General features: G+C 61.6%; 105 protein-coding genes. 61 read left to right on the top strand and 44 right to left on the bottom strand.

Annotated elements, in window-relative coordinates; translation table 11 throughout:
- Positions 1-24: 24 nt before the first annotated feature.
- From ACSQ3I_RS20735 to ACSQ3I_RS20715, 5 genes are all read right to left on the bottom strand, one after another.
- Positions 25-549: a dual specificity protein phosphatase family protein gene (locus ACSQ3I_RS20735; RefSeq protein WP_436002118.1), complete on the bottom strand. Its 525-nt coding sequence runs from the start codon at positions 547-549 to the stop codon at positions 25-27.
- 299 nt (positions 550-848) lie between these two features.
- Positions 849-1,376 carry a tRNA (N6-threonylcarbamoyladenosine(37)-N6)-methyltransferase TrmO gene (gene tsaA, locus ACSQ3I_RS20730; protein WP_436001958.1) on the bottom strand — a complete coding sequence of 176 codons (528 nt, stop codon included), beginning with the start codon at positions 1,374-1,376 and terminating at the stop codon, positions 849-851.
- A gap of 176 nt (positions 1,377-1,552) precedes the next feature.
- Positions 1,553-2,848: a hypothetical protein gene (locus ACSQ3I_RS20725; RefSeq protein WP_436001956.1), complete on the bottom strand. Its 1,296-nt coding sequence runs from the start codon at positions 2,846-2,848 to the stop codon at positions 1,553-1,555.
- Positions 2,849-2,853: 5 nt separating this feature from the next.
- Positions 2,854-3,414: a hypothetical protein gene (locus ACSQ3I_RS20720; RefSeq protein WP_436001954.1), complete on the bottom strand. Its 561-nt coding sequence runs from the start codon at positions 3,412-3,414 to the stop codon at positions 2,854-2,856.
- A gap of 213 nt (positions 3,415-3,627) precedes the next feature.
- Positions 3,628-4,662: a DUF1176 domain-containing protein gene (locus ACSQ3I_RS20715; RefSeq protein ID WP_436001952.1), complete on the bottom strand. Its 1,035-nt coding sequence runs from the start codon at positions 4,660-4,662 to the stop codon at positions 3,628-3,630.
- Between the two features lie 296 nt (positions 4,663-4,958).
- On the opposite strand from ACSQ3I_RS20715, the gene ACSQ3I_RS20710 reads away from it, so the two are divergent.
- The 8 genes from ACSQ3I_RS20710 to ACSQ3I_RS20675 all read left to right on the top strand — a co-directional run bounded on the left by ACSQ3I_RS20710 (position 4,959) and on the right by ACSQ3I_RS20675 (position 14,804).
- Positions 4,959-5,990 (top strand): trans-3-hydroxy-L-proline dehydratase, encoded by a 1,032-nt coding sequence (locus tag ACSQ3I_RS20710; protein WP_436001950.1) that lies wholly within the window; start codon positions 4,959-4,961, stop codon positions 5,988-5,990.
- Between the two features lie 184 nt (positions 5,991-6,174).
- Complete coding sequence (locus ACSQ3I_RS20705) at positions 6,175-8,331, top strand: 4Fe-4S binding protein (RefSeq protein WP_436001948.1); 2,157 nt, start codon at positions 6,175-6,177, stop codon at positions 8,329-8,331.
- Between the two features lie 18 nt (positions 8,332-8,349).
- Positions 8,350-10,278, top strand: a complete 1,929-nt coding sequence (gene nosZ, locus ACSQ3I_RS20700; RefSeq protein ID WP_436001946.1) for a TAT-dependent nitrous-oxide reductase — start codon at positions 8,350-8,352, stop codon at positions 10,276-10,278.
- Between the two features lie 3 nt (positions 10,279-10,281).
- Entirely contained in the window at positions 10,282-11,610 is a 1,329-nt protein-coding gene (locus ACSQ3I_RS20695) for a nitrous oxide reductase family maturation protein NosD (RefSeq protein WP_436001944.1), read from the top strand.
- Complete coding sequence (locus tag ACSQ3I_RS20690) at positions 11,573-12,475, top strand: ABC transporter ATP-binding protein (protein WP_436001943.1); 903 nt, start codon at positions 11,573-11,575, stop codon at positions 12,473-12,475. Before ACSQ3I_RS20695 ends, ACSQ3I_RS20690 begins: the two co-directional genes overlap by 38 nt.
- Complete coding sequence (locus ACSQ3I_RS20685) at positions 12,472-13,293, top strand: ABC transporter permease (RefSeq protein WP_436001941.1); 822 nt, start codon at positions 12,472-12,474, stop codon at positions 13,291-13,293. Before ACSQ3I_RS20690 ends, ACSQ3I_RS20685 begins: the two co-directional genes overlap by 4 nt.
- Complete coding sequence (locus tag ACSQ3I_RS20680; RefSeq protein ID WP_436001939.1) at positions 13,290-13,871, top strand: nitrous oxide reductase accessory protein NosL; 582 nt, start codon at positions 13,290-13,292, stop codon at positions 13,869-13,871. The genes ACSQ3I_RS20685 and ACSQ3I_RS20680 overlap by 4 nt, the downstream gene beginning before the upstream one ends.
- Positions 13,872-13,874: 3 nt before the next feature.
- Complete coding sequence (locus ACSQ3I_RS20675; protein ID WP_436001937.1) at positions 13,875-14,804, top strand: FAD:protein FMN transferase; 930 nt, start codon at positions 13,875-13,877, stop codon at positions 14,802-14,804.
- Positions 14,805-14,891: 87 nt separating this feature from the next.
- Here ACSQ3I_RS20675 and hisD read toward each other — a convergent pair whose 3' ends face one another.
- Complete coding sequence (gene hisD, locus ACSQ3I_RS20670) at positions 14,892-16,190, bottom strand: histidinol dehydrogenase (RefSeq protein WP_436001935.1); 1,299 nt, start codon at positions 16,188-16,190, stop codon at positions 14,892-14,894.
- Positions 16,191-16,370: 180 nt separating this feature from the next.
- Between hisD and ACSQ3I_RS20665 the strand changes: the two genes are divergently transcribed.
- The 5 genes from ACSQ3I_RS20665 to ACSQ3I_RS20645 all read left to right on the top strand — a co-directional run bounded on the left by ACSQ3I_RS20665 (position 16,371) and on the right by ACSQ3I_RS20645 (position 21,205).
- Positions 16,371-16,919: a cupin domain-containing protein gene (locus tag ACSQ3I_RS20665; RefSeq protein ID WP_436001933.1), complete on the top strand. Its 549-nt coding sequence runs from the start codon at positions 16,371-16,373 to the stop codon at positions 16,917-16,919.
- Between the two features lie 117 nt (positions 16,920-17,036).
- A complete protein-coding gene (locus tag ACSQ3I_RS20660) occupies positions 17,037-18,077 on the top strand; it encodes an ABC transporter substrate-binding protein (protein WP_436001931.1) in 1,041 nt (346 codons plus the stop codon).
- 103 nt (positions 18,078-18,180) lie between these two features.
- Positions 18,181-19,245 (top strand): ABC transporter ATP-binding protein, encoded by a 1,065-nt coding sequence (locus ACSQ3I_RS20655; protein ID WP_436001929.1) that lies wholly within the window; start codon positions 18,181-18,183, stop codon positions 19,243-19,245.
- Positions 19,242-20,423, top strand: coding sequence for an ABC transporter permease (locus ACSQ3I_RS20650; protein WP_436001927.1), 1,182 nt, complete (start codon positions 19,242-19,244; stop codon positions 20,421-20,423). Before ACSQ3I_RS20655 ends, ACSQ3I_RS20650 begins: the two co-directional genes overlap by 4 nt.
- Positions 20,420-21,205 (top strand): ABC transporter permease, encoded by a 786-nt coding sequence (locus ACSQ3I_RS20645; RefSeq protein WP_436001925.1) that lies wholly within the window; start codon positions 20,420-20,422, stop codon positions 21,203-21,205. The genes ACSQ3I_RS20650 and ACSQ3I_RS20645 overlap by 4 nt, the downstream gene beginning before the upstream one ends.
- 39 nt (positions 21,206-21,244) lie before the next feature.
- Here the strand turns inward: ACSQ3I_RS20645 and ACSQ3I_RS20640 are convergent, their stop codons facing one another.
- The 8 genes from ACSQ3I_RS20640 to ACSQ3I_RS20605 all read right to left on the bottom strand — a co-directional run bounded on the left by ACSQ3I_RS20640 (position 21,245) and on the right by ACSQ3I_RS20605 (position 28,911).
- Positions 21,245-21,910, bottom strand: coding sequence for a GntR family transcriptional regulator (locus tag ACSQ3I_RS20640; protein WP_436001923.1), 666 nt, complete (start codon positions 21,908-21,910; stop codon positions 21,245-21,247).
- A gap of 102 nt (positions 21,911-22,012) precedes the next feature.
- Positions 22,013-22,684, bottom strand: a complete 672-nt coding sequence (locus tag ACSQ3I_RS20635; RefSeq protein ID WP_436001921.1) for an RraA family protein — start codon at positions 22,682-22,684, stop codon at positions 22,013-22,015.
- Between the two features lie 11 nt (positions 22,685-22,695).
- Complete coding sequence (locus ACSQ3I_RS20630; protein ID WP_436001919.1) at positions 22,696-23,706, bottom strand: C-terminal binding protein; 1,011 nt, start codon at positions 23,704-23,706, stop codon at positions 22,696-22,698.
- Between the two features lie 11 nt (positions 23,707-23,717).
- Positions 23,718-24,224 carry a lactoylglutathione lyase family protein gene (locus tag ACSQ3I_RS20625; RefSeq protein ID WP_436001917.1) on the bottom strand — a complete coding sequence of 169 codons (507 nt, stop codon included), beginning with the start codon at positions 24,222-24,224 and terminating at the stop codon, positions 23,718-23,720.
- 143 nt (positions 24,225-24,367) lie between these two features.
- Positions 24,368-25,339: an ABC transporter permease gene (locus tag ACSQ3I_RS20620; protein WP_436001915.1), complete on the bottom strand. Its 972-nt coding sequence runs from the start codon at positions 25,337-25,339 to the stop codon at positions 24,368-24,370.
- Positions 25,323-26,870 (bottom strand): sugar ABC transporter ATP-binding protein, encoded by a 1,548-nt coding sequence (locus tag ACSQ3I_RS20615; RefSeq protein ID WP_436001913.1) that lies wholly within the window; start codon positions 26,868-26,870, stop codon positions 25,323-25,325. The genes ACSQ3I_RS20620 and ACSQ3I_RS20615 overlap by 17 nt, the downstream gene beginning before the upstream one ends.
- Before the next feature lie 84 nt (positions 26,871-26,954).
- A complete protein-coding gene (locus ACSQ3I_RS20610; RefSeq protein ID WP_436001911.1) occupies positions 26,955-27,995 on the bottom strand; it encodes a sugar ABC transporter substrate-binding protein in 1,041 nt (346 codons plus the stop codon).
- A 34-nt stretch (positions 27,996-28,029) separates the two neighbouring features.
- Entirely contained in the window at positions 28,030-28,911 is an 882-nt protein-coding gene (locus ACSQ3I_RS20605; protein ID WP_436001909.1) for an SMP-30/gluconolactonase/LRE family protein, read from the bottom strand.
- 134 nt (positions 28,912-29,045) lie between these two features.
- Here ACSQ3I_RS20605 and ACSQ3I_RS20600 point away from each other — a divergent pair, with 134 nt between their 5' ends.
- Entirely contained in the window at positions 29,046-29,723 is a 678-nt protein-coding gene (locus tag ACSQ3I_RS20600) for a GntR family transcriptional regulator (RefSeq protein ID WP_436001907.1), read from the top strand.
- A 60-nt stretch (positions 29,724-29,783) separates the two neighbouring features.
- Here ACSQ3I_RS20600 and ACSQ3I_RS20595 read toward each other — a convergent pair whose 3' ends face one another.
- From ACSQ3I_RS20595 to ACSQ3I_RS20580, 4 genes are all read right to left on the bottom strand, one after another.
- Positions 29,784-30,797 (bottom strand): substrate-binding domain-containing protein, encoded by a 1,014-nt coding sequence (locus tag ACSQ3I_RS20595; protein ID WP_436001905.1) that lies wholly within the window; start codon positions 30,795-30,797, stop codon positions 29,784-29,786.
- Between the two features lie 50 nt (positions 30,798-30,847).
- Positions 30,848-31,810 (bottom strand): ABC transporter permease, encoded by a 963-nt coding sequence (locus ACSQ3I_RS20590; protein ID WP_436001903.1) that lies wholly within the window; start codon positions 31,808-31,810, stop codon positions 30,848-30,850.
- Positions 31,800-33,335, bottom strand: a complete 1,536-nt coding sequence (locus ACSQ3I_RS20585) for a sugar ABC transporter ATP-binding protein (RefSeq protein ID WP_436001901.1) — start codon at positions 33,333-33,335, stop codon at positions 31,800-31,802. The genes ACSQ3I_RS20590 and ACSQ3I_RS20585 overlap by 11 nt, the downstream gene beginning before the upstream one ends.
- A 144-nt stretch (positions 33,336-33,479) precedes the next feature.
- Positions 33,480-34,250 carry a GntR family transcriptional regulator gene (locus ACSQ3I_RS20580; protein WP_436001899.1) on the bottom strand — a complete coding sequence of 257 codons (771 nt, stop codon included), beginning with the start codon at positions 34,248-34,250 and terminating at the stop codon, positions 33,480-33,482.
- Positions 34,251-34,383: 133 nt separating this feature from the next.
- Here ACSQ3I_RS20580 and ACSQ3I_RS20575 point away from each other — a divergent pair, with 133 nt between their 5' ends.
- From ACSQ3I_RS20575 to ACSQ3I_RS20515, 13 genes are all read left to right on the top strand, one after another.
- Positions 34,384-35,574: an L-dopachrome tautomerase-related protein gene (locus ACSQ3I_RS20575; RefSeq protein WP_436001897.1), complete on the top strand. Its 1,191-nt coding sequence runs from the start codon at positions 34,384-34,386 to the stop codon at positions 35,572-35,574.
- A 52-nt stretch (positions 35,575-35,626) separates the two neighbouring features.
- On the top strand, positions 35,627-36,139 hold the full coding sequence (locus ACSQ3I_RS20570) for a TRAP transporter small permease (protein ID WP_436001895.1): 513 nt from the start codon (positions 35,627-35,629) through the stop codon (positions 36,137-36,139).
- Entirely contained in the window at positions 36,136-37,425 is a 1,290-nt protein-coding gene (locus ACSQ3I_RS20565) for a TRAP transporter large permease (protein WP_436001893.1), read from the top strand. Before ACSQ3I_RS20570 ends, ACSQ3I_RS20565 begins: the two co-directional genes overlap by 4 nt.
- 33 nt (positions 37,426-37,458) lie before the next feature.
- Entirely contained in the window at positions 37,459-38,475 is a 1,017-nt protein-coding gene (locus ACSQ3I_RS20560) for a DctP family TRAP transporter solute-binding subunit (RefSeq protein ID WP_436001891.1), read from the top strand.
- A 14-nt stretch (positions 38,476-38,489) separates the two neighbouring features.
- Complete coding sequence (locus tag ACSQ3I_RS20555) at positions 38,490-39,491, top strand: C-terminal binding protein (protein ID WP_436001890.1); 1,002 nt, start codon at positions 38,490-38,492, stop codon at positions 39,489-39,491.
- A gap of 19 nt (positions 39,492-39,510) precedes the next feature.
- Complete coding sequence (locus tag ACSQ3I_RS20550) at positions 39,511-40,161, top strand: RraA family protein (protein ID WP_436001888.1); 651 nt, start codon at positions 39,511-39,513, stop codon at positions 40,159-40,161.
- Positions 40,162-40,170: 9 nt separating this feature from the next.
- Complete coding sequence (locus tag ACSQ3I_RS20545; RefSeq protein ID WP_436001886.1) at positions 40,171-41,106, top strand: sugar kinase; 936 nt, start codon at positions 40,171-40,173, stop codon at positions 41,104-41,106.
- A 219-nt stretch (positions 41,107-41,325) separates the two neighbouring features.
- Complete coding sequence (locus tag ACSQ3I_RS20540) at positions 41,326-42,369, top strand: substrate-binding domain-containing protein (protein ID WP_436001884.1); 1,044 nt, start codon at positions 41,326-41,328, stop codon at positions 42,367-42,369.
- A 64-nt stretch (positions 42,370-42,433) separates the two neighbouring features.
- Positions 42,434-44,950 (top strand): ATP-binding cassette domain-containing protein, encoded by a 2,517-nt coding sequence (locus ACSQ3I_RS20535; RefSeq protein ID WP_436001882.1) that lies wholly within the window; start codon positions 42,434-42,436, stop codon positions 44,948-44,950.
- A gap of 10 nt (positions 44,951-44,960) precedes the next feature.
- Positions 44,961-45,950: an ABC transporter permease gene (locus ACSQ3I_RS20530; RefSeq protein WP_436001880.1), complete on the top strand. Its 990-nt coding sequence runs from the start codon at positions 44,961-44,963 to the stop codon at positions 45,948-45,950.
- A 10-nt stretch (positions 45,951-45,960) separates the two neighbouring features.
- Positions 45,961-46,680, top strand: coding sequence for an amidohydrolase family protein (locus ACSQ3I_RS20525; RefSeq protein WP_436001878.1), 720 nt, complete (start codon positions 45,961-45,963; stop codon positions 46,678-46,680).
- Between the two features lie 97 nt (positions 46,681-46,777).
- Positions 46,778-47,749, top strand: coding sequence for a sugar-binding transcriptional regulator (locus ACSQ3I_RS20520; RefSeq protein WP_436001876.1), 972 nt, complete (start codon positions 46,778-46,780; stop codon positions 47,747-47,749).
- A gap of 25 nt (positions 47,750-47,774) precedes the next feature.
- Complete coding sequence (locus ACSQ3I_RS20515) at positions 47,775-48,590, top strand: GntR family transcriptional regulator (protein WP_436001874.1); 816 nt, start codon at positions 47,775-47,777, stop codon at positions 48,588-48,590.
- Between the two features lie 222 nt (positions 48,591-48,812).
- On the opposite strand, the gene ACSQ3I_RS20510 is transcribed toward ACSQ3I_RS20515, so the two are convergent.
- From ACSQ3I_RS20510 to ACSQ3I_RS20480, 7 genes are all read right to left on the bottom strand, one after another.
- Positions 48,813-49,538, bottom strand: a complete 726-nt coding sequence (locus ACSQ3I_RS20510) for an SDR family NAD(P)-dependent oxidoreductase (protein WP_436001872.1) — start codon at positions 49,536-49,538, stop codon at positions 48,813-48,815.
- 7 nt (positions 49,539-49,545) lie between these two features.
- Positions 49,546-50,085: a 2,4'-dihydroxyacetophenone dioxygenase family protein gene (locus ACSQ3I_RS20505; protein ID WP_436001870.1), complete on the bottom strand. Its 540-nt coding sequence runs from the start codon at positions 50,083-50,085 to the stop codon at positions 49,546-49,548.
- 212 nt (positions 50,086-50,297) lie between these two features.
- Positions 50,298-50,954: an SGNH/GDSL hydrolase family protein gene (locus tag ACSQ3I_RS20500; protein WP_436001868.1), complete on the bottom strand. Its 657-nt coding sequence runs from the start codon at positions 50,952-50,954 to the stop codon at positions 50,298-50,300.
- Between the two features lie 28 nt (positions 50,955-50,982).
- The gene (locus ACSQ3I_RS20495; RefSeq protein ID WP_436001866.1) at positions 50,983-51,933 is read right to left on the bottom strand and encodes an ABC transporter permease; all 951 of its coding nucleotides are present in this window, start codon (positions 51,931-51,933) and stop codon (positions 50,983-50,985) included.
- A gap of 2 nt (positions 51,934-51,935) precedes the next feature.
- On the bottom strand, positions 51,936-52,907 hold the full coding sequence (locus tag ACSQ3I_RS20490; RefSeq protein WP_436001864.1) for an ABC transporter permease: 972 nt from the start codon (positions 52,905-52,907) through the stop codon (positions 51,936-51,938).
- Positions 52,908-52,923: 16 nt separating this feature from the next.
- Positions 52,924-54,417, bottom strand: coding sequence for a sugar ABC transporter ATP-binding protein (locus tag ACSQ3I_RS20485; RefSeq protein WP_436001862.1), 1,494 nt, complete (start codon positions 54,415-54,417; stop codon positions 52,924-52,926).
- 59 nt (positions 54,418-54,476) lie between these two features.
- Entirely contained in the window at positions 54,477-55,553 is a 1,077-nt protein-coding gene (locus ACSQ3I_RS20480; protein ID WP_436001860.1) for an ABC transporter substrate-binding protein, read from the bottom strand.
- Positions 55,554-55,818: 265 nt separating this feature from the next.
- Here ACSQ3I_RS20480 and ACSQ3I_RS20475 point away from each other — a divergent pair, with 265 nt between their 5' ends.
- The 9 genes from ACSQ3I_RS20475 (at position 55,819) to ACSQ3I_RS20435 (ending at position 65,063) form a co-directional block, all read left to right on the top strand.
- On the top strand, positions 55,819-56,469 hold the full coding sequence (locus ACSQ3I_RS20475; RefSeq protein WP_436001858.1) for an SGNH/GDSL hydrolase family protein: 651 nt from the start codon (positions 55,819-55,821) through the stop codon (positions 56,467-56,469).
- Positions 56,470-56,522: 53 nt separating this feature from the next.
- On the top strand, positions 56,523-57,596 hold the full coding sequence (locus ACSQ3I_RS20470) for an ROK family transcriptional regulator (RefSeq protein ID WP_436002116.1): 1,074 nt from the start codon (positions 56,523-56,525) through the stop codon (positions 57,594-57,596).
- Positions 57,597-57,707: 111 nt separating this feature from the next.
- A complete protein-coding gene (locus ACSQ3I_RS20465) occupies positions 57,708-58,841 on the top strand; it encodes a transporter substrate-binding domain-containing protein (protein WP_436001856.1) in 1,134 nt (377 codons plus the stop codon).
- A 1-nt stretch (position 58,842) separates the two neighbouring features.
- A complete protein-coding gene (locus ACSQ3I_RS20460; RefSeq protein ID WP_436001854.1) occupies positions 58,843-59,481 on the top strand; it encodes an ANTAR domain-containing response regulator in 639 nt (212 codons plus the stop codon).
- Positions 59,482-59,698: 217 nt separating this feature from the next.
- Positions 59,699-60,544, top strand: a complete 846-nt coding sequence (locus ACSQ3I_RS20455) for a nitrilase family protein (RefSeq protein WP_436001853.1) — start codon at positions 59,699-59,701, stop codon at positions 60,542-60,544.
- Positions 60,545-60,581: 37 nt separating this feature from the next.
- Positions 60,582-61,730, top strand: a complete 1,149-nt coding sequence (locus ACSQ3I_RS20450) for a substrate-binding protein (RefSeq protein WP_436001851.1) — start codon at positions 60,582-60,584, stop codon at positions 61,728-61,730.
- A 52-nt stretch (positions 61,731-61,782) separates the two neighbouring features.
- Positions 61,783-62,616 carry a branched-chain amino acid ABC transporter permease gene (locus ACSQ3I_RS20445; protein ID WP_436001849.1) on the top strand — a complete coding sequence of 278 codons (834 nt, stop codon included), beginning with the start codon at positions 61,783-61,785 and terminating at the stop codon, positions 62,614-62,616.
- Positions 62,609-64,363 carry a branched-chain amino acid ABC transporter ATP-binding protein/permease gene (locus ACSQ3I_RS20440; RefSeq protein WP_436001847.1) on the top strand — a complete coding sequence of 585 codons (1,755 nt, stop codon included), beginning with the start codon at positions 62,609-62,611 and terminating at the stop codon, positions 64,361-64,363. Before ACSQ3I_RS20445 ends, ACSQ3I_RS20440 begins: the two co-directional genes overlap by 8 nt.
- Positions 64,356-65,063: an ABC transporter ATP-binding protein gene (locus tag ACSQ3I_RS20435; protein WP_436001845.1), complete on the top strand. Its 708-nt coding sequence runs from the start codon at positions 64,356-64,358 to the stop codon at positions 65,061-65,063. The genes ACSQ3I_RS20440 and ACSQ3I_RS20435 overlap by 8 nt, the downstream gene beginning before the upstream one ends.
- 40 nt (positions 65,064-65,103) lie before the next feature.
- Here the strand turns inward: ACSQ3I_RS20435 and ACSQ3I_RS20430 are convergent, their stop codons facing one another.
- A complete protein-coding gene (locus ACSQ3I_RS20430) occupies positions 65,104-66,588 on the bottom strand; it encodes a PLP-dependent aminotransferase family protein (protein ID WP_436001843.1) in 1,485 nt (494 codons plus the stop codon).
- A gap of 208 nt (positions 66,589-66,796) precedes the next feature.
- On the opposite strand from ACSQ3I_RS20430, the gene ACSQ3I_RS20425 reads away from it, so the two are divergent.
- The 5 genes from ACSQ3I_RS20425 to ACSQ3I_RS20405 all read left to right on the top strand — a co-directional run bounded on the left by ACSQ3I_RS20425 (position 66,797) and on the right by ACSQ3I_RS20405 (position 70,528).
- On the top strand, positions 66,797-67,915 hold the full coding sequence (locus tag ACSQ3I_RS20425) for an ABC transporter substrate-binding protein (protein ID WP_436001841.1): 1,119 nt from the start codon (positions 66,797-66,799) through the stop codon (positions 67,913-67,915).
- Positions 67,916-67,983: 68 nt separating this feature from the next.
- The gene (locus tag ACSQ3I_RS20420; RefSeq protein WP_436001840.1) at positions 67,984-68,139 is read left to right on the top strand and encodes a hypothetical protein; all 156 of its coding nucleotides are present in this window, start codon (positions 67,984-67,986) and stop codon (positions 68,137-68,139) included.
- The gene (locus ACSQ3I_RS20415) at positions 68,136-69,167 is read left to right on the top strand and encodes a sugar phosphate isomerase/epimerase family protein (RefSeq protein ID WP_436001838.1); all 1,032 of its coding nucleotides are present in this window, start codon (positions 68,136-68,138) and stop codon (positions 69,165-69,167) included. Before ACSQ3I_RS20420 ends, ACSQ3I_RS20415 begins: the two co-directional genes overlap by 4 nt.
- Positions 69,164-69,958 carry an inositol monophosphatase family protein gene (locus tag ACSQ3I_RS20410; RefSeq protein WP_436001836.1) on the top strand — a complete coding sequence of 265 codons (795 nt, stop codon included), beginning with the start codon at positions 69,164-69,166 and terminating at the stop codon, positions 69,956-69,958. Before ACSQ3I_RS20415 ends, ACSQ3I_RS20410 begins: the two co-directional genes overlap by 4 nt.
- A 234-nt stretch (positions 69,959-70,192) precedes the next feature.
- Positions 70,193-70,528 (top strand): hypothetical protein, encoded by a 336-nt coding sequence (locus ACSQ3I_RS20405; RefSeq protein ID WP_436001834.1) that lies wholly within the window; start codon positions 70,193-70,195, stop codon positions 70,526-70,528.
- A gap of 130 nt (positions 70,529-70,658) precedes the next feature.
- Here the strand turns inward: ACSQ3I_RS20405 and ACSQ3I_RS20400 are convergent, their stop codons facing one another.
- A complete protein-coding gene (locus ACSQ3I_RS20400; RefSeq protein ID WP_436001832.1) occupies positions 70,659-71,402 on the bottom strand; it encodes a 3-keto-5-aminohexanoate cleavage protein in 744 nt (247 codons plus the stop codon).
- 120 nt (positions 71,403-71,522) lie between these two features.
- Here ACSQ3I_RS20400 and ACSQ3I_RS20395 point away from each other — a divergent pair, with 120 nt between their 5' ends.
- Positions 71,523-71,861, top strand: a complete 339-nt coding sequence (locus ACSQ3I_RS20395; RefSeq protein WP_436001830.1) for a sigma factor — start codon at positions 71,523-71,525, stop codon at positions 71,859-71,861.
- Here the strand turns inward: ACSQ3I_RS20395 and ACSQ3I_RS20390 are convergent.
- On the bottom strand, positions 71,789-72,577 hold the full coding sequence (locus ACSQ3I_RS20390) for an SDR family oxidoreductase (protein ID WP_436001828.1): 789 nt from the start codon (positions 72,575-72,577) through the stop codon (positions 71,789-71,791). The genes ACSQ3I_RS20395 and ACSQ3I_RS20390 overlap by 73 nt on opposite strands.
- Before the next feature lie 148 nt (positions 72,578-72,725).
- Positions 72,726-73,475: a cyclase family protein gene (locus tag ACSQ3I_RS20385; RefSeq protein WP_436001826.1), complete on the bottom strand. Its 750-nt coding sequence runs from the start codon at positions 73,473-73,475 to the stop codon at positions 72,726-72,728.
- 268 nt (positions 73,476-73,743) lie between these two features.
- On the opposite strand from ACSQ3I_RS20385, the gene ACSQ3I_RS20380 reads away from it, so the two are divergent.
- Positions 73,744-74,646, top strand: coding sequence for an SMP-30/gluconolactonase/LRE family protein (locus ACSQ3I_RS20380; RefSeq protein ID WP_436001824.1), 903 nt, complete (start codon positions 73,744-73,746; stop codon positions 74,644-74,646).
- 21 nt (positions 74,647-74,667) lie between these two features.
- Here ACSQ3I_RS20380 and ACSQ3I_RS20375 read toward each other — a convergent pair whose 3' ends face one another.
- Positions 74,668-75,381, bottom strand: a complete 714-nt coding sequence (locus ACSQ3I_RS20375) for a GntR family transcriptional regulator (RefSeq protein ID WP_436001822.1) — start codon at positions 75,379-75,381, stop codon at positions 74,668-74,670.
- Between the two features lie 456 nt (positions 75,382-75,837).
- Between ACSQ3I_RS20375 and ACSQ3I_RS20370 the strand changes: the two genes are divergently transcribed.
- From ACSQ3I_RS20370 to ACSQ3I_RS20350, 5 genes are all read left to right on the top strand, one after another.
- The gene (locus ACSQ3I_RS20370) at positions 75,838-76,965 is read left to right on the top strand and encodes a sugar ABC transporter substrate-binding protein (protein WP_436001820.1); all 1,128 of its coding nucleotides are present in this window, start codon (positions 75,838-75,840) and stop codon (positions 76,963-76,965) included.
- Between the two features lie 75 nt (positions 76,966-77,040).
- Positions 77,041-78,573, top strand: coding sequence for a sugar ABC transporter ATP-binding protein (locus ACSQ3I_RS20365; protein WP_436001819.1), 1,533 nt, complete (start codon positions 77,041-77,043; stop codon positions 78,571-78,573).
- Entirely contained in the window at positions 78,570-80,654 is a 2,085-nt protein-coding gene (locus ACSQ3I_RS20360) for an ABC transporter permease (RefSeq protein WP_436001818.1), read from the top strand. Before ACSQ3I_RS20365 ends, ACSQ3I_RS20360 begins: the two co-directional genes overlap by 4 nt.
- A gap of 47 nt (positions 80,655-80,701) precedes the next feature.
- Positions 80,702-81,649: a 3-hydroxyacyl-CoA dehydrogenase gene (locus ACSQ3I_RS20355; RefSeq protein WP_436001817.1), complete on the top strand. Its 948-nt coding sequence runs from the start codon at positions 80,702-80,704 to the stop codon at positions 81,647-81,649.
- A 134-nt stretch (positions 81,650-81,783) separates the two neighbouring features.
- On the top strand, positions 81,784-82,719 hold the full coding sequence (locus ACSQ3I_RS20350; RefSeq protein ID WP_436001816.1) for a 3-keto-5-aminohexanoate cleavage protein: 936 nt from the start codon (positions 81,784-81,786) through the stop codon (positions 82,717-82,719).
- Positions 82,720-83,046: 327 nt separating this feature from the next.
- On the opposite strand, the gene ACSQ3I_RS20345 is transcribed toward ACSQ3I_RS20350, so the two are convergent.
- Genes ACSQ3I_RS20345 through ACSQ3I_RS20320 form a run of 6 tightly spaced genes read right to left on the bottom strand, consistent with a single transcriptional unit; the run spans position 83,047 to position 89,276 of the window.
- Entirely contained in the window at positions 83,047-84,663 is a 1,617-nt protein-coding gene (locus tag ACSQ3I_RS20345) for a GMC family oxidoreductase (RefSeq protein WP_436001815.1), read from the bottom strand.
- Positions 84,664-84,674: 11 nt separating this feature from the next.
- On the bottom strand, positions 84,675-85,634 hold the full coding sequence (locus ACSQ3I_RS20340) for a branched-chain amino acid ABC transporter permease (RefSeq protein ID WP_436001814.1): 960 nt from the start codon (positions 85,632-85,634) through the stop codon (positions 84,675-84,677).
- A complete protein-coding gene (locus ACSQ3I_RS20335; RefSeq protein ID WP_436001813.1) occupies positions 85,631-86,485 on the bottom strand; it encodes a branched-chain amino acid ABC transporter permease in 855 nt (284 codons plus the stop codon). Before ACSQ3I_RS20335 ends, ACSQ3I_RS20340 begins: the two co-directional genes overlap by 4 nt.
- A gap of 11 nt (positions 86,486-86,496) precedes the next feature.
- Complete coding sequence (locus ACSQ3I_RS20330; RefSeq protein ID WP_436001812.1) at positions 86,497-87,201, bottom strand: ABC transporter ATP-binding protein; 705 nt, start codon at positions 87,199-87,201, stop codon at positions 86,497-86,499.
- Positions 87,185-87,979 carry an ABC transporter ATP-binding protein gene (locus tag ACSQ3I_RS20325; protein WP_436001811.1) on the bottom strand — a complete coding sequence of 265 codons (795 nt, stop codon included), beginning with the start codon at positions 87,977-87,979 and terminating at the stop codon, positions 87,185-87,187. The genes ACSQ3I_RS20330 and ACSQ3I_RS20325 overlap by 17 nt, the downstream gene beginning before the upstream one ends.
- On the bottom strand, positions 87,966-89,276 hold the full coding sequence (locus ACSQ3I_RS20320; protein ID WP_436001810.1) for an ABC transporter substrate-binding protein: 1,311 nt from the start codon (positions 89,274-89,276) through the stop codon (positions 87,966-87,968). The genes ACSQ3I_RS20325 and ACSQ3I_RS20320 overlap by 14 nt, the downstream gene beginning before the upstream one ends.
- Before the next feature lie 553 nt (positions 89,277-89,829).
- On the opposite strand from ACSQ3I_RS20320, the gene ACSQ3I_RS20315 reads away from it, so the two are divergent.
- The 6 genes from ACSQ3I_RS20315 to ACSQ3I_RS20290 all read left to right on the top strand — a co-directional run bounded on the left by ACSQ3I_RS20315 (position 89,830) and on the right by ACSQ3I_RS20290 (position 99,308).
- The gene (locus ACSQ3I_RS20315) at positions 89,830-90,843 is read left to right on the top strand and encodes an AraC family transcriptional regulator (protein WP_436001809.1); all 1,014 of its coding nucleotides are present in this window, start codon (positions 89,830-89,832) and stop codon (positions 90,841-90,843) included.
- A 468-nt stretch (positions 90,844-91,311) separates the two neighbouring features.
- On the top strand, positions 91,312-92,187 hold the full coding sequence (locus ACSQ3I_RS20310; RefSeq protein ID WP_436001808.1) for a phosphoenolpyruvate hydrolase family protein: 876 nt from the start codon (positions 91,312-91,314) through the stop codon (positions 92,185-92,187).
- A gap of 127 nt (positions 92,188-92,314) precedes the next feature.
- Complete coding sequence (locus tag ACSQ3I_RS20305; protein WP_436001807.1) at positions 92,315-93,922, top strand: GMC family oxidoreductase; 1,608 nt, start codon at positions 92,315-92,317, stop codon at positions 93,920-93,922.
- A complete protein-coding gene (locus ACSQ3I_RS20300; RefSeq protein WP_436001806.1) occupies positions 93,919-95,145 on the top strand; it encodes a Tm-1-like ATP-binding domain-containing protein in 1,227 nt (408 codons plus the stop codon). Before ACSQ3I_RS20305 ends, ACSQ3I_RS20300 begins: the two co-directional genes overlap by 4 nt.
- Positions 95,036-96,652, top strand: coding sequence for an FAD-dependent oxidoreductase (locus tag ACSQ3I_RS20295; RefSeq protein WP_436001805.1), 1,617 nt, complete (start codon positions 95,036-95,038; stop codon positions 96,650-96,652). The genes ACSQ3I_RS20300 and ACSQ3I_RS20295 overlap by 110 nt, the downstream gene beginning before the upstream one ends.
- 295 nt (positions 96,653-96,947) lie before the next feature.
- Positions 96,948-99,308, top strand: a complete 2,361-nt coding sequence (locus tag ACSQ3I_RS20290; RefSeq protein WP_436001804.1) for an arylsulfatase — start codon at positions 96,948-96,950, stop codon at positions 99,306-99,308.
- Positions 99,309-99,562: 254 nt separating this feature from the next.
- Here ACSQ3I_RS20290 and ACSQ3I_RS20285 read toward each other — a convergent pair whose 3' ends face one another.
- Positions 99,563-99,802: a tautomerase family protein gene (locus ACSQ3I_RS20285; protein WP_436001803.1), complete on the bottom strand. Its 240-nt coding sequence runs from the start codon at positions 99,800-99,802 to the stop codon at positions 99,563-99,565.
- 238 nt (positions 99,803-100,040) lie between these two features.
- Between ACSQ3I_RS20285 and ACSQ3I_RS20280 the strand changes: the two genes are divergently transcribed.
- Entirely contained in the window at positions 100,041-100,328 is a 288-nt protein-coding gene (locus ACSQ3I_RS20280; RefSeq protein WP_436001802.1) for a hypothetical protein, read from the top strand.
- Positions 100,329-100,331: 3 nt separating this feature from the next.
- Positions 100,332-102,953: a DNA ligase D gene (gene ligD / locus ACSQ3I_RS20275; protein WP_436001801.1), complete on the top strand. Its 2,622-nt coding sequence runs from the start codon at positions 100,332-100,334 to the stop codon at positions 102,951-102,953.
- Positions 102,954-102,970: 17 nt separating this feature from the next.
- Here the strand turns inward: ligD and ACSQ3I_RS20270 are convergent, their stop codons facing one another.
- From ACSQ3I_RS20270 to ACSQ3I_RS20260, 3 genes are all read right to left on the bottom strand, one after another.
- Complete coding sequence (locus ACSQ3I_RS20270) at positions 102,971-103,786, bottom strand: Ku protein (RefSeq protein WP_436001800.1); 816 nt, start codon at positions 103,784-103,786, stop codon at positions 102,971-102,973.
- A 15-nt stretch (positions 103,787-103,801) separates the two neighbouring features.
- Positions 103,802-104,689 carry a Ku protein gene (locus ACSQ3I_RS20265; protein ID WP_436001799.1) on the bottom strand — a complete coding sequence of 296 codons (888 nt, stop codon included), beginning with the start codon at positions 104,687-104,689 and terminating at the stop codon, positions 103,802-103,804.
- 315 nt (positions 104,690-105,004) lie between these two features.
- The gene (locus ACSQ3I_RS20260) at positions 105,005-106,042 is read right to left on the bottom strand and encodes a LacI family DNA-binding transcriptional regulator (RefSeq protein ID WP_436001798.1); all 1,038 of its coding nucleotides are present in this window, start codon (positions 106,040-106,042) and stop codon (positions 105,005-105,007) included.
- A 112-nt stretch (positions 106,043-106,154) separates the two neighbouring features.
- Here ACSQ3I_RS20260 and ACSQ3I_RS20255 point away from each other — a divergent pair, with 112 nt between their 5' ends.
- Positions 106,155-106,997 (top strand): phytanoyl-CoA dioxygenase family protein, encoded by an 843-nt coding sequence (locus tag ACSQ3I_RS20255; protein WP_436001797.1) that lies wholly within the window; start codon positions 106,155-106,157, stop codon positions 106,995-106,997.
- Between the two features lie 92 nt (positions 106,998-107,089).
- On the opposite strand, the gene ACSQ3I_RS20250 is transcribed toward ACSQ3I_RS20255, so the two are convergent.
- The 4 genes from ACSQ3I_RS20250 to ACSQ3I_RS20235 form a co-directional block, all read right to left on the bottom strand.
- A complete protein-coding gene (locus tag ACSQ3I_RS20250) occupies positions 107,090-107,449 on the bottom strand; it encodes a hypothetical protein (protein ID WP_436001796.1) in 360 nt (119 codons plus the stop codon).
- A gap of 39 nt (positions 107,450-107,488) precedes the next feature.
- Positions 107,489-107,785 carry a PRC-barrel domain-containing protein gene (locus ACSQ3I_RS20245; RefSeq protein ID WP_436001795.1) on the bottom strand — a complete coding sequence of 99 codons (297 nt, stop codon included), beginning with the start codon at positions 107,783-107,785 and terminating at the stop codon, positions 107,489-107,491.
- A gap of 104 nt (positions 107,786-107,889) precedes the next feature.
- Entirely contained in the window at positions 107,890-109,956 is a 2,067-nt protein-coding gene (locus ACSQ3I_RS20240; protein ID WP_436001794.1) for an ATP-dependent helicase, read from the bottom strand.
- Positions 109,957-110,067: 111 nt separating this feature from the next.
- Positions 110,068-110,613, bottom strand: coding sequence for a cytochrome b (locus ACSQ3I_RS20235; RefSeq protein WP_436001793.1), 546 nt, complete (start codon positions 110,611-110,613; stop codon positions 110,068-110,070).
- 148 nt (positions 110,614-110,761) lie between these two features.
- Between ACSQ3I_RS20235 and coxB the strand changes: the two genes are divergently transcribed.
- From coxB to ACSQ3I_RS20215, 4 genes are read left to right on the top strand one after another with little or no spacing between them, the layout of a single operon-like run.
- Positions 110,762-111,820, top strand: a complete 1,059-nt coding sequence (coxB, locus tag ACSQ3I_RS20230; RefSeq protein WP_436001792.1) for a cytochrome c oxidase subunit II — start codon at positions 110,762-110,764, stop codon at positions 111,818-111,820.
- A complete protein-coding gene (ctaD, locus tag ACSQ3I_RS20225) occupies positions 111,817-114,324 on the top strand; it encodes a cytochrome c oxidase subunit I (RefSeq protein ID WP_436001791.1) in 2,508 nt (835 codons plus the stop codon). Before coxB ends, ctaD begins: the two co-directional genes overlap by 4 nt.
- Positions 114,324-114,707: a hypothetical protein gene (locus ACSQ3I_RS20220; protein ID WP_436001790.1), complete on the top strand. Its 384-nt coding sequence runs from the start codon at positions 114,324-114,326 to the stop codon at positions 114,705-114,707. The genes ctaD and ACSQ3I_RS20220 overlap by 1 nt, the downstream gene beginning before the upstream one ends.
- Complete coding sequence (locus ACSQ3I_RS20215) at positions 114,704-115,330, top strand: cytochrome c oxidase assembly protein (RefSeq protein WP_436001789.1); 627 nt, start codon at positions 114,704-114,706, stop codon at positions 115,328-115,330. The genes ACSQ3I_RS20220 and ACSQ3I_RS20215 overlap by 4 nt, the downstream gene beginning before the upstream one ends.
- Positions 115,331-115,343 lie beyond the last annotated feature (13 nt).

Here is a 115,343-nt window from a genome sequence, read left to right as displayed (position 1 = left end):
ACGCAATTCCGGGCGCAAACCGCTCTAGCCTTCGATCCCGAAATGGCGTTCCAACGTCTCCCAGCTTTCATCCATCGCAAAGGTCGATGACAGGAATGGCAGGCCGATATGGCCGAAGCGGATCGACAACTGGTTTTCCGCAATCTCTTCGCTCATCCCGGCGATCCGCTCGCTATAGATAACCGATACAAGGCCTGTCCGGTCCGCCCCTGCCTTGCAGTGGATGAGGATCGGTTTCGGTGCGGCCTTGAGGATTGCCACCAGTTCATCGGCTTCACCGGTGGTCAGCCTGCGACTGGCATTCATCCTGAAATCGATGTGATTGAGATTGAGGCGTTTTGCGGTGGCAATCTCATCGGCATACCAGTGCGCTGTCACGCTCTCGCCCCGAAGGTTGATCACCGTCCTGATGCCATGGTCGCGAACATAGGTTTCCAATTGTCCGGCCGACGGCTGGGCGGATCGATAGAGTTCGCCGTCGATGACGGTATGAAAATTGCCGCTCAACTGCAGGAAGGCGAGATAACCGCCAAGGGCGGCCACCGTCATGACAAGGGCGGCGGCAGACCTGCGCCGTTCGGAGAGAAAGCCGGCAAGACACCGGACCACGCCCACACGTTTCGCTTTCCCGGAAATGATGTCGTCGTTCATCAGAAGCACCGTCTCGCCCAATCCAGTCCGATCAGGACCGGCTCCTGGCATGGGAAACTGACAGCCAACTGAAAGCAAAATCACGGCCGCATGCGTGAGCATGCATCGGGAGTGTTCCGCTTTTCCCCGAAGCGCGAAACCGGTTTCCTTTTGTTTTTACGCAATTCCGGATGCGGATGCCGGCGGCAAGACGCCGATCACGCCTTCTGGCAATAATGTGCGGTCGGCGCGTTTTCGCCTGTCTGGTAATCGCCGGGCTGCGGCGGCGCGATAGGCTTGAACAGGGTCCGATCCGGCTTGAGATCGATCAGCGGCGTGCCATCGAGGCAATCGAGGCCGCGCACCAGGAGGATGCCGTCCTCGATACCTTCCAGCGTGACGATCGACGTGCCGATGGGATTGGGCCGCACCGGCGAGCGAAGCGAAAACGTACCGTGCACCTTGCCGTTGCCGGCCGGGCTCTGCAGCACAAGATCGCGGCGCGACCGGTGCAGCCAGTAAAGGATTTCCAGCCGCTCGAAGGCCTCCACGCCCTTCAACGCCGCGATCCAGGGCTCGAAGATCTCGATCCTGCAGACCGGGCCGTCATGCCGGCCTTGGCGCGGCGTTTCCATACGTGATGTCCAGGGCGTGGATATGCGGCCGATGAAGACAAGTCCGGCATCCGTCGCGGCCGGCGGATCGACCGAAACCTCGTTTTCGCGGATCTCGTTCTCACGGACCATATGTCTTTCCTCTCATTGCCGCCCCGGCGCAGGGCCAGGCGGCGCTTCCTTCGGTCGATCCTGCAACCGCATCGGTGCCTGACCCGACGGCCCTTTTCAGGAGCATGTCCTGGAACACCATTGCATAGCGTTATATTCGATGGAATATCTGGCGCCGACTTCGGGCAAAATCCAACCTATTTGGCTTCGGCGTCGATTCTCACTCTTTGCAGGAGCGCCGGATAGGTAGTCCTGACATCCGACAGCTCGGTCAGATCGATGCCTGGATCGGTCTTCGCCTGGATCGTGATGTCGAGGTTTCGCGCCTCGCCGGCAATGAACCTTTTGACCGCGTCGTCCACCGCACCGGGCTCCTGCGACGAATTCAGGACCTCATTGAGCCGGTTTTCGGCCAACTCGGCCAGCGCTACGCGCTTCTGCCGGATGTCCCCCTCGGTCGATTTCACTATTTCGCCGGCAAGCAGGTCACCCAGGCCCGAATCGATGACCGACAGCGTGACGAACTTGCCCGCAAGGGCAGAAAACGCCGCGCGTGCTTCGGAATGATCGTCGGAAAACAGCGCCTTGCCTGCATTGGTGATTTCCCCGATCAGGAACACGCCCCCGAGATCCTTGCCCGTCAGCGACATTTCGCGAATGCTGACAGTGTCCTGGCCCTCGTTCCATTCGGCGGCAACACGAAACGTCCCCTCGAGATGGGTGCGGCCAACGGCTCGCAAGATCGCCAGGGCAGGATGTTCCAGGTCATCGGGCAGATCGAACTTGAAACCGATGCCCTCGACATCGAAAGAGGTCGGGATGCCATTGTGATGTTTCGCCAGCGCCACGGCGAGAGAAAGGATCTCCAGCCTGACATCACGATCCGGGTTCCCGGGGTGGGGCGCGTTGAAGGCGATGTCTTCAAAGGTGATGCCCGCCGGAGCATCGGCACTCGCCGCGTCGGTTTTCTTGCCAAAAAATGCAATCAGTGCCGAAGCATCGACGTTGCGGGCGGTAAAATTGTCCAACTTCGATGCGCCCCAGGGCGTCTCCCAGCTGATCGAGCCGACGGTCATGGTGGCCGCACGCCCGTCCTGAACATCGTCGAATACGATATCGCTCAGGCTCAACGCGGTGGACTTGAAATGCGCCGCGATCTCTTGCGGCGCCGTGACCGTGACGGAAAGACTGGGGATCGAAATCCTGCGGGCGCGCACCGACGCCAGTTCGCCAAGCGACCCGGAATCAACGAGGCTGCGGAACCGAGCAGTCGTCAGGCTAGAATCCGACTGGTCGATGGCCGAAATCGCCACAGAATAGCCGATCGCTCCCGCCGAAGTGCTCACTTGCACCTCAGGCAGCCGGTCCTGCGCCTCTGCAATCGTTGGGGCCAGCGGAAACAGCACACCGACCAACGCCAAGAATGCGCCGACAGCCCGCCGCACATTGCCGGTTTTCACAAGCATCCCTTGCCCCTGCCACACGGTTTCCATCGCTGTCACTCGACGAAGCAGGAGACCTTGCCCTTCGCTGCCTTGTCTCCACCGTTGTCGCTTATGCTCGCGTCATAGATCTGCAGTTCATACGTGCCTTCATAGGTCCCGTCGCCCTCCTCGCCGACGGGCTTGGTGCGAATCTCCAGTGCGACAGAACCGAACGGCTTGTCACCCAAGCGCTCCTTGTAGAAAAGCAGACGCAAATCCTTGTCATCCAGCCAGTATTGCGGCCGATCGCCGCCGTCGAAAGCGATCGTGCGAAAATCCTCGGCAACAACCCCCTCGAGGATTTCCAGCTTGCCTTTGAGATTGAAGGTCGGGCTGCCCATGCCACGCGTGACGCCGGAGTTCAGCGTAAAGCGAACGGATTTATCCTCGATCGAGCAATCCAGCCCGCCCGATGCAGCCGCAGGCGCTGCCATTGCCATAAGAAAGAGCCCACCCACGAGACCATGCAGGCGCATCAGGCCACTCCACGCACGAGATTGACAATCGGATCCCGAACGGCGCTGTTGCGGCAGGCGGGAGACAGAAACGTCCTTGACGGACAGGCAGTTGTTCATGAAGTCCTCCAAAACGAGCCTACCGGATGTCCACACCCGAAGCTCAACACACATTGCCGGAAAACGGAAATCCCCCCGATTTTATTCAACCCTTTGTCGCAACCACTGTACGCGGCAGGAAGGGCAAGCAACGCCGGCCGGGCACTTTCATTGCTCAATTCGAAAAGTCGGACCGACAAGGGAAATTCGTCAGCCCATCACCCCGGACAAGCCCTACTTCACGTCGCTCGTGAAAAGAGGAATCCAGTCGTTCGGCGCAATACCGCGGCATTCCCCCATCATGCTCAATCCGGTCAGAACGAATTCGGTGCCAGTCCAGGCAAAGCCGCCAAAGACGCCGCAATCGCCGATGCCGCGTCCCCTGGAGAAGAACTCCAGCCGTCCCGTGGCCGAATCGAAGCCCGCATTGACCAGCATGTTTTCCGTGTCGTCGCCGGTTCCCTCCGGGAAGACGACGGGTTTCGCCGTCGACGCATTGTTACCCTCCACCGTCCAGAAGCCGGTCGTGACATTGTAGGCGCCGCGCGAGCAGGCGAGGCCGACAAGCCGGCGATCGCCATCGAGCAGCCAGGCATCGTCCATGGCTGCAAGCTCCTCATCGTCGTCGCAGATGTCGGAACCGGGTTTCAAAATCTCCTGGCGCAAAGCGGCCGTGAACGATTTCTTCTCTTCATCGGACAATCCACCACTCACCGTCTTCGCCGTGATGACCGGCACGGCGACGGCGGCGGGGACATTCGTGCCCTTGCCCTTGCGGATCAGGGCCGACGTCGTGTCCAACCGTCCCTGCTGCTCGTCGATCCACAACATGGCGGCGACGGAGCCGGAAAGCGAGATATCTGCCGTCATCTCGGGAGCGGTGACCGTCAGCTTGGTCGCCTTGCGGGAGGCATCCAGGAACGCGCTGATTTCGGCGGGCTGGAGGGTCAGGGAAACTGTGCCGCTATCGGTATCCGACTGCTCGGCCTGTGCTGCGACGGGAAAATCCGTCTCGTCAAGCTTGAGCTTGAGCGGCGTCGAGAGCGTCTTCCAGTCGCCGAGCACACGCAGAAGAAGTTTGACGGGCGCATCCGGCCCGGCAGCCCGCTCCAGCCGCAGATAGGCAATCGAACTGTCGTCTTCACGCGGCAGGGATAGCGCGGCGCAGTTCTTGATGTTGTCGCATCCGGCCTGCCAGTCCCCGAACCCCTTCAACTCCCCGTCCATCGCTGCCGCCGCCGTCGACAGCAAGACGAGACCCGCCGCCACAACCTTTGCCTTGAGAACGTTCGTGACCCCACCCCTGGTTTTGCACCGCATCGTTGTCCTCTTCCCTTGTCCGAGAAAACGTGAAAATCCCCTGCTGTCGCGCACTATCCATGACGGCATGCGGTCTGGCAACATGAACCGCGGTTCTCAAAAGATGCAATCAGCAGACGCGAAAGACCTATTCCCGAAAACGATCGGCCGGAGCATAGTCTCGCACACCTGAGAATCTGGACGTGCTGCTTTTCTCAAGCGGCGAACGCCCGAGCCAGCCCAACGAAACCGAGAAAGAACAGAAGATGCGTAGTTCGAAAATCGTCCATGTCGTCACCTGCCATGCGGAAGGTGAAGTCGGGGATGTCATCGTCGGTGGCGTCGCCCCGCCGCCCGGCGACACTGTCTGGGAACAGTCGCGCTGGATCGCCAAGGACCAGACCTTGCGAAACTTCGTCCTCAACGAACCGCGCGGCGGCGTCTTCCGTCACGTCAACCTGCTCGTTCCGCCCAAAAACCCGAAGGCCCAGATGGGCTGGATCATCATGGAGCCGGAGGACACGCCGCCGATGTCGGGTTCGAACTCGATCTGCGTCTCGACCGTGCTTCTTGACAGCGGCATCATTCCGATGACCGAACCTGTGACGCGGATGGTTCTCGAAGCACCGGCCGGGCTGGTCGAGGTCGAGGCGGAATGCCGCAACGGCAAGGCGGAGCGGATCACCGTCACCAATGTCAAAAGTTTTGCCCAGAAGCTCGGCGCGACCCTCGATGTGCCCGGCATCGGCAAACTCACCGTCGACACCGCCTATGGCGGAGATAGTTTCGTTGTCGTCGATGCGGAAGAAATCGGCATCGACCTTTCGCCCGAGAATGCCCGGACGATCGCGGAAACCGGCATCAAGATCACCAATGCGGCCAACCAGCAGCTTGGCTTCTCCCATCCCGAGGATACGGGTTGGAACCATATCTCCTTCTGCCTCTTCGCCGGCCGGCCGTATCGCGAAAACGGTCAACTGATGGCCAAGTCGGTCGTCGCGATCCAGCCGGGCAAGATCGACCGGTCCCCGACGGGCACGGCCGTCTCGGCGCGCATGGCGTTGCTGAATGCCCGCGGCGAACTCGGGGAAGGCGAAACCCTGACGGGCGTTTCGATCATAGGCACGAAATTCATCGGCAAGATTGTTCGGGAAACCACGATTGCGGACCAGAAGGCGATCGTGCCGTCGATCACCGGCAGCGCATGGATCAGCGGCACCGCACAACTGATGCTCGACCCTTCGGATCCTTTCCCCGGCGGCTACCGCCTCTCGGATACCTGGCCCAGGATCAAGTGAAAGGCTGACATGCCGGAACGTGTCGCGGCAACAACCCCGCGGCACCCGATGATTTTCCCGGCTGACCGAATCGTCTCGACTGTTCGGCAGCCAGATTAATCATCCCTTGTTTGCGCCATATCAACGACCGCCCCCGGCGAACGTTCCAAATGCTGCTGCAATGATTTGCGGGAGCCACCTTGGAATGAAACTTCTCCGTCTTGTCCTTTTGCTCTGCGCCGGCGTGTTCCTGGCGGGCCACGCCAGCGCACGCACGGTGTTGCAGGAGTACCTGCCGGCCGTCACGGCCGCGGACCTCGTGCCGGGGGCGGACAGTTTTGGGCCGGTACGTGACGACCTCGCGGTCGCCCCGGTCATGAAAGGTGGAGAGACCGTCGCCTGGGTCTTCATCACCTCCGATTTCGTCGGCACCACCGGCTATTCCGGCAAGCCGATCCATACGCTCGTGGCCGTCGGGCCGGATGCAAAAATCATCAGCGTGCGGCTGGTGAAACATTCGGAACCCATCGTTCTCATCGGCATTCCCGAAGCCAAGGTGAAGGCGCTGGTTGCCGGTTATGCCGGCCTCGACCTTGCCGCCGAAGCCAAGTCCGGCGGCACGGCACATGAGGTCGACATCATCTCCGGCGCAACGGTGACGGTGATGGTGATCGACGATTCGATCGTCCGTTCCGGCCTGAAAGTGGCGCGCGCGCTCGGCCTCGGCGGCCTGGCCCGCGAAGCGGAAGATGCCGGCCCCCGTTTCGAGATCGATCCGGCCGCCGCCGCGCCGGCCGACTGGATCGAGGCGGAAGGCGATGGAACGCTGCGCCGCCTGTCGCTCGACGTGGCGCAGGTCAATGCCGCCTTTGCCGAACATCCCGACATACGCGCCCGCGAACGCGCGATCGCCGAACCGCCCCAGACCACCTTCATCGACATGCAGGCAGCGCTGGTTTCGGTTCCCGCCATCGGCAAGGCGCTGCTCGGCCCGGCCGAAGAGGCCAATCTCAAGACCTGGCTGCGCGACGGCGAGAATGCCATCGCCGTGATGGGACGCGGTCTTTATTCCTTCAAGGGCTCGGGTTATGTGCGCGGCGGCATTTTCGACCGTATCGTGCTGATCCAGGACGATATTTCCGTGCGCTTTCGCGACCGTGATCACCGGCGGCTCGGCGGGATAGCCCTTGCCGGCGCTCCGGAATTTACCGAGACGGACCTCTTCCGCATTCCCGCCGGCCTCGGCTTCGATCCGGCAAAACCCTTCCGTATCCAGCTTCTGGCGCACCGCGAGGTCGGGCCGATCGAAAAGGTCTTCCACACCTTCGACCTCGGTTACCAGCTGCCGCAGAAATACCTGCTCGCCGTCGCGCCGCCGGCCAAGGAGATCACCGTCGTTGCCGATCGCGACGAAGGCACGGCCCAGGCCGACCTCTGGAAACGCATCTGGCAGGATTCGAAACTGAAGATCGGTGTTCTCGCCACCATGCTGGTGGTGCTCACAGGGGTTTTCTTCTTCCAGACCTATGCGGTCAGGAATGCAAAGGCCTTCTACATCTTCCGGATCGTCTTCCTGACGGTCACCCTGGTCTTCCTCGGCTGGTACGCCAATGCGCAGCTCTCGGTCGTCAATCTGATGGCGTTGTTCGGCAGCCTGGTGACCGGTTTCAGCTGGCAGGCGTTCCTGCTGGATCCTCTGACCTTCATCCTGTGGTTCTCGCTGGCGGCGGCCCTGCTGTTCTGGGGGCGCGGCGCCTATTGCGGCTGGCTCTGCCCCTTCGGCGCGCTGCAGGAACTGACCAACCAGATCGCCCGCAAGCTGCGCATTCCGCAATGGACGCTGCCCTGGGGCCTGCATGAGCGGCTATGGCCGATCAAATACATGATTTTCCTCGGTCTCTTCGGCGTCTCGCTGATGAGCGTCGAACAGGCCGAGCATCTGGCGGAGATCGAGCCGTTCAAGACGGCGATCATCCTCAAGTTCATCCGCGCCTGGCCCTTCGTTGCCTATGCGGTGGCGCTGCTGGTGGCCGGGCTCTTCGTCGAGCGGTTCTATTGCCGCTACCTCTGCCCGCTGGGGGCGGCACTGGCGATCCCGGCGCGCATGCGCATGTTCGACTGGCTCAAGCGCTACCACGAATGCGGAAATCCCTGCCAGACCTGCGCCAACCAGTGTCCGGTGCAGGCCATCCACCGCACCGGCGAGATCAACCCGAACGAATGCATCAACTGCCTGCACTGCCAGGTTCTCTACCAGTCCGAATCCGTCTGCCCCGTGGTGATCAAGAAAATGAAGTCGCGGGCCAAGCTTGCGGCGAGTTCCGGGGCACCGCCGATCCAACAACCCGTAGCAAAAGTCTAACAGAAAGAGGAACCGATCATGGAATCGAAGGAAAACAAAGGACTGAGCCGTCGTGCGCTGTTCAGCGCCACGGCCGGCAGCGCCGTGCTCGCCGGCGCGATGACACCGGCTGCACTCGGCCTTGGCGCGGCAAGCCTTGCGACCCCGGCCCGCGCCGCCGCGGGAGCCGACGGCTCCGTCGCTCCCGGCAAGCTGGACGACTACTACGGCTTCTGGTCCTCGGGCCAGAGCGGCGAGATGCGCATTCTCGGCATTCCCTCGATGCGCGAGCTGATGCGGGTGCCGGTGTTCAACCGCTGCTCGGCGACCGGCTGGGGCCAGACCAACGAATCGATCCGCATCCACCAGCGCACGATGACGGAGAAGACGAAGAAGCAGCTTGCCGCCAACGGCAAGAAGATCCACGACAACGGCGACCTGCACCACGTCCACATGTCCTTCACGGACGGCAAGTATGACGGTCGCTATCTCTTCATGAACGACAAGGCCAACACCCGCGTCGCACGCGTGCGCTGCGACGTGATGAAGACGGATTCCATCCTGGAAATCCCGAATGCCAAGGGCATCCACGGCCTGCGCCCGCAGAAATGGCCGCGCTCGAACTACGTCTTCTGCAATGGCGAGGACGAAGCGCCGCTCGTCAACGACGGCAAGACGATGACGGACGTGGCGACCTACGTGAACATCTTCACGGCCGTCGATGCCGACAAGTGGGAGGTGGCCTGGCAGGTCAAGGTCTCCGGCAATCTCGACAACTGCGATGCCGACTACGAGGGAAAGTGGGCGTTCTCGACCAGCTACAACTCGGAAATGGGCATGACGCTGGAAGAAATGACCAAGTCCGAGATGGACCACGTCGTCGTCTTCAACCTCGCCGAGATCGAGAAAGCCATCGCCGCCGGGCAATACGAGGAGATCAACGGCGTCAAGGTGGTGGACGGGCGCAAGGAGGCCAAGTCGCTCTTCACCCGCTACATCCCGATCGCCAACAATCCGCACGGCTGCAACATGGCGCCTGACAGGAAGCACCTGTGCGTCGCCGGCAAGCTGTCGCCAACGGTCACCGTGCTTGACGTCACGAAGTTCGATGCCCTGTTCTATGACAATGCCGAGCCGCGCAGCGCCGTGGTGGCGGAGCCGGAACTGGGTCTCGGGCCGCTTCACACCGCCTTCGACGGACGCGGCAATGCCTATACCTCGCTGTTCCTCGACAGCCAGGTGGTGAAGTGGAACATCGACGAGGCGATCCGCGCCTATGCCGGCGAAAAGATCAACCCGATCAAGGACAAGCTCGACGTCCAGTACCAGCCTGGCCACCTGAAGACCGTGATGGGCGAAACGCTGGATGCTGCGAACGACTGGCTGGTGTGCCTGTGCAAGTTCTCGAAGGATCGCTTCCTGAACGTCGGTCCTCTGAAGCCGGAAAACGACCAGCTCATCGACATCTCCGGTGACAAGATGGTGCTGGTGCATGACGGCCCGAACTTCGCCGAGCCGCATGACGCGATCGCCGTCGCCCCTTCGATCCTGCCGAACATCCGCTCGGTCTGGGATCGTCAGGACCATCTCTGGTCCGAGACGCGCAAGCAGGCGGAGGCCGATGAGGTCAACATCGACGAATGGACCGACACGGTTGTGCGCGACGGCAACAAGGTGCGCGTCTACATGACCTCGGTGGCGCCGAGCTTCAGCCAGGAAAGCTTCACGGTGAAGGAGGGCGACGAAGTGACGATCATCGTCACCAATCTCGACGAGATCGACGACCTGACCCACGGCTTCACTATGGGCAATCACGGCGTGGCGATGGAAGTCGGGCCGCAGCAGACGAGTTCCATTACCTTCGTCGCGGCCAATCCGGGCGTCTACTGGTATTATTGCCAGTGGTTCTGCCATGCCCTGCACATGGAAATGCGCGGCCGGATGTTCGTGGAACCGAAGGACGCCTGACCGATGCGCCTGTCCGCTCTGCTGATCGGTCTTCTTCTCGCTTCGCCGCTTGCGGCGGCGGAGCATGCGGTCGTGCCGGGTCCGGGCAGTCTTGCCGTTGCCATTGCCGGGGCTTCGCCCGGCGATGTGCTGAAACTGACCGACGGGGCCTATGCCGGCCCCGTCACCATCGACCGGCCGCTGACAATCACCGGCCCGCGCAGTGCGGTGGTCGATGGGCTGGGACAGGGTAGCGTGCTGACGATCGCTTCACCGGACGTGACGCTTTCGGGCTTTACCGTCACCGGTTCGGGACGCGTGAACCAGGACCTCGATTCAGGGGTGAAGATCGTCAAGGGCGCCGACCGTGCCCGCATCGAAGGACTGCTGGTCACCGGCAACATGCACGGCATCGACGTCCATGGCGGCCGCGATACCACCGTCTCCGGCAACGAGATCGTCGGCACCGACAGCCCGCGCATGAACGAGCGCGGCAACGGCATCTATGTCTGGAACAGCCCCGGCACCCTTCTGGAAAACAACACCATCCGCTACGGCCGCGACGGCATCTTTTCCAATGCCAGCGCCAACAGCATCTACCGCGGCAACGTCATGCGCGACCTGCGGTTTGCCGTGCATTTCATGTATACGCGCAACACCGAGGTTTCCGGCAATATCTCGATCGGAAATCACCTGGGGTTCGCCATCATGTTTTCCGATCGCGCCAGGATCCGCAACAATCTCAGCCTTGGCGACCGTGAACACGGGCTGATGCTGAACTATGCCAACAATGCCGATGTTACCGGCAACCTGGTACGCGGCGGCACGAAGAAATGCGTGTTCATCTACAACGCCCACAAGAACCTCATATGGGACAATCGTTTCGAAGGCTGCGGCATCGGCATTCATTTCACCGCCGGCTCGGAGAAGAATGTCCTGACCGGCAACGCCTTCATCGCCAACCGCGAGCAGGTGAAATATGTCGGCACCCGCAACATGGAATGGAGCCATGAGGGTCGCGGCAATTTCTGGTCGGACCATCCGGCCTTCGACCTCAACGGCGACGGCGTCGCCGACAGCTTTTATCGGCCCAACGACCTGATGGACCAGATCCTCTGGTCGCAGCCGGCGGCAAGCCTGCTTATCGGCTCGCCCGCCGTACAAATCGTGCGCTGGAGCCAGCGGGATTTTCCCGCGACCCTGCCCGGAGGCGTGCGCGACAGCGCGCCGCTGATGCGGCCACTGAGCATATCCGTCCCGTCCGAAATCCTTGCCTACGAGGCCGAGGCTGCCGGGCGCTGGACCGAAGGAAATCATGATGACACCGACACTGACACTCTCTCGGCTCACTAAGCGCTTCGGCGACGTGGAAGCGCTGAAGGCGGTCTCCCTGACGCTGGAGCCGGGAAAGCGCGCCGCCCTGCTCGGCCACAACGGCGCGGGCAAATCGACGCTGATGAAGATCGTGCTCGGGCTGATCCCGTACGATGGCGGCGAGGTTTCGGTCTGCGGCGCAGCGCCGGGTTCGCCGTCGGCGCGGGCGCAGGTGGCCTATCTGCCGGAAAACGTCGCCTTCCACCCGGCATTGACGGGAGAGGAGCAGCTTCGCCACTATCTGGCGCTCCGCGGCGAAAGCCCGCGCCAGGCCATGGAACTCCTTGCACGCGTGGGGCTGGGGCATGCGGCGCAGCGGCGGATCGGCACCTATTCCAAAGGCATGCGCCAGCGTGTCGGCCTCGCCCAGACATTGATCGGCCGCCCCCGCCTGCTGGTGCTGGACGAGCCGACGTCCGGCCTCGATCCGGTATCGCGGCGCGACTTCTACGATCTGCTCGACGGCCTTTCCGCCGAAGGAACGGCGATCCTGCTCTCGTCGCATGTGTTGACCGAGGTCGAAGCCCGTACCGACAGCATCCTCATCCTTTCCGGCGGGGAACTGGTGGCGGAAGGCACGCTTGCCGCCCTGCGCGCCCGCGCCGCCCTGCCTGTCGCCTTCTCTGTGCTTCCCGCAGCCGGTCACGAGACATCGCTGGCGGCCGCCTTTCCGGAGGCGACTGCCGGCCCGGACGGCCATCTGCGCCTGTCCTGCACGCAGGCGGAAAAGCTGCCGCTCCTTGCCCGGATTGCAGCGTTTGGGGAGGCCGTTGCCGATCTCGATGTCCTCCCACCCAGCCTCGAGGATATCTACAGCCATTTCAGCCGGAGGGACGGGCAATGAACCGCATCCTCGCCACCGCGATCAGCGAATTCCGCATCGCCTTCCGCAACCGCTGGGTCTCCATCGCCACCGGCATGATGGTGCTGTTTGCACTGGTGCTTGCCGCCGCCGGCTCGGCCCCGACCGGCGATGTCGGTGTCGACCGGCTGTCCGTGACGGTTGCTTCGCTGACCTCGCTGGCTGTCTATCTGGTGCCGTTGCTGGCGCTTCTCATGAGTTTCGATGCGGTCGCAGGCGAGGTGGAGCGCGGCACGCTGCCGCTTCTCCTCACCTACCCCGTCTCGCGCCTGCAGATCCTGCTCGGCAAGCTTCTGGCGCATCTGACGATCCTCGCCCTTGCGGTCACGCTGGGTTATGGCGCTGCTGCGCTGGTCGCGGTCTGGTCCGATCCGGGTGCGATCCAGGGCCTCGGCGCGCTGTGGCGGCTGATCTGGTCTTCGGTGCTGCTCGGCGCGACCTTCCTTGGCGCGGGTTACACGCTTTCGGCGCTGGCGCGGCGGCCCTCGGGTGCCGCAGGGCTGGCGATAGCCCTCTGGCTGGTTGCCGTCGTGCTCTACGACCTCGCGCTCCTGGCACTGATCGTCACGGACGGCGGCGGAGCCTTTACCACGCAGGCCTTGCCCGTGGCCCTGCTCGCCAATCCGGCCGACGCCTTCCGTGTCTTCAATCTGTCGGCGGCGGAGGCAGTTGCAGCCGCCGGCGGCATCGGTGGGGCGGCCGGCGCCATCCCGCTCTGGCAATCGGCCGCATCGCTTCTCCTCTGGCCGCTGGCCGTCATCGGCTTCGCCGTCGCAGCCTTCAGGAAGGTAACGCCATGAGAGTTTTTCTTCGCCCCCTGATGCTCGTCGCAGCCCTCCTGCTTCTGTCGGCCTGCAGGCAGGAGGCGGCACAGAATACCACGCCGCAGGACATGACGCCCGAGACGCTTGGCCATTATTGCCAGATGAACCTGCTGGAACATCCCGGCCCCAAGGCCCAGGTTTTTCTCGAGGGCAATGCTGCGCCACTGTTTTTCAGCCAGGTGCGCGATGCCCTCGCCTATATGCGCGGGCCTGAACAGGTCGCTCCGATCCTCGTCTTGTATGTCAACGATATGGGGGCGGCCGGGGCGACATGGGACCGGCCGGGCGACGGCAACTGGATTGCCGCCACCGGGGCCTTCTATGTCGTCGGTTCCGCCCGCATGGGCGGCATGGGCGCGCCGGAGACCGTACCCTTTTCCAGCCGGGAGCGCGCCGAGGCCTTTGCCCTTGCCGAGGGCGGCCATGTGCTGACATTGAACGACATCACCGATGACATGGTCCTGGCACCGGTCGAAACCGGAGCGGACCATACGGCCGACGACGCGGATTTCGGCGACCGCTTGCGTGCCCTGCCCAACAAAGCCGGAGGTTGACCCATGCCTGTAACCCGCCGTCGCCTGATCGCGATTTCCGCCGCCCTGGCCCTTCTTCCTGTCGCCGCCCGTGCAACGACAACGGCAAGCCCTCGCCTCTGGACGGGACAGGCACTCGGCGCACGTGCCTCCATCCGTCTCGATCATCCCGACGCGGAGGCCATCGCCGCCCGTGTCATGAAAGAAATCGACCGGCTGGAAAACATTCTCAGCCTCTATCGTTTCGAGAGTGCCCTTTGCCGGTTGAACCGGGAAGGCCATCTCGAAGCCCCGCCCTTCGAACTTCTGGAATGCCTGTCCCTGGCCGGCGCGGTGCATCGGGCGAGCGGCGGACGCTTCGATCCGACCGTGCAGCCGCTCTGGGCGCTCTGGGCCGAAGCCGCCGCCGGTGGCCGACAACCGGAAGCGCAGGCCATCGAGGCGGCACGCGAAAAGACCGGCTGGAGCAAGGTGGTGCTCGACCCCGGCGAAATCACCCTGCAGCCGGGCATGGCGCTGACGCTGAACGGCATCGGCCAGGGGTATGTCGCAGACCGGATCGCCGCCCTGCTGGAATCCGAGGGACTGACGGACATCCTGATCGATACGGGTGAGTTCCGCGCCCTCGGCGGCAAACCGAACAGCGGTGGCGCCCTCGAACAAGGCTGGCCGGTGCGGCTGGAGACGGGTGAACGCCTGTCGTTGCGCCAGCGCGCGCTCGCCACCTCCGCCCCACTGGGCACGACCTTCGACCAGGCCGGAAGAGACGGCCATATCCTCGATCCGGCGACCGGGATGCCGGCGCAAGCGCGCTGGCGTTCGATTTCGATCTCGGCCCCTTCGGCAGCGATTGCCGACGCGTTGACGACGGCGGGATGCCTGATGGCGGATTCCGCCGCACTCCTCACCATGCTCGATGGCTTCGAACACGCCCGCCTGGAAGCAGCGGCATAACCGCATATCAGCGGCAACAAAAAGAAAAACCGCCGGATCAATTCGGCGGTTTTTCATGTTGCGGCTGATTTGCTTGGGAGGATCAGATCATTCTGCGGCGAGTTGCTTCGGGCTCAGGCGCAGCGCGGCAGCGCGGCGATGGCCTTCGAGCTGTTCGGTGGCGCTCTGGCGAACGGCGGCCGGAGCAACCGCGGCCACGCCGCGCTCGTCAAGCCACTGATGGGTGGCGATCTTCACGTAGGAGCCGACCCACAGGCCGCCAGTGTAACGGCCCGCCGCCATGGTCGGCAGCGTGTGGTTGGTACCGGAGCACTTGTCGGAATAGACGACGCTGGCCAGTTCGCCGATGAAGATGGAGCCGTAGTTGCGCAGCTTCTTCGCCGTTGCATGCGGGTCGCGTGTGTGGACCTGCAGATGCTCGGTCGCGATGTAATCGGCATAGGCGATCATCGTCTCTTCGTCGTCGACCACGGTAACTTCGCCGTAGTCTCTCCACGCAACGCCGGCGACGGCGGCCGTCGACAGGGTTTCGAGCTGCTTCTCGACTTCCTTGATCGTCTCTTCAGCCAGCTTGCGGTCTGTCGTTACGAGGCCGACGCGGGTGCGGACGTCATGTTCGGCCTGGGCCAGCATGTCGGTCGCAAGCATGACCGGATTGGCGGTCTCGTCGGCGACGATGAAGATTTCGCTCGGACCGGCCAGCTGGTCGATACCGACCTGGCCGAAGACCTGGCGCTTGGCTTCGTTGACGAAGGCATTGCCCGGGCCGACGATCTTGTCGACGGCCGGAATCGTCTCGGTGCCGTAGGCCATGGCGGCAATCGCCTGGGCGCCGCCGACACGGAAGATGCGGTCTGCACCGGCGAGGTGGCAGCCGGCAATCATTGCCGGGTGGGCGTTCGGCGGCAGGCAGGCGATGACCTGGTCACAGCCGGCAACCTTGGCCGGGACAATCGTCATGACCGGCGCGGATAGCAGCGGATAACGACCGCCCGGAACGTAGCAGCCGACGATCTCGATCGGGATGACGCGATGGCCGAGGTGAAGGCCCGGCAGGCTTTCGATTTCGAGCGGCAGGATGGTGCCGAGCTGCGCTTCGGCAAAACGGCGGACGTTTGCGATTGCAAACTCGGTGTCTTCGCGCGTCTGCGGATCGAGGTCGGCGACAGCCTTGAGCTTCTCTTCCTCGGTGACTTCGAAGTTGGCGACATCGGCCTTGTCGAAGGCGATGGAATATTCACGAACGGCGGCATCGCCCCGTTGGCGGACATTGGCGATGATGTCCTTCACAGTTTTTTCGACCGGTGCCGTATCGGAGACGGCGTCCCGGGTCGGTTCCTTGATCTGGGTAAATTTGCCTTTCAGCGCATCGAGACGCGACGTCATCAAAACCTCCTATGCGGGATGATCGGCGCCAGCATCTTCCAAGCGCGACTGTCCGGCAATTGCCCACAAACCACATGTTCATTATATTCACCACCGTGACCGATGTTCAACCGCTTCCGGTATCCCGATGGTGTTTGGGGTGTCATTGTCGGCCAACGAGACGAAACAGGATACGCATTCATGCCTAAAATTGGTAGCAAGCTTCGCGAACTTCGTCGCCGTCGAGACCTGGGTGTCCGGGAGCTTGCTGCGCGTTCGGGCATCTCCCATTCCACCATCTCGCTGATTGAGCGGGACCGGATGAGCCCATCGATAGACACGCTCGGCGCGGTACTCGACGCGCTGGGCACGACGCTCCCCGGTTTTTTTTCCGACCTGCAATCCAGTCTTCCCTACTCGCCCTTCTATGCTTCGGAAGACCTGGTGGAGATTGGAAAGGTTGACACAATTTCCTACCGTGTTGTCGGCCTCGATCACCCCAACCGGCAAATGCTGATGTTGCACGAGCGTTATGCGCCCGGAGCCGACACCGGCGAGGAATTCACCCACGCGGCGCAGGAGGCCGGCATGGTGCTGTCCGGCCTCGTCGAGGTCACCGTGGGCAACCAGAAGAAGGTGCTGAAACCGGGGGACGGCTACTATTTCGACAGCCGCATGCCGCATCGTTTCCGCAATGTCCATGACGGCCAGAGCGAGATTTTGAGCGCGATTACCCCGCCGACTTACTGATCGTTAACACTCTGGAAGGGGTGGTGAGTATAGTGACCGCAACGGTTAACCCCGCTTCCCAAAGTTTCTAAACGTGCTTTCCTAGTGGCCGGTTGACAACACGAAGGGGAGCGTCCTGTGAACATCTTCAAAGCGACTATCATTGCATCCACCATCCTGATGGCAGGCGGTCTCAGTGCGCAGGCACGGGATCTGACCGTCGTGTCCTGGGGCGGAAATTTCCAGGATGCGCAGCGTAAAATTTTCTTCGAACCCTTTGCGGCCGAGACCGGCAAGCCGGTTCTCGACGAAAGCTGGGATGGCGGTTACGGCGTCCTGCAGGCCAAGGTGAAGGCCGGCGTTCCGAACTGGGATGTCGTTGAAGTCGAAGCCGAAGAACTGGCGCTGGGTTGCGCCGACGGCATCTACGAAAAGATCGATTGGGAAAAGCTCGGCGGCAAGGATGCCTATCTTCCTGCGGCAGTGAGCGAGTGCGGCGTCGGCAACATCGTTTGGTCGACCGGCCTTTCCTACGACGGCTCGAAGCTCGCCGAAGCGCCGAAGACCTGGGCCGACTTCTGGGACACGAAGAAGTTTCCCGGCAAGCGCGGCTTCCGCAAGGGTCCGAAATACGCCCTCGAATTCGCGCTGATGGCTGACGGCGTTCCTGCCGATCAGGTCTATGAAGTTCTGGGCGGCGAAGGCGGTGTCGACCGGGCGTTCAAGAAGCTCGATGAGCTGAAGGCCGATATCATCTGGTGGGATGCCGGCGCGCAGCCGCTGCAGCTGCTCTCCTCCGGCCAGGTCGTCATGACCTCCGCCTACAATGGTCGTATCAGCGGCATCAACCGGGCTGAAGGCACCAAGTTCGGCTTCGTTTTTCCGGGCAGCGTCTACGCCATCGACAGCTGGGTCATCCTGAAGGACAGCCCGAACAAGGACGCAGGCATGGATTTCATCGCCTACGCCAGCAAGGCTGAAAACCAGGCCAAGCTTCCGGAGTTCATCGCCTACGGCCTGCCGAACCTCGGCGCGACCAAGCTGGTGCCTGAACAGTTCCAGAAGGAGCTTCCGACCACCGACGAAAACATCAGCGGCGCCATCGCTCTCGATGTCGACTTCTGGACCGACAACTCGGAAGAGCTGACCCAGCGTTTCAACGCCTGGCTCGCCCAGTAAGCGCAAGCCTTCTCACGCCGATATCCGTTGCCCGAACCGGGCAACGGAACACCCCTCCGATGTCGGAGGGCAGGTCGTCTTATCCAAACGAACGTAGGTCACGATGAGCGACGCGCTTATACATTTCGACAAAGTCAGCAAAGTGTTCGGTATCATGACCGTTGTTGACAATCTCGACCTTTCGATTGGCAAGGGAGAGTTCGTCAGCATGCTCGGGCCTTCCGGTTCCGGCAAGACGACACTCCTGATGATGCTGGCGGGCTTCGAGACCCCGACCAGCGGCAGCATTTCCGTCGCCGGCAAGCGCGTCGATGCCTTGCCGCCCCACAAGCGCAACATGGGCGTCGTTTTCCAGAATTATGCGCTGTTTCCCCATATGTCCGTCGCCGAGAACGTCGCATTTCCGCTGAAGATGCGGGGCGCCTCCCGGAGCGAAATCGTCGAGCGCGTTACAAAAGCCCTCGACATGGTGCAGCTGGGCGCCTTCCACGACCGTCGGCCGATCCAATTGTCCGGCGGCCAGCAGCAGCGCGTCGCATTGGCCCGCGCCCTGGTCTTCGAACCTGAAGTGGTGTTGATGGACGAGCCGCTCGGCGCTCTCGACAAGAAGCTGCGTGAACAGATGCAGATGGATATCCGCGATATCCATCATCGCCTTGGGCTGACGATCGTGTTCGTCACCCACGACCAGACCGAAGCCCTGACGATGTCGGACCGGATCGCGATCTTCAACCACGGCAAGATCGAGCAGATCGGCGGCCCCTCCGAAATCTACGACCGCCCGAAAACCCAATTCGTCGCCGAGTTTATCGGTGAGACCAACCTGCTCAGCGGCAAGGTGTCGTCGGTCTCGAACGGTCTCCTGAACGTCACGCTGGAAGGCGGCCAGGCGATCCGGGTGGCATCCACCGCCGGCCTGGAGCCCGGAAAACACGTCAAGGTTTCGGTCCGCCCGGAGCGGATAGACCTCGGCCCCTCCGGTGAAGGCCAGAACGAACTGAAGGTCCGGGTGACCGACGTCGTCTATCACGGCGATCATCTTCAGGTTCAGGTCGATGCCGGCAGCCGCTCGCTTGTGGTCAAGACGCCCCGCAATGCGATGACATCCCAGATTGGGCAGGAGGTGACCGCGTCGTTCAGCCCCGAACAATGCTGGATCGTCGCATGACCGGACAGTCGTGGTTTTCCAAACGCGCCAAGTCGTTCGCGCTGATAGCGCCGCTTGCGCTTTTCCTGATTTTCTTCTTCGCCGCGCCCCTCGTCACGATGATGAAGACGGCGGTTTCCGATCCGGTCGCTTCGAGAGCTTTGCCGACAGTATCCGGCGCGCTGCAGGGTTGGGACCGCGCAAGTACGCCATCGGCTGAGGCGCAAGAGGCACTCGCGGATGATCTCCGCAACATCACCGATGACGAGCTTTTCGGTGATCTGGTCCGTCGCCTGAACAGTGCGAAGTCCGGATTTCGCACCCTGATGGTGAAGACGCGCAAAGCCGTGGCCGAAGATCAGGCGGTGGTCGATCTAGTGGCGGTCGACAAGCGGTGGAGCGAGCCGGCCTTCTGGATCGCGGTGCAAGACGCCGCAGGCGCTTCGCTGACGGACAGAAACCTTCTGGCTGCCGTCGATCTGCAGCGCGATAGCGGTGGCGACATCGTCAGCGCGCCGGAAGGTACGTCGGCCAATCGGACGACACTCTTCCGGACCATGATCATGGCCGGCATCGTCACCCTCTGCTGCATTGCCGTCGGGCTGCCTTTTGCCATGGTCGCCGCCTCGACGACCGGCTGGAAACGCCAACTGCTCCTCGGCGCCGTGCTGCTGCCCCTCTGGACATCGCTGCTGGTGCGGACCGCCGCCTGGTACATCATCCTGCAGGACAACGGCCTGATCAACCTGACGCTTCAGACACTGGGGTTGACGAGCGGACCCGTGCCGCTGATCTTCAACCGGCTCGGCGTCGTGATTGCCATGACGCATGTGCTGCTGCCTTTCATGGTGCTGCCGATCTTCAGCGTGCTCATCGGCATTCCGAAGAACCTGATGCCGGCCGCAGCTTCGCTCGGCGCGCCGCCGATCCGGGCATTCCTGCTGGTATTGCTGCCGCTGAGCCTGCGCGGCGTCGTCTCGGGAGCCCTGCTCGTGTTCATGAGTGCGCTGGGCTACTACATCACGCCTGCCCTGATCGGCGGCGCCAAAGACCAGATGATCAGCTCGGTGATCGCCTATTACGCCACCGGCGCAGCAAACTGGGGCATGGCCGGCGCGCTCGGCATCGTCCTCCTGGCCGCAACCATGATCCTCTATGTCGTCTATCTTCGCCTGTCGTCCGAGGAGGCGCGCGCATGAGAACGCTTCCCATCGGCAAGGCCGTCTTCGGAACGGCGGTCGTCATCTTCCTGATGGCTCCGTTGTTCGCGATCCTCCCGCTCGCCTTCACCGACAGCATCTTTCTGAACTATCCGATCCCCGATTTTTCGTTCAGGTGGTTCCATGAGCTGTTCACCGCCAATGCCTGGCGGCGGTCGATCATCAACAGCCTGTTGATCGGCACCGGCACGACGATCCTTGCAACTGTTCTCGGCACCATTGCGTCGCTCGGATTGCGCGGCAATTCGGCGTCGCTGCTGTTCAGCGTCTTCCGCACCGTTTTCCTGCTGCCCATGGTCGTTCCGGCGGTCGTGCTTGGCGTCGGCATGCAGCTGATGTTTGCCCAGTATGGTCTCGCCAACACCTATGTCGGCGTCATCATCGCCCACACGGTCATCGCCATCCCCTTTGTTGTCGTCAATGTCAGCGCGGCACTTCAGGGCATCGATCGCCGTCTTGAGAACGCTGCGGCGAGCCTGGGCGCATCGCCCGCCGTCGTGCTGCGCCAGGTGACCTTGCCGCTGGCGATGCCGGGCATCGTCTCCGGCGCGGTGTTCGCTTTCGCGACGTCACTTGATGAAGTCGTTCTGACGCTGTTTGTCGCCGGCCCCAACCAGCGGACGGTTGCCCGCCAGATGTTTTCGACCATCCGGGAAAACATCAGCCCCGCAATCGCTGCCGCTGCGTTCCTCTTCATCGTCGGAACGGTTGTCATCGCCGGTCTGGTTCTGCTGGCTCAGAAGAAGAGCCAGCGGGCATAAACGGGAACGAAAAGCGCAGGAAGCCGGCGCGAACGCAGGCTATTCGGTGGAAATGTCCGCCGTCGCCAGGGAATATGTCGTCCGCGACCTGTCGATATGGACGGTGAGACAGGCAAGTGCGGCGTCCAGATCGTTGCCCCGCAGCTTTTCGACAATCTCGCCATGCTCTTCAAACGAGCGATCGGTATGATGCGGCTTGACGGACAGATGCGTGCGAAGCGCTGCAATCTTGGCCTGCATCAGGTCGTAGGTATCGAGAAACAGCCTGTTGCCGCAGCACTGGAAGATGACGTTATGGAAAGCGGTATCTTCGGCGAGATAGGCTTTTACATCATCTCGGCCACGCGCCTCTTTCATCCGCTCGACCACTTTGGCCAGATCGGCGACCAGCCGGTCGCATGCCCGCTCGAACGCCATGCGCAGGGCAGCGGTTTCCAGTGTCTGCCGCCATTCGCAGATATCGGCCACTTCCTGGCCGGATAGCGTGAACACCGTCGCACCGCGCTGTGCAGCGATCCTGACCAGTCCCTCGGTCTTCAGTTGCGCAAGCGCCTCGCGCACCGGTGTCTTCGAGACGCCGAAGGCGGCAGCGAGATTGCGCTCGGACAGTTGCTGGCCAAGCGCCAGTTCGCCGGAGACGATCAGTTCCCTGAGCTGGGCCGCCACCGTATCGACAAGCGATGGCGGCCTTTCGATTGGACGCATGCAGTTTCCCCCAAAGGGCAATGGCGGTCGTCACGAACGCGACCGATTCCGCCGTTGATAGCACGAAACAACGCGTCTAAGGCAATGGGGGAAGCGGCGGGATCAGATCCGGCCGAACTCGGCGAGCAAGTCTTCCACAGTCTTGCCCTTCTTCACCCATTGCCGCGTCGCTTCCTCGCGGTCGGCCTGTTCCTTCGCCAGCGTCAACACCTCGTCCGCCTTGGCCAGCGGCACGACGACGACACCGATCGTATCCGCCACGATGAAATCGCCCGGATTGACCACGACACCGCCGCAGGAGATCGGAACATTGATCGACAGTTCCTCCTTGCGGCCCGAAAACATCGTATGCGTGCCGCGCACGGTGATCGCCCGCGTCCAGATCGGCCAGCCGAGATCCTCGAGCTCGTCGATATCGCGGCCGGCGCCATCGACGATCATGCCGCGAATGCCACGGTTCTGGGCAAGGCCGCCCATCAGGCCGCCGCAGACCGAGGTTTCCGTATCGCCCCCGGCATCGACCACGATCATGTCACCCGGCTGGCCCATTTCCAGCGCCTTGAGCGGATCGACCAGATCGCCCTTGGAAAGCTGCACGGTGATCGCCTGCCCCACCGCCTTCGCCTTGAACGGCGCCTTGATGGCAGAGGACATGACGCCTGTCCGGTACATGACGTCGGCGAAGACACAGGAAATGGAGTAGACGGGTAGAAGTTCGTCGAACCGGGCAAGCAGGTCCGGCCTGCGGTCGAAATCCTCGAAAACTTTCAACATGGCAGTATCCTTCAGGCAATTTTCTTGAGCTGGCCGAGCAGATCGACCGAATTGACGGGATTGAGCGGGTGAATGCCGGTCAGCACGCGCGCCACTTCGCTTGCGGCGATCTCGCGGGCCGAGCGGATGGATTCCTCCGAGTAGTAGGCGGAATGCGGCGTCACCAGCACGTTGGGCAGCGAAAACAGCGGATTGTCCGCCGGGTTCCAGGCGGCGCGCTTGGCAGGCTCCTCCTCCGGGTCGTCCAGCCCTGCGGCGAGAACCTTGCCGGAGAGCAGCGCCTGATAGAGCGCCTTGTTGTCGATGGTCGGGCCACGTCCGGTGTTGATGACGATCGTGCCGGACTTCATGGCGGCGAATTCCGCTTCGCCGAGGAAATGATGCGTCTCCGGCGTCATCGGCACCTGCATCATGAGGATATCGGCCCGCGCGAGCAGTTCATCCTTGCCGACCCGGGCAACACCATGGGCCGCCAGCACGTCGTCCCCGACGTAAGGGTCATGAACCACGATCTCTACGCCGAAGGCGCGGGCGCGTTCGGCAATCGCCTGTCCGATCTTGCCGAACGAAACGATGCCAAGGGTGCGGCCACGCAGGCGATAGACGGGCTGGCCGGACTGCCAGCGCCAGATGCCCTGATGTGTCGCCCGGTCGTACTCGACCAGCCGCCGGGCGCAGGCGAGCCAGAGCGCGACGGCATGATCGGCCACCTCCTCGGTGCAGTAATCGCGCACGTTGGTGACCAGAACCCCTGCCCCGGTTGCCGCCTCGACATCGACGATATCGACGCCCACGCCATAACGCGCGATCACCTTGCAGCGGCTCATCGCCGCTATGGTGCGCGCGCCGACGCGGGCATACTGGTTCATGATCGCATCGCATGTGCGGGCCGCGTCGATCAGCTCATCTTCGGACTTGGCTTGCAGTCCAATGACGTCGATACCCTGCGGCTCGAGGATCGAGCGCTCGATATCGAGGTTTCCATAATCGTAGTCCGTGATGACGGCTGTCAGACGCGGCACGTGTCTTCTCCTCAAACGTAAGCGCCGGCCGAATAGGTCAGCTCATAGGAGTGGCTGTAGAGTTCAACGATGTTGCCGAAGGGATCCTCGCAATAGACCATGCGGTAGGGTTTCTGGCCGGGGAAATAATGGCGAACCTGCTTCATGCGCTGCTTGCCGCCATACTGCTCGATGAGCTTGATGCGGTTTTCGAGATCGGGATCCTGGACGCAGAAGTGGAAGAGCCTCGCACGCCAGTATTCGAACGGGCCGTCTTCCTGCTTGGTCTGCGGAAACTCGAAGAGTTCGACGCCGATCCCGTCATTGGTCGCGAGATGGGCGATGCGGAAGCTGCCCCAGCCCTCGCCGAACACGTCGTCGCACATGACGCCGATGGCGCTGTCGTCATGGTTGATCGTCGTCGGCGCCATGATGAGGTAGAGGCCGAGCGCCTTGGTGTAGAACTCCACGGCGCGGTCAAGATCGGGGACCGTGATGCCGATATGGCTGAAGGATACGGGAGGTGTCGTTTGGGTCATGGTTTTCTCCTTGTTTGAATGGATCGGGTGATGCCGCCTTCAAGACGCTTTAGGCGCCAATGAAACGGCGGACGAGCAAAGTCGGCTCTCCCTTGCGAAATTGGTCGGTGACAGTCGGACGGAGGTCGGATCGAGATCCACGGTCATTTCTCCTTCCGGCCCATCAGGCGCGAAAGCCGGCGGGACAGTTCCGGCCGCCACATGTCGACACCGACGGCCAGCAGGATGATCGCGCCGAGAATGATGTTCTGGATCGAGGATGGCACGGCATTGAGATTGAGGCCGTTCTGCACCACGACGATCAGGAAGGAACCGGCGAGCGTCGCCAGCACATTGCCACGCCCGCCCGACAGACTGGCGCCGCCCACCACCGCTGCCGCAATCGCCTGCAGTTCCAACGTCTGGCCATAGTTCGGCGAGCCGGAATTGAGGCGTGCGGCCATCAGGATCGCGCCAACCGCCGTCATGAAGCCGGCAATGACGAAGGCGATCGTCTGGATGCGCTGCACCTTGATGCCGGAAAGCCTGGCGGCCGAGGCATTGCCGCCCACCGCATAGATTTCGCGGCCGGTGCGTGTCCGCCCCATGAAGACGGCGGCTACTGCGTAGAAAACAATGATATAGATGAAAGGCAGCGGGATACCGGCGAGCGTTCCGTAAAAAATCGGCTCCAGCCGCGGGTCGAGCGAGAAGATCGGCGAACCATTGTTGAACAGCAGCGCAATGCCGCGGAAAGCAATGAGGCCGGCAAGCGTCGTGATGAAGGACGGAATGCGCAGATAGGCCGAGACCACGCCGTTGAACCCGCCGATCACCACGCCGACGAAAAGCACGGCGACAATCGCCAGTTCCAGCGGCAAGCCGAGGTCGCGGATCGCGACGGCCAGAATCATCGTCAGCAGCGCCACCATCGAGCCGGAGCTGAGATCGATGCCGCCGGTAAAGATGACGATGGTCGCGCCGACGGCGATCAGCGCGACGATAGAGGCCTGCAGGCTGAGATTGGCAAGGTTGCCCGGGTCCAGAAACCGGCTCGAGGTCAGCGCAACGATGGCAGTGACCAGGACGAGGGCGACCAGCGGTCCGATAAGCTGGGGATCAAGCCGGAATTTCATGCAATGCTCCGTGTTCTGAAACCTCGTCGGCGGACGCCTTGACGAGATCGGTATGGTTGAGCGCAGCAGCCGGCGCGACCCGCACCACGGATCCATGGCGGACGATGGCGATGGTGTCGCTCATGGCCAGCAGTTCTTCATGGTCCGAGGAGATCAGGATGACCGCCTTGCCTTCGGAGGTCAGCCGGTTGATCAGGTCGTAGATCGCCAGCTTGGCGCCGATATCGATGCCCTGCGTCGGTTCATCGAGGATCAGCACGCGGGCACCCGTCATCAGCCAGCGCGCCAGGATCACCTTCTGCTGGTTGCCGCCGGAGAGATGGCCGACCAGCTTGTCCGGCGCGGCTTTGGTGATTTCGAGTTGCTGGCCCATCCGCCGCGCATTCAGGTACTCATGTTCGAGGCTGAGAAGTCCCCGCAGCTTGATGCGATCGAGGCTGGCGACCGAGATGTTCGCCTTGCCGGTGAAATTGAAGAAAAGGCCATCGAACTTGCGGTTCTCGGAAATCAGCGCCATGCCGGCAGCGATCGCATCCGATGGCGCCCTGATCTTAACCGGATGGCCGTCGATCAAAATTTCTCCCTCGGTGAGACCGTCGACGCCGAACAAGGCACGGGCAATTTCGGTTCGGCCCGCGCCCAGAACGCCGCCGAGACCGAGGACCTCGCCGGCGTGCAAGGTCAGGTCGACCTTGCTGACGCCCTGGCGCGTGGAAATGCCCTTCGCTTCGAGCACGACCGTGTCTGTGGCATTGTTGACCTTGGGATAATGCTCCTTCACATCGGAGCCGATCATCGCCGAAACGATCCGGTCGATCTTCACCTCCGTCGCGCCCGCTGCGCTGACGACCTTTCCGCCGCGCAGAATGGTGACGTCGTCGACGAGGCTGACGACTTCATCCAGCCGGTGCGAGACATAAAGAAGCGACGCTCCCTGATCGCGCATGCGGCGAAGCAGGGCGTGCAATTGCGCGATCTCGTCCAGCCCCAGCGCCGCCGTCGGCTCATCGAGAATCATCAGGCTTGCGCCTGTCGCCACGGCCTTGGCGATCTCGACCATCTGCTGCTGGGCGACAGACAGGCTGCCGACGATTTCTTCCGGATCGATCTCGACCCCCAGCCGACCGAGAATGTCGACGGTCTCGCTGACGACCTTCTGCCAATCGACCAGGCCGAAACGGCCTGTCGGCATGCGGCCGAGAAAGATGTTCTCCGCCACCGAGAGGGTGGGGACGATGGAAAACTCCTGAAAGACGGTGGCGATGCCCGCGCTCCGCGCCGCGATCGGATCGGAGAACGATACCTCGCGCCCGTGAATGCGGATCTCGCCGCTATCCGGCCTCTGGACGCCGGAGAGTGTCTTGATGATGGTCGACTTGCCGCTGCCGTTTTCGCCGAGAAGACCGTGGATGCGGCCCGGATACATGGCGAAGCTGACCGCGTCATTGGCGAGCACGCCGGGATAACGCTTTGTCACATCGATGACCTCGAGCACCGGACGGGGCGAGGCTAAGGCTGATTGGACAGTCATCGCGACTTCGATCCCAAACCTGAAAACTGGCTATTTCGAAAGAAAGGTTCCGGGCCGGCCGAACCGGCCCGGAGTGATGGCTAGTTAGTAGGCCTTCGACGGCTTGGGATAGAGCATATCAGGCTGCTTGAGCACGGCGAGTGCGCCGGCCTTGTCGACAACGGTGGTCGGCACTTCGATGAAGCCGCCGGCAAACTTGCCTTCCAGCGCGTCCAGCGTCGCCTTGGCGGCCCACTGGCCCATCAGATAGGGGCTGGTGTTGACGGTTGCGGTGATGGAACCGTCATTGACCTGCTCCAGGCCACCGGTGTCGCCATCATTGCCGAGGATCATCAGGTCGGTTCGACCGGCGGCCTTGGCGGCAAGGGCGGCGCCGATCGCCATGTAGTCATTGGCAGCGAAGATGACGTTCACTTCAGGGTGCGACTGCAGGATATCCATGCCGGCGGTGTTGCCGCCTTCGACATTCCACTTGCCATCGATCGAGGTCACGACCTTGATGTTGGCAGCGGTCTTGATGCCATCGAGAAAGCCCCCGACACGCTCCGTCGAGTGATAGCCGGGTTGGCCTTCGATCACACCGACATTGACGTCCTTGCCGCCGGCCTGCTTCACCGCCCATTCGGCAAGGGCAAGGGTGCCGCTGCGCTGCTTGTAGCCGACGACGCCGTGGATCGGCGTCGGGAAGTTCGGAATATCCGAGTTGATCATCACCACGGCAATGCCCTTGTCGACCGCCTGTTTGATCAGCGGGGCGGCAGCAGCTTCGTCATGCGTGCCGAAGATGATGGCATCGACATCCTGGGTCAGGACGTCCTGGATCATGCCCATCTGGCCGTTGATGTCGGCGCCGCTCTGCGGGGCCAGCATGAAGGTCTCGATGCCGCGTTCTGCGGCCACCGACTTGATGCCCTCGCCGATGGCCATGTAATAGTTGAATTCGGTCGCGGGTGGCATGTAGGCGATGCGAAACGGCGTCGTCGCCTTGATGCTGGAGATTGGCGCCTGCGCGCCGTCCTTGAGCGGGGTGGGCGCAGCGTAATCGGCAGCAAGCGCACCGCCTGCAACGCTGGCGGAAAGGGCGATGGCCGCAGCCATCACGAGCGATTTCAATCCTGTCTTCATCTTCTCCTCCTGATCAAAGACAATGGTTTATGCTTCAGCCGAACGGCCTTCCGGGCACACCCCGGACATCGGCACGATAGGCAAACAATCCGCCCGACAACGGCTCGCGCGCCAAAAACGCTTCCTCCGAGCCCAGCCGTGACGTCGTGATGTAAAGGGTCTGCAGATCCGGCCCGCCGAAATCGCAGCATGTCGGCTTCGCGACAGGCACGTCGACGATCCGGTCGAGACGGCCGTCCGGCGCGTAGCGCTCGACGCGATACCCCTCCCAGACAGCGTTCCAGACATACCCCTCGGCATCGACACAGGATCCGTCCGGTACGCCCTTCGTCTGCGCCAACATGCGCCGATTGGAGACGGCGCCGGCTGTGGCGTCGTAGTCGAAAACCTCGATGTTTCCCGTCGGGCTGTCGGCAAAATACATCTGCCGCCCATCCGGCGAAAAACACGTCGAATTGGCGCAGGCCACGCCATCGAAAAGCGGGGTCACCGACAGGTCGCGATCCACCATCACCACCGATGAGATCGGTCGCATGGGATCGCCCTCATCCATGCCGCCGGCGATGAAACGGCCGGCGGGATCAGTGCGACCGTCATTGAGGCGGGTTGTCGGTTTGTCCGCTTCGAAGGCAGCGATTTCCTGGCGGTCGCCGGTCAGCACGTCGAACAGCGCAAAACCGCTGGCAAAGGCTGCCAGGATGCGATGCCACGGTTCTCCCCGGCGGGGCGCGAAGCAGCACAGGCGCTCGGGGAGTGCATGGCTGGCGGCGGCGCCGGAGACCGGCTCAAGCGTCCAGAGCGCCTTGCCATGGATATCGACCCACATCAGGAGGCCATGCTCGGCCGACCACAACACACCTTCGCCATGAAGGTTGCGGCAATCGCAGACCAGATCGGCAACGGCAGTCGCTTGCATGTCTCCTCCTCTTCCCCTGCTGAACCGGCGTTTTCGGGTGAAAGAACCCGCTTGAGATCGCCGCAATCAACTGGTATACCAAATATCAAATACCAATGCGCATGATGCCTGTCAACAGGCTTGGGGGGAACAAAATGAAGCCTATCGAACGGCCGCAATCCATGTCCGGCGAAGTTGCCGGACGTATCCGCGAGGCGATCATCGCCGGTGATCTGGGCCTCGGGGAGGAGGTTTCCGAACGGCAGCTGGCGGAACGCCTGGGTGTGTCCAAGACACCCGTACGCGAGGCTTTGGCGCAGTTGCGGCTGGAAGGCCTAGTGCGGTTTTCGCCGCCGCGCGGGCTGACTGTCTTCACGCTTTCTGCAGAAGAAATCCGGGAAATGTGCGAGTTGCGGCAAGCGCTGGAGGCCGGCGCGCTCAAGTTCGCCATGCGGCGCAACCCCGAAGCCTTGCTGCTGTCTCTTGCTGACGTGCTCGACCAAATGACGGCGTCACTCGACGCCGGCGATATCCGCGCCTATCTCACCGCCGACACATTGTTTCACTTGAGGTTTCTCGAGCATTGCGGCAATTCCCACCTCCTGGAAACCTACAGGATGCATGTCGGCAAGATCGCGGCACTTCGCACCCACCTGGCCCAGAAACCGCAGCACACGGAAAAATCCTTCCACGAGCATAAGGTCATTGTCGATCTGCTCGGCAAGGGGGATGTCGCCGCCAGCCTCGATATTCTCGACCAGCATATCGATCGCACCAAACGCACCTATTCCTCGACCATAGAGGATATCGCCGCCGCTGATAAAGCCGGCTGACACCGGACCTATCGAGAAGAGGCCCGCTTCCCTTCGGAAACAGGCCTCCCGGTCCACCGCCTAAAGAAACTGCGCAACATTCTCCTTGGTCACCGGCACGACGCCGGTCAGGATCGATTCCGGCAGCGGATTGATGCCCGAGGCCTTGGCATCCTTGACCATATGCACCGCATTGGTGTTGAGCCAATGCAGCAGGTGAACGGCGAGATAGGATTCCGTGTAGGACTTCTGCGCCACCGAGCCATGGATCGTGCCATCTTCGATGTAGGGCAGCATGTCCGAATTGCGGTCCATGGCGACGATCTTGATCGCGCCCTTCTTGCCGGCCTCGTTGACGGCGATTGCCGCCCCCTTGCCGGAATCGCCATCCGTGCCACCAATGCCAACGACGTCAGGATGCGCCTGGATGGCCTGCGCATAGGCCGTTGGCGCGAAGGACGGGTCGGCCTTGTCGTTGACGACGTCGACCACTTCGATCTCGGAATACTTGTCCTTGAACACGGTCTTGTAGCCTTCGACACGTTCGAGCGTCGCAGGCGACGGGAAGGTGCCGAGCAGAACCTTGCCCTTGCCGCCGATGGCCTGTGCCAGCAGTTCCCCGCCGACCTTGCCCGCCTCGAAATTGGAGATGCCCAGATGCAGCGTGCGGCGCGAATCGGGAATATCGCCGATGATCATCGCGACGGGAATGCCGGCATCGACGGCGCGATTGACGCCTTCCGCAAGAGCTGCCGCATCGCCCGGGAAAATCAGGATGCCGCCCGGTTGGCGGGCGATGATTTCGTCCAGCTGGCGCGCCTGCCCGGCGGTATCGAAATCAAGCGGGCCGGTAAACGTGGTTTTCACGTTGAGCGCCTTGGCTGCATCGTCCAGCCCGGCCTTGTGGTCGGCCCAGAACGGCACCTGGGTCACGACCGACAGGAAGACATATTCAAGCCCGCTGCCCTGGGCGAGCGCCTCCTTGCTGAAGGCGGGCAGCATCATGCCGCCAATGCCGGCCGCCGTCGCCGCGCCTAAAAAATTGCGCCGGTTGAGGGAGATCTTTTCTCCATCCGCACCGCAGTTCGATGTCATTTCCATTCCTCCCATTTGATGCCGCCGGCTCATTCCGGCGGCGAGATTCCTCAGGTCGGGCGGTTGCGCCGGCCCAGCATGTCGATGCCGACGGCCGCGACCAGGATTCCGCCGGTCACGATCATCTGCCAGTAGATGGAGACGGCGAGCATGGTCATGGCGTTGTTGACCAGCGCCACGAACACCGCCCCGAGAAACGCGCCGAGCACGGTGCCTTCGCCGCCCTTGAGCGAAGCACCACCGATCACGGCTGCGGCCAGAACCTGAAGCTCCAGCCCGCTGCCGGCTGTCGGGGTGCCGCTCATCAGCCGCGAGGCGAGCAGGACGCCGGCCACGGCGGCGAGCAAGCCGCTCAGCGCGTAGGCAACCAGGCGCACACCCGCCACATTGATCCCCGAAAGGCGGGCCGCCTGCTCGTTGTTGCCGATGAAATAGATCTGGCGGAAATAGGCGGTGCGCCGCAGCCCGATATCGCCGAGAAGGACGATGGCCAACATCAGCCACACCATCATCGGCATGCCGAGAAGGGTGTAGTTTCCGGCCAGCCCGAATGATTTCGGCAGGCTGGATAAGGAAAAACCCTCGGTCATGATCAACGCGATACCGCGCGCCACCGACATCGAGCCGAGCGTGGCGATCAGCGGATTGATCCGGAACAGGGTGACCAGAACGCCATTGATGGCGCCGATCCCCACACCAAGCAGCATGGCGGCAACGACCGCGCCGGGAATGCCCCAGCCCAGCGTCAACAAATAGGCGCACACGGTGCTGGCAAGCGCCATGACCGACCCCACGGAAAGATCGAACCCACCGCTGACCAGCAGATAGGTCATGCCAACGACGATGATGCCGGTCGGCACGAGGCCGGCTGCCATGGCGCGAAAATTGGCCAGCGACAGGAAAAACGGCGAGGCAATCGACATGCCGACGACGACTGCCAGAATGAGGATGAAAAGAACGAGTTCGCGCATCTGCGCACCACTCATCAGGGCCGACACTCGGCTAGATGCCATGAGACGTCTCCGCAAGGCCCGATGCCAGGGCCACGATTTGATGTTCTGTGGTCTGACGGCAATCGAGATCGCCGACGATCCGCCCCCGGTGCATGACCAGCACGCGATGGGCGATGGAAAGGATTTCCGGCAGGTCCGAAGAAACCATCAGAATGCCGGCGCCGCCTGCGGCGAGGGAAACGAGTTCCGCGTGGATATCGAGCTTGGCGGCGATATCCACGCCCTTGGTCGGCTCCTCGATCACGAGGAGGGCCGGCTCGGTTTCGAGCCATTTGGCAAACAGCACCTTCTGCTGGTTGCCGCCCGAAAGGGCGCGGCAGGTGACACCGACATCGCCGGCCTTGATCGACAGCCGCCCGACATAATCCTGCGCGCGGCGCCGCATCGATGCTTCATCCACGAAGCCGGCGCGCGTTGATCTGCGAAGCGTTGCCGCCGCGACATTGGCGGCGATCGACATGTCGAGGAAAAGGCCCTGCGTCTTGCGCTCAGGCGGGATGTAGCCAATGCCGAGATATTGCGCGGCTTTCATGCCGTGCAGCGTGACGGCTTGCCCCGAAAGGCGGATGGAGCCGACGCTCGGTTTCCTCAGCCCGACAATCATTTCGGCAAGTGCGCTGCGCCCCGACCCCATCAGTCCCGCAAGCGCAACGATCTCGCCACGACGCAAGGACAACCAGATGTCCTCGACGTCCCGCCCGTCGCCAAGCCCTTCAATGTCGAGCAGGACCTCGTCGAAGGGAGCGCGACGGTCGATCAGCGACGGATCGATGGTGCGGCCGGTCATGTCCCGTACCAGCCCATTCGCGTCGGTTCCGGCGCAGTCTGTCGTCGAGACCACCTGGCCATCCCGCAGAACGACCACGCGGTCGGCGAGGTCGAGCACCTCATCCAGGTGGTGGCTGATGTAGATGATGCCCGTGCCCTTCGCCTTGAGCCGGCCGACGAGCGAAAACAAGGCGGCCTTCTCGTCGGCGTTCAGCGCCGAAGTCGGTTCGTCCAGCAGCAGGACCCTGGCATCGAGCGAAACCGCCTTGGCGATCTCGACGATCTGGCGCGAGCTGACGGGCAGACTACCGACCGTCGCCTCCGGGTCTATCGCGAGGCCAAGCAGTTCGAAAAGTTCGCTTGCCCGCCGCTTGAGAAGCCGCTTGTCGACAAAACCGAAGCTTGAGGGCAGGCGCCCGGCATAGATGTTTTCCATCACCGTCAGGTTTTCGGCGAGGCTCAACTCCTGAAACACCGTGGCGATGCCATTGGCCCGCGCCATCTGCGGCGACGACAGTTCCACCTGTTTGCCCGAAAGCCGGATTTCACCTTCATCAGGCTGGGCAACACCCGACAGCAACGCCATCAGCGTCGATTTTCCGGCGCCGTTTTCTCCCACCAGGGCAAGAACCTCGCCGGCTCCAAGAGCAAAGCTCGCCCGATCGACAGCCCGGGTGGCACCCCAGCTTTTCGACAGGCCGGAAATCTCCAGCAAAAAGGGCGCATCACCGACGTGACCCGCAAGCCCAGCACTCATGAACAAATCTCCCACTGGCAGTTCCCATCTGCCATATGGTATATCAGATATTCAATACCAGAATTATGTCAATAGGGCGCAAAAAGTCTCGCCGCCAAGCTTGAGAAGCAAGGCGGCTGAAAAGGAGCGGTGATGTTGGAAAGCTTATTCCTGAAAAAGCTGCGTATTCAGCGGCGTGCGCTCAAGCCGGCTCGGATCCTGCGGATCGAGATGTTCCCAATAGGAGCCTTCCTTGCGGGCGATGTGCCGGACAAGGATGCCGACGGCGCGGCCGAGATCGCGGGCGCGAATCGCCTCGGCGATCTCGATATGCTCGCGCATCGATTTTTCCATATGATGCGGATCGCTGCCCAGACGGTTGCGCAGCGCCGCCATCTTGGCACCGATAAGGGCATAGGCGCTGTTGAAATAATCATTGCCCGAAGCGGCGATGATCGCATCGTGGAAATCGGTATCCAGCGTCAGATAGTCCCTGACGCGGCCTTCGGCCTGGGCTTTTTGCATCTCGGCGACGATACGATCGAGCTGGTCGGGCAGCGACGAATCCGGGTTCTCCAACGCCAGCTGCACGGCGGACGGTTCCAGCGCGAACCGCAACTCGCACAGGCGGTTCAATTCCCCCGGCTGCAATTCGAACACATAGGTTCCCGACTGCGGCTGCACGGTCACCAGGCCCTGGCGGCGCAGGAGGGCAATAGCTTCGCGGACCGGCGTCGTCGAAACCCCCAATTCGGTCGCAAGGGCGTTTTCGGACAGGCGCTCACCCGGCCGCACCCGCCCGTCGACGATCATGTCGCGGATGGAGCGCATCACCTCATCGACCAGCAGCGCCGGGCGCACCAGCCGGCCTGCCCCTTTTCGACCCTCCTGATTTTCTCCACGCCGGTTCTCCGGCGACGTTTTGGACACAGACATGCAGACCCCCCTTTACAGCAGTCGGAAAACTGCTACCTTAGTTTCAACTACTGCCTAAGGTAGCAGTTAGGCGGAGGAAATTGAAGCGCCAATTCCTGGGAGGGGATATATCATGAGAATTGCCGGAATACGCATGGCCGCTGCATTTGCGGTCCTTTCCATCGCGGTGCCGATCACCGGCACAGCACGCGCGGATGACAAAGGCGTCGAGCCCGTCGTCCGCTGGAACAGCCTGACCTACAAGGTCGACAATGCCGAAGCCGCCGCCAAGTGGCAGGCAAGCCCGCTGTTCGGCAAGACATTGGTCCAGGGCCTGAAATTCGATTCCACTGGCGCCATGTATGTAACGGCGGCCCGCTGGGGCGGCGCCGACATGCCGGCAACGGTCTCGAAGCTGGTCAAAACCGGCGAGAGCTATGAACTGGAGGCGTTTCCCTCCGCAGAGCTCAACGCCGTGTCCAACGAGGCGGGCCTGAAGGCGGTCCTCGGTTTCGAGGTCGATGAGAACGACGTGATGTGGATGCTCGACCAGGGCCATATCGCCGGTGCAGCCTCTGGCCCGAAAGATGAAAAGCTGGTGCTTTGGGACATCAAGGCCAACAAGGAAGTCCAGCGCCTGGAATTCGGTCCGGAGCTTTCCGACAAGAAATGCTCCTTCCTCAACGACGTGGTCGTCGATAACGAGTCCGGCTTTGCCTATATCGCCGACAGCGGTATCTTCGCCGATCCGCTCTGCGGCGGCCTGATCGTTTACGACAAGAAGGCCAACACCGCACGGCGGGTCCTGAACGCCTCGAAGTTCACCAATGACGAGGCCCAGTTCAGCTTCGCCATCAACGGACGGCAGGTGCTGAAGAACGGCCGCATGCGCACTGGCGCCGACGGCATCGCGCTGTCCGGCGACCGCAAGACGCTCTATTGGACCAACCTGACCGGCAACACGCTCTATTCCCTGCCGACGGCGTTGCTGCGTGATGCAAGCGTTTCGGAGTCCGAACTTCAGGCCGCCGTGCGCGTCGAAGTGGTGCTGCCCTCCAACACCGACGGCCTGACGGCCGACAAGGCCGGCAATATCTACCTGACCGCGCTGCAGCTGAACGGCGTGCTCAAATACGACACCAACACCCGGCGCCTCAGCCAGGTTGCCTATCATCCCGAAATGGTCTGGCCGGACACGCTCGCCTGGGCGCCCGACGGCACGCTGCATGTCATCTCCAACCACCTTCACCTGTGGGTGGATGGCGACATGAACTTCAAGGACCCCGATGTGCCGAACTTCACCATCTGGCGCCTGCCGGTGAAGGCCGAACCGTACCTCAACTGACCGGGACGATCGCGGGATGTCGGTGATTGCCGGCATCCCACGGGAGAAAATCATGCTTCTGACACTCGACCGTTTCTTTACCTGGGCCAACCAGTTCGTTGTCGGCTCGCTGATGCTGGCCATGGCCATCCTGGTCTTCGCCAATGTCGTCCTGCGCTACATCTTCGGGACGTCCCTACCCTGGGTGGAAGAGATCACCCGCTACATGATGATCTGGGTCGCCTGGCTGGCCGTCGGCCTGGCGATGCGCGAGGGCGCTCATATCGCCATCGACAATTTCCAGAACGCCTTGCCGGCGCGCTGGGCTCAGGCGCTCCGCTTGTCCGTCTTTTTGTTGGTCATTGGCTTCTTTGCGGCCGTCGCCTGGTTCGGGCTGCAATATTCGCTGTTTGCCTGGCGGCAGGAGAGCGCGGTGCTCAGGCTGCCGCTCGGCGCCATCTATCTCGCCATTCCCATCGGCTCGCTGCTGATGCTCGTCCACACCCTCTTGATGTCCCGGCGGCTGATCACGCATCAGACGAACGTGGAGGATCAGGCCAAGGCAGCGGAGTTTTCCGTCGTATGAGTGCCGTTCTCACCATCACCTTCCTGCTGACCCTGATCATCGGCGTGCCGATCGCCATCACGCTTGGCCTTTCGACGCTGATCGCGGTTCTCTACGACGGGCGCTTTCCCGCCTTGATCATCCCGCAACGGCTCTTTGCCGGCCTCGACAGCTTTCCGCTGCTGGCGATCCCGTTTTTCCTGCTGGCTGCAGAGATGATGACCGGCGGGCGCCTGACGGACGTGCTCTTGAAGTTCGCATCCGCCTGTGTCGGCCATTTTCGCGGCGGCCTCGGCCATGCCAACATCCTGACGATGACCTTTTTCTCCGGCATCAGCGGCTCGGCACTGGCCGACGCGGCCGGCCCCGGTGCCATCATTTCCAAGATGATGCGTGAGACGGGCTACAGCCCCGGCTATTCTGCCGCAATGACCGCATCGGCCGCCATCGTCGGGCCGATGATCCCGCCGTCGATCATCATGGTCGTCTACGCGCTCACCGACAACAGCGTCAGCGTCGCCGGCCTGTTTCTCGCCGGCATCGTTCCCGGCCTGATGATCAGCGCCGCTCTTCTCCTGGTGAACTACTGGATTTCGGTAAAGCGGGATTATCGCAGCTGGGAGGCGCGCCCGTCCTTCAACGAGTTTGCGCTGATCACCTGGCGTGCATTCCCGGCGCTGATGCTGCCGGTGATCATCCTGGGCGGCATCCATACCGGCGCCTTCACGCCCACGGAAGCGTCTGCGGTTGCCGTCTTTTATGCCTGGCTTGCGGGTACGTTCGTTTACCGCACGCTGACCTTGAACAAGATACCCGGCATGCTCGTCCGCACCGCCATCATGACGGCCTCGGTGATGCTGATCATCTCGACCTCGGACGCCTTTGCCTGGGCCCTGACCGTGCTGCAGATACCGCAGATGATCTCGGAGTTCATCGTCTCGATGGGTCTCGGTCCGATCGGTTTCCTGATTGCCGTCAATATCTTCCTGCTGCTGTTCGGCATCTTCATGGAGCCGCTTCCCGGCGTGATGATCCTGGTGCCGATCCTGGCGCCCGTGGCCACCGCCGTCGGTATCGACCCGCTGCAGTTCGCCATGGTCGTGATCCTGAACCTGACGCTCGGAATGATTACCCCGCCGGTCGGCGGCCTGCTCTTCGTCACCTCGCTGGTGACGAAGGTGCCCATGAATGCGCTGGTACGCGAACTCTGGCCCTTGCTTGGCGCAGAACTCGTCGTGCTTGCCCTGCTGACGTTCGTACCGGGTTTCAGCACCTGGCTGCCGAACAGCTTTGGCTATCTGCACTGACAACCATCAACCATCATTTGAGGAGGAATGACCATGGTTAAAACGATCGCAACCATCACCGCTGCAGCGCTGATCGCGCTCAGCGCCGGCACGGCCTATGCCGCGCCAAAAGTCCTGAAATACGGACATTTCCAACCCGGCCGCGACGACCAGCCGAAACACAAGGCGGCGCTCGCCTTCGAATCCTGCGTCGAGAAGGCGACGGAGAATTCCATCGACGTCCAGATCTTCCCCGCCGGCCAGCTCGGCAACGCCACTGCGACGCTCGAGGGCCTGAAGCTCGGCTCGATCGAAATGGCTGTCGTCCATGACGGCGGCATTTCCAGCATCTACCCCGCCTTCGATATCTTCGCCCTGCCCTATCTCTTCCCGAACCACGAGACCGCCTACAAGGTGCTGGACGGCGACTTCGGCAAGGAATTCGGCGCTGCCATGCTCAAGGATACCGGCATCCGCCTGCTTGCCTATGCCGACAACGGCATTCGCCAGTTCACCAACTCCAAGCATCCGATCAAGACGCCCGACGACCTGAAGGGCCTCAAGATGCGCGTCCAGCCTTCGCCGGTCTTCATTGCGCTGATGGAAAGCCTGGGCGCCAGCCCGTCTGCAATCGATTGGGGTGAACTGCCGGCGGCGCTGACGCAGGGCGCCGTCGATGGCCAGGAAAACGGCGTGACCAACATCATCGCCGCCAGCCTCTACCAGAGCCAGAAATACGCAACGCTCGACGGACACGTCTACAGCCTGCACGCCTATCTGATCAGCGACGCCTTCTATCAGGGCCTCACCGACACGGAGAAGGCCGCGGTCGACAGCTGCACCGTCGAAGCCCAGAAGATCCATCGCGACATGACGCGCGCCCAGGATCTGGCGGCCGAAAAGACGCTGACCGAGAAGGGCATGGAGGTCTACGTGCCGACCGCCGAACAGATCGAGGCATTCCGCGCGCTCGCCCAGCCGGCCGTCCGCAAGCATCTCGACGCCGCCGTCGGCGCCGAATGGGTCGACAAGCTGGTCAAGGCTCGCGACCAAGCGGTCAACAGCCAGTAAGCGAAAGGCACGTCATGACCACGTCGCATCCGAAAGATCCCCTCGTCGTCGTTCTCGACGAGGGGTACGGCGATACGAAAATAGAACAGGCCGTGCTTCAATCCTACGGTGCGAATGTCGTGGAAAGACCCTGTCACGGCAACGCCGCCGACGTGCGGCGTGCCGTGGCGGGCGCCCATGCCGTCCTGGTCCGCGAAAGCCCCGTCGATGCCGAGGCGATCGCCAACATGCCCGAGTGCCGCGCCATCGTGCGTTATGGCGTCGGCATCGATAATATCGACCGCGCTTTCGCGGCCGCTCGCGGCATCTACGTCGCCAATGTTCCGGATTACGGCGTCGAGGAGGTCAGCGACCACGCACTGGCGCTGCTTTTCGCGGTCGCCCGCCGCGTCGTCTCCCGGGACCGTGCCGTGAGAAGCGGCATTTGGAACGTCGCCCGGACTGAACCGATGTACCGGCTTGCCGGTGGCACGCTGGGTCTGGTCGGCTACGGCAGGATCGGCCATGCCTTTCACCGCAAGGCCCGGGCGCTGGGTTACGCCCGGACATTGGTGTTCGATCCTTATCTGCGGGATGTCCCCGAAGGGGTCGAACTCGCGGAGATCGATCGTCTTTGCCGGGAAGCGGACGTCGTCTCGCTGCACGCGCCACTGACGGAAAGCTCCCGCCATATCCTCAATGCAGAGCGGCTTTCCCTGATGAAGCCGACGGCCATCGTGATCAACACCTCGCGCGGCGGGCTGATCGATGGTCAGGCTCTCCGGCATGCGCTTGCTGCCGGCCAGATCTTCGGGGCGGGTCTCGATGTCTTCGAGCAGGAGCCGCCCGGCGCCGACAATCCCCTTTTCGCCCTGCCGAACGTGGTCGTGAGCGACCATACCGGCTGGTACTCCGAGGAATCCGTGCGCGACCTGCGCCGCAAGGCGGCGGAAGAGGTTGCCCGCGTGTTTTCCGGTGAGGAGCCCCGCAACTGGGTGAACCGCTGGGAACGCCAGCCCGCCCTTACCCATCCATGACATGACAGGAGAATTTTCAATGACTCTGGAAGAACTCGTCGCCGGTTTTCGCGGCGTTGCAACGGCCTCGGTCGCCGATGCGGTCGACAAGATCACCGGCAAGACCGGCTTCATGGACGAAACCATGAAACCGCGCATCAACGACCGGAAGATCGTCGGCCCGGCCGTGACCATCCTCGAAGGCCCGACCGACGAATTCCTGCCGCCGCAGCACGCGCTGGATGCCATCGATGAAAGCCCGGCCGGCAGCGTCATCTGCATCGCCATCAACGGCGAGAAAAACGTCGCCGTCTGGGGTGGCTTGATGACGGCCGGCGCCGTCGCCAACAAGCATGAGGGCGCCGTTCTCGACGGCGGCGTTCGCGACATCACCGAAATTCGCCGCGACTACGATTTCCCGGTTTTTTCGCGCTCCGTTTCCCCCGGCACGACGCTCGGCCGGTACCGCACCTACTCCGCCAACGAACCGGTGCAGATTGCCGGCGTCATCGTCCATCCGGGTGACATCATCGTTGCCGATATCGATGGCGTTGTCGTCGTTCCCCATCAGCATGCCGAAGCCGTGCTGGCCATGTCGAAAAACATCGATGCCCGCGAACTCGAGCAGGCCCAGCTGATCATCAATGCCGGCTCGCTTCGCGAAGGTCTTGCCAAGTACGGCCGCATCTGAGGGATCGAGATGCAACTGGATATCATCGGCCTCGGCGAACCGCTCATCGAGTTCAACCAGACGGGCGGCGGCGGTGACGGCAATTACAGGCTCGGCCATGGCGGCGATACGTCCAACGCCGTCATCGCCGCGGCACGCCAAGGCGCCCGCACAGGTTACGTCACCGCCCTCGGCAGCGATCCGTTCGGAGACGGCTTCATCGAACTCTGGTCACGGGAGGGTGTCGATACGGCTGGCGTTCAGCGCAATCCGCAGGCGCATACCGGCGTCTACTTCGTCAGCCATGGCGCGAATGGGCACGTCTTCAGCTACCTGCGGGCGGGTTCGGCCGCAAGCCGGCTCGGCCCGCAAGAACTGCCCGAAGCCTATCTGGCCTCGGCTCGGTATCTGCATGTCTCCGGCATCAGCCAGGCCATCAGCGCCACCGCCTGCGATGCGGTGTTCCGTGCAATCGAGATCGTTCGCACGGCAGGCGGCAAGGTGTCTTACGACACCAATCTCCGCCTCAAACTCTGGCCGCTCGCCCGCGCCCGCGCCATCGTCGATGCCACCATCCCTTTGTGCGACGTGATCTTTCCGAGCCTCGAAGATGCAACTGTCCTGACGGGACTGACCAAACCGGACGCCATCGCCGACCGGTATCTGGCTCTCGGCGTGCCGCTTGTGGTCCTCAAGCTCGGCGCCGAAGGCGTCCTGGTGGCGACGCCCAGGGAGCGTCGGCATCTTGCCGGACACAAGGTCCGGACGGTCGACGCCACCGGTGCGGGCGATGCATTCGACGGAGCGTTCCTGGCCTCGATCACCACGAACGGCGCCGATCCCTTCGAGGCTGCGCGTTATGCCAATGCCGCAGCCGCGCTTTCGACCCGGGGGTTTGGCGCAGTGGCGCCAATTCCCTATCGTGACGAGGTGCTTTCCTTCCTCGCCGATAAAGACAGCCAGTGAGACGAGCGCGCGCCGAGCACCGTATCGGCGCGCGAATTCAGGCATTCTTCCCTTCCTCAACCTATCAATCGAACAAATGATGTTTGATCGAATAAAAATTCGATGATTCATTCGACATATCATTTGACATAGGCGCTTCATTCGATCAATTGTTTATATGAGGAGCAATTGATCGTAATCGTTGGAGCGACGCGATCGATAAACAAGGAGGAGGAAACAATGAACCTATTGAAGGGTATCGGCTGGGCGACGCTTGCGGCGTCGCTGCTCATGTCGACGGCAGTCTATGCGCAGGAACTGGCCGGCAAGAAGATCGGTCTCGCCGCCCGCGAGATCACCAATGACTACAATCGCGATATCATCGCCGGGGCTGAGAACGTTCTCAAGGCGGCCGGCGCGGAAGTCGTCGTCACCGATGGCGGCACGGATCCGCGCAAGCACAATGAAAATATCGAGAACCTGATCAATTCCGGCGTCGCCGCCATCATCGTCCAACTCGGCGATCCGCAGCAGCTTGCCCCGGTCATCGCCAAGGCCAATGCGGCCAATATCCCTGTCATCACCACGTCCGTCGGTTCCAAGACCGAAGGCGCGATCGCCGATGTCGGCGGCGACGAAAGCCTGATGGCGGCCATGCTGGCCCGCTCGCTGCTCTCCGCTATCGACTACAAGGGTACGGTCATCGGCTTCTGGGTGCCCGGCGCGCCACTGCTCGAAACCCGCAAGCGCGTCTTCGAGGCGGTCGTTGCCGATTATCCGGCCGTCAAGGTACAGTGGGTGCCGACCGAGCACAGCGCCGCCAAGGTGCAGACGCAGATGGAAGATCTGCTGACCGCCAATCCGGAAGCCGGCAGCATCGCCGGTGTCTGGGGCGCCTATGACCTGCTCGTCTCCGGCGCCGTGGAAGCCACGCGCCGTGCCGGCCGCAGCGAGATCAAGATTGCCTCGATCGATGGCGACCGCATCGGTTTCCAGATGCTGCTCGACGAGGACAGCCCGTTCGTCGCGACCATCGTCCAGGACGTTCCGGCCATCGGCAAGCTGGCGGCGGAAGCGATCACCAAGGCTGTCGGCGGCGAAAAATCCTTCCCGAGCGCCATCTTTACCGAGGTCTATATCGCCACCCACGCCAATGGCGTCGCGGCAGCCGAGAAGCGCTGGGGTGAAAAGATCTGGGATGATCTCGGCATGGCCAAAGCCGATGTCGAGGGTCGCTATCCGCAGACCTCCGATCTCGTCGTCGTGCGCCCGATCCTCCCATAAGGCGCGCCACTGCCGGAGGAGACATTCTCCTCCGGCCCTTTCTTCTCAACAGTTGAAGTCCTGAATGATGTCCGATTCTCGATCCGGGCAGCCCACGGCTGTCATCGAATGCCGCGCCATCCGCAAAGCCTTCCCGGGCGTCGTCGCGCTCGACGATGTGTCGCTGGCGATCACCCGCGGCGAGGTGCATGCGCTTCTCGGCCAGAACGGCGCCGGCAAGTCGACGCTGGTCAAGATCCTGACCGGCGTCTACCAGCAGGACAGCGGCGACGTGCTGATCGGCGGCGAGGCGGTTCGCCTGCGCGATACAAGAGATGCCGAGGCACGTGGCGTCGCCATCGTCCACCAGGATCAGCAACTGGTGCCGCAATTCGATGTGGCCAGCAACATCCTGCTCGGCAGCGAGATGACGCGCGCCTTCGGATTGCTTGACCGGGCCGCCATGCGCGAACGTGTCGATGCGGCGCTGAAACGTATCGATGCCGGCTTTTCCGCCGATACGCTGGTGCGCGATCTTTCCATCGCCGAGCGGGCGCAGGTGGCGATCGCCGCGGCGCTGATGCGCAACCCGACGGCGCTGATTCTCGACGAGCCGACGGCCTCGCTCAGCGACCGGGAGGCGGAGCACCTCTTCGGCATCGTCCGCAGCCTGCGCGACCAGGGCGTGACGGTCATCTACATCTCGCATTACCTCGATGAAGTCCTGAGCCTCGTCGACCGCATCAGCGTTTTGCGCGACGGCAAGCTAATCGGTACGCTGCCGGTCGAGGGCGTCTCGCGCGCCGATGTCGTCAAGATGATCGTCGGGCGCGACATTTCCCAGCTTTATCCGAAAGAGATCGTGCCGCTCGGCGCGCCGCTGCTGGAGGTGCGTGACCTTGCCCATGGGCACAAGCTGAATGGCGTCGACCTCACCGTCCGCCGCGGCGAGATCCTCGGCATTGCCGGCCTCGTCGGCGCCGGCCGTTCGGAACTGGCGCTGACACTGGTCGGCGCGCTGAAACGGCGGCAGGGAACCGTCACCATCGATGGCAGGGCCTCCAACCCGGCAACGCCGCGTGACGCCAAGGGTGACGGTTTTGCGCTGATCCCCGAAGACCGCCGGCACGAAGGCCTCGTGACCGACATGACCGTGCGTGAAAACCTGTCGCTGCCGAACATATCCCGCTGGGCACGCTTCGGTTTCTTCAATCCGATTGCCGAAGCCTGGGCCGCGCGTGAACTGGTAGATCGGTTGAAAATCCAGCCGGCATCGATCAAGCCGCTGACCCGCAACCTCTCCGGCGGCAACCAGCAGAAGGTGGTCGTCGGCCGCTGGCTGACCGGCAATTCGCAGGTCTTCCTCTTTGACGAACCGACGACCGGCGTCGATGTCGGCTCGAAGATCGAGATCTACCGGCAGATGGTCGAACTGGCGCGCCAGGGCGCTGCCGTCATCTTCATCTCCTCGGATTTCGAGGAAATTTCCGCAATGTGCGACCGCACCGTCGTCATGGCGAAAGGCAAGATCGTCAAGACCTTCGAAGACCAGAGCGAGGCAACGCCGGAAGCGCTGCTCAACTGGGCATCGGCCAGCAGCCACGAGGAGGCGTCAGCCGGATCGGCTGTTTCCCATGGAGATTCCGGTGGTCTGGAACGTGTTCTATCGCGCTGGGGCACGGCAATCGGCATGGTCGCGACCATTGCCATCATCGCGCTGATCGCCCCGCACTTTCTTGGGTTCGGCAATATCTTCGACGTGCTGAAACAGGGCAGCGTGCTCGCCTTCATCGCACTTGGATTGACGGTGGTGCTAATTGCCGGCGGTTTCGACATGTCGGCCGGCGCCACCAGCCAGTTCGCCGCCAATATCGCTGCCGGAACCCTGCTCGCCGGACAGGGCACGCTTGCCGCCCTCGTCTTCGGCGGCGGGCTGGGCCTCGCGATCGGTGCGATAAATGCCGGCCTCGTGCTGTTTCTCGGCATGCCGCCCTTTGTCGCCACGCTCGGCATGATGTTCGTCGCCATGGGCGGGACGCTGCTCTACAATGGCGGCCAGGCGCTGACGCTCTCCGGCCCGCCGGAATTCTTTTTCCTCGGCCAGGGGTATGTCGGCCCGGTGCCTTTCGTCTTCATCCTGCTGGTGATCGTCACAGCTCTGCTGCACATCGTGTTGAAACGGACGCGGCTTGGGCTTCGCATGTATGCCGTCGGCCTCAATCCGGTCGCGGCCAACCTGCGCGGCGTGACGAAACCGGCCTATGCCTTTGCCTCGTTCGCCATCGGCGGGCTGGTGCTGGGTCTCGCCGGCGTCATTCTCTCGGCCTACAGCTATGGCGCTTCTGCCCTGGCAACCGGCGTCGATTTCCTCATTTCGGCGCTTGCCGCGGCCTTTCTCGGCAGTACGCTGACAAAAGCAGGCGAACTCGATGTCGTCGGCACGGTGATCGCTGCCGTCTTTCTCGCGTCGCTGTCGAACGGCCTGATCCTAATCGGCGTCTCCAGCCAGGCATTGCCCGGCGTGCAGGGCCTCATCCTGATCCTGTCGATTGCGCTCGGCGTCTTCCGCCGCCGCGCCATCGGCCAGGTGCTGATCTTCTAGGGAGCGCCCGATGCAAACTTCATCCACCACCCCGCGCCCTGCCCTGTCGGCAAGCATCGTCGATCTGTTGCGCACCTATGGTCCGGCCATCGGCATGCTGGGCGTGCTCATTCTCTTCGGCATTCTCAAGCCAGTGTTCCTCAGCCCCGCCAACATCGCCAATGTCATGCACCAGAGCGTGGTGCTGATCGTCATGTCCTTCGGGCTGGCGGTGGTGATGTCGATGCGCGGCGTCGATCTCTCCGTCGCCCAGATCGCCGACGGCGCCGGGCTGATTGCCGCAATCCTGGTGCTGAACGGTCAGCCGCTCTGGCTGGTTATCGCAGCGCCGCTCGCCTTCGGTGTCGGCATCGGCCTCGTCAACGGCCTCATCGCCGCCTATGTCGGCGTGCCCGCCGTGATCGGCACGCTCGGCATGATGTTCATCATCCGCTCCGGCGAACTGATGATGACCAACGGCGCCGAGCCGCAGATCCTTTTCTCCCTGCCGCGCGGCCTGACACGTGCCTTCTTCTTCATCGGCCAGGGCAAGATTTTTGGCATCTCGGCCCTCATCCTGCTCGGCATCCTTGCCTTCCTGATCATGCTGGCGGTGATGACCTTCACGCCTTTTGCCCGGCGCGCCAAAGCAGTCGGCGGCAATGCACGTGCGGCGATGCTTGCCGGCATCGATATCCGCGCCGTCTTCGCCGGCGGCTTCGTCATCGCTGGTCTGCTGTCGGCAGTAGCGGGCGTGGCGCTTGTCTCGCGTACCGGCATTGCCGTGCCGCGCGGTGCCGAGCCCTACCTGCTCGATGCCTTCGCCGCCGTCTATCTCGGCACGCTTCTGTCACGCAGGGCGGAAATCACCATTCCGGGCGTGCTCATCGGCGGGCTGTTCATCACCTTCCTCGGCAACGGCCTGACCCTGCTCGGCCTCGGCGCACCGTTCCGCTACGGCCTCAACGGTGCCTTCATCCTGCTCGCCATGGCCATCGGCGCGCTGAAACGCTCACACTAGGAGAACCAAGATGTCCCTGATCATCGATGCCCACAATCACCTCGGCGACCGGCCGGGCGCCGTCCAGACCGGCGCGGAACTCGTCGCCAAGCTCGACCAGGCCGGCGTCGCCAAGGGCGTCGTCTTCCCTTTCGTCGAAGGCAATTTCACCAATGATTTCGTCAAGGATGCCTATGAGCAGTTTCCGGACCGGCTGATCCCCTATTGCGCGGTCAATCCGTGGGAGCGCGATGCCGCCGATATCGTGCGCCGCTGCATTGCCGATTGGGGTTTCAAGGGCCTGAAGCTGCATCCGACCATCAACGGTTATCACCTGGCCGACCCGGAACTCGTCGATCCGCTGTTCAAGGTGGCGGAAGAACTCGATTTCCCGATCATCGTGCACGGGGCGAGCGACCTCTACAACAGCCCGCCGGAATTCGCCATCATGGCCAAGCGCTTCCCGAAAGTGTCGCTGATGATGGCGCATATGGGTTTCTTCTGGTCGGTCGACCAGGCGATCAGCTTTGCCGGCGAATTCGACAACCTCTACCTCGAAACCTCGCGCGCGCCGATCTTCGAAATCCAGACGGCGGTGAAGCGCATCGGTGCGCACAAGGTCATCTGGGGCACGGATTCGCCCTTCGTCGATTACGAATTCGAGTTCCAGAAGATGCGCCGGGCGACCGATGACGATGAAGGCTATCGGCAGATCGTCGGCGGCAACATCGCACGGCTTTTGAAGCTCTAACCATGCGTTGCGCCGCGTCGGCGATTGCACGGCGCGGCACATGTGCTAGAGGATCGCCACCGCGCCTTGGCGCGCGGAAAAGACCGGGTGAGACAGCGTGTCAGGATATATCGAACGGGCCGATCCGGCCGGGGAACATCGACTGGAACTGGCGGCCCGTGCCGCCTGGCTCTATTATTTCAAGAGCCGGACGCAGGAGCAGATCGCCACCGAGCTCAACGTCTCGCGCCAGATCGTGCAGCGGCTGATTGCGCTTGCCAATTCCGAGCGGCTGATCCGCTTCGAACTCGTCCATCCGATGGCGAAATGCATCGAGCTGGCCGATCGCCTCCGCGACCGGTTCGGTCTCGTCTACTGCGATGTCTGCCTGAGTGAGCGCGACAGCGTCGAAGACATCCCCTCGGTGGCGACGCAGGCGACATTCTATCTCGAAAAGGTGCTGGACCAGGTCGCGCCACTGACCATCGGGCTCGGCAGCGGCGGTGCCATGCGCGAAGTCGCCCGCCGCCTGCCGCCGATGGAGCGGCCGCAGCACCGCTGCGTCTCCCTGATGGGCAACCTGACGCGCGACGGCCGCGCCACGCATTACGACGTCTGCACCCGGCTTGCGGAACGGCTGAACGCCCAGTGTTATCCCTTCCCCGTCCCGGTCGTCACTTACACGGAGGCCGAGCGGGAACTGCTGCAGACCCAGCCCGGCCACCGGGTCCTCGAGGCGCTGGTGGCGGAGGCCTCGCTGCTGGTCATGGGTATCGGCTACTGGGGACCGGAGGCAACGCTCTACAAGGACGGCTTCATCACCGCTGCCGAACTGGGACAGGCGATGGCGGCCGGCGCGGTCGGCGAACTGCTCGGCTGCGCGATTTCCGCCGACGGCGTCATCGTCAACGCCGATTATCACAGCCGGCTGACATCCTTCATCCGCACCCGCCCGGCCGACCGGCCGACGACCATCGTCGCCTCCGGCGTCCACCGCGCCCCGGCCATCCGCGCCGCCCTGCACGGTCGCCTCGCCAATGCGCTGATCACGGACGAAAACACCGCAAAACTCGTACTCGGCATCGCCTGATTCGTCTCGGCTGGCCTCCACCCCGGTGGGGGCCATCGCATTTTGGAGCCTCTGCCGCTCCCGCCCGGAGGCTCCGTCCATCCCGGCCAGCCCTTTTCCCAGCCACCACGCTTGTCATCGCGGCAAAGCTGATAGAAAGCTTGGACGTGCAGAGGGCGAGGCAAGCATGAAGTCGACAAAAAGGGTGGAAAAGATCATTCGTCCCAAACCCGTATCCGAGGTGGTGCTCGAGCGGCTCAGATCCGACATTGTCAACAATGTCTTCGCGCTCGGCGAGAAGATTTCAGAAGCACAGCTCTCGGAACTCTACAACGTGACCAAGGCACCGATCCGTGCGGCCTACATCCGCCTGGAGGCCGAAGGGCTGATCGAAATCAGGGCACAATCGGGTACCTTCGTCTTCAAGCCGACCGCGCACGAGTTGCAGGCACTTGCGGAATTGCGAATCGCGCTTGAACTGGAAGCCATCTCCCTGTCGATGCAGCGTAATCTGGCCGTTTTGCAGCGGGAGGTTGGGAAAATCTACGAAAAAATGGTCGTGCGGGCGCAATCCGGCTCCATCGACGAATACCGGAAGCTCGACACGAGCCTGCATCTGCTTTTCGTAAAAAGCGCGGATTCGCCGTTTTTGGAGGAAACCTTCGTCAGCAAGGTCAACAGCCGGTTTGCCGCCCTGCGCACCCGCTTCAGCGAGCAACCGCGCCATGTCGAGAATTCTCTGGCCGAACATCGCGGTTTGCGCGATGCCATCGCCGACGCGGACATAAGCAAGGTCCAGAGCCTGTTGCGGCAGCATATCAGCTACTCCCAAGTCTATTACGCCAGCCTGATGCAAAACTAGGTACGGGCAAGCCTCAAGCGAGGACAACAGGCAAGAGTAACATGTTACCTGACACATTCATCGGCGTAGATGCGCTTGATGACCCCTGTGGCGTCGGCTGCGTCGGATAAGGCGTGACCTGCTCGACGCCAGCAGACCGGGTCGTGCATGTCATCGGCTGTGTCTGTTTCGGAGGCTTTTAAGGATCAGCCCAGCGGAGCAGGTCCGCCGGGGCTATTCTCTTCAGCTGATGAGATATCCGCCATCGACCGGCAGGACCACGCCGGTGATGAAACCGGCCTCCGGGCTGCACAGGAAGGCGACCGCGCCGGCAACGTCCTGCGGCTTGCCCCAACGCTTCAGCGGCGTGCGGTCCAGGATCGGGCCGGCCCGCGCCGGGTCATCCTGCAGCGCCTGCGTCAGCGGCGTCGCGATCCAGCCGGGCGCCACCGCATTGACGCGGATACCGTCCGCCGCATAGGCGATGGCCAGCGATTTCGTCAGCTGCGCAACGCCGCCCTTGCTGGCGCTGTAGGCGGGAACGAGGCCACCGCCGAAGAAGGACAGCATGGACGCCGTGTTGACGATGGTGCCGCCACTTTTCGCCAGTTTTTCCCGTGCCGCCGTGCAGACACGCATGGTGCCGGTCAGGTTGATCGCAAGCACCTTCTCGAACACGTCGAGCTGGTGCTCTTCCTGACGGCGGATGACACCGGCGCAATTGACGACGATATCGAGGCGATCCAGATCGGCGATCAGGCTGTCGACGGCATCCTGGTCGCAAACATCGAGTTCGCGGGCGGTAACGTCGAGGCCGGGCGCATATCTGGCATCACTGGCGCCGAGACCGACGGCGATCACGGTGGCGCCGAGGCTTGCGAGTTTTTCCGCGACGCCGGCACCGATGCCGGTGGTTGCGCCCGTTACCAGCGCGACCTGGCCGGCAAGCATATTGGCTTGAAAAGTCATCTTTTTATCACCGGATGAACTGGTCGACATAATCGGCGCCCAGTCCGACTTCTTCATAGTGCTTGCGGCACATGTCGATCTTGGTGAAGACGTCCTCGTAGCCGTTATTGTTGCCCCAGGGATCGACGTAATACATGCAGCCCTGCACCTGGAAGAGGGTGATCATTTCCTCGACGCCCTCGTCGACGACGAGCGTGTGCGTTTCACCGGGCGGCTCGAAGGCATAAGACCCCTCCGTCGCCACCCAGTCATGCTCCAGGTAACGCCAGCTTCCCTTGATGACGAAGGCATGGACGGGAGCCGGATGCCGGTGACGGCTGAGCACGCCCGACTTGCGGACCCGCAACAGGTTCATCCAGTAGCCCGTGGACCGGTTCAGACACAGGGGGCGGAACCAGACCTGTTCTGCCTGCGGCACCCAGATGCGCTCGTCGAGCGGGACGGCGTTGGGAATAACCAGATCCGGAAGGATCTCGTTGGGCTGCGGCTTCTGGTACGGCATGCGCCGAAGCGTTTCGGCGTAGAGATTGGCGGCCGGATCGGTCATGGGGTCCTCCGATGGTCTGTTTTGGGAAATCGATTGCTGGCCGCAACAGACCATTTTGCCACTGACATGTCAACAATCTGACATGTCAGTTTGCAATCAAGCTGACCCTTGTCCAACGAAGCATAAGGGTCACCCCTTGCAAAGGGTGACCCGCGCATTGCGAACCGCAATGAAGTGCCACTCCGGCAAGGGAGGCGCCGGAGTGGCATTGCTCAGAACAGTGTCGCGACCTTGTCGGCGATCGCGTGTCCGAGCTTGATGTTGGTTTCGGCGGAAAAATGGATGCCGTCGACGCCGTCTGTGGCCACATGGTCGCCCGCGGCGAGGAACTCGACCTTGGTGAAATCGGCGAGCGCCTTGTAGAGGCCGGCGAGTTGTTTCGATTTTTCGTAGCCGCCGCCGAACATGCCTTCGAACCACGGATCGGGCATTGGCGCGAGCGGCGGCGGGGCGACGACGAGCACCTTCGGCGCTGGATAGGGCGTGCCGACGCCGCCGGCCGAGGTCAGCACCTGACCGACCAGTTTGCCCATGCCGTTGGCGATCTCATAGGGCGTGCGGTGGAAATAGGACTTCGTATCGTTCGTGCCGAGCAGGAGGATGACGAGGTCGAGCGGAAGGTGGCTGGCGAGCGCCGAGGGCAGATAGGCACTGCCGTTCAGCCGGGCATCGTTCGGATCGTCGAGGCTGGTGGTGCGGGCGCTCAGGCCCTCCTCGATGATGTGGTAGCCGTCGCCGAGTTTTGCGGCCATGGCGCCGGTCCAGCGCTGCTCATAAGGGTAGCGCAGGGTGGGTGCGGATTCCTTTACGGGAATCCAACCCCAGGTCAGGGAATCTCCGAAGCACAGGATTGAGCGCTTGTCCGCCATTAACATCCTCCTTGAATGGCTGTGAGTGTTATTTGCTGGCACGAAGGCCGTAGAAGATGGCCGCGAACAGGATGATCAGGCCCTGCGCGACGAGTTTTCCCGCATCGCCGACGCCGAACATCGTCATCACGACAAAGAGGAAGGCGAAGCAGAGCACGCCGAAGAACGGCCCCCAGACGCCCCCCTCACCCCGCCCGAAGACGACGCCGCCGAGAATGGTGGCGGCAACCGACAGGATCGGCAGATCAAGCCCGACGCGCACGCTGCCGACGGCAATGGATGCCGTCTGCACCAGTGCCGCGATCGCCGCCATCAGGCCCGCGATCGTGTGGGCGAGAATGACCGTACGCTCCACCGGCACGCCGGAAAAATGCGCGGCCGGCATGCTTTCCCCGACTGCGGCGACGAAGCGGCCGAAGACGGTCTGCGACAGCAGCAGCGCCATCAGCGCCGTCAGCGCGACCCAGAAGAGAACGGGGCTCGGCACGCCGATGAAGCGGGTATTGAAAAGCTCGGCAAAAATCTTCGGTACGTCGCCCGGCGGCTTGCCGCTCGAAAGATATTGCACGAAACCGACGAGCACGATCGACAGCGCCAGCGTGACGATGACGGCGGAGACACGGCGCTTGGCCACCATCACGCCATTGAAGAGGCCGATGGCCAAGCCGGTTACCAGCGCCAGCGCGATATAAAAACCGAGCGAGGCGCCGGGGAAGATGCCGGACGAGATGCAATAATTGATGAGAAGGATGACGCCGCCGCCGGAGAGGTCGATCGATTTCACCCGCATCACCAGCAATTGGCCGAGCACCAGAATGCCGAGCGGCACGACCTGGCGCACGAAGACGCCGAGCACATTGGTATTCATCATCTGCGGCCGTGCCACGAACAGGATCACCAGCAGCAGGGCGAACAGGTAATAGGAGGGCGGAACCTTGGAGACGCGCCGGAAGACGGTCGAGTTGACGAGGGCCGACATGATCACAATCCGATCTTCTTGCGCGACTGGAGTGCGACAACAGCCATGAGCAGGATGCCCTTGATCGCCGTCTGCACGAAAGGCGTGATGTTGAGCAGGTTCATGCCGTTGGACAGCAGCGCCAGGACCGCGACCCCGATGACCGTGCCATGCAGGCTGCCGACGCCGCCCGACAATTGCGTGCCGCCGATGGCGACGGCCGTGATGGCATCCAGTTCCATCAGCAGGCCGACATTCGGATCGCCCGAGACGATGCGCCCGGCAAGAAACACGCCGGCGAGGGCGGCAAAGAGCGAGCAGATCACATAAGCAAGCAGGATGTTGCGGTTGGCGGGAATGCCGAAATTGCGCGCCGCATCGTTCGAGCCGGAGGCGACACCGCCGCCGATGGCGAAGAGATGCAGGCCATAACGCGAGCCGTAGAGCAATTTCCAGGCGACGAGGATCGTGACGATGCCCCAGAAGACCGGCAGCGGAATGCCGAAGAGCGTCCCCTCCACCATCCAGCGCACGCCATCAGGCACCATGCCGCCGGAAACCGGGCGCAGCACGCGGGTGATGCCGAGCACGACATATTGCATGGACAGCGTCGCGACGATGGGATGCACGTTGAGCCGCGTGACGCAGTAGCCGTTGGTCGCGCCGATCAGGCCGGCAAGTAGGAAGACGGCGGGGATGGTGACGAAGCCCGGCAGGTCGAGCGCCAGGATCGCCGTGGTGAAGCTGACGACCGAGCCGATGGAGAGATCGAGCCCGCCGACAAGCACGACGAACATTTGCCCGACGGCGGTGATCAAGAGCGGCATGCCCTGCGCGACGAGATTGGCAAGATTGCTCCACTGGCCGAACTGGCTGGTGGTCGCGGCCAGCCACAAGGCCATGGCAATCGCGATGACCAGCGGCAGCAACCACAGGCCCTGCCGGCTGCCGCGGCCGGTAAGCAGTTTTCCAAGGGTGAAAGAAGAAGGCATCATCAGGTCGTCCAGTCCGTCAGGCGCTGAGGGCCGCGTCGAGAATACGGTGCTCGGTGGCATCCGAAGCCCGCATTTCCGAAACAATGGTATTGCCGTGGATCACATAGAGGCGGTCGCAGAGGCCGATCAGCTCGACCGTCTCGCGCGACAGCACCAGCACCGCACCGCCCGCTTTCGCGAAGTCACGTAGAATTCGATAGATTTCCGCCTTGGCGCCGACATCGACGCCGCGCGTCGGCTCCTCGATGAGCAGCACGTCGGCATCGGTCGCAAGATAACGCCCGAGCAGCACCTTCTGCTGATTGCCGCCGGAGAGTGCCCCGACCGTGGCGGAAGGTCCGGAAGCCTTGACGTTCAGCCGCCGCATCGTCTCGGTAATGACGGCGCCGTAGCGTCTTGCCGCCTTCAATGCCGGGCGGCCGGCATGCAGCGCGGTGACGATGTTCTGCCCGACGGAGTGGCCGAGGAACAGGCCCTCGTCCTTACGATCCTCCGGCACGAAGGCGCCGCCGAGCGCCTGCCAGCGCCTGACACCGCTTTCCTTCGGCACCGGCAGCCGGATGGTTTGTCCACCGCGGGACAACTGGCCTTCGACGGGTGAAAATTGTCCGACCAGCGCGCGCAACGCCTTCTGCTGCCCCTGCCCTTCGAGCCCGGCAAAGCCGACGATCTCGCCTTTCTTCACCGTAAAGGAGAATGGCTGCGAATCCGCCTGAAGCCTGAGGGCGGTTACAGTCAGCGCGTCTGCCCCGTCGCCGTCGCCACGCTCGGGAAAGAGGTCTTCCAGCTCGCGCCCGACCATCATCGCGATCAGCGAGGCCGGCGTCATCTCCGACAGCGGCCGCGTGCCGACCAGCTGGCCGTCTTTCAGCACCGTCACCACGTCGCAGATGGCGAAGATCTCGTCCATGCGGTGGGAGATGTAGACGATGGCCTTGCCGGCGTCGCGCAGCGCCCGGATATGCCGGTTGAGAACCTCGACGTCGGCAGCATTGAGCGCCGCCGTCGGCTCGTCGAGAATGAAGACGTCGGCATCGGCATCGATGCCATGGGCAATCTCGACGAATTGCCGTTCTGCAATGGAGAGCTCCGAGACCAGCGTGTCGGGATCGAGCGTCAGTCCGAGACGGGCAAGCGCACCCTTCGTCTCCTCGCGCATCTGCCGCCGGTCGATGCCGCCGAAACGGCCTTTCGGTTCACGGCCGAGAAACATGTTTTCCGCGATCGTCATGTTGGACAGCAGCGACAATTCCTGGAAAACCGTCGAGATGCCGGCTTCTAGGGCGGCGCGCGGATTGGCGAAGCTGACGGCGCGCCCGGCGCGGCGGATCTCGCCGCTGTCAGGCTGATGCACGCCGGCCAAAATCTTCATCAGCGTGGACTTGCCCGCACCGTTTTCGCCCATCAGCGCGTGAACGGTGCCCGGCGCCAGCGCCAGAGACACGTCGCGAAGTGCGACGCTGCCGCCGAACGCCTTGGATATTCCGGCCATTTCAATGAGATGCGACATGGTTACCCCCGTCTCGATGCCGGGAGGCAGGCGTCCGCCCGCCTCCCTGCCCGGTCCGCCTACTGCTTGGCGTAGAACTGCTTGAGCTGTTCTTCGGAGAGTTCCGACGGCCACCAGACATTGGCCGACAGGTCGTCGCGATAATATTTCTTGACCTTTTCGAGGTCCCAGCCCGGCGGGTTGTAGTCGTAGTGCTTGTGCAGCGCCTTGCCTTCCAGAAGGGCTACGGCAGCGCGGACGCCGGCAGCGCCCTGGGCCGGGCTGTACTCGGACGACACCGACTTGAAGCCGTCGGCGATCCACTGGCCGAAGAAGCCGTTATTGCCTTCGCCGGAAATCGGCGGAATGGGCGTGCCGAACTGCTTGAAGACGTCGACGCAGGCACGCGTCATATCGGCACCCGACGACCAGATGCCGGCAACGTTGGGATCGTTGAGATAAAGCGTCTCGCAGACCTTCTTGGCCTTGTCATACTGCCAGTCGCCATGCTCCTCGGCGGTGATCTTGATTTCGGTGCCTTCGAGCGACTGCTTCAGGCCGTTGTAGCGGTTGGTATCCTCCGGATGGCCGGCGAGACCGCGCAGCACCCAGATATTGCCCTTGCCACCCAGTTCCTTGACGAGGAAATCGCCCATGACCTTGCCGAAATGTTCGGCGCCGCCCTGGATTTCCGTCGTATAGGCATCGGATTCGATGCGGCCGGTGTGCAGCACGACAGGGATGCCTGCCGCGATGGCCTTCTCGATGCTGGCATTGGCCGAGGTCGAGGTGACGGGCTGGACGATGATCGCATCCACCTTCTGGGCGATCAGGTCCTCGATGTCGGCGACCTGCTTCTTCTGGTCGAAGCCGGCATCGAGCAGGACGAACTTGGTGATGCGCTTGTCGCGATCGGCAGCCGCCTGCGCCTCATGCGCCACCTGCACGGTCCAGGTGTTGGCATTGACGCCAAAACTGCTCATGCCGATGACCCAGGGCGCATCCTTCTTGTATTTGCCCTCTTCTACCGTGGGATTGTTCTCGGCGCGGGTCGTGACGCCATCGAGCAGCGGCACCTCCTGCGCAAAGCTGTTCGTCGCGAAGACCACACCGGCCAATAGAACCGACAGGCTGATTTTCCTGATGATGCTGCTCATACTTCTCCTCCAAAAGCAGGCGTCCAAACGGGGGAATTGCCGACCGTAGGGCATGCGACATCGGCAACCCGTGACCTATGTCCGGTGCTCGCACGCAGCCTTGAAACGAACGTAAAACTCTCCTCCGAGCCACACAAAACCACTGGCGCTTTCGTCTGTCAATAGTTATTCAGACTGAATGAATAATATGCCGACCTTGCAAATCGCCCCTGCAGATGCAAAATCTGAATCCGACAAACGGGCCTCCAGCCCGATGGAGGAGACAGTGACGCGGACCGTTCTATGTTTCGGGGATTCCAATACCCATGGCCAGATTCCGGGCCGTGGCCCGCTTGAACGTTATGCCCGCGGACAGCGTTGGGGCGGCGTGCTGGAGGGGCTGCTCGGCCCCGGCTGGCAGGTCATCGAGGAGGGTTTGAGCGGCCGCACGACCGTTCACGACGATCCGATCGAGGGCGCGCTGAAAAACGGCCGCACCTATCTGCGTCCCTGCCTGCAAAGCCACACGCCGCTCGACCTGATCATCATCATGCTGGGCACCAACGACCTGAAGCGGCGCTTCAATATGCCGCCGTCGGAAGTTGCCATGGGCATCGGCTGCCTGGTCCACGATATCCGCGAACTGTCGCCCGGCCCCGCCGGCCACGATCCGGAAATCATGATCGTCGCTCCGCCGCCGATGCTGGACGACCTGCGCGAATGGGAATCGATCTTTTCCGGGGCGCAGGAGAAATCCCGCAAGCTCGCGCTGGAATTCGAGATCATGGCGGATTCGCTGGAGGCGCATTTCTTCGATGCCGGCACGGTCTGCCAGTGCTCGCCGGCAGACGGCTTCCACATCGACGAGGATGCGCACCGCCTGCTTGGCGAGGCCTTGGCACAGGAAGTGTTCGCGATCGGATGGACCAATGCGTAAGCCTTGCCGCTTGATTGCCGCCCTGTCAGGGAAGGAAACCTGCCTTGCCTGATATGCGTTTCGCACCGCCCAACCCGCTTCGTATCGCCGATCGCGCCAGCGGCCTCAATTCGCTCAGCGTCCGCAGCCACAACGAACGGCTCGTGCTCTCGCTGCTGCTGCAGAACGAGGCGACGACGCGCCTTGAGATCGGTGAAAAGACCGGCCTTTCGGCGCAGACGATCTCCGTCATCGTCCGCTCGCTCGAGCAGGAAGGCCTCGTCGTGCGCGGCGAGGCCCAGAAGGGCCGCGTCGGCCCGCCGACAACGCCGCTGATGCTGAATTCGGAAGGCGCCTATTCCGTCGGCGTCAGCGTCGGCTATCGCAACACCCATATCGTCGTCGTCGATTTCATCGGCAACGTGCAGAACCACCGCGTGATGCCCCATACGAGCGCCGACACGTTCGACGCGCCGGAGGCACTGGCGCGTGAAATCCACCACGCCATCGCCGGCCTTTCCGAAAGCCGCCAGACCCGCATTGCCGGCGTGGGCCTGGCGCTTCCCACGCCGCCGATCCGTTCCGGCCCGGACCACGACGTGCTGCACCGTTATCTGGAGACCGAACTTAGGCTGCCCGTTTTCGTGCAGAACGACATAACGGCAGCCGCCGGCGGCGAGAGCCTGTTCGGCACCGCACGGCAAATGCAGGATTTTTTGTTCTTCTATCTCGGCGCCCGCCTGCACGGTCGCCTGGTGCTCAATCACCAGATCTACAATGGTAACTCACCGCTGAGCTATGATGTCGGCGTGCTCGCGCTGGAGCGCGCTTTGCTGCCGAACAAGACAATAGCAGACAGGCTCTGGGGCCAGGAACCGTCATGGCCGGCACTGGGTCCGGCGCTCGACGCGTGGCAGCAGGCCTGTGCGGACAGCCTCGTGCAGCTGACCCAATCACTGCTGCAATTCATCGAACTGAAAACCATCGTGCTGTCGTCCTTCATCCCCGCAGAGATCTGCGCGACCCTCTGTACGCTCGTTCAGCAGAAAATCCCGACGATCGATGCCATCGTCGGCCGGACGTCGGCAGCCCCGAAAGCGATCGGTGCCGCCAGCCTTCCCTTCAGCTCGCGCTTCATGGTGCACTGAAGCATCAACAGGCCCGAGTTCCATGGAGACCCGGGTTGGATTTCTGCGGCTTGAATTCATCCGGGCTGTCCGCTCTAAGGTTACGAGATTGCAGATCAGCGAGAGCACGGCATGTCAAACGACGAATGGCGCGTAGGCGTCCTGTTTTCCCGAAGCGGCATCACCACCGTAACGGAAATGGAACATGTTTTCGGAACGACTCTGGCGATCGAGGAGATCAATGCGGCCGGCGGCGTGCTCGGAAAGCCGATCACGCCCGTTGCCTACGATCCCGGCGGAGACAATGCCGCCTACCGCAACCTCGCCCGGCGCCTTCTCACCGATGAGGATGTCAACATCATCTTCGGCTGCTCGATGTCGGCCAGCCGCAAGGCGGTCCTGCCGATCGTCGAGCGCCACAACGGCCTGCTGTTCTATCCCTCGATGTACGAGGGGTTCGAGTATTCGGAGAACGTCATCTACACCGGGGCGACGCTGAACCAGAACACCTTTGCACTGGCCGAATTCCTGTTGCGCAACTATGGGCCACGCATCTACTTCGTCGGCGCCGACTACATCTATCCGCGCGAATCGAACCGTGTGATGCGGGACATCCTCGAAGCCAAGGGCGGAAAGGTGGTCAGCGAGCGCTACATCCCGCTGCATGCCGACAACGAAACGCTGGAGAAGGTGCTTGCCGACATCGTGCGCCAGAAGCCGGACGCGATCTTTTCCACCATCATCGGCCGGCCTGCACAGCAATTCTACCGGATGTATGCCGAGGCCGGCATCGATCGCCGCCGTTGCCCGATCGCCAGCCTGACGATGGCCGAAACGGAGATCCGCGAAATCGGCGCCAATCTCTGTACCGGCCACATTCTCTCCGCCACCTATTTCCAGACCGTGGAAGGCGGGGCGAACGACCGATTCGTGCAGGCCTACAAGAGCCGGTTCGGCAGCGAGCTGACCACCAGCGTCTGGTCGCAGCCGGCCTATGCCCAGGTGCATCTTTTCGCCCGCGCGCTTGAACGGGCCGGCTCGCTGGAGACCCACCGGATCTCCGAGGAGATCCTGCTGGAGGATTTTGCAGCGCCAGAGGGCCGCATCAGTTTCGACAGCGACACGCGCCACCTTTGGTTGCATTCCCGCATCGGCGTGGCTCGCGAGGACGGGCTGTTCCATATCGCCTGGCAGGCGCCCGGGCCGATCCGGCCCGATCCCTATCTGACCGCCTCGCGGTTCGAAGATGCCTGGCTGGAGGCTTGAGATGGCCGGCCCGAACAGGATCATTCAGGACCTCCGTCGCGCTCGCGTATTGGTCGCCCACCCGCGGGACGAAGACGGTGACATTCTGGTCACGCATCTCAAGCGGCTCGGCTGCGAGGTTCGCGCCACCTGGCCGTTGCCGCCGAGCCTACCGCCTGAAATCGATACGCTTTTCCTGCATATCGAGGACACGCAGGTCGAGCACGCGGTCCAGATCAGCGAGACGCAGCAGCCGGCAATCATCGCCGTCCTGACCTATGAAAGCCCGACGGCGCTGCAGGCGATTATCGATCTCAACGCCCACGGCGTGATCTCCAAGCCGATGCGTCCGCTCGGTATCCTCACCCAGTTCGTGCTCGCCCGCTACCGACACGGTTACGAGAAGCGGCTGGTCGGCAAGGTGCAAAAACTCGAAGAGACGCTGAAGGGTCGCCGCCTCGTCGAAAAGGCGGTTTCGGCGCTCCGCGCCATGAACGGCCTCGACGAGGAGACCGCCTACAAGTTGTTGCGCGACCAGGCCACGGCCAAGCGGGTGCCCATGGCCCAGGTCGCCGAAGCGATCGTCGCCGCGCACGAAACCATGCGCAGTTTCGGCCTGCCATTGCCCGGTTCCGCCTTGGGGAAGCCGGTGGGCAGCTGATCCAGAGCGGCAGGGCCCTACGGGCCCTCTGCCCAATATTTGAACAACACCAAAACTTGCCCAATTTCGCGGCTTGACTTCGGATATTTTCCGTGGAAGTTTTGCCGTCGAGCAGGATTGCTCTGCGGCAGGGTTGCCGTTTCAACATTATGGCTAAGCAGCCTCTGGTTCACGGATTGATTTCCGTGCCGGAGGTTTTTTGCGTTTGGAGACTGAATTGACTGACACGGCAAAAACGTCTCGAAATATCACTGTCGCTGCGATTCAGTTCGAACCGCGCTTCGGTGACCGCGCCTTCAATCTCGCGGCCATCGACCGGCTGGTGCGCCGCGCCCATGGCGACGGCGCCGAAATCGTCGTGCTGCCGGAACTGGCCGATACCGGCTACGTGTTCCGCAACACGGAAGAGCTCGCAGCCCTGGCGGCGCCTGTTCCGGACGGCGAAAGCGCCACCGCTCTCGCCCGACTGGCACGCGAACTTTCCATCCACATCGTTTGCGGCCTCGCAGAGCGAGACGGCGAAACCTTCTACAATTCGGCGATCCTGTGCGGTCCGGACGGGTATATCGGCACCTATCGCAAACTGCACCTCTGGAACGAGGAAAACCGTCACTTCGCGCGCGGCAATCTCGGCCTGCCGGTGTTCGACATCGGTCACGGCAAGCTCGGCATCGCCATCTGCTACGACGGCTGGTTTCCCGAAGTTTTTCGCGAACTCACCCTCGGCGGCGCCGAAGTGATCTGCATCCCGACCAACTGGGTGCCGATGCCGGGGGCGGAAAGCCAGACGGACACCATGTCGAACATCCTGGCCAAGGCTGCGGCGCATTCCAACGGGGTTCATGTCGTCTGCGCCGACCGGGTCGGCACCGAACGAAACCAGCCGTTCGTCGGGCGCAGCCTGATTGTCGGCCCGCAGGGCTGGCCGCTCGCCGGCCCGGCAAGCGCCGACGGAGAAGAGATCCTTCTCGCAACCATCGACCTGTCGAATGCCGCGGCCAGCCGCGCACTCAATAGCTTCAACCATCTGCTCGGCGACCGCCGAACCGATGTCTACCGCTGAAGACCAATCAAGCCTACCAACAAAAAAGGGGAACTCAATGATACACAGAACCATCGCTCTTGCACTTGCATCGGTCGTCTTTGCCGGCGTCTCCCATGCGGCCGATCCGATCAAGATCGGCGTTCCGGTCGGCCTGTCCGGCGCCAACAGCGTCGTCGCGCCGTCCGTCGTGCAGGCGGCCGAGCTTGCCGTCGAGGAGATCAATGCCAATGGCGGCGTGCTCGGCCGGCCGCTTGCACTGGAGATCGCCGACGATGCCTCCGGCGCCGCCGGTGCCCAGAAGGCTTTCGATTCGCTCGTCTTCCAGAAGGAAGTCAACGTCATCATCTCGATGGAAACCAGTGCCGCCCGCAATGCCGGCCTGCCGATCATCACCAAGGGTGACGTGCCCTACATCTACACCTCGTTCTACGAGGGCAAGTCGTGCAACGCCAACCTCTTCGTCAACGCCTGGGTGCCGGAACAGCAGGTGCCGCCGCTGGTCGACAATTTCATCGGCAAGCAAGGCACGAAGAAATTCTTCCTGATCGGCTCCGACTACGCCTTCGGGCGCGGCATGCTGGAGTTCGCGCGCGCCTATATCGAAAAGTCGGGCGCATCCGTTGTCGGCGAGGAATACCTGCCGATGGAGGGCAGCGACTGGACGGCGATCATCTCCAAGCTCAAGGCATCGGGTGCCGACGCGATCATCACCTCGACCGCCGGCGGCGCTCCGAACGTGACGCTGACCAAGCAGCTCCGCTCTGCCGGCGTCGCCCTGCCTTACGGCAATCTTGCCGTCGACGAGGGCACGGCAAAGAGCATGGGCGCCGATGCATCCGGCATCTTCATCTCGGCCTCCTATGTGACCGGCATCGACAGTGCCGAGAACAAGACCTTCCTGGCCGCCATGGAGAAGAAGTTCGGCACCGAGCTGCGCACCCCCAACGATCTCTCGGTCCCGCAATACGAAGCCGTCTATCTCTACAAGGCGGCCGTCGAAAAGGCCGGCTCGACCGATACGGCCGCCGTCATCGCAGCCCTGCCGGCCGTCTCCGTCACCGGTCCGCGCGGCGTGATTTCCATGGCCAAGCAGCATCATGCGCCGCTCACCATGTATCTGGGACAGGTGCAGGAGGACGGCAGCGTCAAGGTGGTCGACAGCTACAAGGACGTCGATCCGGGCGAACAGTGCCCTAACCTCTAAGGCTTGCGGCAAGGCGGGGTGCAAGCCCCGCCTTCAACTCCGGGAAAGACGCATGACACTCCTTCTGGATATCATCAGCACGGCGGCCATCCTGTTCATAGTCGCATCCGGCCTGCTGACCATTTTCGGCGTACTGAAGATCATCAATTTCGCCCACGGCGCCTGGCTGACGGTCGGAGCCTATTGCGCCGTCGTCACCAACGCGCTGGGCCTGAACCCCTGGTTCGCGCTTCTGCTCGCCTTCGCCACCGGCGCCATTCTCGGTGCGCTGGCAGAACGCTTCATCGTCCGGCCGCTCTATCGGCGCCCACTCGACGCCATCCTCGCCACATGGGGGCTCGGCATCGTCATCGGGCAATTGATAACGCTCTGGTTCGGCCGCGATGTGCATTTCACGCCGGCCCTGCTGCCCGGCACCTTCGAAATTCTCGGCACCGGCTATTCGCTCTATCGCCTGTTCGCCATCGCTGCGGCACTCGCGATCGGCCTCGGCTTCGCCTTCCTACTGGAAGGAACGCGTCTCGGGCTGTCGGCACAGGCCGTCATCATGAACGAGAACCTTGCCCGCGCGCTCGGCATGGACACGGCCAGAATCCGGCTCGTGACCTTCATGATCGGCACGGGGCTTGCCGCCCTTGCGGGCGTGCTGCTGGCGCCGCTGACCAGCGTCGATCCCAACATGGGCGTCGCCTGGCTGACCGGGGCCTTCATGCTGGTGATGGTCGCCGGCACGTCCTTCGGCGCGCTCGCCGCCGCCTGCCTGGCATTCGGCGCCGCACAGGTGCTCGTCTCCACCTTCATCAGTCCCATCCTCGGCGGCATCACCGTCGCCGTGCTTTGCGCCATCACGCTCCGCATCCGCCCGAAGGGATTTGCCAGTGCCTGACAGACAGAAAATCCGGCTTGCCCTGCTCGCGGCCTTCGCCATAGCGGCATTGCTGCTGGTCATCTTCGGCCCGATGTTTCTCGGCCGTTTCAGCCTCAACGTGCTGACCCGCTCGATGATCTACGCCATGCTTGCCATCACCGTCGATCTGCTCTGGGGTTACACCGGCATCCTCACCTTCGGTCAGGCCGCCTTCTTCGGCGTCGGCGCCTATGCCACGGCAATGGTGCTGACCCATCTCGGCGCGAGCCCGGCGCTGTTTGCCATCGCCTTTGCAGCCGCGATCCTCGTTCCTCTCCTGCTCGGCCTCGCCGTCGGCTGGTTGTCCTTCTATCAGGGTTCGACACCGCTCTACGCGACGGTCATCTCCCTGGTCGTGCCGATCGTCATCACCCAACTCGTCTACTCCGGCGGCGTGTGGACCGGTTCCTCCAGCGGCCTTGTCGGCTACACGACGTTGCCGCTCGGCCTGCCCGGCTTCTTCCGCCTCACCGGGCTGTGCCTGCTGGTCCTCGCCGTCCTCGCCTTCGTTTTCGTGCGTTCGGATGCCGGCCGCTTGCTGGTGGCGATCCGTGACAACGAGGCCCGCGTCGCCTATCTCGGCCTCAGCCCCGCCCGGTTGAAGATCGCCCTGACCGCGGTTCTCGCCGGTGTCGCCGGCCTTGCCGGCTTCCTCTTCGCCAATGCCTCCGGCATGGTGGCACCGGAAAACACCGGCTTCGTGTTCGGCACCGAACTGGTCGTCTGGACGGCGCTCGGCGGACGCGGAACGATCATCGGACCGTTGCTGGGCGCCGTCGGCATCGACTTTCTCAGCGCCAACCTTTCCGGCGAATTGCCGTTCTTGTGGCAGCTTGTCATCGGCGCCCTGTTCGTCGTGATGATCATCCTGCTTCCGGGTGGTCTTGCCTCGCTGGTGACGGCCCGCCTCGGCAAGGCGACAGCGCCACGCCCGCTGGAAGCGCTTCCAGCCACGCATGATGCCGGCGCTTCACACTCATTGGAACCGCTTGTCACGATCCGCGCGCTTGGCAAATCTTATGGCGCACTCTCCGTGCTCGATGGCATCGATCTCAAGATCCGTCCGGGCGAACTGGTCAGCATCGTTGGCCCCAATGGTGCCGGAAAGACCACGCTGATGCGCTGCCTGTCCGATGGCACCGAGGCGATCGAAGGCACGGTCGAAATCGACGGCAAGAACATAACCGGCCTGCCGCCGCAACGCATCGTGGCGTTGGGCGTCGGCCGAAAGTTCCAGATCGCCAGCATCTTCGACAGCATGACGATTGCCGAATGCCTGCGCATGGCGCGCCTTAGCCACGAGCGCCCCGGCCTTGCGGGAACGGGCAAGGCCATTCCTTTGCCCGCAGCCGCGCTCGACATCCTGCGCCTGACCGGCATTGCCGATATCGCCGAACGCCCCGTCTCGCTCCTGTCTCATGGGCAGCGGCAGGCGCTGGAGCTTGCCATGATCGTGGCACTCGAACCGCGCGTCATCCTGCTCGACGAACCGACCGCCGGTCTCACCAAGGCCGAACGCATGACCATTGGCGCCGTGCTGAAACGGCTGACGGCGGAGATGGGCTTTGCCGCCATTCTCGTCGAACACGACCTCGACTTTGTGCGCGAGATTTCCAGCCGGATCGTTGTGCTCCACCAGGGCAAGCTTGTGCTCGACGGCACGGTCGAGGATGTGGTGCAGTCGGAAACGGTCCGCACCATCTATGCAGGAGGTTCGCATGCGTGAGACAACAAAGCTCGAACTGGCCGGCATCAGCAGCGGTTACGGCGCCATCGACGTCGTCAACGACGTCTCGCTTTCGGTGCGGTCCGGCGAGATCTTCGCGCTGATGGGCAAGAACGGCATGGGCAAGACCACGCTGCTCAAGTCGATCCTCGGCCTGCTGCGGCTGTCGAGGGGAACCGTCTCGGTCGACGGCAAGCCGATCTCCGGCAAATCGTCCGCCAAACTCATTGCCTCCGGCATCGGCTACGCGCCGCAGGAGCTGCCCCTGTTCCAGGATCTGTCGATCCGCGACAACCTGCGGCTGGCGCTGCGCAGCGACCGGGATCTCGCTGCCGCGCTCGATCGCGTCTATAGCCACTTCCCCTTCCTGAAGGATCGCCTGGCGCAAAAGGCCGGCACGCTGTCCGGCGGCGAGCAGAAGATGCTGATCCTGTCCCGCGCCCTGATGCTGCAGCCGAAGCTGCTGCTGATCGACGAGATTTCCGAGGGCCTGCAGCCCTCCGTCATCCTCAACATCGCAAACGCCCTCAGGCATGAACGGGAAGCCAATGGAACGACGATCCTGCTGGTGGAACAGAACCTGGACTTTGCACTCTCCGTCGCCGATCGCTGGGCGGTGCTCAAGCTCGGCGCCATCGAGGATCAGGACCACAATGCCGCCGGGGCGCGCGAGCGCGTGCTGCAACATCTGAAGATCTGATCACGCCGGAACGTTCCCCTCCCCTAACCCGAGGCATCCGTCAGGCGCTGGCGACTGCCTCGGCCAATCGCCGAAGCAGCATTTCCATCCGCTCGGCAGGCACACCCGCGAAACCGAGGATCAGCGCATCCCGCCGCGGCGCGGCAAGCGCATAATCCGACAACGGATAGCATTGCAGTCCGGCAGCCAGCACGGCGCGATGCGCGAGCCGATCCTTGCGGTGGCCTTCGAGCCATGCAAGGCCATTGAGGCCGCTTTCCGAACAATCGAGCTGTGCAAGGCCGGAGAGAGCTTTCTGCCCCGCCTCGATGAAAACCGCCCGACGCTCGGCATAAAGTGCCCGCATTCGGCGCAGGTGGCTGGCGAAATGTCCGTCGCCGATGAACTCGGCCAGCGCCAGCTGGGCCTCGACGGGGACGCTGCGATGCATCAGGCCTGCAAGACTGCGAAACGCACCGACAAGCTGCGGCGGCAGAACGAGATAGCCGATGCGGATGCCAGGATAGAGCGCCTTGCTGAAGCTTCCGACATAGATCACGCGGTCATGTCCGTCGATGGAGCGCATGGAGGGCAGCGGCGCGCCGGAATAGCGAAACTCGCTGTCGTAATCGTCCTCGATGATCCAGGCGTCGTTTTCGCGTGCCCATTCCAGAAGAGCAAGCCGGCGCGGCAGGGAGAGTGTCACTCCGAGCGGATGATGGCGTGAGGGCATGACGAAGGCCAGGCGCGCCGCGGGATACCGGTGCATGGCGGTCGCCACATCCATGCCTTCGGAATCGACATCGACCGGACACAGCCGCAGCCCGAGCGAACGAAACAGATTGCTGGTGGTGACCGGCCCGGGATCCTCGAACCAGATTTCATCATCGGGATCGGCAAGCGCGAGCGCCGACAACGCGAAAGCGGCATGGCCGCCGGGCGTGATGATGATCTGCTCGGGATCGCAGGGGTCGCGGCGGTGCAGCGCGAGATATTCGGCGATCCTCTGGCGAAGCGGCAGTTCGCCGGCGACATCGCCATACCCCATGTTCGCAGTCTTGCCGCCACGCGTCACCACGTTCCAGCATTTGCGCCAGACGGCAAAGGGGAACCGGTCGAGCGCCGGCGCATTGGGCAGGAACGGCTTGCGCTCCACGCGACCGATATTGGCCGATACGTTGCGCGCGAGGTTGCCGATCCGCGACAGCCGTGCCGGAACCACATCCGGAGGCTGCGCCTCGTTCGTCGGGCGGAACACCTTGCCCTGCCGGTGGGGAAGGGTGGCGGAGACGTAGGTGCCGTCTCCCTGCCTGGTGTCCAGATAACCCTCGGCCCTCAGGTTCTCCAGCACTCTCACCACCGTCTGGCGCGAGAGGCCCAGTTCCGTGGCAAGGATGCGGCTCGAAGGCAGGCGCGTTCCCGTGCGCAGATGGCCATGCAGGATCGCGAGCCGCAACTGGTCCTGCACCTGGCGAAATTTCGGCAGGGCCGTCGCGTCATCGAGCCGAAGGAAGGGCAGGATCGGACCCTTGCGCTGCTTGACCAAGGATGAATTCCCGAAAATTGGTATAGTCGATTGCATCATAATGGACATTTTATTGTTGTCCAATTGTTACATCCTGAACCTATCAGAAAAGCACCGAGGCAGCCCTAGGACAGGCACGAAGGTGCAGGGGAACCGTGACGGGGGCCGTATTCGCGGCCGAATGCAACCAACGCCCACGCGCCGCATCTCGCGGCCACAGGAGGATTTCATGAACAGCAGACTTTCACGCCTGACAGGTCGCGCATTCGTATCGACACTCGCACTCGCCATTGCGCTTCCGGGCCTGGCCCGCGCCGAGGTGACCGAAGAGATGATTGCGGCAGCCAAGAAAGAAGCCATGCTGACGGTCATTGCCCTGCCGCATGACTGGTGCAACTACGGCGAGGTCATCGCCGGCTTCAAGGCAAAATATCCCGAGATCACCATCAACGAGCTCAACCCAGACGCCGGCACGGCCGACGAACTGGAAGCCATCCGCACCAACAAGGACAATACCGGCCCGCAGGCCCCCGATGTCGTCGATCTCGGCCTCGCTTTTGCGCCGGTCGCGGTGAAGGAAGGCCTGCTCCAGCCCTACAAGGTGGCAAGCTGGGACGAAATTCCCGACAATATCAAGGATGCGGACGGCTACTGGTATGGCGATTATTATGGCGTCATGGCATTCGGCGTGAACAAGGACCTGGTCCAAAACACCCCCAGCCAATGGTCGGATCTTACGAAGCCGGAATATTCCGGCGGCGTTTCGCTGACGGGCGACCCGCGTGCCTCGGCGCAGGCGATCCTTGCCCTGATGTCCGCCGGCATCTCGCGCGGCGCCAAGCCGGGCACGGAGTCGGGCACGAAGGGCCTGGAGCTTTTTGCGGAACTGAACAAATCCGGCAATTTCGTTCCGGTGCTCGGCAAGGCCGGCACCATCGCACAGGGCCAGACACCCATCGTCGCCGCCTGGGATTACAACCTGCTTGCCTGGCGCGACAGCCTGAACGGCAATCCGCCGATGGACGTGATCGTTCCGAAGGACGGCGTCGTGGCCGGCGTTTATGTGCAGGCCATCTCCGCTTATGCCCCGCATCCGAATGCCGCAAAGCTCTGGATGGAGTACCTCTATTCCGACGAGGGCCAGATCGGCTGGCTCAAGGGTTATTGCCACCCTGCGCGCTTCAACGCCATGCTGAAGGCCGGAAAATTCCCGCAGGATCTGCTCGACAAGCTGCCGCCGGCCGAAGCCTATGAGAAGGCCATTTTTCCGGCCATCGAAGAACTGGATGCCAACAAATCCGCAGTTGTCGAAGGCTGGGACAAGGTCGTCGGCGCCAACGTGAAGTAAGGTGGACACACGGCCGGAGGTTCCGCCAGCCGGAGCCTCCGGCCGTGGCGTATTCGGGGAACAGTTCCATGACGACAGGTGCCACACACCTGGCATACGCCGAAAAACCGGGCCGGATGCCGGGCTGCTTCAAGGCCGCCCCGTTTTCACGCGCAGCCTTCAGCAATGGCGAGGGGAAAGGCATGTTGGAAAATCTCGGCAAGCGGCTGGAGAGGGCACGTTGAGCGACACCCCCTCCAACATCCTTCCGACCGCAGACTGGCAGGAGAGGATAGCCACGCTCGCCATGCCGGTCCGCGGCCACCTTGCCGCGCGGGCACGGCATGCACCGCTGTTTGCGCATGCCTACGCCTTCCATCTCAACATGCGTTTTGGCGGGATGACGCCCCTGCATCTTGCCGAATTTGCCCGGGCGCAGCGCCTTTCCGGCGTGAAGATCCATGTGGAGGATGGCGAGCAGGCGAGCCTCGCCGCCATGTCGGACATCGCCCTGAGCGCCTTTGGCGCGCAGATCGAACGGCTCGGACTGGACCTGCACGTGGAGACCAGCACGACGGAAGCGCACGGGCTTTCGGATGCGGTCCGCATCGCACTTGCGACCGGCGCCACGTCGCTGCGCTGCTACCCGCGATACGAGGGCCGTATTTCGCAGATCATCGACTGGACGATAGCGGATCTGCGCCGGCTCACGGAATTCGATCCGCAAGGCAGGCTGCGCTATACGCTCGAACAGCATGAAGACCTGAAATCCGAAGAGTTGATCCGCATCCTGGAAGCCGTCGGCAACCCGCGCCTCGGCCTGCTGTTCGATTTCGGCAACATGGTCAACGCCCACGAACTGCCGATGAGCGCACTCGAAGCCCAGGGACCATACATCTCCGAGGTGCATGTCAAGGATTGCCTCCTCCAACCGGATCGCGGCGGCTGGGCCCATCTTGCCTGCCTGTCGGATGAGGGCCATCTGCCGATGCGGGCGATGCTGGTGGAATTGCTGCTTCTGGGAACCAGCCGCCCGCAGGTCACGGCCTTCGGACTTGAAGAGGAGGAGGGTTATTTTGCCCCGGCATTGCGGTTTCCCGCCGAGGAGCCCGACCCCTTCATCGCCGCCCGGCCTGCCAGTTTCACGGACATCGGAACCGGCGACCTGGCAACGCGACTGGAACGCGAAGCCGTCGCCGCCCACCGTCAGGTCGACATCATCAGGGCGATGCTCGACGAGATCGCCGCGGAAGCTGAAAGGACCGAGAGATGAACCACGAGCCGCCTTGCCCACCCGAGTTTGTCGCCATGGCGCATGCGATGGCCGACGCCGCAGCGGATGTGATCCGACCGCATTTCCGCAAGAGGCTCGCGATCACCACCAAGGCCGATGCCAGTCCGGTCACCGTTGCCGACCGGGATGCGGAAGCCGTGATGCGGGAGATCATCGAAACACAACATCCCGGCCACGGCATTCGCGGCGAGGAATTCGGTGCGTGCCGGAGTGATGCGGAATGGGTGTGGGTCCTCGACCCGATCGACGGCACGAAGTCGTTCATCTCCGGTTCGCTGGCCTTCGGCACGCAGATCGCATTGCTGTATCGCGGTACACCTGTTCTGGGCATGATCAACCAGCCGATAACGGGTGAACGCTGGCTTGGTATCGCCGGCCACGACACCACCCTGAACGGCGAGCCGATCCGCACCAGCGACAGGTCCACACTCGACCAGGCGATCGTCTACACCTCCGCCCTCGAACAGTTCGATCAACCGCGCCGCGACCGCTTCGCGGCACTGACCGCAAAAACCCGCTTCACCCGATTTTCCCATGATTGCTATGCAGCCGGTCTGCTTGCTTTCGGCGGTATCGACCTCCTGCTCGAAAGCAACGTCTTCGACTACGATATCCTGCCACAGATACCGATCATCGAGGGTGCCGGCGGGGTCGTTTCGGATTGGCAAGGACAACCGCTCGGAGATGCTTCGCACTACGATACGGTGCTGATGGCCGCCAACGAGGCACTCCATCGCGCCGCCTTGGAAGCGTTGCGCAGCTGCCCGTAAACGACAGGTTTCGCTTCCGGGACAATGCCACCTCTCGGCCAGATGCCCGATGAAAGGGCTGGCCCCATACCGTTTCCGCAACATGCCTGCCTTGGCCAGTTCAGGGACGAGTTGCTCCGGAACAATCCGCTTCGCCGGCTCCGGTTCGCCTTACGTGATTGGGATTTTCGAGAAGCCAAATCCGCCTTCGACCGCTAACGTGAATATCTGCGAAGCAACGATGCGGAGACTGTGATGTCAGATACGAGCTGCCCGATCCCGACACCCGAGCAGAGAAAATTCATGGATTTCCAGGAATCGGCCGAGAAGGCCATGCTCGGCACCATCTACAAGGCGATCGAGGATGCCGCGACCTTCATGGCCGAAAACGTGCAAGCCGCAAAAATCGATATTCCGCCGACGGATCATGACTACTTCATGGCCGCCGCCCAGCAAGTATTGTTCGTGCGCTTATGCGGTGGCGATCCGGAAACCTTGGCGGGCGGGGATCCTGAAGTCGGACAGCACATCGTCGACAACGCCCAGCGTATCATCGATCATTACTGGCGCGGGGATGGCGCGGAAACCTAGAGGCCATTTCCGCCTGTTGTCGACCGCATCGCGGGCTGTTTGCGTTACCCGCGAGCGGCTCGCGGAAGCGTGAAGAACCGTGCGGCGCCAACGCTTTTCGCCCTCAAAGCCATCGTTCGCCCCCGCACTGTCACGCGGAATGCAAGGCTATCTCATCCCCATCCCTGCGAAAGATATCAACGGCGTCTGCAACCAGCCCAGCATTGCCGGAGGCCTGAAGGCCATTCCGGAGCAGGCGCCCATCCTCCAATCCTATACGGGTGGACCAGCGCTTTTTTCGCGCACGGGCAACGAAGTGCCAGACGGTCGCGTCGAACCCGTGCAGAAGAACCGGTCGCAGAATATTCTCGCGCTGGAGAACCTTTTCGATGCCGTCTGCAATCGCGTCGGCCTTGGCGAAGTTCTGCTCTTCGATCTCGATAAGAATGCGGAATACGCGGTGGCAATCTGGAAGCGAGGCAAATCGCAAGGCATCTGAAACAGTGGCCAGACCCGCTTCAACCCCGACACCCATACCATGCAGCAATGCAATAACTGCGGGCGCATCAGGCTCGGAGAGATTGACTGAGGCATAGTCGGGTAGTCTCGTCCAACCGGAGATGCAGTCCCTCGTCCGCGTCTCGTCACCCTCGATCCACGCGCCGGTGGATACCCCGATAAGACTACCCGGACACGCGAGCCGCAGGGCAGATATCGTATCATCGACAGCCCGTAGGGTCTCGCGCCCATCCGGTCCGCGGGGGTGGACGTGGAGTTCGGCGGCACCCGCCGAGATGCATGCCGCACCGTCCACGGCCAAGTCGTCGGCCGTGACAGGCAGTCGCGGATGATAATCCTTGGGACGCGCACCATTCATGCAAGCTTGAACGATCATCGTGAACTCCACACATCCGACACACTTTGACGCCGTGGAAAGTTCATAACATGACGGGCGCGCAAGTGCGAAACCGGCGGTTCGACTGTACCCCGCAATTCCGCCGATCCCGCCAAGCCAGTGGCACCAAAGTTCCACCTGAGCAAAACTCTGCGCATCCGGTTCGCTGCACGCCGCGTCGGAGACCGTGATAGTGGGGAGGACGTGGCGCAAAATGCCTGGTTGCGCATGTCCGAACGGCAGAACGCGACCCCCATCGAACACCCCAAAACCTGTCTTTTTGCCGCGACCCGCAATAGGGTGATCGATTTCACGCTGCGCCGCCAGCGGGAATGGTCACGTCGGGTCGACTTCGATACGCCGAGGCTTCGCTCGAAGCGTGCCGATTACGTTGCGAATTTTGGTCCCCGGTATGTCTCGAAGTTGCCGCAGACGCTGATCGATTGTCCGGAGATATGACGTCCCATATCGGATGACAGGAATGCGGCCATGTCGGCGATTTCCGTCATGCTCACCATCGCGTGCAAGGAGATGTTGTGCAGGAAGAACGGCATGAATTCCTCAAGCGACATGCCGCGCGCCGCCGCCTGCTCGCTCATGACCCTTTGCCCGCGCGCCCCGTCCACCAGGCCGGGGAGGATGGCGTTGACGCGAACGTTGATCTCGCCGAGTTCGACAGCCAGCACGTCGGTCAAGCCGCGCACTGCATATTTGGAGGTCGAATAGGGCGCCCGCATCGGCATGCCGATGCGTCCGGCGACCGACGACAGATTGATGATGCAGCCGCCACCCGCCAGTTTGAAGAGCGGCACGGCCTTGCGTACCATGTAGAACTGCCCGGTGACGTTGACCGCCATCGTCTCGTTCCATTCCTCGTCGGTCACATCCTCGACATGCTTGGTCGGACCGGAAATGCCGGCATTGTTGACAAGGATATCCAGCCGGCCGAACCGGGCGGAAAAGGCGTCATACAGACCGGCGACATCCCTGGAGTTCGAAACGTCCGCCTTGAGCACCAACGCTTTCGGCAACGCCTTCTCCACATCGGCAAGTGCCCCGTCGGCGACGTCGCACAGGCAGACCGAGGCGCCGAGTTCGGTAAATCGTTCCGCCGTGACGCGACCGATGCCCGAAGCCCCGGCGGTGATGATAGCGGTCTTTCCAGTGAGATCCATCTTGATGCTCCAGACGCTTTCTCGGAGCAGCCGCATGCGCTGCCCGATCAAAGCATGATTTCGGGGGTCGATTGTTGTGATTTTAGCCGTTCTGGACGAAGCGCCATGGACCAGCCCGAAGCCGATCCACGGCTTTTGCGCGACGCGCTCAGCGGGGGCAGAAACCGACCGGGCGGATCGGCGAACCGGAGCCTTCGTCGATATGCAACGGCATCGCCAGGAACAGCGAGCGCGGCGACAGTTCTTCGAGGTTCGTCAGCATCTCGATGATCAGGATATCGTGCGGCAGCCAGCTTTTCATGTGACCGGGATTGTTCTGCGGCACGCCGTCGACAATGGCGGTTTCGGCGGCGACCGTGTCCGTTGCCACGGCCCGCACCTTGCGTTCGCGGAAGAACTCGCAGGCATCCTCGGACATGCCGGGGGCATTGAGCACGTACCACTGCGCCTGGCCGTCGGTGCGCCAGTAGCGCTTCATCCAGCCATAATTGACGATGGCGATCTCCCCCTCGCCGACCTTCAGTCCCGATTTCTCTTCATAAGCGCGCAGCATGTCAGCCGTCACCAGATCGCCCGGCTTCAGGTCGCGGTCGCTGAAATCATAGAGAACGGCTGCCGCGAACAGGTGATCGGCAGCAAACGTATCGATGGTCCGGTCCATGCGGTCGGGCAGCATGTGCGCCGGTGCATCGACATGGGCGCCGGTATGTTCGGCCATCATGATCGCCTGGCAATAATAGCCGTCGTGTTCGTGGGTGACGGCCTTGTCGATCGTCAGATGCGGGTGTGTCGGCCAGCGCGGTATGCCGCGTTCCAGCTTCGGCGCGAGATCGACCATCCGCATCCCGCCCAACGTCTGCAGGACGGCATCGATCGCCCCAACGTTGCCATTGCTCATGAGTGCCTCCAATTTTTTCAACAGGTTCCCGTCACCGCGACGTGCGCAGTCCTCAGCTCTGAAGCGTCGGTTATGTCAGGAAGTCCTCTCCTCCAAGACCCGAATTGTAATCACATCCCGCCCCGTTTCGTCAACGCACGAAATTATTGATCTGTGATCACAGTGTAGTTGACATCCTTTTGCGCGTGACCAATCCTGTGGCTGGAGGAGTGACCGGGGCTGGAGGGCCACGGTGACGCAAGATTTGGAAAAAGGGAGAGGACTGATCGTGGTTGATATTCGATTACTGGTCGACAGCAAGAATCACTTGGGGGAAGGCCCGCTCTGGGACGTGGAAGAGCAGCGGCTCTACTGGATCGACAGTTCCGCCGCCGAAATCTGGACCTGCAAGGAAGACGGCAGCGACGTTCGCCTGCATTACGTCCCCTCGCATATCGGTTCGATGGCGCTGCGTGAGAAGGGTGGCGCCGTGCTGGCGCTGGCCAACGGCTTCAGCCTCTACGAATTCAAGACCCAGCGGCTGACGCATATCGGCGACCCCGAGGCGGACGAGCCGGAAAACCGCATGAATGACGGCAAGGTCGACCGGCGCGGCCGGTTCGTCGCAGGCTACATGTCCTACGACCATGATCGCCAGGATGCCAATCGCGGCCAGCGGCCGGTTCGCAATTCGGCGCTCTATCGCCTCGACCCGGACCTGTCGATCCACCGGCTGGACAGCGGCATCAAGTGCTCCAACGGTCCCTGCTGGAGCCCTGACAACAAGACCTTCTATTTCTGCGATTCCTACGACGACAACATGTATGCCTATGATTACGACATCGAAACGGGCAATGTTTCCAACAAGCGCCTGTTCCTCTCGAATGCCGAATACCCCGGCACATTCGATGGCTCGACGGTCGATTCCGAAGGCTATATCTGGAACGCCCACGTCTTCGGTGGCCGCATCATCCGCTATGCGCCGGATGGCCGCATCGATCGCGAAATCGAGTTTCCGGTTCGCAACCTGACCAGCGTCATGTTCGGCGGCAAGGACCTCGACATCATGTACGTGACCAGCATGGGGCGACCGATGAAAGGCGTTCCACAGAAGGAAGCCTCCGCCGGCGGCCTTTTTGCTGTCTACGGCCTCGGGGTCAAGGGACTGCCGGAACCGCGCTTCGGCGGCTGACGGCAGTTGCCCTATCGCCATTCACTCGAGTGAACTCAGAACAGCGGGTTGTTGGTCGCCGGTGTCATTCACAAGGTGATGGTTCTTGAACCAGCGGGCCATCGCCCAGATGTCGAGCGCCAAACCTTGCGATGCCTTGCGACCATCCCGCGCCCGTATGGCCGCGATGATCCGCGAATGGATCATGATGCCCATGGAGAAAGGAACGGACGAACCCTTGCGGTAGGCCATTCCGAGATAAGGGCCGGTGCGCAGCCACAGATTGCTGATGATTTCCAGCAATTGCGGCATGTCGGCGGCCTCGTAGATGGCGAAGTGAAACCGCTTGTTGGCATCGAGGACATCCTCGGTGAAGCCGGAAGCGATCGCCATCTGCATCTCGGCATTGATGGCCTCGAGCGTATCGGCAAGCGAGGCCGGCCCGTATTTCGCGGCACGGTCGGTCGCCATGCCTTCGATCGACATGCGGATGCGGGTGAGTTCGGTGAACGCCTCCAGTGCAAACGGCGCAACGGTGACACTGCGGCTCGGCAATTGCACAAGCGCCTTTTCGGCAACAAGGCGCTGCAGCGCTTCGCGGACCGGCATTGCACTTGTGCCAAGTGCTGCGGCGATATTGCGGATGGTGACAGTTTCTCCCGCGGCAAAGCGGCCCTGGTAAAGCGCATCCCGAAGCTTCTGGTAAACGCGCTCCTGCAAGGTCCTGATATCGAGAGGCGATAGTTTTTCTATCATTCACTTCCATCCGTGGTGCATCAGCCGATGTCGGCAACATTGAGCACCGATCTCATCGAAGGGGCCGAAACGATTTGCCCCCATCTGCGATGCATCGCATCGACGTTCAATGCACCTCAAAGTTAGGAAAACGCAAGACCCAATTTCATCCAAGTTATCTGTGATCACACATCAACGATTAATTATTGACTGCCCTGAGCTTTTGTGGCTCATCTTAAAACCGGCCGTGGAGGCGGCTGGGGAGAAGGGCGCCAACGACAAAGGCGCCGGGAGGTTCATGCATTCAAACCGCATCGTCCGTTTTGGCCCCCGGCCAAAGCGCCGGGTTGATTTTGTCTGAGCGCGGCTTGCCCGCGACCTTCCGGTTTCGTCGTTCCGGTCGCCCCGAGGTTGCCGATCATTCGGCTGACGGTCTGTGCTGCGCATCGCGGCCAGTCAAAAAGGGAGAGAGATGAAATGATGTCGACAATACGCAAACTGGCATTTGGCGCTCTGACGGTTCTCGCCGGCACCGCGCTTGTTGCACCCGTCGTGCAGGCTCAGGAAAAGTTCAAGATTTTCCTGAGCATGAGCTACATCGGCAATGACTGGCAGGCAGAAGCCGCCAACATGCTGAAGGCGCTGGCTGTTCACAGCAGCATGATCGACAAGGTCGATCTGCAGGTGCAGGTGGCAGGCCCGAGCGCCCAGAAGCAGATCCAGCAGATCAACGCCATGGTTCGCGCCGGCGCCAAGGCAATCATCGTCTATCCGATTTCGCCGACGGCCCTGAACGGCGCCGTCAAGAACGCCTGCGAAAAGGGCGTCGTCGTCGTCGCCTATGATTCGATCATCACCGAACCCTGTGCCTACAACGTTCACATCGACCAGAAGCAGTGGGGCATCAAGTCAGCGGAATGGCTGGTCGACAAGCTCGGCGGCAAGGGCAAGGTCGTGATGATCAACGGCGTGCCGGGCACGACCGTCGATACGCTGCGCATCGAAGGCGCCAAGGAAGTCTTCGCCAAGAACCCCGGCATCGAAGTCGTTGCCGAAGCGAACGGCATGTGGAGCCAGGCTGTCGGCCGCACGGAACTCTCGAAGATCCTGGCGACCCGTCCGTGGGACCAGATCGATGGCATCTGGATGCAGGCCGGCTGCTACACGGCCAATTCGATGCAGAGCGAAGCCGGCATTGCCGACGACAAGCTGCGTCCCTGCGCCGGTGAAGCGTCCAACGGCGGCCGCATCCAGATGCTGCCCGTCGGCACCGAGGTGGATGGCGCCAACGGCACATACCGGCCGATGGGTGCGCCGCGCTGGTCTTCCGGCTCGCAGAATTTTACAGGCGCCCTGGCTCTGAAGCTTGCCGTCGCCAAGCTCGAAGGCAAGGACATCCCGGCTCTGACCGACGTTGCGCAGAACATCGTCACCAACGAGAACATCAAGCTCTGCAAGGAAGGCACCTGGGCCGAAATGAAGGACGGCTGCAACGTCTTCCAGCCGGCGATCATTCCGAACCCGGGCTGGTTCGCCTCGATCTACTCGGCCGAAACGCCTGAAGTCGGCCTGAACGCCGCCCTCGTCGGCCAGCCCGAAGACTGAGACCCATCTTGGCAAGCGGCAGCCCGCCCGACAGCGGGCTGCCGACCCCCGACCAGCATTCTGGGCCACTTCATCATGACACATGACATTCCGGCGATCCGGGTTTCGCAGATCCGCAAGGTCTATGGTGCGACGACCGCACTCGACGACGTTTCGTTTTCCATCAAGCCCGGCACGGTCCATGCGCTTCTCGGCGAGAACGGCGCCGGCAAGTCGACGATCGTCAAACTGCTTTCGGGCCTCGTTTCGCCCGATGTCGGCGGTATCGAGGTTTTCGGGCAATCGGTGCAACTGAATTCGCCGCGCGACGCCCACAGGCTGGGCATCCAGACAGCGTTCCAGGAGATGACGCTGGTCCGCAATCTCACCGTTCTCGACAATATCCTCATTCCCGAAGCACCTGTTGGCCTGACCGGGATGATGAACCGCAAGCGCGCCCGCCAAGAGGTCAGCGCTCATTTCCGCGACATGGACCTGCAGTCGGTCGATCTGGACGACGAGATCGGCGATCTCGATCTGGCGGTGCGCCAGAAGATCGAAATCGCGCGCGCCGTTTTCCGCCAGCCGAAAATCCTGCTGCTGGACGAGCCGACGTCGGCGCTCTCCGGCCCGGATGTCGACTGGCTCGGCAGGGTCATCCGCCGCCTGAAGCAGAAAGGCACGACGATCGTCTTCATTTCGCACCGGCTGCGCGAAGTGCGCGACTTCTGCGACGAACTGACCATCCTTCGCGGCGGCAAGCATGTCGCCTCCGGCGATGTCGCAGACTATGACGACAGTGCCGTGGTGCGGATGATTGCCGGAAAATCGCTGATCCACTCGTTCCCGCCGCGCACCGAACAGCGTCACACGATCGGCAAGGAAGTGCTGCGCGCCGAAAATATCGGCACGGAGGGCAAGCTCGTCGATGCGTCGTTCACGCTCAGGGAGGGAGAGATCCTCGGCGTCGCCGGCCTGCAGGGCATGGGCCAGCTGGATCTGTTCCTGTCGATCTTCGGCATCGTTCCGCTCAGCCGCGGCAATCTCTTCGTCGATGGCAAGCACGTGGCGATCGCTTCGCCGCAAGACGCGATTTCGGCCCGGATCGGCATCAGCCTCGTTCCCGAAGACCGCAAGACCGAGGGCCTGTTCCTGAAGCTCAACGGCAAGCACAACGCAACGATCCCGATCATCGACCGGTTCGCCCGCCACGGCCTGATCGACAAGGCGCTGGAGAACGATGCCGTCGAACAGATCTTCAAACGTGTCGAAGTCGATGGCCGCGCCCTGTGGTCACGCGCCGACGCCTTCTCCGGCGGCAACCAGCAGAAGATCGCCATCGCCAAATGGCTGCTGTCGGAAAGCCATATCCTCATGGTCTACGACCCGACCCGCGGCATCGACGTCGGCACCAAGAACGAACTCTACCAGCTACTGCGCGGCTATGCCGAGGCCGGCGGCGCGGTGATCTTCTATTCGACCGAGGTGCCGGAACTGGTCCATCTCGCCGACCGGGTCATGGTGTTCTACGCCGGCGAGGTCGGGGCCGAACTGTCCGGTAGCGATCTCACCGAAGAAAACATCCTGAGTGCCGCACTGGGCACGAGCAACAAGGCGACGGCGGCATGATGGCCTATTCCGAAGAATCCCAGGAGATCAAGACATCGATGGCGATGCCGTCGCTGCGCCTCGGCCGGCATCGCGGCCTGATCACCGCCACCATTGCCTTCATCGTCCTGATGTTCGTCGTCTCCGGCCTCAGCGACGTGCCGCTCGGCTACTACGATATCTCGCAGATGGCGACGAGCGGCGCAACGCTGGCGATCGTCGCCATGGGCCAGACGCTGGTGATCCTGTCCGGCGGGTTCGACCTGTCGGCGGCGGCCGTCGTGTCGCTCGTCAACGTCGTGCTCGCCAGCATGCCGGAACCGATCGCCACCTCGCCGGCGCTGATGGCGCTTGTCGGCATCGCCATCGGCATGGCCGTCGGCGCCTTCAACGGCTTCTTCATCGCCATATTGCGGCTGCAGGCAATCGTCGTGACGCTGTCGACGATGTTCATCCTGATGGGTATCTCGCTTCTGGTGATGGACAAGCCCGGCGGCATGATCGACGCCTCGCTCTCCGATCTCCTGCTCGGCGACCTCGTCACCGACTGGGTGCCGATGTCGGCGGCGCTGATCTTTGCGCTCCTGCTCTTCTGGTACTGGCTGAAGCGCACCAAGCTCGGGCTGGCGATCTACGCGATCGGCGGCGATTTCGACAGCGCCCGCTCGGCCGGCATTTCGACGCGGCTCGTCCAGTTCCTCGTCTATGTCATCGCCGGCGCCTTCTACGGGCTTGCGGGCGTCTTCATCAGCGCCCAGACCGGTGCCGGCGATCCGCTGGTCGGCAATCCGATGCTGCTGCAGATGTTCGCGGCCGTGGTCGTCGGCGGCACCCTGCTCGGCGGCGGCCGTGGCGGGCTGACGGGGTCGGTGGTCGGCGCCTATGTGCTGATGATCATCGTCAACATCCTGCTCGTGCTCAACGTCTCGGCCTATTTCTCGACGGTCGCCGAAAGCACGATCCTGCTGCTGGCGGTGCTCAGCGCCTCGCTGCACCGCAAATCGGTGCTGTTCAAGAACCTGCGGCAGCTTGGCGGCCGATGGACGGCGCGGCGCGAAGGCATTCTGCCGTCGCAGGTGCTGATCAACCCGAAGACGCTGGTGCTGCCGAAATCCGGCAAGGCGGAGGACACGGCAATCGCCGTGAAGGCAGATCCCGGCTATCTGGTGCGCCATGCGGAAATCATCCGCTATGCGCTGCCGGCCTATATCTGCTTCGTTCTCGTGCTGATCGCCACGCAATTTGTCCTCGGCAACACGCTTCTCAACCTGAACTACTATAATTCGCTCATCGTGCTGTCGTCCTTCCTGCTGATCCTCGCCCTCGGGCAAGGAACGGTTATCCTGACCGGCGGCCTCGATCTTTCGATACCGTGGACCATCGGCATCTGTGGCATCCTGCTCGCCGGCATGGTCAGCGGCTCGAACGTCGCGCTCGTTTATGCCGTTCCGCTGGTGCTCGTGGTCGGATTGCTGATCGGCTTCCTCAACGGCTTCGGCATCGTGGCGTTCGGCCTTTCGCCGATCGTCATGACGCTCGCCATGAATGGCATCCTGCAGGGCGCCGCCCTCGTTTATTCCGGCGGTACGCCGGACGGTTTTGCCGCGCCGCTGCTCCGGGAGTTCATGACGGCGCGCTTTGCCGGCATCACTCCCGTCGTGCCCTTCATCGTCTGCTTCGTCGCCGTCGCCATTCTGTTGCTCAACCGCACCGCCTTCGGACGGCGCGTCTACGCCATGGGCAACAGCGAGCGGGCGGCAGAGCTTTCCGGCATTCCGGTCAAGCGGACGACGATCAAGGTCTACATGTTGTCCGGCTTCTGCGCAGCACTCGTCGGCATCCTGCTCACCGGCTTTTCCGGCCAGGCGAGCCTCGGCATGGGCGACGAATATCTGCTGCCGTCGATTGCCGTGGTCGTCGTCGGCGGTGCGCTGATCACCGGCGGCCGCGGCTCTTATGTCGGCATGCTCGGTGGCGTCATCCTGCTGACGGCGCTGCAGACGCTGCTGGCCGGTACGATCATCCCGTCCTCCGCGCGTTCCATCCTCTATGGGCTGGTGATCCTCGGCGCCATCATCGCGCTCCGCGACCGCAAGAGCTGAACAGGCTCCTGCACCGCCAATCTTATGAAAAATCGAAAGGAATGACGATGTCACGAGTTGCGATCATTGGTACAGGCTTCATCGGCCGTGCCTGGGCAATCAGTTTTGCGCGCGCCGGACACGACGTGGCGCTCTGGGACCAGGCGCCGGACGCACCGACCAAGGCCCGCGACTATATTGCCGGCCTGTTGCCCGATCTCGCCGCCAACGACCTCCTGAACGGCCACAGCCAGGACGCCGTGCTGCAGCGCCTGCGCGTCACGACGGAAATCGACGATGCGCTCGATGGCGTCGCACATATCCAGGAGAACACGCCGGAAAAGCTCGATATCAAGATGAAGGTCTTCTCGATGCTGGACGAGAAGGCGCCGAAGGACGCGATCATCGCCAGTTCGACCTCGGCGCTGCTGCCGTCGGCCTTTACCGCCCATGTCGAAGGCCGCTACCGCTGCCTCGTCGTGCATCCGATCAACCCGCCCTATCTCGTTCCCGCGGCCGAGCTGGTGCCGGCGCCCTGGACGAGCCCGGAGACCGTCGAGCGGACCGCCGCCCTCTTCCGCTCGATCGGTCAGGCACCGCTGATGATGAAGAAGGAAATCGACGGCTTCATCATGAACCGCCTGCAGGGCGCGCTGCTGGAAGAGGCGTTCCGGCTGGTCGACGACGGCTACGCCACGGTCGAGGATATCGATATCGGCATTCGCGACGGGCTGGCTCTGCGCTGGTCGTTCATGGGACCGTTCGAAACCATCGACCTCAATGCCCCATCCGGAATCCGCGACTATGTCGAGCGTTACGAGGGCATCTATTCGGGCCTGTGGCCGAGCACGCAGCGCCGCGCCGAATGGGGCGGGCCGGTTCTCGACCAGATCGAGCGTGACCGCCGCGAACGGGTGCCGGCGGAAAAGCTCAAGGAGCGCCAGGAGTGGCGCGACCGCCGCCTGATGGCACTGATCGCCCACAAGCGCGAAGCCAGCCGCAAGATCGGCTCCTAGAGCATTTCCGCCTTTCTCTGAAACGCGAAAACACTCCATCTCTTTGTTTTGACGCAAATCCGGACGCAAAACCGCTCCGCACTTTTGCTGGAATTGCTCCCAACCGAACGACCGACAGACGAGGAAACACCGCCATGGCAAAAGCCGCACGCAAAGTCATCATTACCTGCGCCGTCACCGGTGCGATCCACACGCCGTCGATGTCGCCCTACCTGCCGATCACCCCGGACGAGATCATCAAGGATGCGCTCGGCGCCGCCGAGGCCGGTGCGGCGATCCTGCACCTGCACGCCCGCAATCCCGAAAACGGCAAGCCCGACCAGACGCCGGAAGCCTTCATGAAGTTCCTGCCGCAGATCAAGCAGGCGACCAATGCGGCGATCAACCTCACCAGCGGCGGCAGTCCTTACATGAAGGTCGAGGAGCGGGTACTGCCGGCGCAGATGCTGAAGCCGGAGGTCGCATCCCTGAACATGGGCTCGATCAATTTCGGACTTTTCCATCTGCTCGACAAATATACCGAATTCAAGCACGACTGGGAAAAGCCGCATCTGGAAGCGACGCGCGATCTGGTGTTCCGCAATTCCTTCAAGGACATCGAGTTTATTCTCAAGACTTGCTACGAGAACAATACGCGCTTCGAATTCGAATGCTACGACATCGCCCATCTCTATAATCTTGCGCATTTCGCCGAGCGCGGCCTCGTCAAGCCGCCGTTCTTCGTACAGTCGGTCTTCGGCATCCTCGGCGGCATCGGCACACATCCGGAAGACGTGCAGCACATGAAACGCACGGCCGACCGGTTGTTCGGCGACGATTATCGCTGGTCGGTGCTCGGCGCCGGCGCCAGCCAGCTGCGCATCGCCGCGCAGGCGGCGGCGCTTGGTGGCAACGTCCGCGTCGGACTGGAGGATTCGCTGTGGGCCGGCCGCGGCAAGCTTGCGACATCGAGCGCCGACCAGGTCCGGCTGGTTCGCCAGATGATCGAAGGCCTCGGCCTCGAAATCGCCTCCCCGGACGAAGCGCGCGAGATCCTCTCGTTGAAGGGCGCCGACCAGGTCGCGTTTTAAGCTGTTCCGGCAAGACTGCGCGGCGGTTTTACGTCCGGGCTTTCGAAAAAACAGAAGGATAGAGCGTTTTCGCAATTCGAAGAAAAGCGGAAATGCTCTGGCCACATAAATTCGCCCGCGTGTGTTGGCCCGCAACCGCCCCCGCAGCTTTGGCTACGGGGGGTGTAACTTGTTTTGATTGCGGGGGTCCTGAATGCACAGAGACTTAGAAGTCCGCAGCTCAGGCAAGTCACGGTCGAACTTCGATGCGGAAATGATTTCCAAGATGGAGACACCACCATCGCTTGACGCCTGCCCTGTCCATGAGGCTTCCGCCAAGCCGAGCCCTCAAGCCCTCGAGCGGATATCCTCAAGAATCATGTCCGCCGCTTTCTCGGCGATCATGATGGCCGGGGCATTGGTGTTGCCGGAGGGTATCTGGGGCATGACGGACGCATCGACGACCCGAAGACCGCTGACGCCGTGAACGCGGAGCTGCAGATCGACCACGGATTGCGGATCCGTCCCCATGCGGCAGGTGCCGACCGGGTGGAAGTTCGCAATACCGCGTTCGCGGATATAGCGCATCCATTCGCCGTCGCCCTGGACGCTTGGGCCAGGCAGGATCTCTTCGGTAATGTAGCTCTTGAGCGACGGTTGATCGGCGATACGGCGGCATTCCCTGACGCCGGCCAGCAAGGCTTCGCGCTCGCCTTCCGTTCCGAGAAAATCCATGGTGATCCTGGGTTTCTCCTCGGGGTCGGCCGAACGGATCGTCACGGTCCCACGGCTCTCGGGATTGAGGTGGACGACACTGAGCGTGAAGGCCGAGAATGGATAGGGTATGGCTCCGGCGGCCGTGCGCTTCTCGGTGCTGAACATCAGGCAGTTGATCTGGATGTCCGGATGGCTGACGCGGTCCGAGCTGCGCATGAAGATCCCGGCGACATTGCCGCTGGTCGCCAGCATGCCTCGTCCGCCGAACAGGTATTGAGCACCCGCCTTCACCTTGCTCCAGTTGCTGAGCGCCAGATCATTGAGCGTGATCGGTTTCGAACACCGATATCCGATATGGATATTGAAGTGATCATGCAGGTTCTTGCCGACACCCGGCAAATCAAGCACCACAGGAACGCCTGCCGCATTGAGATCGGCGGCAGGGCCGATGCCCGACAATTGCAACAATTGCGGCGAGCCGAAGACACCACCGGAGACGATCACCTCGCATCGCGCCCGCGCGATCCGCGTACCCGCGGGAGTGCGGTATTCCACCCCGGCGGCGCGGCGGCCCTCCATCACGATCCGGCTTGCGAGCGCCTGCGTCACAACCGTGAGGTTCTTCCGCTTGCGGGCGGGCTTGAGGAACGCATCCGACACGCTTATTCGACGCGATGGCGTCGCAGTGACCTGGTAGCGTCCAACGCCTTCCTGTTGCCGCCCGTTGAAATCGTCGGTCCTTGGAATGCCGGCCTCGACCGCCGCCTGCTCGAAAGCACCGGCAAGCTCGTAGTCAGGCAGATCCGTCACCTTCATCGGGCCATTGCCGCCGTGATAGGCATCAGCTCCTCGAATCTGCTTTTCGGATTTCCGGAAGTAGGGCAGCACGGATGCCCAGTCCCAGCCCAGGCAACCGCGCGCATGCCAGCCATCGTAATCCGCCGGATTGCCACGGATATAGACCATGCCGTTGAGCGAACTTGTGCCACCGAGCATCTTGCCGCGCGGTTGATAGATCCGGCGGTCGCCGAGTGCCGGAACAGGCTCCGTCTCGTAGCGCCAGTTGAGTTCGGGATGCGCGAAAAGTTGCACGACCCCGAGGGGAAGGCGGATCCAGGGATTGGTATCCCTCGGACCCGCCTCGAGCAGAAGAACGGAGTGACGTCCGTTCTCGCTCAAGCGCGCCGCCAACACGCACCCCGCCGAGCCGGCACCGCATACGATGAAGTCGTAGGTATCGGATGTCATGGCTCGACCGCTCACGCCGGGTTGGCCGTGCGCCGCGTCATGCGGCCGACGATGCCCCCGGGCATGAAGATGATAATCAGGATCAGCAGGAAGCCGTAGATGGAATTGGCAAGGCCGACGAAGCTGGTCCCTGTGGTTAGCCGCAAGAGCTCGGTGAAGCCCAATGAGACGAAGGTCCCGACGGTCGGTCCGAGCATGCTGCGCATGCCACCGACGACGGCGGAGAACACCAGTATCAGCGAGATACCGAGGCCCGCCACATATTCGGGATTGAGATATTGCAGGTATTGCCCGAGCACACCGCCGCCAACGGCGCAGAGCGCCGCGCTCCAGATGGAAATCGTAAGCTTCTCGGCCATCACGTTGACGCCCATGGCTGCGGCTGCCTGTTCGTCCGTGGCCACCGCATCAAGAGTGGCGCGGCGAATGCCGTGGTTGAAGTATCCCCAGGCGGCGAGCCCGACAAGCCAGACCGCCAGCGCAATGAAGTACCAGACGAGCTTGTTGGAGAACTGCAGCGCATAGAACGACTGGCCGGGAGCGGCCGGGTTTAGCGTCACCCCGAGCGAGCCTCCGGTGTAGTCGCGCAGTGCCACGATCACCAGCACCGAAATCTGCCCGACCGCCAGCGTCACCAGCGCAAAATAGTGCCCGACCAGGCTTTGCCTGCAGCTCGGATAGAAGATCAGGAAGGCAAGTCCTGCCGACAGGACAGCCGCGATCGGGACCGACAGGAACGGCGTCAGGCCGAAGACGTTCCACAGCAGCGTGGTGGTATAGGCGCCTACTGCGATGAAGGCGCCATGCCCCAGGGACACCATGCCGAACCGGCCCATCAGTGCCCAGGATGTGGACAGCATACCCCAGAAAAGAACCAGGATAGCCAGGTGCAGAAGATAGGCGGGCATGAAGAACGGCGCTACCAGCAGCACGGCAACGGCCGCTACGCCCAGAATGTGTTCTCGCTTCATTTTGCAAACAACCCCTTCGGACGAATGAACATCACGATCACGAACAGGCCGAAGGCAATGACATAGGCCAGTTCATTGGTCAGGAAGTAGCCACCCAGCGCAACCGCCTCGCTGACGAGCAGTGCAGCCACCAGTCCACCGATCAGGCTGCCGAGGCCGCCCAGTACGCAGATGATGAAGAGCAAAGGCCCGTAGGAATTACCAGCGAAAGGATGGATGTCGAACTCGAGCGACAGCAGGCAGGCGGCAAGCCCGGCCAGCCCGCCCCCGAGAGCGGAGGTAATGAGATAGAGGCGCCGCGGATTGACGCCCATGAGGCTCATGACGTCGCGGTCCTGGGCAATTGCCTTGATGGCCGTGCCGAGATAGGTCCGCGACAGGAAGAAATAGAGACCCAGCGACGCAACGACGGCAACGCCGAAGGAAATCGCACGCACGGTCGAGATGTACATGTCGGCGATCTCGATCGGCGGCACGACGAGCCCGAGGTTGCGAAATTCGGTACCGAACAGCAACGTTGCCATGCTCTGGAGAAAGAACAGCAATCCGCCGGTCGCAAGCAACTGATTGAGCGGCTCTTTATCGAGCAGCGGCGAGATGATCAGATAGTGGATCAGTGCGCCCAAGACACCGCAAAGCGCAATGGCTGCGGCAAAGGAAAGCAGCAGCGGCCATCCGAGCACGCTGTACGTCCAGAACACGCCGTAGGTTCCCACCATCGCCAGTTCGGCATAAGAAAGCCAGACGACGTCCACCACGCCGAAAATAAGGTTGAGCCCCAGCGCCAGAAGACCAAGCACGCCGGCCAGCAGGAGGCCGTTGATGAAGGCCTCGACCAAGAACATGTCCATCTGCACCCCTCCTACAGACCGAGATAGATTTGTTGGATTTCCGGCGAGTCCCGGAGTTCGTCGGCCTTGCCGGCGAGCGTGATGCGCCCGACGTCCAGCACATAAGCACGATCGACGGTATCAAGCACGTCGGTGACGTTCTGCTCGACCAGAAGAACGGTAATGCCCTCGTCGCGCACCTGCCGGACTAGATCGAACATCTGCTCGACGACGACCGGCGCCAGCCCGGCCGACGGCTCATCGAAGAGCAACAATTTTGGACGAGACATCAGCGCACGGCCGATGGCACACATCTGCTGCTCGCCGCCGGACATGGTGCCGGCGACCTGCTGCCGCCGTTCCTTTAGACGCGGAAACAGGGTGAAGACATGCTCGATGCTATCCTTGAAGTGTTTGCGCGCCTCGGGCGAATAGGCGCCCATGCGCAGGTTGTCCCACACGGAAAGCTTGGGAAACAGGCGCCGTCCCTCGGGAACGTGCGCGAGGCCGCGCTCGACGATGCTGTGGGGCGGGATCGTGTTGAGATCCGTGCCCTCGAAGACTACGCTTCCCGCGGTGGCGGGGATCATACCGGAAATTGCACGCATGAGCGTGGTCTTTCCGGCACCGTTCGCCCCGAGGACGCCGACCGCTTCACCGGCCTTCACCTCGAGCGAAATGTCGAAGAGGGCGCGAAAGTCGCCGTAGCCGGCGCATACGTTAGTGAGCTTGAGCATGACCCACCGTCCTCGCAATTGACATGTATTCACTTGCCTTGCGGCCAAGATAGACTTCGGCCACGGAGGGATCGGCAGCAGCGTCTTTCGGCAGGCCCTCGAACAGGATCTGACCCTGGTTGAGAACGATGACGCGATCGACAACACGCATCAGAAGACCCATGATGTGCTCGACCCAGACAATGGTGACCCCACGCTCATCACGGATCCGCTTGAGCATGTCGGCGGCACTGCGCATCTCGGCGGCATCGAGGCCGCCAAGGCTTTCATCGGCCAGCAGAAGCAGGGGCTGACACACCAGACACCGGGCGAGTTCGAGCCGCTTGAGAACGGCCACGCCCTTTCCGGACGGGGTCTCTTCGCCAAGCTTCTTCAAACCCACCATGTCGAGCGCGTCGAGAGCTGCGGCCCTCAGGTCGCCATCGGACATGTGTCGCCCATGGCCCGAATGGCTTGCGGCCACCGCAACCGTTTCGATCATCGTCAAACGATGGAACGGACGCGGAATCTGGAACGTCCGGGAGATCCCCAGACGGCTCACCTGATGGGCGGGCTTGCCGCCGATCTGGTGACCCTGGAACTGGATGGTCCCCGCCGTCGGCGGCAACGTTCCGGCGACCAGGCCGAAAGTCGTGCTCTTGCCCGAGCCATTCGGCCCGATAAGTCCCAGGATTTCGCCCTTGCGGACATCGAACGAGACGTTGTTGACCGCGGTGAAGCCCGCGAACTGTTTCGTCAGTCCGCGAACTTCGAGTAGGTTCTGATCACTTTTCTGCATAGGGTGAATCCGCCGGCAGGGGCATGACCACGTCTGCTGCGGCCAGTTCCAGCGGCCAGACGATATTGATCTTGCCATCGACATACTGAGTAACGACAGGTGCTGCGCGCACGTTCTGCCCGGCCATATCCGATTCCGGATGCTCGAACTTTACGCCGGTCCCCTGGATGGTTCCGCCCGTGGGGATATCCAGCGCAAGCGCTGCCTGACGAACGGCTTCGGTATCGTAAACACCACCCTTTGCTTCGAGTGCGCGCGCAATGATCTCATGGAACAGCACCCATGCGCCGTTGAAGCCGAGGCTTGCCGTCAAGGGCGGATTGTCGTGTCCGATCGTTTCCGCATAGCGGCGCAGGAACTCCTTCGCCAGATCGCGAACCTCGGGCTGCAGCTTTTCCGGGGGAAGCAATTGCGCTGCCGCCGAGTCGATGTTGAGGACATAGTTGATGGAATCGCCCATCGCTTCGCGCAGGACCGGATAGTTGCCGTAACCGGCACCCTGGCCGACCAGAACCTTGGTTCGAAGGCCGCGCTCGCGCGCCTGCCGCAGGAAGAGCGTCACGTCGGCACCGTAGCCGGTATGGAGGATCGCATCCGGCTTCTCGCGCCGCATCTTGGTCACAAGCGCCGAGAAGTCGGAGGTGTTGGCGGAATAGGCCTCGTCAATGACGATCTGCATGCCATGCACGGCGGCTTCCGAACGGTTGCCGTCGGCCATGGTCGTGCCGTAGGAGCCATCTTCATGGATGATCGCGAGCTTGAGGTCCTTCGGCGCGATGCCGAGCTTTTGCTGCGACAAGCCCGCCAGCATCTTGATCGACTCGGCGCCCTGCAGCGCCCCGTTCACCGAATTCTTGAACGTGTACTTGAGGTGACGATCCTTGACGATGGCCGGCGAGATCGCGTTGGTGATGAAGAGGATCTTCTCGAGCGGCTCCACCTTGGCGGCAAGAGGCACGGCATGGGCGCTGGAAAACAGACCCATGATCAGGCTCACGTCATCCATGGCGAGCAGCCGTTCGGCTTCGTTCAGAACGACATCGGCCTTGCTCTGGGTATCGACATAGATCGGATCGATCTTGTATTTTCCGAGAATGCCGCCGGCTTCGTTGATCATGTCGATGGCGATCTTGGTGCCACGGTAGTTTTCCATAGCACCAGCACCAGCAAACGGGCCAGACAGGTCATAAAGTACGCCGACACGGATGGCACCGCCCTGCTGGGCGAACGCCGGACGTCCGCTACTGATGGCGGCGATAGTCAAGGCTGCGCCCGCCAGGAATTCACGTCTATTCATTGTCTTCTCCTCCAGCAAATGTGCGTTGGATCTTGGCTGTAAACTGGAAGAAGCAACGTCCCCCGACGTGGGCAACGTCGTCTCCTTCAGCTCAAGAACTCCGACAGCTCCTCCGAGTTGTTGGTGCGACTAGACTGCATCGACAGCCGGTGACACAACATAGCACAGCCAATCAAATTCATACTCGATTCACACATTCTGCAAGTGCCGCCACATATCCTTTACCGAACAATCGAAAACGCGGTACGCAAGCAGACTCAAGGTGATTTTTGTGCTGAACGCCCCATTCTTCCCTCCCTGATCAATCGAAATAACGGAAAAACGCCGGAAAAGTGCTGCAAATTCAGAAGGGATAAGATGACCTCACGGCCTGCGGGAGACGCAGGTGACCCCGCCTTGCATATCGAGAGATCGAAGAAACCCACATTGACATTGCATAACGCCGAACCATCGGAACTCGATGGCACCACTGCCCTAAACCAAGCAACGGCCCGATGCGATTACTGATTGAACACCGTGGCGGACCCTTGGCCTTCCCCGCAGGAAACGGCGCTTGCGCCGCCTGAATGGAACAGCTTACAACGAAATGCGAAGCGGGTGCAGGCTCCTCTTGAGAAAGGTCGTCTTCCTGTGCAAGCTCAACGAGCGCCTAATCGCCACTTGCATCTTCGATGGAGTCGCCCTGTTGAAAAACGAACCGGAACTTGCAGAGCGCCATATAGTCGGCGACGACACACATCAGATGATCCTGCGCGCCCGCGACTCGGCCGTGCTCCGGGCAGCACACATCGAGCATGTCGGGATCAGTGATGCGGCAGCCCCGTACAGCATCGTTCGGACCGAACTTGCCGGTACCTTTCTGCTCGGAACGATCGCTGGCGAAGGACGCATGCTGCTTGATGGCGAATGGCAAGCGCACACGCCCGGCAGGATATCGCTCGCGCCCGCCATGTCGCTTCATGCCTTCCATGCGGTGCCCGGCATCCGGTGGAAGACGTGCTGGGTCCGATTTTCGCCGCGCGCCAGGGTTTCCCAGACCAACACCATCGTGCCGCTCATCATCGAAGCGGATTGCAATCCGCTCAAATGCGCGATCGAAGGATTGCAGCATGAGACGGCCGATTCCAACAATTCGACGAGCGAAATGCTGTGGGGTGATCTGATCCAGCATTATGTGATGCGCGTGACATCACGCATCAATGGCGACGCAAGGATCTATGCGGCTTTCGAAGCGGTGCAAAACGAACTCGCACGCGCATGGACCGTCGAAGACCTTGCCGAAGCGGCCAACCTGTCGACCGAGCACTTCAGGCGCCTCTGCGTGCGAACCCTCGGACGTAGCCCGATGCGACAGGTGACGGCGCTCAGGGTCCAGCGTGCCGCCCATCTGCTGACCACGACGAATGAAAAGATCGAGGCGATCGCCAGCGACGTCGGCTATGTGAATCCGTTCGCCTTCTCCAACACCTTCAAGAAAATTACCGGCTTTCGTCCTTCGACGATGAGGGAAAATCGCATGGAAGCACAGGCCGTCGCAACAGAAATCCAGCCCCCGACGAGCTTGTAGTGCCCACTCTGCATGGCAGCGGATATTGTGGACCCACAGCATGGCTTCCACTTGGCGCTCATCCGTCTCATATTTTTGAAATTCCATCAAGCCATTGTAATTGAATATATAATCGCGTCAAAATCGCCTCCTTTGGCCAGACAGCGGCACCAACGAATACAGTCTTCGGTGACATGTCCAGGTGGTTTACGAGTAGCCGATCGTGTCTTCTGCACATGGCTTCCCATCCGCATTGGCTTATGACTGGAACTGTGCGGATGAATCCGGACAGGACTGTCAATTCGGGATGGGAGTGTCCGAATTGATGGTGGCGACCACCCGGTCGCGCTGACACATTCGACATTTTCCAACACTTCCAAAAGCGACGGATTCGTTGACCGCGCGTCCGACGACTTCCTGCGCCGAGCAGCCGAACAGGCCGCCGCGCGTCGCCCATGAATATTGAACTGATACTGGGAGCCACCCGACATGAACAAATCGAGAGCCGAAATCCTTGGAAAACTGAACAGCCAGATCGCACGCCAGCGCTCGATCCTCGCAGTCGGTGCCGGCAATGGCCTGGTTGCTCGCTGCGCCGAAGCCGCTGGCGCGGATCTGATCATGATCTACAATTCCGGTTATTACCGGCTGAACGGACTTCCCAGTTTCGTCGGCAACCTGCCCGTCGGCGATGCCAATGCCATCATGCTCGAACTCAGCGAGCGCGCCATACTCCCGGTCGTCCGGACCGCACCGGTCATCGGCGGTGTGTATGCCATCGACCCGACCCGAAACATCGACTCCGTATTGGAGCGCATGCAGCGGATCGGCCTCTCCGGTGTCATCAACTTTCCGACCGTCGGACGGCTCGACGGCGGCTTCCGTCGCGAATTGGAGGCTGCGGGCTACGGTTTCCAGCGCGAAGTCGATATGGTGCGCGCGGCGCGCGAACGAGACATGCTGGCGATTGCCTATGTCTTCAACCCCGACGAAGCAGCGGCCATGGCCAAGGCAGGTGCCGATGTCGTTGTCGGGCATGTTGGCCGGACGGCCGGTGGGGATGTCGGTTTCGACCAGGGATCGACGCTGGACGACGCGGTCGATGCGCTCAACGCGATGTTCGCCGCCGCGCGCGCGAACAGCAGCGAGGCGATCCTGCTCTCGCATGGCGGGCCGATCGTGACGCCGGAAGACGCCGAATATGTGAATGAGCGCACCGATGCCGTTGGGTTCGTCGCCGCCTCGGGCGTCGAGCGTATTCCGGTGGAAAAGGCGATCAAGGCCGCCTGCAAGGCATTCACATCCATCCGCACGGCGCGGGCCGAACCCACGCTGGAAAGCGTCCGTTCGAAAAATACGGGCTAAGATTCGATTTCGCGCATCGTCTGTCACTGTCTTCAGACAAGCGACCATTGGCCGATCCCTCGACTGCGAGCAAAGCAGGCTTTCGGGGGCGTGACTACCCATTCAGGTCGAGGTATCCATACGTCAGATGGAACAAGAGGCATTTGATTTCATCGTTGTAGGGGCGGGCTCCGCCGGCTGTGTCACGGCAGCCCGGCTGAGCGAGTCCGGCAGATATACTGTTCTCCTGCTGGAGGCCGGGCCGGAGGCACGCAGCCCCTGGATTCATCTGCCGCTCGGCGTTCCGAAAATGTTCTCGCACAAGACGATGAACTGGCGCTACGAAAGTGAGCCGGTGCCGGGATTGGCCAACCGTCGCATCTATCAGCCTCGCGGCAAGGTCATCGGCGGAACGGGATCGATCAACGGCATGGTCTACATGCGCGGCACCCCTTGCGACTACAATATCTGGTCGCAGATGGGCTGCACTGGCTGGGGTTGGGAATCGGTGCTCCCCTATTTCATGACGTCGGAGAACCAGGAGCGAGGCGCCGACACACTCCATGCGACCGGCGGTCCGCTGCACGTGACGGACTTCAAGGGAAAATGGCCCCTGCACCAGGCAATCATCGACGCGGCGACAGAGGCCGGCATTCCCCGCAATACCGATTTCAATGGTCCTTGCCAGGAGGGCACAGGCTACTATCAACGCACGGCCACCCGTCGCCGGCGTTGGAGTGCCGCCGACGCCTTTCTGCGTCCGGCGCGCAAGCGGCGTAATCTCAAGGTCGTGACGAATGCGCTGACGCGCCGCCTCCTGTGGCAGGGCAAACGCGCCTCCGGCATCGAATTCGAAGTAGAAGGCAAGCGGAGAAGCGCGACAGCCCGGCGCGAGATCATCCTCTGCGCCGGCGTTTTTGGCACTCCGCAGATCCTTCAACTTTCGGGTGTCGGCCCGGCACCACATCTGCGCGATCTGGGCATCGATGTGGTGCACGATGCACCCGGCGTCGGCATGAATCTGCAAGATCACTTCAACACCTATCTATCCTATCGATGCGGCCGGCCGATCACGGCGAATGACCTCGCCATCAGCCCGATGCGGCGCATCTTCGCCGGGGCACAATATGTGCTGTTTGGAACCGGATTGCTGACTGCGTCCGGTGTGGTGGCAGGCGCCTTTGTGAAGAGCGCGCCGCATCTCGACGATCCCGACATCCAGATCAACTTCCTCGGCTATAGTTCGGCGGGCCGAACGCCGGCAGGTGTCATCCCCCATCCGTTCTCAGCCTTCAGCCTCAGCCCAATTCTTCTGCAGCCCGAGGCACGCGGACGCGTGAGCCTGCGCTCTTCCGACCCCAAGGCTCCGCCCAGGATCGAACAGCCCTTCCTCGAAACCGAAAACGACAAGCGCGCAATTCTCAAGGGGATTGAGATCTGCCGACGGATCGCAGAGCAACCAGCATTGCGAAGTTTCATCCGGGAGGAAGTTCTGCCGGGGCCGTCCGTTCGCAGCGACGAGGCCCTGCTGGAGGACACACGCCAACGCGGTATCTCGACCTATCATCCGGTCGGCACTTGCCGCATGGGTGGCGATGATGCACCGCTCGATCCGAAACTGCGCCTGCGCGGCGTGGAAGGGCTTCGGGTTGTCGATGCCTCGGTCATGCCTCGGATCATTTCGGGCAATACCAATGCGCCAACGATGATGATCGCCGAGAAAGCATCCGCAATGATACTGGAGGACGCCCGATGACAAAGCAGAATGAACCAAGCGGCATTCTGGTTCCGGTCTCCCTCGACACCAAGTCGGAGGCCGTGGATTATCTGTGCAACGGATTGCGCCGTTTGGGCGCGGTGCCCGTGATTGCCGATTGCGGGGTACTCGGCACGCCGGGGACAGATGCCGACGTGACCCGCGAAGAGATCGCCGCCCTCGGCGGAACGACGATCGCCGAGCTTCAAAGCAAGGCGGATCGCGCGACAGCCATCCCGACGATGATCCGAGGGCTCCAGCAACTGACCAGCCGAATGCTGGCCGAAGGACGGATCGCGGGATGTATCGGACTGGGCGGCGGCACCAATGCCGCCTTTGCGTCCGCCGTCTTCGATATCCTGCCATTCGGTTACCCGAAAATGCTCGTTTCGACGATTGCATCCGGAAACACCGCAAGCTTCGTCAAGGGCAATGACGTTCTCCTCTATCATTCTGTAGTCGATGTCTTGGGCGTAAACTCGATCCTGCAGGTCATCCTGGACCGTGCTGCGGCCGCCATGGCAGCAATCGTCCGCGTGCCCCTTCCCCCCACCAGCAGCCGTACCACCACGACCATCGGCATGACTGTCTTCGGCTCGACCACCCTTGGCGCACAGGTTGCGGAAAGGCTGCTGATCGCGGCCGGCCGCGAGGTTCTGCCGTTCCATGCGCGTGGCGTCGGCGGCCAGGCCATGGAAGCGCTGGTCCGCGACGGACGCATCCAGGCGGTGCTCGACCTGACCACGACGGAGATTGCCGACGAACTCGTCGGCGGCATCCTGTCGGCGGGACCGCAGCGGCTGGAAGCAGCCGCCCTTGCCGATATCCCGCAGGTGATCCTGCCCGGCGCCATCGACATGGTAAATTTCGGCCCGGCCTCCTCGGTGCCTCCAAAATTCTCCGGACGCTGCTTCCTGGAGCATTCGCCCCATGCGACGCTGATGCGGACTTCGGTTGACGAAAATCGCGAGATTGCCCGTTTCATCGCCCGCAAGCTGAATGCTGCTGAAAGAAAGGTCGAGATCGTCATTCCGGCGCGGGGATTTTCGGCCTACGACCGCGAAGGGCAACCCTTCCACGACCCAGAAGCCGACGCCGCCTTCCGCGAGACCCTTGTGGAAGCGCTTCGGCCCGGTATTCCCGTTCACGTTCTCGATCATCACATCAACGATCCCGAATGCATCGCCTTTGCCGTCAAGCGGCTGGAGGCGTTGCTCGCATGAACCAACCCATCCCGTTTCAGGAGCAGGCCCAGTGACCTCCGACCTTTCCAGACAATATGATGCCGACCTGATCGTTGTCGGCGCGGGCGGCACAGGATTGATGGCCGCCATGACGGCTGCCGAAAGGGGCCTCAAAGTGCTTGTGCTCGAAAAAGGCGCCAGCATCGGTGGCACCACAGCCATGTCCTTTGGCGTCTTCGCCACCAGCGGCACACCGCTCCAGGCTGCCGAAGGAATAGCCGATAGCTCCGACGCGCATTTCGAAGACCTGAACAATTTCGCTGGCACGCTCATCGATCGAGACAACCTCGCGCTCCGGCGCGTTTTCGTCGACAAGGCCCCCCATGCGTTCCGCAAGCTGCTCGATCTCGGCGCGGTCTTCACCAAGCCGATCAGCGAACCCGGCCACCGCGTTGCGCGTCTTCACAAGATGCTGCCCCATTCCAAGGCGGTCACCGAACTGGCGACACGCCGATGCCGGAAGCTCGGTGTCCGGTTCCGCGTGGAGGCGGAAGTGTCGGAACTCATCGAGGCGGACGGGCGTGTTTCAGGTGTGCGCCTGCGCAATGGAACCAGCTTGCATGCACGGCGCGCCGTCCTGCTCGCCTCCGGCGATTTCAGCAACGCTCCGTTAACCTTCAAGAAGCAATTCCTCCCGGACGACCTCGCCCCGATTCCCGGCCTCAACAAGCTCAGCACTGGCGACGGTCAGCGGTTCGGCTTGGGTCTCGGCGGCGAGGTGCGGAATGGCGACCTCGTCTGGGGACCTGAAATCCGCTTCGTCGAGCGGCCACGTCCGACGTTGCTGTCAATGTTGCCATCAAGCCCCTTGCTCGCACGCGTCATCAAACTCGCAATCGACCATCTGCCCCTGGCAGTTCTCAGGCCATTCCTGATGTCGTTCGTAACTTCTTCGATGCGTCCCGCGCCGCAACTGTTCGAAAAAGGCGCAATCTTCGTCAATCGCAAGGGCGAGCGGTTCGCCAATGAACAGGACCGACCCGAAATCCACGCCGAACGTCAGCCTGGCGGTGAGGTTTTCGTGATGTTCGACAAGGATCTGGCCGACAAGCTGGGGGCCTGGCCGAACTACGTGTCGACGGCGCCTGTGATCGACTACGCTTATCTTCACGACTATCAGCGTCACCGCAAAGATCTGGTAAAGTCTGGCCCGACCATCGAGGCGGTCGCCAAGGCTGCAGGCCTCTCGGCAGAGGGACTGTCCAGGGCTGTGGAAAAGGCCAACGCAGCGGGCGAGAAGCACATTTCCCGTGGACCTTTCTACATTCTCGGGCCTGCCCGCGCCTGCATCTTCTTCGCGGAAGGGGGCCTTTCCGTCAACGGCCGCATGCAGGTCACCCGCAAGGACGGGACCATCATCGAAGGGCTCTACGCCGCCGGTTCGGCCGGCCAGGGAGGTCTGATCCTCAACGGCCACGGCCATCATGTCGCCTGGGCGTATACATCAGGAATGCATGCCGCCGAATGTATAGCAGCCGGGACCTGATGAGACCGACCGCACCCTTCAAATGCATCGCTCGCGTCCTCGTTGAGCGCCAGCGATGCCTCTCTTTCTGCATGGAAATTCAGCATCCTGATCCGCTTCCGAAGCGAAAATGGGACAGCACCCGCAAATTCAAAAGCCAATCGCGTCGAACTGTGCCGAAAAGAAGCGACATTCCTGCAGCGATACCTAATGCAAGCTTAACTCGAATCTAACGCCTTATCTTGCTTGAACTCAACCTAATGATGTGCCTACATTGCTCGGGTCCTTTCTATATCTCTTCAGAAGGAACGTGCATATGAAGATCGCTCGGCATCTTGCTCTATTGTTTTCATGCACTCTGGCGGTACCCGCTCAGGCCCAGGACTGGCCGGATCGCAGGCACCTCCCAATCGAACCCTATCAAAAACTGGGCAAACTCGATCCTTCGGTCGGAGCATCCGACTCCATCGAGTGGCCTACGGAAATTGCGGCACCGGATGGCGCTCCGAATATATTGCTCATCATGACGGATGACGTCGGCTTCGGCGCCAGCGAGGTATTCGGTGGACCTATTCCCACACCGACCTATGCCAAGCTTGCAAAAGAAGGCCTGAAGTTCAATCGCTTCCATACCACGGCTGTTTGCTCGCCCTCGCGCGCGGCACTGATCACCGGTCGCAACCATCATGTCGCGTCGACAGGCATCATCATGGAGTTTTCGACGCCGTTCCCGGGCTATCACAGCCTGGTTTCGCGTAGTGTCGGAACCATCGGTGAGATCCTGACGGACAATGGCTATGCCACCTCGTGGTATGGCAAGAACCACAATGTTCCCGACTGGCAGACGACGCCGGCCGGCCCGTTCCAGCTCTGGCCCACCGGGCTGGGTTTCGAGTATTTCTACGGATTTCTCGGCGGCGACGCTCACCAGTTCCGGCCGGCAATCTTCGAGAACACTGTTGCGGTCGATCCCTATCTCGGCCGCATGGACGACTATATCCTGGACAAGGATCTCGCCGATCATGCGATCAAGTGGATTCGTGACCAGAAGGCCGTGAACCCGAAGAAGCCGTTCCTTGCCTATTACACACCTGGTACCGCGCACGCACCGCACCATGCCCCCAAGGATTGGATCGCAAAATTCAAGGGCAAGTTCGACTACGGCTGGGACAAGCAGCGCGAAATGACCTTCGCAAAGCAGAAGGAAATCGGTGTCATTCCCCTGGACGCCGTGCTGAACCCGACGCCCGCGGAATATGGCAGGTGGGATGACCTGTCACCAGACATGAAACGCGTGGCCGCACGCGAGATGGAATGCTATGCCGCTGCCCTTGCCTACGCCGACAACCAGATCGGCCGGGTGATCGATGCCATCGATCAGATGGGTGAATTGGACAACACGCTCATCATCTACATCCAGGGCGACAACGGCTCCAGCTCGGAAGACACGACTGGCGTTGGCGTCACCAGCGAGGTCGTCACGCTTGGCAACAAGTTCCCCGACGAGCCGGAATTCATGATCAAGAACATCGATGAATTCGGCGGACCATGGTTCCAGAACCTCTACGCCCGTGGTTGGGCGCATGCCATGAACACACCCTTCCAATGGGACAAGAAAATTGCATCCCATCTTGGTGGCACGCGCACATCGATGGTCATGAGCTGGCCGGCACGCATCAAGAATCCCGGCCTGCGCAGCCAGTTCACACACCTCACCGATATCGTACCGACGATCCTCGAGGCCTCGGGCATCCCGGCGCCGGAAACGATCAATGGCTTCAAGCAGGTGCCGATGAATGGCACAAGCCTGATGTATCTGCTCGATGATGCGAACGCACCCGAACGGCACACGACGCAGTATTTCGAAATTATCGCCAACCAGGGCATTTATCACGAAGGCTGGCTGGCCAACACCACGCCGAAACGTTTGCCCTGGGTCGGTTTCGGGCCGTCCAATCCCGATCCCTTCAACGACTATGAATGGGAACTCTACGACCTCAGCAAGGACTTCTCCCAGTCGAAGAACGTGGCGAAGGAGAACCCGGAGAAACTCGAGGAATTGCGCAAGCTCTTCGTCAGCGAAGCATCGAGGAACCAGGTCTTTCCGCTGGACGACCGGTACATCGAGCGGGCTGCGCCCGAAAACCGCCCGCAGCATAATGTCGGACGTACGGAATACACCTATTTCGATGGAACTGTCCGCATCACCGAAGGCATGGCCCCCAACATGAAGAACCGCTCCTACTCGATCACTGCCGAGGTCGAGGTTCCCGAGGGAGGCGCCGAGGGCATCCTGCTGACGCAAGGGGGCTGGTTTGGCGGCAATGCGCTGATGCTGCTGGATGGCAAGCCAACCTTCGTCTACGCTCGCTCGCATTATCCCCAGCACAAGTATCGCGTCCAGGGACCCGACAAGCTCGGAGCGGGCAAACACACCGTCGCCGTGAATTTCGCCTATGAGGGCGGCAAGGAAGCCGGCAAGGGCGGCACGGCGACGCTCACGGTGGATGGCAAGGAAGTGGCCAAGGGACGCATCGAGGAAACCGTCCCGATCCGCATATCGATGGACGAGACACTTGATATTGGCGAAGATACGGGCACGCCTGTGGTTCGCGATTACGAGGTGCCTTTCCACTTCACCGGCGAAATCGACAAGGTCGTCGTCAATCTCAACTGAAGAACAAGCGGCGACCCCGGATGGGGTCGCCGCTTATCATCGCGAATTGCAAAACAGATTTTCCATGTCGCTGCGGTTATGCCTTTGAAAGACTCGAAACCTGTGCACGCCTAGATGCCGGATCCCGGACTTTGATGGTGCAGTCTTCTTCCACGTTCGACGCTTTTGACCTTGCCCCCGTTAAATTGGGCCATTTGGCACTGGAATTTTCCCGTTCTGCGTGGAAACTAACAGGCCTGGGAGCTATCCCAGTCTCAGGAGCTTGCCAGAAGCCCATAACCGGGACGTTTGTACAAGTCGCTTTCTGCCGCAACAATTTCAGGATCGTAGACCTGTGCGTCCCACGCCGACGGCTCCACTTCGGTAATGGAGACCGAGAGCGACGCCGCGCTTGAGCCGAATACCGCCATCGCCATTTCAACGACTTTTGCGGCAAATTCCTCTTTCTGCGCTTCAGTCCGTCCGGGAAACATCTTTACGGCGATACGGGGCATCTTCTTTTTTCCAGTTTTCGGTCGAGAGTGATTTGCCAGATTAATAGGACAGAAAGCCGCCGTCGAAAATCACGTCGCCCAGAATACCATCAAAACCGGGCAGCAAAGCGCCGGAAATGGACATTGTGGCTATCGCATAAATTTACGGAAGATGACCGCGACAATATATTGTTTGCTTACGGCCGACGTCCGTCATGATGCGGAGGAACTTGGCCGCGGTTAAAGTCTTTTACGGATCATGAGGAAGATCGTAAACAAGGCTGACCAGAAAGCCGATGATGTGCACCTGAGGGATGCGATCATCCATAGGCTCTATGTGCGGCTGAAGGCTGAGCGGCAAACTCGTGACGCCATCGCCGAAGCCGCCAAGCGCGGTGTCGATCCTGTTGTCATCGAGGCCATGGCCACGGATCCGGTGCCAGTAGATGACGAACTCGAACAGAGCGAAACGGTCAACATACTCCTTCGTCGTTTCCGAAACCTGGGCGCCGCGCTTCCCGCGCAAGCCGTCAACAACGGCAACTAGCTGATGGCCGGAAAACTCTCCACCTACCAAGGCAAACGCGATTTCACGAAGACCCACGAACCGTCAGGAAGGATAGAGGTCAAGCAGGCAAAACGCCTGCGCTTCGTGATCCAGAAACATGATGCGACGCGATTGCATTATGATCTCAGGCTTGAACTCGACGGTGTTTTCAAATCCTGGGCCGTCACACGCGGCCCGTCGCTCGACCCATCCGATAAGCGGTTGGCCGTCGAGGTCGAGGATCATCCGCTGGATTATGGCGATTTCGAAGGCACCATTCCCAAGGGCGAATATGGTGGCGGAACGGTCATGTTGTGGGATCGCGGCTACTGGGAGCCGGAAGGCGATCAGACCCCGGAGGAGGCGCTAAAGAAGGGTGATCTCAAATTTGTTCTCCATGGTGAGCGCCTGAAGGGCAGCTTCGTACTGGTTCGCATGAAGAAGGACCGCGACGGTGGCAAGCGCACCAATTGGCTGCTGATCAAGCATCGAGACGAGACAGCGGTCGAGAAGAATGGTGATGCCATCCTGAAGCGGGAGACGAATTCAATCGCCTCCGGCCGCGACATGCAGACGATCAGCTCCGGCAAGGGCCGCAGACCAAAGCCCTTTATGCTCAACAAGGCAGCCGTCGATGCCGATGCCGTCTGGGACAGCAGCGAGGGCCTCGCTGCAGAGATCCGCGGGGGCGCGGAAAAAAATGCACCCTCGAATGCGAAACGACCGATCGTCTCGATGCCAGCTTTCATACCGCCACAGCTCTGCAAAAGCCGGGAGCGACCGCCAGCCGGCGCTGGATGGCTGCACGAGATCAAGTTCGATGGCTATCGTATTCAGTTGCGGATTTCAGATGGGGAGATCGAACTGAAAACCCGCAAGGGGCTCGACTGGACGGAGCGGTTCGGCGAGATAGCCGAGGACGCCGCCGGCTTGCCTGATGCCCTTATCGATGGCGAGATCTGTGCGCTCGATAATCACGGCGCGCCTGACTTTGCTTCTCTGCAGGCAGCGCTTTCGGAAGGGAAGACCGAGGATCTGGTCTATTTCGCTTTCGATCTGTTGTTTCAGGATGGTGAAGACCTGCGCGATCTTCCATTGAGCGAGCGCAAGTCTCGCCTTCGGGATTTACTGGACAGTGTCGAGGCCAGTCCCCGAATTCGGCACGTCGATCATTTCGACACCGGGGGCGATGCCGTGCTTCGCTCTGCGTGCCGGTTATCGCTCGAAGGTATCGTTTCGAAGAAAGCGGATGAGCCATATCGTTCAGGCCGAACCGATACCTGGGTCAAATCCAAGTGCCGTGCGGGCCATGAAGTGGTGGTCGGAGGATACACGACCAAAGATGGGAAATTTCGCTCTCTGCTGGCAGGCGTTTATCGTGGCGCGCATTTCGTCTACGTTGGCCGCGTTGGAACAGGGTTCGGTTCCGGTCGTGCCGCGATGCTGATGGATGCGCTTGTACCGCTCAACACGTCACGTTCGCCATTCACCGGCATTGGCGCCCCGAAAAAAGCCGATGACATCCACTGGGTGAAGCCGGAGCTTGTGGCCGAGATCGAGTTTGCCGGCTGGACTGGAGACGGCCAAGTTCGACAGGCGGCGTTCAAAGGATTGCGCGAGGACAAGCCAGCCGAAGAGGTCACGACCGAAGAGCCTGCCCCAGCCGATCAGGCAACACCGGACAACAAACCTGGGCCGAAACAGCAAAACAGGCGTAGTGGTGCTAAGGCGGAGGTCATGGGCGTGTTGCTCTCCAGCCCGGACAAGCCGCTATGGCCTGACGAGGATCAGCCTGTCACCAAGGAAGATCTGGCCCACTACTACCAATCCGTCGGTGATTGGCTGATCGACCATGTTCGTGGCCGCCCCTGTTCGATAATACGAGCGCCCGATGGCATAGGGGGACAGCAGTTCTTCCAGCGCCATGCCATGCCGGGAACATCGAACCTGCTGGAACTCGTGAAGATCGCCGGCGAGGAGAAGCCATACCTGCAGGTCAACCGTGTCGAGGGGCTGGCTGCGTTGGCACAGGTGGCTGCGGTAGAACTGCATCCGTGGAATTGCCGGCCCGGCGATCCCGAAACACCGGGCCGCCTGGTTTTCGATCTGGATCCTGGCCCCGACGTAAGCTTTTCCCAGGTGGTAGAGACCGCCCGGGAATTGCGTGATCGGCTCGATGCGCTCGGCCTCGTCAGCTTTTGCAAGACGACGGGCGGCAAGGGCCTGCATGTCGTCACGCCGCTGAAAAGCGACAGCCGAAAATCGCCCGGCTGGGACGAGGCGAAGGATTTTGCCCATAGGCTCTGCGACTTGATGGCCGAGGAACAGCCCGATCTGTATGTGACAAAGATGGCGAAGAAGCTCCGGAAAGGCCGAATTTTCCTCGACTATCTGCGCAACGATCGTATGGCGACCGCTGTTGCCCCGCTTTCCCCGCGGGCGCGGCCCGGCGCCACGGTTTCGATGCCGCTGACCTGGAGCCAGGTCCGTTCGGATCTCGACCCCACCCGTTTCACCGTCCGCACGGTCCCGTCGCTGATTGCCAAAAGCGACGTGTGGAGGGATTATTGCGATGGTGAGCGCTCACTGGCGGAAGCTATCCGGCGGCTGAACAAGTCGGGTTGATATAGCCGCTTGCGTGACTACTTTTTATTCGATCGCCTGTTATCGGCTTCCACGGATTTGCGCAGCGCATCCATGATATTGATGACGTTGCTCGGCTTCTCAGCCTTTTCAGACTCAGCCTTCCTGGGAGCCTGAGGCTTCCGGCGCTTCTTCTTCGACTTGATGATCTCGAGCAGGTTGTTCTGCACGGGATCGGATACCATCTTCCCGTCCCAATGCCGGGTCTGCTTCTTGATGAGCTTACGGATCAGGGGCAACGTTTCCTTCGCCGGCTTTTCTTTATCCAGCCCCTTGAAATAATCACCGTCGTCGCGAACCTCGTCACCATAGCGCAGGGTCCAGAGTACAAGGCCCTTGCCGCGAGGCTCCAGCATGACCGCACGTTCCCGCCGTCCGAGAACCAGCCGTGAGATTCCCACCATTTTCTGTTTTTCCATCGCCGCCCGGATCACGGCGAAGGCCTCCTGGCTGACCTTGTCGTTCGGGGTCAGGTAATAGGGGGTGTCGAGCCAGATCCAGTCGATCTCGCCGCGTGGTGTGAAGGTGGAGATGTCGATCGTCCTCGTGCTTTCCAAGGCGACGTGCTCCAGATCCTCATCCTCCAGCATGACATAGTCATCTTCGCCGCGCTGGTATCCCTTCACCTCGTCGCGGTCGCGCACCAGCTTGCCGGTGACTGAATCCACATATTGACTGAGCACACGATTGCCGGTGTCCCGATTGAGCGTATGGAACTTGACCTTGTCACTGTCGGAAATTGCAGGCGTCATCTCGACAGAGCAGGTCACCAGCGAGAGCTTGAGATAGCCTTTCCAGTATGGACGTATTGCCATGACCGATCCTCACCCTTAACCGGCCTTGCGCCGAGTGGAAGCCGTGTCACCTGCCGACTTTCCAGCCGGTGCGGCCTTCTTCTTCGCAGAATTGGCATTGGCGGACTTATGTCGGGTCGTGGTCTTCTTTCCTCCCGCCGCACTGTCCCGCAACGCCTGCAGCAGATCGCTCGGTTTCGATGCCTTGGGCACCCTGGGCTTCTTGAAGGTCTTCCCTTCCAGCTTCGCCTTGACCAACTTGGCCAGCGCATCCTCGTATCGATCATCGAACCTGGAAGGATCGTAGCCCCCCTTCTTCGTTCCTATGATATGCGAAGCGAGCTCCAGCATCTCCATGTCGATCTTGATATCGGCAACATCATCGAAGGCCTCCTCGGCGGACCGGACCTCATAATCGTAATTCAATGTCGTGCCGATCAAGCCGTCACCATGGGGGCGGATCAACAATGTGCGCAGCCGGCGAAACAATACAGTGCTGGCTATTGCCGCAACGCCGGCTTCCTTCATTCCGTCTCGCAAGAGGGCAAAGGCTTCTACGCCCTGTTCCTGCGGCGCAAGGTAGTACGGCTTGTCGAAATAAACATCATCGATCTCCTCGCAGGGAATGAAGGCTTGGATCGCCAGTGTCTTGTCGCTATGGGGTATGGCGGCCGCGATTTCCTCCGGCTCCAGCACGACGTATCTGCCGTTACCTGTCTCATATCCCTTGACCTGCTCGTCGTGCTCGACTGTATCGCCAGTCTCGCTATCGACGAACTCGCGGCGCACGCGGTTTCCGGTCTTGCGGTTGAGGATGTTGAAGCTGATCCGGTCGGAAGATGACACCGCAGTAAAGATTGCGACGGGACAGGAAACCTCGCCGAACGTGATGTGGCCCTTCCAGTTCGCGCGCTGTGTAGCCATTTGCCATCCTCCTGCATAACCGTTGGCTTAAACGGAAGTTGCCGGCCGAATGTTCCAGATGATGGCCGTCTGACGTACCCGCTGGGACTGCCGCTAAAACAGCGCACCGAGGTCAAGCAATCTTTGACGGTGCTCGTCATCCGTCCGGCCATCAGCATGGACTCGAAACGCCTTTCCCTGCGACTTGAGTTCTTCCGCCACCTGCAGCGCCTCAGGGTAAGACAGCATCGGCTTCCCGGCTGAAGAAGCTCGAACGTCTGGCGAAGTTTACCCCTCCCCCGGCGTCTCCACCTTGGGCTTAAGGCCCCGAAACAGCTACAAGGAATTGCGTTCCACATAGGTCACCGGGGCAAAATGCGGTTCATATGCGCCCCGCTTGCCCATGCTGCCGCGGCGAAGTTCGTTGACGGCCCAAGCGCCCATCTCCCGGTGTGGCAACACTATCGTGCTAAGCTGCGGACGAAGATGGCGACAAATCTCGTCGTCGTCATAGCCGACAACGGAAATGTCGTCTCCGATGATCAGCCCGGCTTCTCGGATCGCTTCGAAGCAACCAGATGCCATCTTGTCGTTCTGGCAGAAGATCGCGTCGGGCCTAACGTCTCGCGCCAGCAGGCGCCTGGCGGCTTCGTATCCCGATGTGGGCGACCAGTTGCCTTCAAGCGTCAGGCTTGGGTCATGGACAACGCCCCCCTCCTCCAGCGCCAAACGATAGCCCCTCAGCCGGTCCAGACTGGCCTGCATGAAAGGTTCGCCGGTGATTGTGGCGATACGCTGCCGGCCGCGTGCGATCAATTCACGTGTCGCCCGTCGCCCGCCCTCGAAGTCATTCGGAACAACGGACGGGAAGTGATTATCATCCGTATAACAATTGAGCAGCACCACGGGGATGTTCAGTTCGTAGAGGATGGCGGGCAAAGAAACCTGCCGTGTAAAGATGGTCATGTAGATGAGACCGGAAACGCCGCTGCGGCCCATCATCCGAATGACGGAATCCTCCATGGAGCGAATCCCCATGGTTTGCGACGTCAAAATGACGATCCCCTCTTCCCAGGAGCCCTGTCGCGCGCCCTCCAAGGCATTCACCGTCTCCGGACTGGTGGACATTTGATCGACGACAAAGCCGAAGCTTTTGGGGCTGTCGATCGCCGGCCGCTCGATTGGCGAAGCCTCGCCATATTTCAATGCACGCGCGGCTTGGATGACCTTCTGACGCGTCTCTTCCGAGATTTTTACGCCCACCGCATTGTTGAGAACGAAGGAGACCGTGGCCTGGGAACAGCCAGCCGCACGCGCGACGTCGGTCATCGTCGCCTTGCGGTTCGATCGATTTGCCTCTCTCGCTCGCGCCATCCACTTTCCTTCAAAATTTCCTCCCTGTCGCCTTACATCATTTATAACCATAAGCATATTGACTAATAATTATTAGTAGACGTACGATGACAACGATCAAGGAGGAATGATCATGAACCAATCATCTCACGGGACGTTTGCCTACGATCTCGACAGCCATCTGGAAACCTTGCGCACCGACGGTATTGTCGGGTTGAAATCCGCTTTCACACCGGAATGGGCCGATGAAATGCGGGAAGACATGATGACCGCGTTCTGGTCGGCCATCCAGCGTCCTGGTGGCGCAGTCGGACGCGGGCCACGGCGCTGGTATGTGGAAATCCATCCGCAAAATTTCCGCGGCTTCACTGACCTGATCATGCATCCCTGGGTCATCGAGATCTGCGAACGCATGCTTGGTCCAGACTATCAGATTGTTGAGATTGGCCTCGATGTGCCGTTTCAGGGGGCGAAATATCAACCCTGGCATCGTGACTTCCCATCACCGGTCGATACCTACCGCGATCACAAGATTACCTCCTTAGCCTTCAATCTGACCGGCGTCGACGTGACCCCGGACATGGGGCCTTTTGAAGTGGCGCCCGGCACCCAGTGGGATGATGGTCGTGAATGGAAGCATGAAATGTTTCCTGACAAGGCCCAGTGGCCGCGTTTTCAGGAACGGGCAGCGCGAAAATACCCCAATCGGGGCGACATATCGTGCCGTTCAGCGCTGACAGTGCATCGCGGAACAGAGCACCTGTCGCCGATCGCCCGCCCCGTCATGGTACTCGGTGTCGATGCACCCGGCGCCGGCCACGCCGAACTGCACGACATGATGGTGACGCGCGACTGGCATGAAGCCCTGCCAGAAAAGGCCCGGAAGCACCTTATTTGCCGCGTGGTTGACGAACTCGTCCCGATCACCCAGAAACACGACATTGAAGGCCTCGTCATGGGCTCCGATCCAGCTTGAGGTAAAATCCCAAAGTTCGACGACATCGGTCGACGCTTACGCAGCATCATGATTGACATCTGGAGGTCGAGTCAGAAGCCGGAGCTGCCCGTCTATCCGGCTTTGTTGCGTCTGGCGCGCAAGGACGCAGTCCGGATGCGCTCGATGACATCCCGGATGTCATCGACACCGAACGGCTTTTTGAGAAATGCAGCTTCCGATCCACCTGCAAGATCGGGCACCCTATCCTGCCCCGTTGCAAAAATGATCGCGATCTGCGGCCAGATTTCGCGGACACGCTCACCGAGCATCAAGCGAATGACAGCCGGCGGGCGCTTCCTGACCAGGAGCCTGAAAGGAACCAGAACCGAAATGGCTCTTTCCATCCTCACATACAACATCATGAGAGCCGCCAACATCAAAACCGCCATCGCCTGAAACCAAAGAGGCCCCGGAAATACCGGAGCCTCCATCAGTTTCCACACAGCCTGCGATGGCCGGGCTTTTAGAATTCAGTGACGATGCTCCGGCATGTTTTTGAGCTGGTCCTTGGTCCAGGCCGTGACGGCGTGCACATCGCCGTCTTCGTCCCGCATGAAGTCGAGATCTGTAAGGGGAACGGCAACCGGCTTCGCGCCGATGCCGAGAAAACCACCGACATCGATAATCGCGGTGCTGCCCGTACCCATGCCGTGAACATGGTCGACAGTCCCGACCTTGTGATCGTCGGCGCCATAGACAGTTGCGCCTTCGAGAATAGCGGGCGTCAGTTCTGCGGTCGTCAGCCGTACGTGATTGGTGTGATCCATCTGCGATCCTCCTTTTTATAGGTTGGATTGAAGGAACTCCGCAGCGGGCACTCTGTTCCCGAATGAGTGAGCCTCGGTGTCTGCTCTACAACGGCAGCGAGCCTCTATTTCCACATCGATCGCATACGCGCCGCCACGTCGATCCGAATCTGATGGGTACTTCGTTCGGATACGGCCGCAGCGACTTTGGGCCAGCTCGCCGTCTCGAAAAATTGCAACAAAGTGACAGGGATGAATCGCGTCCGGGATGCGTAGACGTGGCGGTCTCCTTGCGCGTTCTGTCCATGGGTAAAGAATCTTTGCGGGGTCATCAGTGTCAGTTGGTCGCGTGCCCTTGTCATTCCGACGTAGAGCAATCGCCGCTCCTCCTCGAGTTCGGCGGTGGAGCCGACACCGAGATCGGAAGGGATGCATCCATCAACCACGTTCAGCATGAAGACAGAGCGCCATTCCTGCCCCTTTGCCGAATGGATGGTCGAGAGAATGAGATAGTCCTCGTCAAGCAAAGGTATTCCCGCCTGATCGCTCGTGGCGTCAGGCGGATCGAGGGTGAGCTCGGTTAAAAACCGCTCACGGTTCGCGTAACCGGCTGCAATCTGTTCGAGGTGGAGAAGATCGGCCTTGCGCGTTTCCGGATCTTCATGAATACGATCGAGATAAGGCTCATACCATATCCGCGCCGCTGCGATGTCGCCGGGCCATTCGCCACCTTTCCGCAATCCGGCAAGCAGGCTGACAAGACCCATCCATTGCTCGCCCGTCTTGGCTGGCGGCGGAATTTCCTGCAGGGACAGCAAAGGTTCAGGATCATTCGCTATGGCATCGAGGATCTTGCCCGCCGTCTGCGGCCCGACCCCGGGCAACATTTGCAGCAGACGGAATCCGGCGACCCGATCGCGGGGATTCTGGGCGAACCGCAGAACGGCAAGCAGGTCCTTCACATGGGCACTATCCAGAAACTTCAATCCGCCGAATTTAACGAAGGGGATATTGTGCCGTGTCAATTCCACTTCCAGCGTTCCGCTGTGATTGGAAGATCGGAACAGCACGGCCTGGTTCTTCAAAGTGATCCCGACTTCGCGGTTGGCGAGAACCTGCTCCACGATATAGGCGGCTTGATCCTTCTCGTCTTTCACCGTGACGAGGAGCGGCCGCTGCTCTGATTTTCGCTCGGTCCATAAGTTTTTGGTAAAGCGCTCCCGGGCAAGATCGATGACGCCATTCGCGGCGGCAAGAATCGGCTGGGTCGAGCGGTAGTTCTGGTCCAGCGTGATGATGTCTGCCAGCTTTGGAGAGAATTGCTTCGGAAAATCCAGAATATTGCGAACTGTCGCAGCCCGGAACGAGTAGATCGACTGAGCATCGTCGCCAACTACAGTGAGGCCACGTCCCTCTGGTTTCAATGCCGACAATATCGACGCCTGAAGGTGGTTTGTATCCTGGTACTCGTCGACCAGAATGTGGTCGAAGCGACTGCCGATCTCATGGGCAAACTCCGGTACGGAGACCATCTGCGACCAGTAAAGCAGAAGATCGTCGTAATCGAGAACGCTCTGCGCCTGTTTGGCTTCGACATAGCTGGCAAAAAGGCTTTTGAGCTGTTCCTCCCACCCCGCGACCCAGGGGAAAGCGGTCTTCAGGGCGTCATGGATGGAGCATTCTGCATTGACCGCGCGGGAGTAGATAGCAAGGCAGGTGCCTTTTGTCGGAAAGCGGCTATCGGTCTTGGATAGGCCAAGCTCGTGCCGCACCAGATTCATCAAGTCGGCGCTGTCTTCACGATCGTGGATCGTAAAGTCCGTGTTCAAGCCGATCTGCTCGGAATACATGCGAAGCAGACGCGCCCCGATCCCATGAAACGTCCCCAACCAGGACAGGGCGTCCGTCATGACGGCCGAGCTTTCGCCCATAACCTTCCTGCAGATGCGCTGGACCCGACGTGCCATCTCTGTCGATGCCCTTCGCGAGAAGGTCATCAGCAAAATCCGCCTGGGGTCGGCGCCATTGACGATCAAATGCGCCACCCGATGCGCAAGCGTATTCGTCTTGCCTGACCCGGCGCCGGCAATAATGAGCAACGGCCCGCCAATAATTCCACCGGCAAGACCAACCCCATGTTCGACCGCTTCTCGCTGTCGTTCATTGAGTTTCTCCAGATAGGCTATCGTCATGGGAACTTATGCTCGTGCGAAAACCGTGGCCTGGCACGGCAGGTGTCATTGGATCGAGAAGAGAATCGGAACAAAAATCGAACATATCACGGCTTGCAAGGGTGAAAAGGCCTAAGCTGATTTTTTCCAGGCAGGCTTGGAAGAGTGTTCCGGTTCGAACATGCGCATCATGACATCGGACCGGCGGACGAGATGCTGAAAGAGTGCGCCGGCGATATGCGCGGCGATGAGAAACAGCAGTAGTTTTTCCAGCAAGCCATGGATCTCCGCAGCCGGCCGGACACCCATGAACCACGCAACCGCCCCCGAAGCCGGGAGGGCCAGGAGGAGCAGATAGATCATGCCGTGGACACCTTCCGATATAAGCTTGAAAAATCGCGGCTCATTCTGTGGCGGTGCGGGTGCGCCGCGCGTTATTCGCAAATAAAGACGGCACAAAGCGAGACCGAGTATGAGCAGGCCTGCGGTCACATGCATGTAAGCGAGAACTGCATTTCCCCGAGGCGGTAATTCGTCATTGACGTACGATGTCCAGGAAACCTCGATGGCGTTGTGCGCCAGGAACTGGAATGTGACGAGCACGACGACAGCCCAATGGAGAGCGATCTGGGTGGCTGAATAACCGGTCACTTTCTCCGCCATGATCACGTCTTCCATTTTTCGGGATCGCGTTGAGATGATAACGCCGCGTCTAAGACACGGTTCCCAAACCCGCCGTCCGGCAACATTCGTGATGTTTACACTAGAGGTCACCACTCGCTGCGCTAGATAAGCCCTCTGACAAAGCAGAGGCGCATCACCTCATTTGAAAGAAGCGGAGAGAGCCATTATTGGCACGCGGGAGGCTCCGGCCAAGCACCGGTCGAAAACAGGATTGGAAAGGCTACAAGCCTTTTCGCTATTGCTTGCTCTCTGTCCGGCATTGGCGTCTTGCAGTGGCAGTCAGTCGGCTCTCGACCCCGCCGGTGAAGAAGCGTCACAGGTCGCCATCCTGTTCTGGGTGATGGTGGCGGGCGGGTCGATGGCCTGGGCCATCGTTGTCGCACTGTCACTCTATGCTGCACGCTGGAAGCGTAAAACCATATCGGAACAGGCGGCCGGTCGGGTTATCCTCTGGGGCGGGGCGATATTTCCCGCCGTCGTTCTCACCGCGCTTTTGGCCTACGCACTTTGGCTGATGCCGTCGTTGAGGCCGTTTACCCGGCAGGAGAACCCGGACCTGCGCATCGAGGTGGTCGGGCATCAATTCTGGTGGCATGTGGTCTATCACCGCGCGGACGGCACCCAGGTCATATCCGCAAACGAAGTCAGGATTCCCGTTGGCAAACGGGTGGAGTTTGCGCTTGCCAGCGCAGACATGATTCATTCCTTCTGGATACCGGCTCTTGGTGGAAAGATGGATCTTGTTCCCGGGCGGGTGAACCGTCTGTCTCTGCTTGCCACGCGTCCGGGCATCTACCGCGGTCAATGCGCCGAATTTTGCGGCACGTCGCATGCGCTGATGGCGTTCCCGGCTCTGGCGATGGAGGTCGCCGAATTCGAAGCATGGCTCGACCAGCGCCTATTGGCTTCAGCGGGAATATCCGCAGCCGAAGCCGGCCGAAAAGCGTTCTTGCGCGAGGGCTGTGGCGACTGTCACCGGGTCGATGGCACCGAGGCGCGTGGCGCTTCCGGACCGGATCTTTCCCATATCGGCTCACGACTGACAATCGGCGCCGGTCAACTGAAGAATGAGGACGGAAATCTGGCCCGCTTCATAAGCTATTCCAGTTCGGTCAAGCCCGGGAGCCATATGCCGGCCTATCCAAAACTTTCCAGGGATGATCTCTCCAGTATCGCTGCCTGGCTGGGAGGGCTGAAATGAGTTCCGCGCCAACACCTCCATCCGACAAGGCGGCCGAAGAAGCGCAGCTTCGAGCGGTCTGGGAAAATCCGAGCGGTTGGCGTTACTGGACGTCCGTCAACAACACGCAGGTCGGCTTGTGGTACGGTTCGACTGCCTTCGCCTTCATGCTGTTTGCCGGTCTTCTCGGGCTTCTGGTGCGCGCGCAACTCGCCGTTCCTGAAAACGACCTGCTGTCCGCCGAATTCTACAACCAGGTCTACACCTTGCATGGCACGGTGATGATGTTCTTGTTCGCCGTGCCGATCTTCGAGGCCGTGGCAATTTTTCTCCTGCCCTCCATGCTTGGCGCAAGGGAGTTGCCGTTTCCAAGGCTTGGCGCTTTCGGTTTCTGGAGCTTTCTGATCGGCGGCGTCTTCGTCTGCGGTTCGATCTTCTTCAATGCCGCCCCCAATGCGGGCTGGTTCATGTATCCGCCGCTGGCAACCAGTGAACAGGCCGGTATCGGCGCCGACATCTGGCTGCTCGGCCTGTCGTTTATCGAGGTCGCCTCGCTTGCTGCAGCAGTCGAACTGATCGTCGGCATCATGAAATGCCGTGCCCCGGGAATGCGCATCAACCTGATGCCGCTGTTTGCCTGGTATCTTCTGATCGTCGCGGGCATGATCCTCTTTGCCTTTCCGCCGTTGATCGCCGGCGACCTGCTGTTCGAAATGCAACGCATGTTCGATTGGCCTTTCTTCGATCCTCAGCGGGGCGGCGATCCACTGCTCTGGCAGCATCTCTTCTGGATTTTCGGCCACCCGGAAGTCTACATCATCTTCCTGCCGGCCATTGCGCTGCTGGCGATGATCATCCCGACATTTGCGGGCCGGCCCATCGTCGGTTACTCCTGGATCGTGCTTGCCGCCGTCGGCACCGGTTTCCTGTCTTTCGGGCTCTGGGTCCACCATATGTTCGCGACCGGCCTGCCGCAGATTTCGCTGGCGTTTTTCTCCGCCGCTTCCGAGGCGGTCGCGATCCCGACCGGGGTGCAGATTTTTGTCTTCATCGCCACCCTGCTGGCGGGCCGGGTGGTGTTTTCGACACCCATGCTCTTTGCCATGGGTGGCATCGCCATCTTTGTCATGGGGGGTCTGACGGGGGTCATGGTGGCGCTCGTGCCGTTCGATTGGCAGGCGCATGACACCTATTTCGTCGTTGCGCATCTGCACTACGTGCTGATCGGCGGCATGCTGTTCCCGGTCTTTGCCGGCCTCTATTATTATTACCCATTGATCGACGGAAAGCATATGTCGGATCGTGTCGGCCGGTTCGCCTTCTGGATGATGTTTTGCGGCTTCAACATCACCTTCTTTCCGATGCATCTCTCCGGGCTGCGCGGCATGCCACGCCGCGTCTTCACCTATCCTGCAGATATGGGATGGGACTGGCTGAACCTGATCTCGACGATGGGCGCCGTCATTCTCGGCATTGGAATGTTTGCGGTGGTGGTGGATGTCACGCTGCACCGGCGCCGGCAGCCGCGGGGTGAAGTCAATCCCTGGAACGCCGGGACACTGGAGTGGATCAGCGAACCCGAGGAAAATTGGGGCGTGCGGTCGATCCCAAGGATCGAGAGCCGCTACCCGCTTTGGGATCAAAGGGAACTCGCCGGCGAGGTCAAGCGCGGGGAGTGGTATCTGGCCGATGCGAAGGAAGGACGGCGCGAGACACTTGTAACGTCGGTGCTCGACGCCGAGCCGGAGCAGGTGTTGCGCGTCGGTGGCACGTCATACGTGACGCTTGTCAGTGCCGTGACGCTTGGCACGGTGTTCGTCGCGCTCACATTCAAATGGTGGACCATCTCGCTCGTCTCCGGCATTGCCTTCCTGGCGGCGGTGATCTGGTGGCTGTGGACGGGCACCGGGCACATTCCCGAAAAGCAGGAGAAGGATGTCGGACGCGGGCTGAGCCTGCCGCTTTATGCATCCGGCGTAAAATCCGTTGGCTGGTGGGCAATGTTCATCACCATGGTGGGCGATGGCACGGCCTTTGCCAGCCTGGTTTTCGGTTATTTCTTCTTCTGGACGATCCACCAGGATTTTACCGGCGGGCTTGCCGGACCCGGCGTCTTCTGGCCGATGACGGCCCTTGCGCTGTTTGTTGCGGCATGGGCGGCCACCGTTGCGGCGCGCGAGACCAATCGCCGCGGTGCCGTCGTCATCGCGCAAATATCTTGCCTGGCGGGAGCGGCGCTTTCCATCGGTGGCTGTCTCGCGGCTCTTGCCGGTCCGTGGTTCACCGGCATGGACCCGACCGACCATGTCTATCCGGCAATCGTCTGGATCCTGGTGATCTGGGCTGCGGTCCACGGCGCGGTTGGCGTGATCATGCAACTCTATTGTTTTGCGCGCAGCCTGGCCGGCCGCATGACACCGCGCCACGACATGGAGATCTGCAACGTCGCGCTCTACTGGCACTTCATGCTCGTGACGGCGTTTGTCACCTTTGTCGTTGTCGGGCTGTTTCCGGAGGCACTCTGATGTGGCATCTGCTTCCGCGTCAGGTCGAGTCGCTCTGGACGCTGTTCACCGCTCCGGTGGTCTGGGCGCTGCATTTCTTGCTGTGTTACGTCGGCGCAGCCATATTTTGCGAAAAACCCCATCTTCTCGGATCGGATTTCGGCAATCTTCGGATCGCTATCGGGTTGCTCACGGTTCTGGCGCTTTCCACGATCGTTCTGGCCGCAGTGCTGGCCTGGCGGCAATGGGGATTCGGTACCGGAGATCCGCCGCATGACGATCCCACCCGCAAAGATCGCTTGCTGTTCCAGGGATATGCCACGCTTCTGCTGTCAGGCCTCAGCTTTATCGCGGTGATCTTCACCGCCATGCCGACAGTTTTCATCATGGAGTGCATCCGGTGAGGTGGTTGGCACTCTGCACCGGTCTGCTTGTGCTCGCGATGATCTGGCTCGGGCCATTGCTGGGAAGCTGGCGCGCCGCGTTTTCTGCCCACATGCTGGCACATATGGGCGTCATCGCCATCGCCGCACCACTGATCGCGCTCGGATTGCCGACACGATGGAGACCGCGTGGTTCGATGCCATCGGTATTGCCGCTTATCGCCTCGATGGTCGAGCTGATCGCCGTATGGGGCTGGCATGCGCCGGCCGTCCGCGCTGCTGCCGAGGCATCGGTTTTAGTCACCATTGCGGAGCAGGGTATTTTCCTGGCAGCCGGCATCCTGCTCTGGTGGAGTTGCCTTGCTGGCGGAAAGGAACGCCTCAACGCCGGCATTGGTGTAGGCGCGCTTCTCCTGACATCCATCCACATGACATTGCTTGGGGCGCTGTTGGCGCTTAGCCCACGTCCACTCTACGGCACAGACGAGGTCACCTGTTTCGGGCTTACCCTCGACGCAGGGTCGGATCAGCAACTGGGTGGTGTCTTCATGTTGCTGATCGGCGCTGCAGTGTATCTGGTGGGTGGGGTTGGGCTCGCCGGACGTTTGGTTGCGAGCGCGAACACAGCCATACAAGACAAGTAGCTCGGGCCTCAAC

Origin of the sequence: Rhizobium sp. LjRoot30 (assembly GCF_964253915.1) — a bacterium.
Classification (GTDB): domain Bacteria; phylum Pseudomonadota; class Alphaproteobacteria; order Rhizobiales; family Rhizobiaceae; genus Metarhizobium.
Note: the sequence above shows the minus strand (reverse complement) of the source record. Positions and strands in the feature narration are given on the sequence as shown.

Bases quoted from the DNA above. Each gene is read 5' to 3' on its own strand.
- ACSQ3I_RS20470 (WP_436002116.1), top strand. From the start codon at position 56,523: ATGCGTTTCGCACCGCCCAACCCGCTTCGTATCGCCGATCGCGCCAGC.
- ACSQ3I_RS20665 (WP_436001933.1), top strand. From the start codon at position 16,371: ATGCCTAAAATTGGTAGCAAGCTTCGCGAACTTCGTCGCCGTCGAGAC.
- ACSQ3I_RS20550 (WP_436001888.1), top strand. From the start codon at position 39,511: ATGACTCTGGAAGAACTCGTCGCCGGTTTTCGCGGCGTTGCAACGGCC.
- ACSQ3I_RS20645 (WP_436001925.1), top strand. From the start codon at position 20,420: ATGAGAACGCTTCCCATCGGCAAGGCCGTCTTCGGAACGGCGGTCGTC.
- ACSQ3I_RS20720 (WP_436001954.1), bottom strand. From the start codon at position 3,414: ATGAACAACTGCCTGTCCGTCAAGGACGTTTCTGTCTCCCGCCTGCCG.
- ACSQ3I_RS20450 (WP_436001851.1), top strand. From the start codon at position 60,582: ATGATACACAGAACCATCGCTCTTGCACTTGCATCGGTCGTCTTTGCC.
- ACSQ3I_RS20400 (WP_436001832.1), bottom strand. From the start codon at position 71,402: ATGATCGTTCAAGCTTGCATGAATGGTGCGCGTCCCAAGGATTATCAT.
- tsaA (WP_436001958.1), bottom strand. From the start codon at position 1,376: ATGGTCCGTGAGAACGAGATCCGCGAAAACGAGGTTTCGGTCGATCCG.
- ACSQ3I_RS20265 (WP_436001799.1), bottom strand. From the start codon at position 104,689: ATGGCTACACAGCGCGCGAACTGGAAGGGCCACATCACGTTCGGCGAG.
- ACSQ3I_RS20680 (WP_436001939.1), top strand. From the start codon at position 13,290: ATGAGAGTTTTTCTTCGCCCCCTGATGCTCGTCGCAGCCCTCCTGCTT.
- ACSQ3I_RS20445 (WP_436001849.1), top strand. From the start codon at position 61,783: ATGACACTCCTTCTGGATATCATCAGCACGGCGGCCATCCTGTTCATA.
- ACSQ3I_RS20655 (WP_436001929.1), top strand. From the start codon at position 18,181: ATGAGCGACGCGCTTATACATTTCGACAAAGTCAGCAAAGTGTTCGGT.
- ACSQ3I_RS20535 (WP_436001882.1), top strand. From the start codon at position 42,434: ATGATGTCCGATTCTCGATCCGGGCAGCCCACGGCTGTCATCGAATGC.
- hisD (WP_436001935.1), bottom strand. From the start codon at position 16,190: ATGACGTCGCGTCTCGATGCGCTGAAAGGCAAATTTACCCAGATCAAG.
- ACSQ3I_RS20575 (WP_436001897.1), top strand. From the start codon at position 34,384: ATGGCCGCTGCATTTGCGGTCCTTTCCATCGCGGTGCCGATCACCGGC.
- ACSQ3I_RS20355 (WP_436001817.1), top strand. From the start codon at position 80,702: ATGTCACGAGTTGCGATCATTGGTACAGGCTTCATCGGCCGTGCCTGG.
- ACSQ3I_RS20595 (WP_436001905.1), bottom strand. From the start codon at position 30,797: ATGACATCGAACTGCGGTGCGGATGGAGAAAAGATCTCCCTCAACCGG.
- ACSQ3I_RS20270 (WP_436001800.1), bottom strand. From the start codon at position 103,786: ATGGCAATACGTCCATACTGGAAAGGCTATCTCAAGCTCTCGCTGGTG.
- ACSQ3I_RS20300 (WP_436001806.1), top strand. From the start codon at position 93,919: ATGACAAAGCAGAATGAACCAAGCGGCATTCTGGTTCCGGTCTCCCTC.
- ACSQ3I_RS20310 (WP_436001808.1), top strand. From the start codon at position 91,312: ATGAACAAATCGAGAGCCGAAATCCTTGGAAAACTGAACAGCCAGATC.
- ACSQ3I_RS20695 (WP_436001944.1), top strand. From the start codon at position 10,282: ATGCGCCTGTCCGCTCTGCTGATCGGTCTTCTTCTCGCTTCGCCGCTT.
- ACSQ3I_RS20305 (WP_436001807.1), top strand. From the start codon at position 92,315: ATGGAACAAGAGGCATTTGATTTCATCGTTGTAGGGGCGGGCTCCGCC.
- ctaD (WP_436001791.1), top strand. From the start codon at position 111,817: ATGAGTTCCGCGCCAACACCTCCATCCGACAAGGCGGCCGAAGAAGCG.
- ACSQ3I_RS20735 (WP_436002118.1), bottom strand. From the start codon at position 549: ATGACGGTGGCCGCCCTTGGCGGTTATCTCGCCTTCCTGCAGTTGAGC.
- ACSQ3I_RS20495 (WP_436001866.1), bottom strand. From the start codon at position 51,933: ATGTCGGCCCTCGTCAACTCGACCGTCTTCCGGCGCGTCTCCAAGGTT.
- ACSQ3I_RS20260 (WP_436001798.1), bottom strand. From the start codon at position 106,042: ATGGCGCGAGCGAGAGAGGCAAATCGATCGAACCGCAAGGCGACGATG.
- ACSQ3I_RS20335 (WP_436001813.1), bottom strand. From the start codon at position 86,485: ATGGACATGTTCTTGGTCGAGGCCTTCATCAACGGCCTCCTGCTGGCC.
- ACSQ3I_RS20375 (WP_436001822.1), bottom strand. From the start codon at position 75,381: ATGATAGAAAAACTATCGCCTCTCGATATCAGGACCTTGCAGGAGCGC.
- ACSQ3I_RS20640 (WP_436001923.1), bottom strand. From the start codon at position 21,910: ATGCGTCCAATCGAAAGGCCGCCATCGCTTGTCGATACGGTGGCGGCC.
- ACSQ3I_RS20650 (WP_436001927.1), top strand. From the start codon at position 19,242: ATGACCGGACAGTCGTGGTTTTCCAAACGCGCCAAGTCGTTCGCGCTG.
- ACSQ3I_RS20600 (WP_436001907.1), top strand. From the start codon at position 29,046: ATGAAGCCTATCGAACGGCCGCAATCCATGTCCGGCGAAGTTGCCGGA.
- ACSQ3I_RS20560 (WP_436001891.1), top strand. From the start codon at position 37,459: ATGGTTAAAACGATCGCAACCATCACCGCTGCAGCGCTGATCGCGCTC.
- ACSQ3I_RS20490 (WP_436001864.1), bottom strand. From the start codon at position 52,907: ATGATGCCTTCTTCTTTCACCCTTGGAAAACTGCTTACCGGCCGCGGC.
- ACSQ3I_RS20625 (WP_436001917.1), bottom strand. From the start codon at position 24,224: ATGACCCAAACGACACCTCCCGTATCCTTCAGCCATATCGGCATCACG.
- ACSQ3I_RS20390 (WP_436001828.1), bottom strand. From the start codon at position 72,577: ATGGATCTCACTGGAAAGACCGCTATCATCACCGCCGGGGCTTCGGGC.
- ACSQ3I_RS20280 (WP_436001802.1), top strand. From the start codon at position 100,041: ATGAGGAAGATCGTAAACAAGGCTGACCAGAAAGCCGATGATGTGCAC.
- ACSQ3I_RS20340 (WP_436001814.1), bottom strand. From the start codon at position 85,634: ATGAAGCGAGAACACATTCTGGGCGTAGCGGCCGTTGCCGTGCTGCTG.
- ACSQ3I_RS20370 (WP_436001820.1), top strand. From the start codon at position 75,838: ATGATGTCGACAATACGCAAACTGGCATTTGGCGCTCTGACGGTTCTC.
- ACSQ3I_RS20350 (WP_436001816.1), top strand. From the start codon at position 81,784: ATGGCAAAAGCCGCACGCAAAGTCATCATTACCTGCGCCGTCACCGGT.
- ACSQ3I_RS20565 (WP_436001893.1), top strand. From the start codon at position 36,136: ATGAGTGCCGTTCTCACCATCACCTTCCTGCTGACCCTGATCATCGGC.
- ACSQ3I_RS20425 (WP_436001841.1), top strand. From the start codon at position 66,797: ATGAACAGCAGACTTTCACGCCTGACAGGTCGCGCATTCGTATCGACA.
- ACSQ3I_RS20485 (WP_436001862.1), bottom strand. From the start codon at position 54,417: ATGTCGCATCTCATTGAAATGGCCGGAATATCCAAGGCGTTCGGCGGC.
- ACSQ3I_RS20570 (WP_436001895.1), top strand. From the start codon at position 35,627: ATGCTTCTGACACTCGACCGTTTCTTTACCTGGGCCAACCAGTTCGTT.
- nosZ (WP_436001946.1), top strand. From the start codon at position 8,350: ATGGAATCGAAGGAAAACAAAGGACTGAGCCGTCGTGCGCTGTTCAGC.
- ACSQ3I_RS20540 (WP_436001884.1), top strand. From the start codon at position 41,326: ATGAACCTATTGAAGGGTATCGGCTGGGCGACGCTTGCGGCGTCGCTG.
- ACSQ3I_RS20250 (WP_436001796.1), bottom strand. From the start codon at position 107,449: ATGGAGGCTCCGGTATTTCCGGGGCCTCTTTGGTTTCAGGCGATGGCG.
- ACSQ3I_RS20505 (WP_436001870.1), bottom strand. From the start codon at position 50,085: ATGACCGATCCGGCCGCCAATCTCTACGCCGAAACGCTTCGGCGCATG.
- ACSQ3I_RS20385 (WP_436001826.1), bottom strand. From the start codon at position 73,475: ATGAGCAATGGCAACGTTGGGGCGATCGATGCCGTCCTGCAGACGTTG.
- ACSQ3I_RS20245 (WP_436001795.1), bottom strand. From the start codon at position 107,785: ATGGATCACACCAATCACGTACGGCTGACGACCGCAGAACTGACGCCC.
- ligD (WP_436001801.1), top strand. From the start codon at position 100,332: ATGGCCGGAAAACTCTCCACCTACCAAGGCAAACGCGATTTCACGAAG.
- ACSQ3I_RS20290 (WP_436001804.1), top strand. From the start codon at position 96,948: ATGAAGATCGCTCGGCATCTTGCTCTATTGTTTTCATGCACTCTGGCG.
- ACSQ3I_RS20590 (WP_436001903.1), bottom strand. From the start codon at position 31,810: ATGGCATCTAGCCGAGTGTCGGCCCTGATGAGTGGTGCGCAGATGCGC.
- ACSQ3I_RS20685 (WP_436001941.1), top strand. From the start codon at position 12,472: ATGAACCGCATCCTCGCCACCGCGATCAGCGAATTCCGCATCGCCTTC.
- ACSQ3I_RS20705 (WP_436001948.1), top strand. From the start codon at position 6,175: ATGAAACTTCTCCGTCTTGTCCTTTTGCTCTGCGCCGGCGTGTTCCTG.
- ACSQ3I_RS20405 (WP_436001834.1), top strand. From the start codon at position 70,193: ATGTCAGATACGAGCTGCCCGATCCCGACACCCGAGCAGAGAAAATTC.
- ACSQ3I_RS20710 (WP_436001950.1), top strand. From the start codon at position 4,959: ATGCGTAGTTCGAAAATCGTCCATGTCGTCACCTGCCATGCGGAAGGT.
- ACSQ3I_RS20620 (WP_436001915.1), bottom strand. From the start codon at position 25,339: ATGAAATTCCGGCTTGATCCCCAGCTTATCGGACCGCTGGTCGCCCTC.
- ACSQ3I_RS20480 (WP_436001860.1), bottom strand. From the start codon at position 55,553: ATGAGCAGCATCATCAGGAAAATCAGCCTGTCGGTTCTATTGGCCGGT.
- ACSQ3I_RS20365 (WP_436001819.1), top strand. From the start codon at position 77,041: ATGACACATGACATTCCGGCGATCCGGGTTTCGCAGATCCGCAAGGTC.
- ACSQ3I_RS20320 (WP_436001810.1), bottom strand. From the start codon at position 89,276: ATGAATAGACGTGAATTCCTGGCGGGCGCAGCCTTGACTATCGCCGCC.
- ACSQ3I_RS20285 (WP_436001803.1), bottom strand. From the start codon at position 99,802: ATGCCCCGTATCGCCGTAAAGATGTTTCCCGGACGGACTGAAGCGCAG.
- ACSQ3I_RS20255 (WP_436001797.1), top strand. From the start codon at position 106,155: ATGAACCAATCATCTCACGGGACGTTTGCCTACGATCTCGACAGCCAT.
- ACSQ3I_RS20585 (WP_436001901.1), bottom strand. From the start codon at position 33,335: ATGAGTGCTGGGCTTGCGGGTCACGTCGGTGATGCGCCCTTTTTGCTG.
- ACSQ3I_RS20325 (WP_436001811.1), bottom strand. From the start codon at position 87,979: ATGCAGAAAAGTGATCAGAACCTACTCGAAGTTCGCGGACTGACGAAA.
- ACSQ3I_RS20500 (WP_436001868.1), bottom strand. From the start codon at position 50,954: ATGGCGGACAAGCGCTCAATCCTGTGCTTCGGAGATTCCCTGACCTGG.
- ACSQ3I_RS20725 (WP_436001956.1), bottom strand. From the start codon at position 2,848: ATGGAAACCGTGTGGCAGGGGCAAGGGATGCTTGTGAAAACCGGCAAT.
- ACSQ3I_RS20580 (WP_436001899.1), bottom strand. From the start codon at position 34,250: ATGTCTGTGTCCAAAACGTCGCCGGAGAACCGGCGTGGAGAAAATCAG.
- ACSQ3I_RS20360 (WP_436001818.1), top strand. From the start codon at position 78,570: ATGATGGCCTATTCCGAAGAATCCCAGGAGATCAAGACATCGATGGCG.
- ACSQ3I_RS20410 (WP_436001836.1), top strand. From the start codon at position 69,164: ATGAACCACGAGCCGCCTTGCCCACCCGAGTTTGTCGCCATGGCGCAT.
- ACSQ3I_RS20635 (WP_436001921.1), bottom strand. From the start codon at position 22,684: ATGTTGAAAGTTTTCGAGGATTTCGACCGCAGGCCGGACCTGCTTGCC.
- ACSQ3I_RS20545 (WP_436001886.1), top strand. From the start codon at position 40,171: ATGCAACTGGATATCATCGGCCTCGGCGAACCGCTCATCGAGTTCAAC.
- ACSQ3I_RS20525 (WP_436001878.1), top strand. From the start codon at position 45,961: ATGTCCCTGATCATCGATGCCCACAATCACCTCGGCGACCGGCCGGGC.
- ACSQ3I_RS20235 (WP_436001793.1), bottom strand. From the start codon at position 110,613: ATGGAAGACGTGATCATGGCGGAGAAAGTGACCGGTTATTCAGCCACC.
- ACSQ3I_RS20690 (WP_436001943.1), top strand. From the start codon at position 11,573: ATGATGACACCGACACTGACACTCTCTCGGCTCACTAAGCGCTTCGGC.
- ACSQ3I_RS20605 (WP_436001909.1), bottom strand. From the start codon at position 28,911: ATGCAAGCGACTGCCGTTGCCGATCTGGTCTGCGATTGCCGCAACCTT.
- ACSQ3I_RS20610 (WP_436001911.1), bottom strand. From the start codon at position 27,995: ATGAAGACAGGATTGAAATCGCTCGTGATGGCTGCGGCCATCGCCCTT.
- ACSQ3I_RS20345 (WP_436001815.1), bottom strand. From the start codon at position 84,663: ATGACATCCGATACCTACGACTTCATCGTATGCGGTGCCGGCTCGGCG.
- ACSQ3I_RS20530 (WP_436001880.1), top strand. From the start codon at position 44,961: ATGCAAACTTCATCCACCACCCCGCGCCCTGCCCTGTCGGCAAGCATC.
- ACSQ3I_RS20460 (WP_436001854.1), top strand. From the start codon at position 58,843: ATGGCCGGCCCGAACAGGATCATTCAGGACCTCCGTCGCGCTCGCGTA.
- ACSQ3I_RS20465 (WP_436001856.1), top strand. From the start codon at position 57,708: ATGTCAAACGACGAATGGCGCGTAGGCGTCCTGTTTTCCCGAAGCGGC.
- ACSQ3I_RS20330 (WP_436001812.1), bottom strand. From the start codon at position 87,201: ATGCTCAAGCTCACTAACGTATGCGCCGGCTACGGCGACTTTCGCGCC.
- ACSQ3I_RS20510 (WP_436001872.1), bottom strand. From the start codon at position 49,538: ATGACTTTTCAAGCCAATATGCTTGCCGGCCAGGTCGCGCTGGTAACG.
- ACSQ3I_RS20615 (WP_436001913.1), bottom strand. From the start codon at position 26,870: ATGACTGTCCAATCAGCCTTAGCCTCGCCCCGTCCGGTGCTCGAGGTC.
- ACSQ3I_RS20555 (WP_436001890.1), top strand. From the start codon at position 38,490: ATGACCACGTCGCATCCGAAAGATCCCCTCGTCGTCGTTCTCGACGAG.
- ACSQ3I_RS20435 (WP_436001845.1), top strand. From the start codon at position 64,356: ATGCGTGAGACAACAAAGCTCGAACTGGCCGGCATCAGCAGCGGTTAC.
- ACSQ3I_RS20420 (WP_436001840.1), top strand. From the start codon at position 67,984: ATGACGACAGGTGCCACACACCTGGCATACGCCGAAAAACCGGGCCGG.
- ACSQ3I_RS20220 (WP_436001790.1), top strand. From the start codon at position 114,324: ATGTGGCATCTGCTTCCGCGTCAGGTCGAGTCGCTCTGGACGCTGTTC.
- ACSQ3I_RS20240 (WP_436001794.1), bottom strand. From the start codon at position 109,956: ATGACGATAGCCTATCTGGAGAAACTCAATGAACGACAGCGAGAAGCG.
- ACSQ3I_RS20675 (WP_436001937.1), top strand. From the start codon at position 13,875: ATGCCTGTAACCCGCCGTCGCCTGATCGCGATTTCCGCCGCCCTGGCC.